The organism is Streptomyces sp. NPDC021622 (genome assembly GCF_040640795.1).
Taxonomy (GTDB): Bacteria; Actinomycetota; Actinomycetes; order Streptomycetales; family Streptomycetaceae; genus Streptomyces.
Map to the genome: position 1 here is coordinate 226,230 of NZ_JBFACK010000007.1, position 109,200 is coordinate 335,429.

Genomic DNA, 109,200 nt, shown 5'->3' on the forward strand with positions numbered 1-109,200 from the left:
TGGTCTCAGGCCGCGGTCTTGGCGTCGAGGCGCCGGGGCTGCCGGGAGGAGGCAGGGCTATGCCTGGTTCGACGAAGACGATGGGCGTGTTCACCATCGGCGGTCTGGTCGCGGTGACGGCCTACAGCGTGGCGCTCGGGAGCAACGGCTGGCTGTGGTTCGGCTGGGTCGTGATCGGAATGCTCACCTTGGCGATGGTGCTGTCGCGCAGCACCCCCTGAGGGGCGCAGCGCGACAGCGGCAGGACGGCATGCGGGGCGGCGTCAGAAGCGGAAGACGTCGCCCGTCGAGTACGTCATCGTGCAGGCGTTGTCGTACGTCTTGTGCCAGGCGACCGGGCGCCCGCGGTAGGCACCGCTCGCGCTGACAGTGACCGGTGCGTACTGCTTGGTGCAGATCCCCGACTCCGCCGGCAGCGCGTCGAAGTCGCCGCCCGCCTTCTCGATCGCCGCGCAGGCCTTCGCCGCGTGCGGATGCTGCCCCGACGGCTCGGGCTCGCAGCTCAGCAGCACGCCGCGGATCCAGGTGTTCTCGGCCCCTGAGACGGTCAGGAAGAGGCTGCCTCGGTTTTGCGGGGGCAGCTCGACGGCGTACGCGGGGGCCGCCGCGGAGAGCGCGATCAGCGCTGTCGCGGTCGTGGCGAGGGGGCGCAGGCGGGACGTGGGGCGGGACCTCATGGGACCTCCTGGGACGGTGGTGCGCTGCGGCGTCGGAGAGAGGCCAGGGCACCTCCGTCACCGGCGCTCACCAAGGGGACGCGCCGGGCGGTCACCCGTACGGGTACGGTGCGTGGCCCGGATGGGCGCCGCCGGTCGGTCACTCGGCCGGCCACGCGGCAGCGCACTGCGCTTCAGGTACCGGGTCCGCTCCGGTACGTCCCTGATGTGCCAGGCCCAACGCCACGGTGACGGCGGCCTGGCAGGCTGCGCTCATGCTTCCCGAGCAGCCCAGGGCCGGCGTCTGTCTGGTGCGGGTGGAGGTGCAGAGCCGTGGCGTGCTGATCACGGTGCGGACGTACGCGGACGTCGAGCGCGACACGGCGGCCGTGCGGTCCTCTACGACAGATGCCGAGACCGCCGTACAGACCGTGCGGGAGTTCTTGCTCGCCTTTCTCGCCGGGGAGCCGGAGTCCTGAGACACCCTGATACACCGGCACTCAGCGCCCGGTGACCGACCGGGGACGAATCCGTCCCCCGTCGCGCCGCGGCCGGCCGTTCAGGGGGTGCGTGACCGTGCCCGACTTCCCTCAGGCAGTCATCGCGGGGGACCCGCTCCACCCGCTCCCTGTCCTGCACCTCCTCGGGGAACCCTTCGTCAGCGTCGGCGCACGCCGCATGGAGGTGCCTCGGAGCGGCAAGCGCCTGCTCGTCTTCGTCGCGCTGCGCCACGGCCGCGTGGAACGGCTGTCCGCCGCCGGATCGCTGTGGCCGGTCAACGACGAGGCACGGGCGGGCGGCAATCTGCGCTCCGCGCTGTGGCGGCTGCGGCAGATGGGCGTGCCGCTGCTCGACACCGACAAGTACGGCCTCTGTCTGCGGGCCGATGTCGTGCTCGACGTCGATGCGATCAGCCGGTGGGCGACCCGGGTCATCGAGGGGACCGCGTCCAGCGCCGAGCTGCGGATGGTGCCGCGTGACGTGGAGGCGCTCGACCTGCTGCCGGGCTGGTACGAGGACTGGGCGCTGATCGAGCGCGAGCGCGTCCGGCAGCGGCTGCTGCACGCCCTTGAGGCACAGAGCAGGCAGCTGGCCCACCGGGGGCTGCACGCGGAATCCGTGGAGGCCGCGATGGCGGCGGTCTGCGCCGAGCCATTGCGGGAGAGCGCACAGCGCGTACTGATCGAGGCGCATCTGGCCGAGGGCAACTGGATCGAGGGGCGGCGCAGCCTGGACGCGTACGCGCGGCTCCTGGACCGGGATCTCGGCGTGCGGCCCGCGCCGGGCCTCGTCGCCCTGCTGTACCGCGCCGCGGGGCCGGGCCCGGCGGCGTGACGCGGCGGTGACGCGCCCCTGCTGGTCTGGAGCGATGAATACGTACGCGCCCCCTGTAGTGCGGCGCTGCGGCGGTCACACCTGCCCGCCGCATGGCTGCGATCGCGACAAGGTGCGGCGCAGCGGCGGGGCAGGCGCCGCGCCCCCGGTGCCCGCCGGGGTGCATCAGGTACTCGCGCAGCCGGGCAGGCCACTGGGGCCGGGGGTCCGCCGGACGATGGAGCGGGGCTTCGGCGCGGGGTTCGGCTCGGTGCGGGTGCACACGGGTCCGCTCGCCGCCGCCACGGCGAGCGAACTCGATGCCACGGCGTACACGGTGGGCGAGCATGTCGTGTTCGGCACGGGCGGCTACCGGCCCGAGGAGCCCGCGGGCGCGCGCGTGCTGGCCCATGAGCTGACGCATGTACTGCAGCAGCGGGGCTCCGGCGGGGGCGCGGGCCCGGTGCGGCCGATGCGGGTCGGCGACCCGTCCGCTCCAGAGGAGCGCGCGGCCGACGCGGGCGCCGAGCGGGTGCTGCGGCGCCTGTCGGACGGGATGACCGGGCGCGGTCTCGGCGGGGGCGACACGTCTGCTGGGGTGAGGGCGGGTTGGGGAGACCCACCGCCGACAAGTACAGAGAGTCCGGCGGCGGAACATCACTCCGCCCAGCAGGTGCTACGGCGCGTGTCGCACGGGATGTCCGAGCCCGGCGTCGGCGGAGGCGACAAGTCCGGTGACCCGAGGGCGAGTTGGGGAGAGGCACCGCCGACAAGCACGGAGAGTCCGACGGCCGAGCACGCCTCCCAGCAGATGCTGCGCCGCCTGACGCACGGGACGTCCGAGCCCGGCATCGGCGGAGGCGACAAGTCCGTTGCAGCGTGGGCGAATTGGGACGACACATCGTCGGCGAGCGCGGAGAGTCCGACGGCCGAGCACTCCGCCGAGAAGATGCTGCGCCGCCTCTCGGACGGGACGTCCGGGCCCGGCGTCGGTGGAGGCGGGGAGTCCGGTGGGGGTGGGGCCAGCCGTGGTTGGGAGGAGGTGGCGTCGGCGGGTGCGGGGAGTGAGGTGGGGCCGGTGGTGGCGCCTCGGCCGCCGAGCATCGGGCCCGTCACGGGCAGTGGCGGGGTGCGGGTGTGTGCGCGGCCGTTGCAGATCGGGCCGTTCGGCAACCATGCGTATATCGACGCGCCGCCCTTCAACTACGCGATCATCAGCCCGATGTGCCCGCAGGGCACCCTGGACAACCCGCTCACCGGCACCTCGGGCCAGAAGTGGGACAACTCCCCCGATCCCTGCGGCAAGACGCCTACCTGTCTGACCTGTGAGCCGAAGGCCGGCGTCACCTCCGTCCCCGAGTGCATGGCCGCCGCGTTCCGTGCGTACAACAACCCCAGCCTCTACAAGCTCACGGGCCCCAACAGCAATACGTTCGCCGGGACGCTGGCCCGTGCCTGCTGTGCCGGAATGGATCCCAAGCCGAAGGCGCTCGGCACCTGCGTCGGCTGGGACGATGCCCCCGCGGCCTACCGTGGCGGGAAGAAGGACTGCCCGCCGGGACCCACGTGCTGAGCTTCTTCAGTACGGCGGCGGGCTGGCAGCTTTACGCGGGCGTCGGAGACCGGGGGCGTCCGCTGGCCGTGCGCGCCGGCGCACCGGCGGCGGTGCATCTCGCCCAGGACGTGTCGGGGAGGCTGTGGGCGGCGGCCGGGCCCGGCGCCGCGCAGCTCGTCCGCATCTCCCTGCCGGGTCTTGCCGCCGAGCCCGTGCCGCGCCCCGGAGGGCGGATCGGCGCGCTCGCCGCGGCGCCGGACGGGGGTCGGCTTCTGGTGACCGTCCTGCCGCAGAGCACCCGCGGCGCAGTCGAGCTGCGGCTGTGGGAGGGGGCGGGCTGGCGGAACATGGGCGCCGATCCGCCGCCGCACATCTCCACCTCGCTGGCCTGGCTGAGCGGGGATCTCGTCGTGTACGAGTCGGTGTACCGCCGCCTCGCGGTGCTCGTCCTCGGCGGGGAGCGCGCCGCCGAGATCACGGAGGGACGGCTTCCCGCCGTCGCCGCGCTCCGCCCCGCCTGGTACGCGGTGACGGGGCGTCGCGTGCTGGAGTTCGACGTCACTTTTCCCTACCGCCAGCACCCCGTGCGCGGGTTCCGCTTCGGTGCCGTGTCCGCGCTGTCGTTCTCGCCGGGCGGGGCGGCCTGCCTGTGGACGGAGTCCCGGTTCCCCTACCGGGTCAAGGGTTTCGGGCAGCGGCGCGGCGGCCGTCGCTTCCGGGTGCGCTCGCTGGACCGGGGGGCCGGAATCGTGCTGTCCCCCGGGCCTGCGGTGACGGGCGCGTGACGGGCGGCGGTGAAGCTGGGCCGTCCCGGTCGTGGAGTCGTGAAGGAGGACACGCGATGCCTGTGCAGACTTCGTATCCAGGTGTCTATGTTCAGGAGGTCCCCTCCGGCGCGCACTCGATCGCCGGTGTCGCCACATCGGTTGCGGCCTTCGTGGGGCAGGCCCGGCGGGGGCCGGTGAACGTGCCGGTGCCGGTCACCTCGCTCGCACAGTACGTACGCACCTTCGGGACGCCCTGGGACGAGGCCCGGCCCATGGGGCACGCGGTGCAGATGTTCTTCGCCAACGGCGGTTCGCAGGCCGTGGTGGTGCGGGTCGTCGGCACGGTCACCGTGGGCACCACCGTCAGCCCCGCGCCCGCCGCCTCCGTGACGCTGCTCGGCGGCACCGGCAGCCCGCCGCCCGCACGGATCGTGCTGACCGCGCGCGGAGCGGGATCGTGGGCCAACAAGCTCGGCGGCACCGGCATGGAGGCGGTCGTCTCCTACGGCACGTCCGACAATCCGCAGGACCAGTTCGGGATCACCGTGCGGCTGCGGGGCCCCGACCCGCGTACCGGCGAATCGGCCGTGCTCGCCGAGGAGGCGTACACCGGGCTTTCGATGGCCACGGCCCATCCGCGCTTCGCGCCGCGGGTGCTCGCCGACTCCGCACTCGTCACGACCGCGCTCGCGTCCGGCGCGCAGACCACCACCGACCAGGCCGTGTCGCGCGGCATCGACATCGGTGCCTCGACGGTCAGGCTCGGGGCGGCCAACGCGACCCTGCGGGTCTCGGTCGACCACGGACCCGCCGTCGATCTGGTGCTGCCCTTCGCGGCGCCCGCCGACCGCACCAAGACCGAGGTGCGCAACGCGATCGACGCCGCCGCCCAGGGCGCCGGCCTTCAGCTCACATCGAAGACGAACATCCCCACGCCCGACAACCGGTTCGAGCTCACCACCACTGCCACGGGAGGCGGAGCCGACCGCTGCATCACCGTGCTGCCCGCGGCGCAGAACGACGCGTCGCAGACACTCGGCCTCGGCCGGGCCTGGGGCGGCATCGAGCTGTCCGGTGCGGCCGGCATCCGGCCCAACGAGACCACATCGGGCCCGATCGGATTCGCCGGCGGCGCGAACGGCACGTTCTCCGCCGACAGCGTCGTCCCTTCGTCCGGCGTCGGCGGCATCTACGCCTTCGGCACCCTCGAATTCCCCCGGTTCAACCTGCTCTGCCTGCCCGACCTGCCCGCGTCCGACCTGACGAAGCCCACGACGCTGGTGAACAACCAGAAACTGACCGAGGCGATGGCGCACTGCACGCGCGAGCGGGCCTTCCTGATCGTCGACACACCCCGGGACTGGCCGGTGAGCCCGGCACCCGGCCTCGGCGGACTGCCCGCGCTCGGTGAGCATGCCGCGCTCTACTATCCGCGCGTCACCATGATCGACACCGGGCCCGGCGGCCTCCCGGTGACGCTGAGCCTGCCGCCGTGCGGGGCGGTCGCCGGGGTGATGGCCCGCACGGATGCGGGACGCGGGGTGTGGAAGGCGCCCGCCGGTCTCGCGGACGGGCCCCTCGCGGGCATCGCCGGGCTCGACGTGCCCACCGACGACGCGCTGTCCGGCGTACTGAACCCGCGAGGCGTCAATGTGCTGCGTACGTTCCCGGGGGCGGGGGCCGTGGTGTGGGGCGCGCGGACGCTCAAGGGGGCCGACACCCAGAGCTCGGACTTCAAGTACGTACCGGTGCGACGGCTGACGGACTTCATCGCGGGATCGCTCTATCTGGGCACGCAGTTCGCGGTGTTCGAGCCCAACGACCCCGATCTGTGGACCCAGTTGAGGCTCGCGGTGACGTCCTTCCTGCGCACGCTCTTCGAGCAGGGGGCGTTCCAGCAGAGTACGAGCCGTGCCGAGGGCGACAGCTTCTTCGTGACCTGCGACGAGACCGTCAATCCGCAGTCGGAGATCGATCTGGGCCGGGTCAATGTCGTCGTCGGGTTCGCACCGCTGAAGCCCGCGGAGTTCGTGATCGTGACGATCACTCAGATCTCGCAACTGGAGGCATGACGTGGCGCCCTTCAAGGTCGGCGGCGTCGACCGCTTCGACCCCTACAAAAGCTTCATGTTCCGTGTGCTGTGGGACGGGCGCACGGTGGCAGGACTGTCCAAGATGGGCCCGCTGAGCCGCAAGACCACGGTGGTCGCCCACCGGGACGGCTCCGATCCGGCACGGCAGCGCAAGAGCCCCGGGGTGACCAGCTACGACGACGTGACCCTGGAGCGCGGGGTGACCCTTGACCGGGAGTTCGAGGCCTGGGCGAACAAGGTGCACGCCATCGGCAGCCCGATGTCGCTCAAGGACTTCCGCAAGGATGTCGTGGTCGACCTCTACAACGAAGCCCAGCAGAAGGTCCTTTCGTACAAGCTCAACCGGTGCTGGGTCTCGGAGTACACGGCGCTCCCCCAGCTGGACGCGGCCACCGCGGCCGTGGCGATCGAGACCATCAAGCTGGCCTTCGAGACCTTCGACCGCGACACCGCCTGGGTCACACCGGCGGAGCCGTAGGCCATGACGCCCTCCCCACTTGATGCCGAGCTCGCCGTGCTCTCCGCGCTGGCCGCTGCGCGGGAGCGGACGACCGAGCTCGGCCAGGTCATCGCGCTCCTCACCGCCGCCGGACATGACCCGGCGGAGCTGCCCGTCGCCACGGGTGACCGGCTGCTCCTCGCCCTGCACCGCGAGCTCACCGGCCGGGACATCGAGCCCGTACTGGCCTGTGGCTGCGGGGAGTTCAGCACGGTACGGCTCGGCCCCGACACCGTCCCGCCGGCCCGGCCCCGCACCGCGGTGCTCGGTCGCGCGGGAGGCCTGCGCCAGCCCACGTACGGCGATCTCCTCGACCTGCCGCCGGATGCCGCGGGGCGGGCGGAGCTGCTGCGCCGCTGCACGGTGGGCATCCCCGAACGTGCCCCGGCCCCCCACGACTTCGAGCTGATCGACGATTCGCTCGCAGGACCGCTGACCTTCGACTGCCCCGCCTGCGGCAGAGAGGTGGAGCACCCGGTCGACGTCCAGACGCTGGTGCTGCGGGGCCTGCTGGCCCTCCTTGACGAACTGGACCACGACGTCCACGTACTGGCCTCCGCGTACGGCTGGGACCTCGCGACAATCGAGGCCCTCCCCCGCACCAGGCGCCGCCGGTTGGCCGCGATAGCTGTGGGGGGCGATTGAGGTGACTGGGGGCGAGGAGGGCGGCAGCCTGCTCCGGATGACTTCGCGGGCGGGGCGGGAGGGAGTGCGGGGGGCTCCCGCGTGGGGCGGATACGGGGGACTTGGGCTTGGGCATGAGCTTGGGCTTGGGCCTGGCGGGGTTCCGTGGAGCGAGGGGACCGGGGCGAGGAGTGCGCGGGGGGAAGTGGGGTCCGGTGCCGCCCCAACTCGCCGGGGCGGGGAGGCCGCCGTTCAGGGCTGGGCTCATGACGGCGAGTCCCCTTGGGTCGACATGGGCGCGAGGGCAGGGCCCGGAAGAACCGGTGGTGAGACCGAGACCGACGGCGGGGCCGGAGCGCGAGGCGGGCTCGATGCCGCTTCTGTGGCCGGGAGGAGCTGGGCCGGCGCGGTCACTGGAACGTGGAACGGACTTGCTTCCGGGCCTCCGGACGGGACCGGCGGCACCGGTGCGGCCACCGAAGGCTGGAACCGACTTACCGCCGCGCCTCCGGGCGGGAGGAGCCGGACCGGGAGCATGGCCGGAGCCCGTGCCGGCATCCCGGCCATGTCCGAAGCCGAAGCCGGGAGTTGGTCCGCGACGGGCGGTGGAGTCGAGCGCTGGGGAGCGGGGGCCGACGCCGGGACTGCGGGCGGGACCCTGGCAGCGGCCCAGGCGGGGGCAGCCACAGGAGTGGGGAGCGAAGCCGGGGTCGGCGCACGAACCGGGACCGGCGCGGCGGCCGCTGGGAGCGGAGCCGAGAAGAGGGCGGGCCGGCTCCTGACCGCAGCTGGCGGCCGGGCAGGGACCGGCACGGAGGCCCGGACGGGTTACGAGGCTGGGACCGGCGACCGGGCAGGGAGCGGCGCTGGGGCAGGGGCAGGGGCAGGGGCAGGGGCTGGAGCAGGGACCGGTGCAGGGGCTGGGACGGGGATCTGGGCCAGGAGCCAGGGCAGTACTCAGCTCGGGACGGGTGACGGAGCCGCGACCGGTGACCGGGCAGGGACCGGAGCCAGGCCCCAGGGCAGTACTCAGCTCGCGACGGATGGCGGAGCCGGTACCGGAACCACGACCGGCGAACGGGCGAGGACCGGAGCCAACACCCAGGGCAGTACCCAGCTCGGGACAGATGGCGGAGCCTCGACCGGAGCCACGACCGGCGACCGGGCAAGGACGGGAGCCAGCACAGGAAGCAGTACTCTGCTCGCGACGGGTGACGGAGCAGGGACCGGAGCCACGCCCGGTGACCGGGCGAGGACCGGAGCCAACACCCGAAACGGTACTCAGCTCGCGACAGATGGCGGAGCCGCGACCGGCGACCGGGCAAGCACCGGAGCCAACACCCGAAGCAGTACCCAGCTCGCGACGGATCGCGGAAACGGAACCGCAGTCGCGCCCCGGCCCAGCACTCAGGCCGGGACAGGGGACGGAGCCGGGACCGCTACCGGAAACAGGCCCGAGCCCAGGACCGCTGCTGAAGGGACCAGCGCCGGGGCCAAGTCCGAACCTGGGGCCAGTGCAGGAGCCAAGTCCGAATCCCGGACCAGTGCCGGGAGTAGGCCCGACCCCGGGACCGCTGCCGGAAGCAGGTCCGAATCCGGGAGCGCTGCTGAAGCCGGGGCCGACGGCCGCGCCGTGGCAGGGGCCAACGTCGGGGGCCATCCGTCTGGTGATCCCGGCCGTTCAGTCGCCCGCACCATGGCAGAGGCCAACACCGGAAGCCATGCCTCCGGCGATCCCAGCCATTCGGTCGCCCGCACCGTAGCCGAGGCCGACGCCGACGCCGGGGGCGATACGTCTGGCGGCCCCGGCCGATCGGGCGCCCGTGCCATGGCAGGGGCCAACGCCGGGGGCCATGCCTCTGGCGGTCCCGACCCTTCGGTCGCCCGCGCCATGGCAGAGGCCGACGCCGGAAGCCATGCGTCTGGCGGTCCCGGCCGATCAGGTGGCACCAGTAGCCGCGGCGGGGTCCGCAAGCCGGGCGGCACCAGTAGCCCCGGCGAGGCCCGCAAGCCGGACGGCGCCGGTAGCCCCGGTGAGGCTCGCAAACCGGGTGGCTCAGAGGGTCCCCTCGGCCATGTCGGACTCCTCGCTCGGGCGGCCTCCGCCGGTCGCGCGGCGGAGGGTAGTGGTGCGGGTGCCTCGCTGTTCGGGGACGCGGGCCGTGCCCCGTTCCCCCCGGCTTCTCCCGAGCGATCGCCTCGCGCGGGCGAACCGGCGGTGTCGCATTCCACCCACGTATCCGATCACGCGGCCGCGAGCCAAGTCCCCGATGTTCATATCGGGCAGATCACCGTCGTGGCCCCCGCGGCCCCCGCAGGACCCTCCCCCGACCCCTTCGCCTCCCTGGCCGACCGTCGGCAGGGCCGGTCCCGGCACGGTGGGTCATGGTGACGCCGGCCAACGCGTTCATGGCCGTCGACGAGACGCTCAAGCGGCTCACCGACGCGGGGTTCGTCGATGCCGGGATCAGTGTCAAGCCCTCCGTCACCGTGGGGCCGCTGGACCGGGACGATCCCGGGCCCCGGTTGAACTGGTTTCTGTACCGGGTCTCTCCCAACCCCGCATTCCGTTCCATGGAGCACCCGGGTGCCGGCAGCCGTACCTCCATGGGTGCTCCGCCGCTCGCCCTGCAACTCCACTATCTGCTCAGCGCGTACGGGGCGACGCCGACCACCGGCGGCGACTCCGAGCAGATCATTCACACCTCGCTCGCCGCCGTGATGCGCCGGCTGCACGAGAGTCCCATAGTCGGCGCCGGGTCACCGTTCTTGCCGGATCCCGAGCCTGTTCTCGTCGAGCCCCTGCGCATCACGCTGGAGGAGTTCGACCTGGAGAACTACGCGAAGCTCTGGACGGCCTCCACAAAACCGCTGCGGCTCTCCGTGGCGTACACCGTGAGTCTGGTCGTGATCGAGCCGCAGCGCACACACACGGAAGGGCCACCGGTGTCCGCCGTGCGCACGCTGTCCGTCACCTCCGCGGGGCCACGGCTCGACGCGCCGAGGCCCGACCGGATCGGCGGTGACGAGACGGCCTCCGTGCGCGTCGAAGGGGCCGTTCCCGGCGACCTGTTCCTCCTCTCGGCCGAGCCGGGCGATCCGCCGGGGCAGGGTCCGCTCGGGTGGTCGATGGCGGTGGTCGGGCAGGAACGAGAGGCGTTCACGCTGCGGCTGCCCAGGCATGATCTGGTGCCCGCCGTACGTGAGTTGGTGGTACACCGGCGCACCGACGGGCTGACCGTGAGGCACGGTCCGGTCGCGCTCGCCGTTGCACCGGTCGTCGTATCGGTGCCCGGGGACGGGCCGTTGACCGTGGGCGAACGGGTCACCCTGACGACCGCGCACTGCGCCCCCGGCACCGAGCTCTTCTTCGACGGGGTCGCGGTCCCCGTCGAAGCCGTCACTCCCACCTCGGTGACCTTCGACGTGCCGGACCTGCCCGGCCGTCCGGTCGTCTCGCTGCGCTGCCGGCGTCTGGCGGGCCGGCCCCGCCCGGTGGAGGTGCGGTCATGAGCATGGCCCCCACCCCCGTACCCGCCCCGGACTCCGCACTCGCTTCCGCGCTCGACGCGCTGTGCTGTGCGCTCGGCGGCTACCTCGGCCGGTTGCGAGCGGTGTGGGGGCCGGCCTCCGAAGGCACGGACCTCCAGGGCCTTTTCGGAACCGTCGGCGCACCGCCGCCCGCTGACGAGGCGGCCCGGCGGCACTTCGAAACCCACCTCGCGGGCGTCGTGGCGTCCGCGACGAGCGGCGAGCCGTACGCCCGGCTGTGCGCCGCCCTCGACCTCGATCCCGTCGAGCGGCTGACCACCGCGGCCGTCTGGTGGGCGGAGACCGACCCGCAGTTCGGCGTGCTCCTCGGCTGCGGGCACGACGACGGTGCCCTGCGCCACGCCTCCGCCGCGCTGCTTCGCCTCGCGCTGCTGCCGTTCGGCGCGGCGCCTCCGCCCTCCTGGGAGCCCGCCGATCCGCTGGTCCGGCTCGGCGTCCTCGTCCCTGGGGCGGGCCCCCGGGGTCCGCTCGCCCTCACGGCGACGGCTCGTCGGCTCCTCGCGGGGCTCACGCTCCCCGGTGCCGCGCCGCGCCCGAGTGACGGCACTGCCGGCAGCGCGCGCGTCGCCGCGCTGCTCGGCGACGGCGCCGTCCTCCTACGCGGTGCCGGAGACCTCACCAGGATCGCGTACGAGTCGGCAACGGAGATCGGTCAACTCCCCCTCGACGCAGGAGAGTTGAGTGACCCCGAGGTGCGTCTCGCCGCGCGCTTCGGCGGGTACGTACCCGTGCTGCCCGCCGACCGGCTGCCCGCGCTCGCCTGGATGCCCGGCGACGGCCCGCTGATCGCCTGCGGCAGCGCCGATTCCGATCCCTGCGGCGCCCAAGTGGTGCCTGTGCCGCGGCGTTCCCCGGCGGATCGCGCCGCGGTGTGGGAGACGGCACTCGGCGCGGCCGGGCTCGCGCCCGAGGAGGCGCGCGCGCAGGGACGACGGCTCGGCGCCCGGCTGACCCTCGACGGCCGGCAGGCCGGCGTCGCCCTGACGCAGGCGCGCGCGGAGGCGGCAGCGGCCGGACGGGAGTGGACCGTGGACGACGTGTGGCGGGCGGCGCGGAACCTGCCGCGCCATGAACTGGGGCGCCTGGCCGACCTGTTGACGCCCTGCTTCGTCCTGGACGACCTGGTCGTGCCGCCCGATGTGCGGGCCCAGCTCGACGAGGTGATCGCCCATGTCGCCCTGCAGGACGTGGTCCTGGACGAGTGGGGCTTCCGCGGACGGCTGCCGCGCGGTCAGGGTGTGGCGGTGCTCCTTTCGGGGCCGCCGGGCACCGGGAAGACGATGGCGGCCGAGGCGCTGGCGAACGGGCTCGGCCAGGACCTGTTCCGGATCGATCTGTCGGCGGTCGTCTCCAAGTACATCGGCGAGACCGAGAAGAACCTGGCGCGCGCCTTCGACGACGCGGAGCGCTGCGGCGCGCTGCTGTTCTTCGACGAGTGCGACGCGCTGTTCGGCAAGCGCACGGAACAGCGTGACGCCCACGACCGCTGGGCCAACCTGGAGGTCAACTACCTGCTGCAGCGCGTGGAGACCTTCACGGGCCTTGTGGTGCTTGCGACGAACAAGCAGCAGGCCCTCGACGAGGCGTTCCTGCGGCGGCTGCGCTTCTCGATCCGCTTCGAGGTGCCGGACCGGGCGCTGCGCCGCGAGTTGTGGCGGCGCGCGTTCCCCAAGGGCACGCCGTGCGACGGCCTGGACGTGGACGCCCTGGCACGGCGGGAACTAGCGGGCGGCTCTGTGCAGAACGCGGCGCTCGCCGCCGCGTTCCTCGCCGCGGCGGACGGCGGCCGGGTGCGGCCCGCGCATCTCACCCACGCGCTGCGGCGCGAATACGACAAGCTCGGCAAGGTCTGGGCGGAGGAGACGGCATGACCGATCGTCCCAACGAACCCAACGAACGCAACGGACTTAGCGAACCCAACGGGCCCAATGGAGCCAGCGGTCCCGACAGTCCTCACCACATCACGGTTGAGGTCCCGGCAGCCCCCGATCCCTTTCTGCTGCGGCCGTTGATCGCCGCCCGGCTCGCGGGCCGCCCCGTTCCCGACGGCTCGGAGGCCACCGTCGCCGAGGCCGTCGCCGCGCACGTACGGCGGGAGGCGGGGGCATGGCGCTGACCAAGGGGATGCTGCTGTCGTACGCCGACCCGCTGCTCGGGCTCGTCCCGGTGATCGTGTCGTTCCAGTACAACCCGGTGAACGTCACCCGCGTCCTGACCGGCCCCGCAGCGGCGAGCGGTGGCGTCGCGGCGCAGCCCGCCAGGGAGACGTACGCGCTGAAACTCGAACTGGACGCCACCGACGGCCTGGAGAAGGAAGGCGCCATCACGATGGCGTTCGGCATCGCGCCGCGCCTGGCGGCGATCGAGATGCTCATGCAGCCGGTCGGCGGCCAGATCCTGCCGCGCCTTCCCGGGGCGGCCAAGGGCACCGCGATCCCGGCGGGGCGGCTGCCGCTCGCGCTGTTCGTGTGGGGGCCGGGGCGGATCACTCCGGTCACCCTGAAGTCACTGACGATCCAGGAGACCGCGTTCGACAGCGCGCTCAACCCGGTGCACGCCACCGCGGACCTGGGACTCACCGTTCTCCTGAGGGCCGAACTCCCCAAGGACGACCGGCTCGCACGGCTGGCCGCCGACTTCTACCAGGGGCTTCGCGAGGTCAAGGCCGTGCTCCAGCTGCCGCAGATGTCCGAGCTCGGCGGGTGAGCGGCGGCATGGATCCCACCTCGCGTTACGCCCGCCAGTCGCCGCTGACCGTGACGCTGCCCGACGGCACCGTACGCACCATGTCGGCACCGCGGACCGTACCCGCGCCGCCGCCCGGCGGGCAGATGCTGACGGCCCCCGGTGCTCGTCTGGACCTGATGGCGGCGGAACTCATCGGCGACTCCACGCAGTGGTGGCGCATCGCGGACGCCAATCCGTTCGCCGACGCCACCCGTCTGGAGACCCCCGGTGTCGCCGTCGACCTGCCGGGAGGCTGACCGTGGCGACCACCCGGATGCTCCTGGAGATCGACGGCACGGAAGCCGACCGTGACACGCTGGACGCGCTGATCGAGGTGCGCGCCGAGGAGGCCACCGACGAAGCGGACGCCGCGATGGTCACGATGCGCGTCGACCCGGACGCGAGCGGCGGCTGGCCGAGCCTCCTCGATCCGCTCGTCACGCCGCGTACGCCGCTTGCCGTGCGCCTCGAACGGGACGGCAGGAGCTACCGGTTCGACGGCTACTCCGCACGGGCCGTGTGGGACCTGGACGCCGAGGGGCGCTCCACGCTCACCGTCCTCGCGATCGACCGCAGCCTGGACCTGGACCGCGAGGAGAAGGCCGTCGCCTGGCCGGGGCAGCGGGACAGCGCGATGGCCGAGACCATCTTCACCGAGCACAAACTGCGCGCGGAGGTCGCGTCGACCCCGGCCGGGTTCGACCCGGACGTGCACACCGTGATGCAGCGGGGCACGGACTGGTCCTTCGTACGCGAACTGGCCGTCAAATGGGGGTACGTGGCGTATCTGGAGGCCGATGACAGTGGGCAGGTGACCGGTCACTTCCATCCGCCCGCGCCGCTCGCCGAGCCGCAGGGCGAGCTGGCGCTCGGCTTCGGCGGGGACGCCCACCGGGCTCAGATACGGGTCGACCTCCTTGCCGGGCGGCGGGTGATCGCCCGGCGGACGCCGCCCCTCGCGACCGCCGCCGTCACGGCGGACGCCGCGGGTGACGACGAGGCGATGGCCGAGGTGTCCCTCTCCGCCCGGGCGACCGAGCTGCTCGCGCCGCAGGACGCGGCCGGAGAGGTGGACGTGCGGCAGGCGGCCTCCGGGCGGGCGCGGCACAGCGCCTACGGCGTGACGCTCACCGCGGCCGTGGACACCGACCGGACCGGGCTGCTGCTGCGGGCCCGGCGCACGGTCCTGGTGCGGGGCCTGGGTCCTGTCCTGTCCGGCGACTATCTGGTGGACCGGGTGCGGCACGTCGTGACGTTGGAGGCCCACCGGCAGGAGGTGACCTTGCGGCGCAACGCCCTGGGCGCCACGGGGTTCGGCCCGTGAGGGCCGGGATGAGGGAGGGGGGACGGCCATGACGGACCGGTTCCACGGCCGGTACATCGGCACGGTCACCGACAACGAAGACCCCAAGAACCTGTGCCGGGTACGGGTCCAGGTGCCCGAGGTGCTCGGCGATGCCACGTCCGGCTGGTGCCTGCCCAGTTCGCCGTTCGCGGGGCCCGGGGTCGGCTTCGCCGCCGTGCCGCCCGTCAAGAGCCTGGTCTTCGTCGAATGGCCCGCGGGCGATGTGAGCCGGGTGCCCGTGTGGTCGGGCGCGGTGTGGGCGGACGGCGGCGGGGTGCCGGGCGCGGGGCCGGACGTGGTGCTCCTGATCACGCCGGGCGGCCACAAGGTCGAGCTGATCGACGAGCCTTCGGGCGACCGGGCGCTGCGGCTCACCGCGGCGTCGGGAGCGGTCATCCGGATGGACGCGAACGGCATCACGGCCGAGTTCAAGCAGCAGAAGATCGAGGTGACGTCGTCGAAGATCTCGTTCAACGGCGGTTCCCTGGAGGTGAGTTGAGTGCCGGGTCAGTTGCTCCACGAGGGGATCACCATCGTCTGCCCGCACGGCGGCAGCGGCCGTCTGACGCCGTCGTCGACGCTCCTGGTGGGCGGCAAGAAGGTGGCCGTGGCGGGTGACCCGACCACCATCAGCGGCTGCGCCTTCACCATCGGCGGCACCCCCTCCCCTTGTCTGCGCGTCGAGTGGCAGCGGCCCGCGACGAAGGTGAAGGCGGGCGGCAAGGCGGTGCTCCTGTCCGACTCGGTGGCCCTCTGCGTCAACGCGGGCGGGGCGCCGCAGGGCACCGCCCAGGTCAGCGGCTTCCAGACGAAGGTGAAGGCGATATGAGCGCGGCGGCCGAGCATCCGCTGCGGCTGACGTCCGCACGCCGCCTCGCGGTCACCGACGAGGCGGGCCATCTGGCGGATCTCGTACGTCTGGTGCTCCTGACCGGCGCCACCGAGCGGCTGCACCGGCCGGGCTTCGGCCCCGGCCTCGGGGCCTCGGCGCTCTTCGAGCCGCTGCCCCAACTCCTGGACGGGCTCCTGGAGATGCGGACGAAGGGCGCCCTGGAGCGGGAGCTGGCCGGCCGCGTCCTCGTGGACCGGATCACGGTGACGCGGCTCGGCGAGGCCACGCTTGAGGTCACCGTCGACTACCGGCCGCTGCGCCCGCCGGGACCGGCGGCGAGCGTCTCGGCACGGCTGGAGGCCTGACCGCGATGACCGAGGAACCGCTGCTCCCCGCCTGTCCCCCGCTGCACCGCCCGGCCCGGCTGCGCGCCCCGGGGGCCGCGGCGCGCGGGCTGCGGGCGGCGGGCGCGCGGCCGGTTCCGGGAGGATTCGCCGTCGACGTCTGGCTGTACGCGGATCCGCCCGCCGCGCTCGCGGAGCCGCGCCGCTGGGAGCTGCGCCCGCCGGCCGGCGGGCGGCGGGTGGAAGTGGCGACCGCGGTGGTGGTCACCGCGCCGCAGCCGCACATTGAGCTGCGGATCAACGGGCAGGCGGATGCCGGGCGGCACCTTCTGTCCGTCTTCCCCGAGCGGCCCGCCGACGGAGCGCATCCCGCGCTTCCGGCGCTGCCGTTCGATCCGCTGCGGGTGCGGCTGCCCGTGCGGCTGCGTACGGAGTGCCCGGATCCCGGGGCGTGTTCGACGCCGGAGGAGGCCGTGGCGCCGGTGGATCCTTCGCCGGTGCACGACTATCTGGCCCGGGACTGGCGTTCGTTGCGTGCGGCCCTCGTGGAGTTCCTGCGCCGGGACGACCCGACGGCGGATCTGTCGCCCGCCGACCCGGTGATCACGGTGCTCGAACTCTTCGCGCACGTCGGTGACTTGATGCACTATCAGCTGGACCGGGTGGCCACCGAGGCCTATCTGGAGACGGCCAGGCGGCGCACGTCCGTGCGCCGCCATGCCCACCTGGTCGACTACGAGGTGCCCGAGTCGGCCGCGGCGCGCACGCTCGTCCTGCTCCAGGCCGATCCGGGCGGCGGCACGGTCCAAGTGGCGCGCGGGGACACGGCGGTGGCCGATGAGGGCGCCGGGCTCGGCTTCGTCCTGGAGGAGGGCCGTTCGGTCCATCCGGGGCTCGGTGAGATCGCCCTCTACGACTGGGGCGAGGACCTGTGCCGGCTGCCTGCGGGCGCCACCGAATGCGTCCTGGTGCGCCCCAGGCCCAGCAGTGCGCAGGGCGCTCCCTGGCTGACCGCCGGGGACCGCCTGGTCTTCGAGGTCGTCGACCCGGAGGACATCGCCCGGCACCGCGACTGGGCGGCGCGGGTGCCGCGGACGGACTGGCCCGCCGTCGGCGCGGACGGGCGGCCGCGGTTCCGCGAGCCGCTGCCCAGCCGGCGCGCTGCCGCGGTCACGCTCACCGAGGTCGCCGAGTTCCACGATCCGCTGGCCGCTGCGGGGCTGCCCCTGTACCGGGTGCGCTGGGCGGCGGCGGACGCACTGCCGCGGGCGTATCCGGCGTCGGTGGACACGGGCGCGGGCGGCGCGGAGGTGACGGTGGCACGCGGCAACGCCGTGCCCGCGCACCACGGCCGTCTTGTCGGCGGCCCCGGGGTGCTGCGGCCGGCGGAGGGCGGTGTGCCGGGCGCGTACACGCTGAACTCCGCGGGGATTCCCGGCCGTGGCGGAGCGGGCGTGGCCCTGCGGCCCTCCGGCGTGCCGTACCGCATGGAGGTCCGCGCCGCGCTGCCGTCCGGACCGCGGATCGAGGTCGCCCTGGTGCGGGCGCTGCTCGATGTGACCTCGCCCGGCCGGCTCGCCTGCGTCCTGGAGTTCGAGGACCACGAGCCGCCCCTGCTGCGCTTCCGCACCGGCGCGGTGGGGATCCTGCCGCCGCTGGCCGGCGGGGTCGCGGCGCGGTACGAGACCGGGGGCGGCGCGGTGGGCAACGTACCGGCGAACGCGCTGCGCCTCCTTGAGCACGACACCGCGGCGGCGCAGGGCTTCGACGCGCCACCGGTCTGGCGGACGGTGCCCTCGCTCGTGGCCCGCAACCCGCTGCCCGCCACGGGCGGCAGGGACGCGGCTCCACTGGACGTGGTGCGCCGGGACGCGCCCGAGGCGTTCGCGGTCACCCCGCGCCGGGCGGTGACCACCGCCGATCACGCGGTGGCGGTCGCCCGTGCGCCGGGCGTGCAGGGTGCGGCTGCCGAGCGCGGCACATCGGGATCCTGGCCGCTGATCCGTACGGTCGTCGACCTGCTCGACGCCCCGGACGCGGCGGCCGACCGGGCGGTCCGACTGGCTTCTCTGGGCGTGCTGTTGGAGGACGTCCGCATGCTGGGGACCGAGGCGACGGTCGCCGAGGGCGCGCCGGTCGGTCTCCTCATCGCCCTGCGGCTGTGCGCGCTGCCCGGCAACGACCCCGAGGCCGTCCGGCGGGCGGCGCTGCGGGCCCTGCGCCCCGGCGGCGCGGCGCGGCCGGGCCTCTTCCATCCCTCCCGCCTCGAACTGGGCAAACCGGTGTACGTCTCCGCGGCGCTGGCCGCCGTCGCCGCGGTCCCCGGCGTCGACGCGGTCGAGCTGCTCGAAGCGCGCCGCCTCGGCGAAGCTCCCGGCACGGTGCACGAGGTGATCCGCGTGGGGGCGGCCGAGATCCCCGTGCTCGACGACGATCCCGCACGGCCGGAGCGCGGCCGTCTCGACATCACGGTGCGGGGCGGGACATGAGCGGGGACGGCGGCGGACACCGCGGGGCGGCACACGGAGCGGCCGCCGCACAGTGCCCACGACACCCGGCCGAGACGGCCCACCCCGACGGGCGGGACATGAGCGGGGGCAGCGGCGGACACCGCGAGGCAGCGCAGAGGACACTCGCCACACAGCACCCACAGCACCCGGCCGAGACGGCCCGCCCCGACAGGTGGGACATGAGCAGGGGCAGCGGCGGACACCGCGGAGCGGCACACGGAGCGGCCGCCGCACAGTGCCCACGACACCCGGCCGAGACGGCCCACCCCGACGAGCGAGACACAAGCCGGAACAGCAGCGGACACCGCGAAGCAGCACACAGGACACTCGCCACACAGCACCCACGACACCCCGCCGACACCGCCCGCCCCGACGAGAACACCGCGCGAGGTCACTCATGAGCTGTACCCCCGGCCGCCCGTGCGGCGAGCACGCGCCCACGCTTCAACCTCCCACGCCCGCACCGGGGTTGCCCCGGCCCGACCGTGCGATCGGCACCTTTCACGACTTCCTGGCCGCCCTGATCCGGGACGTGGAACAGAGCAGGCCCGTGCCGGGGGCGCCGGTGCTCGGGCGGGACTGGGACATCGAGGGGGATCCCGCCGCGCTGCCGCTGGCCCGGCTGTGGGCGTACGTCGCCGACGGGGTGGCCGCCTACACCTCGCTCACCACCGCCGAGGCCTTCATCGGCACCGCGGCCGACTGGCGTGACCTGCGGCGCATCGCCGCCTTGGTGGGGTTCCGGCCACGCCCCCGGGTGGCCGCGCGCGGCTGGGCCGTCGCGCTCACCGACCGGGGCGCTTCGCCGCTGGTGCCCGCAGGGACGCGGCTGCAGTCGCCCGCCGTGCCCGGCCGGGATGCACAGACCTTTGAGGTCGAGGGGGATACCCAACTGCGGTCGGACTGGGCCGGGTTGACGGTGACTCCGGTGCCGCGGCCCGCGCTGCCGACCGGGCGGTCGATGCGGTTCCTGCGCGAGCCGGGGTTCCGGCCCGGTGACCGGGTGCTGTTCGTGGCCGAGCGGGGGGCGGATGTGCCGGTGCTGCCGACCGGCTTCGACTGGTTCGACTACTGGCTGTGGCTGCTGCGGCTGCTCGGTCTGGCGCAGACCCCGCGGAGCCGGCCCGTCGCGGTGGCCGTGGTGGAGGAGCGGGCGGAGGATCTCGGCACGGTCGTCGTCACCTTCGACCGCGATCTCGAGGAGCTGCTGAGCCCGGAGACGACGCCGTTCGCCGCCTACCGGGTCCTTGCCACCGCGGGCGGCGCGCGGCGCCTCACCGATCTGGTGCATCTGTCGGCGACGGGGAGCGCGACCAATGTGCCGCTGGGTGACCAGTTCTACGACAAGCCGGGCGACGTTCCACTCTCCGCCCGTCATCTCGTCCTCGACACGGCCCTGGAGGAACTGTCCGCGCAGCGCACGGTCGCGCTCGTCGACTGGCAGTCGGACGCCTGCGACATCCTGCGGGCCGACCGCCACACCCCGGTGGACTGGCGGGCCGCGCCCGGCACCCGTACCCGGGCGTCCCGTCTGGAGTTCGCGGCCGACGTGGCCACGCTGCGCGGCGCGCAGGTCACGGGGCGGCCTGTGACCGCCTATGTCGTGGACCGCCGGGTGGTGGCCCGCACCCATGAGATCCCTGACCGGATCGGCGCCCAAGGGCCCGCGCGCGTGCGGGTGTTCCCCGCTCCGGGCCCGGTCCCCTCCCGTATCGCCGTGCGCACGGGCCCTGCCGACGCCGACTGGCGGGTGTACGCCTGCACGGCAGCGGCCGATCAGGAGGCGCCGGAGGAGCAGGTCCCCGAAGGGCCGTCCGCCGACCCGCCGCTCCCCGGCGGCCTGGTCCTCGACCTCACCGTCGCGGCAGGCGACCCGGTGCGCGGCGCCCCGCTCGGCCGCGCCCCCGCGTCGGCGAACCTCCTCGCCTTCCGGCACGGCAGCACCGAGTCCGGCACGCTGGGCAGCGGCGACGCCGCGCTGCCGGGGCAGGAGTTGGCGGTGGCCAGGCCGCCGGTCGCCCATGACGTCGCGGCGGACGGCGGCATCGTCTCCAGCCTTGAGGTGCGGGTCGGCGGAGTGCGTTGGCGGGAACTTCCCTCGCTGTTCGGTGCGGGCGACGCGGAGGCCTACGTCAGCCTCCTGGACGCCGATGGATCGGTGCGCGTCCGCTTCGGCGACGGCACGTCCGGGGCACGGCTCCCCACCGGGCGCGGCAACGTCACCTCCACGCACCGCACGGGCGGCGGCACGGCGGGCGAGGTGCCGTCCGGGGCGATCGACACGCTGCTGGGCCGGGTGCCGGGGGTGACGGGGGTGCGCGGTGCGGGGCCCGCCAGCGGGGGCGCCGACCAGGACGACGAGCGGCGCATCGCCCGCCTCGCGCCGGGCCGGGCCCGGGCGTTCGGCCGCGCGGTCTCCCGCGCCGACCTGGCCGATCTGGCGCTCGCCTTCCCCGGCGTCAGCCACGCCACCGGCTGGCGCGGCGCGGGGCCGCCGGGCTGCGCCTGCGGCGGCACGGGCGAACATGTCGCCTTCTTGCGGCTCGCGGCGGACGGGCGGCCGAAGGCCCCGGCGGAGGACGAGCTGCGGGCGCTCGCCGCGTTCCTCGACGCCGGGCGCGATGTGACGGTGCCGCTGTGCGTCACGGCGGCGGTGGTGCGCGGCATCCCCTTGTCCTGTGGCGTATCCGTGGATCCGCGCCGCGTACCCGCCGAGGTGACCGCTGCCGTACGAGCCGCGCTCACGGCACGCGGCGGACCGCTGGACCCGCTGGAGCGGCCGCTCGGCCGCGCCCTTGACCGCTCCGACGTGCTGGCCGTGGTCCATGGCGTGCCGGGCGTGCTCGGCGTGGCCGGACCGGTCCTGCAGGTCGGCACGGAGTCCCCGGCACGTGTCCTCGCCGAACGCCACGAACTCGTCGTGCCTGCCGAGGAGTTCACGATCAGGGTGGAGCAGCCATGACCCGGACCCCGGCCGCCCCCGGAGACGGACGCGATGGCGCCCCGGCTGCCACCGGTGCTACGGGACGCGGCGGACCAGAGCACACCCCGCACCCACTCACCCTCACCCACACCCCGGCCACCCTCGGAGACGGACCAGATGGAGCCCCGGCTGCCACCGGTACTACGGACCGCGCCGCACCAGAACACACCCCCCACCCACTCACCCACACCCACACCCACACCCCGACCACCCCCAGAGACGGACCAGATGGAGCCCCGGCTGCCACCGGTACTACGGACCGCGCCGGACCACAGCACCCCACACCCACCCACCGCCCACCACGAACTCCCCACTCCCTGCCCCGCACATCAACGACCCCGGTGAAACAGCCATGACCCAGACCCCGCCGCCCCCGAACGCGGACCAGATCGCGCGCCTGCTGCCATCAGCGCTCCGGGACGCGGCCGAACCCGGCGGCCCCCGGCTCCTCGACGCGCTGCTCGCGGCCGTGGACCGGCAGCGGCTGCTGCTCACCGACGACATCCGGCGGGCGTACGACGACCTGTTCATCGACAGCTGCGCCGACTGGGCGGTGCCCTACATCGGCGCGCTCCTCGGCCTCGGCCCGGACGCCGAGCGGCTCGAGGTCGCCCACGCGGTGGCGCTGCGGCGCCGCAAGGGCACCCCGGCCGCCCTGGAGGACTTCGCGTTCGCCGTGACGGGACTGATCGCGCGGGTGGGCGAGGGCTGGCAGACGACGCTGTGGGCGCAGCGTCTGGGCCATCCGCCGCCGCCCCGGACGGCGTCGCTCGACCTGCGGGACCGGGCGTCGCTGAGGCGGCTCGGTACGCCCTTCGAGCGGAGCAGGCGCGGGGTGCGCCCGGCGGGGCCGTGGACGCCGCGGGCCGTGACCGCTGTCGTCTGGCCTTGGTCCGTACGGCAGTTGGTGGACACGGAGGCGGCGCCGTTCGACCAGTCGACGCTCAAGGGCCGCTTCGCGCTGCATCCGCTGGGCATCGCCGCACCCCTGTATCTGCGGCCCCGCGAGGCACGGGTCGCCTCCGAGGGCGCGGACCCGGTCAACCGGACGGGCGACGAGGCGGACGCCCCGACGCGGGCGACGTACCGCGTCCTGGAGGCGCTCGCCGGGCCCGGGGACATCACGTACGGCGAGTCGCTGACGCTGAGCGCCGACCATCCGCTGGCCACGCCGCCCGGCGCGGAGCCGCCGCTGATCGCGCTGTCCACCAAGGAGGGGCCCGTCCCGTGGGAGCGACTGCGGTTCGGGAGTGTGCCGGCCACCGGTACCGTCACCGCCCCGCCCGCGGAGACCCAGGTGCTCGTCGACGCGCAGCGCGGGTTCGTGCAGCTCGGCAGCGGGCTCAACGGGCCGGTTTGGGCGACCTGGTACCGGGCCGTGCCGGGCCGGGTGGGCGCGCTGGCCGCCCTCGCGGACGCGGCCCCGGCGGCGCGCGTGGTGGTCGAGGTGTCGACGGCCGGCGGACCCGGCATCGCGACGAACCTCACCGACGCCTTCCAGCTGGCCGAAGCCCGCAGCGCCGGGCTCGCACCCGAGGAGTCCGTCGCCGGGGCACCCGACGTGGAGATCCGGCTGCTCGCCGGTGACCGCCTGGCCGCGCCGCCGGCGCAGTCCTTCACCCCGCGGCTGCCCCACTGGCGGATCGTCGCCCCTCCCCTGGTCACCCCGGTGGTCGTCGGCGACCTCGGCCTCGACCTCGCCGGGGCGCACATCAGCCTGGAGGGCTTCTTCCTGAAGGGCTCGCTGACCGCAGGGGAGCATCTCGCCGGGCTGCACCTCGAAGGGCTCACGATGGATCCGGGCGCGGGCGGGCTGCGGACCCACCGCGACGCCTGGGAGCTTGCGCTCTCCGCCACGCGCTGCGTGCTCGGCCCGGTCCGTGCCGAACTGTCCGTGCGCCCCGTCGAGTTGACCGAGTGCGTGGTCGACGGCCGCCTGCGCCGCTTCCGCGCCTGCGGCCCGGCGGACCAGGGCGTGCCGACGGACGCGGTCGGCGCGGTGAACCGTTTCGGGCCGGTGCTGCACGCCGACTCGGTCACGTTCGCGGGTCCGGTCCGGGCGGACGCCGTCGACGCCCGCGACTGCGTCTTCGCCGACGGCGTGGACGTCGTACAGCAGCAGGAAGGCTGCATCCGGACCAGCTACCTCGGGCGCGAACTCTCCACCCCGGCCCGGCACCCGGCGACGTATCGCTCCCGCACCGAACCGGCCCCCGCCTTCGTCTCCGACGCGTTCGAGTCGTCCGGCTACTACTGCCTGGAGCTGGAACCCGAGCATCCGCTCCTGTCCGCCGCGGGCGACGGCGGCGAGGTGGGCGCGTACCACCGCACCCGGCGCGCGTCCCGGATCCGCCGGCTCCGCCGCCGGATCGGCGAATTCACCCCTCTCGGCCTCACCGCCGAGGTGTCCGTCGCGCCCTGGGAGGAACGATGACCGGCGATTACACCAAGGTCCCGCTGCGGGACGCGGAGCGCTGGACCGGTGCGCGGATGCAGCAGGGCCGGGTGCTCCTCGACCACGAGTGGAACCTCAACGTCGACGCGGCGGCGCGTGCGGCGGCCGACGCGTTCCGTGATCTCGTGGGCCCGCCGGGCGGGGTGCCCGAGGGCAGCGACGCGTTCCAGGTCCGCTTCGTCCAGCTTCCCGTGAGCGGCCACCTGCTCATCGTCCAGGCCGGGCGGATCTGGGCGGAGGGGCTGTGCGCCTTCGCACCCGCTCCGTTGGTCGTCGGTGACGAGGAAGCTCCGCCGGCCGTCCCGTCCACCGGCCGGGCGGTGGTCTACCTGGACGTGTTCGACGAACACCTGCAGGCGGCCGAGGCCTGGGAGGAGATCGCCGACCCCGCGCTCGAGCCGCTTGACGCCGCCACCCGCACCCGGGTCGGCTACCGCGTCAGGGTCGCGCCGACCCAGGCCGGCTCTTCCCGGGCGGCACTGGCCGGCATCCTCTTCCCCCGTCTCTCCACCGGACGGCTGACCGTCACTCGGGAGAGCCCGGACACGACCCCCGACCCCTGCGACCCGCCGGGCGATCCGCTCGGCCTGCTGCCCGACGGGATGCTCCGGGTCGAGGTCCTGGACGGCGGCTCCGAGACCACCGCCCGCTTCGCGTGGGCCGCCGACAACGGCGCGTCCACCGCGCGCGTCGCGGCGGTCAACGGACCCAAGGTGACGCTGGCGACGGCGCCCGCGGTGAAATTCGCCCAACAGGACCTCGTCGAGGTGAGCTGGCGCGCCCGACGCGCGGACCGGCTGCCGCACGGCGAGCTCTACACCGTCACGGAGGTCACCACCGACGCCGGAGGCGACATCCTCGTACTGAACCGTCCCGTCGTTCCCCCGCAGCGCGCGGCGGGCCTGGTGGTACGGCGCTGGGACGGCCAGTCCGTGGGCGCGGCGGAGCCTGTCCACGCCGTGGTGCGCGGCGTCGACCTGGGGCTGCGCTTCAGGTCCTTCGCCGGGACCTTTCAGGCCGGCGACTGGTGGGGCGCGCGGCTGCGGCCCAATGCCGCGGGCGGCGTGGAGTCGCGCTCCATGGCGCCGCCGGACGGCACCCGGCACACGGCCTTGCCCCTGGCTCTCGTCGACTTCACCACGCACACCGTCCTGGAGGACGGCCGCCCCAAGTTCCCCCAGCTGACCCGGCTGCCCCGGGGCACCTGCACGGTCACCGCGTTCCCCGGCGAGGATCTGCAGTCGGCGATGGATCTGCTGCCGTCGACCGGCGGTGAACTGTGCCTGGCGGCGGGCCGGTTCGTCATCGACCAGCCGATCCGGGTGACCGGACGCCACCGGGTCGTCGTCACCGGCGTCGGCCCCGCGACCGTGCTCGCCCCGACCAAGGACAAGTGCGCGCTGTTCTTCGAGGGCTGTACGGAGGTCGAGGTCTCCCGGCTCCGGGCCGAGGGCGCGCCGACCACCACCGAACACCTCGACGGCGCGCTGACCTTCACCGGCTGCACCAAGGTCCGGGTGCGCGACTGCGACGTGGCGTGCGCGGACACCGCGGGGGACGACCGTTCGGCGGCCTGCCTCACCTTCCGCGGGCCGTTCGGCGCCGGTGTCGTGCCCGAAGTGGCCTTCGAGGACAACCGGTTGGAGGTGGGGGTGCGCCAGATCGGGATCCTCGTCCTCGACGCGAACTCCGCGCTCGTCAGCCGCAATCGCATCCAGTACGTCCCCACGTCTACGCCGATCAGGATCTCCCCCGTAGTGATCGCATCGGAACTGGCCCGCATCTCCGCCGACCTCAGCACGACCCGCTACGGACCCCAGCTGACGCAGATCCGGGCGGGCCTGCAGGCCGATGTCGCCGCGCTGATGGCCCGCACTCCGGGGCTCACCCTGGGCCCGGCCCGGCGCATCGTGGCCCTGACCCGGGTCAACGCGACGCCGCGCGAACGGCTGCACACCCTCGTCGCGGCCGGCACCGCCGCCCAGTTGGGCGGGGCACTGCAGGGCATCGTCCTGGCCGGGCACACCCTGGCCACCGCCCGTGTCACCGACAACGTCGTCGAAGGGGCGGCGCAGGGCATCCACATCGGCACCGCGCGCGGCACCGCCGCCGGGCAGGTGATGATCTCCGGCAATGTGATCCAGGTCGGTCTGCCCGCGGTCTACAACCGGGCCCGGCACGCGGTGTTCGTCGCCGACGCCTCGCGCCTCGCGATCCTGGGCACCGTGGCGGACCTGGCCCGGCGCGGCGCCCTGGAGAGCTCCCCCACCGACGCCATCCTCGTCCACGGCAGGCGCGGCGCCCGCCTCGTCGTCCGCGACTCCAGCCTCACCCGGTTCACCACGGGCGTGCGCGTCGTGCCCGTCTCGGAACGCCCCGCGCTCGGCAACCGCCTCTGGCGGGTCAGCGAGACCACGGCGGAGGGCGCCACCACGGCCCTGGTGGCGCCGGACCTCGCCCTGACGGAGCAGGAACGCAACGTGGCCATGCCCCTGTTCCAGGCTTAGGCGCGCGCCTTGACGGGGCCACCGGTTCCGCAGTACTCCTGAAGGGCTCCGGTAATGCGCTAGGTGCGCTGGGCGTGATCTTCAGGGTTCGGTTCGCCGTCTCCGTAGGCTCAATGGGTTCGACTCCCCTAGCCGGGCACAGTTCCACGAAGGGACCGGGACCCACGGGTTTCGGTCCCTTCTCCCGTGTCTGGCCAACACACCGCGGATCGGGGGTAGTTACACCGGGGGGCGGCGCACCTACACTGACCGCTGCGAGAAGACCAGTGACCTGCGACGACGCAGCGCCAGGCCGGTCCGCAGAAGTGAGGGAGCAGCCGGGTGTTCTATTACCTTCTCAAGTACGTCGTGCTCGGGCCGCTGCTGCGGCTGATGTTCCGGCCGCGCATCGAGGGTCTTGAACACGTACCGGAATCAGGTGCGGCGATCGTCGCGGGCAACCACCTCTCGTTCTCGGACCACTTCCTGATGCCCGCCATCATCAAGCGGCGGATCACGTTCCTCGCGAAGGCCGAGTACTTCACGGGGCCGGGGATCAGGGGCCGCCTCACGGCCGCGTTCTTCCACAGCGTGGGGCAGATCCCGGTGGACCGCTCCGGCAAGGAGGCGGGCCAGGCCGCGATCCGCGAGGGCCTCGGAGTGCTGCGCAAGGGCGAGCTGCTCGGCATCTACCCGGAGGGCACCCGCTCGCACGACGGCCGCCTCTACAAGGGCAAGGTCGGCGTCGCCGCGATGGCTCTGAAGGCGCAGGTGCAGGTGATCCCGTGCGCGATGATCGGCACGTTCGAGGCGCAGCCGCCGGGCCAGAAGGTGCCGAACTTCCAGCGCGTCACGATCCGCTTCGGGGCGCCCCTGGACTTCTCGCGCTACGCGGGCATGGAGAACGAGAAGGCGGTGCTTCGCGCCGTGACGGACGAGATCATGTACGCCATCCTCGGGCTCTCCGACCAGGAGTACGTCGACAAGTACGCCGCCGTCGTGAAGGCCGAGGAGGCCGAGCGGGCCGCCGCGGCCGGCAAGCGGAAATTCCCGCGGATGCCGCTGAGTTGATCTCTTGACGTACGGTCTGCCCATGAGCGAACACACCCAGTACGGCAAGCTGATCGGGCTCCTCGACGAGCGGGGCGCGGCGTACCGCGTCATCGAGCACGCGGCGGAGGGCGCCACGGAGGCGGTGAGCGCGCTGCGGGGCAACACCCTCCAGGAGGCCGCCAAGTGCATCGTGGTGATGGTGAAGACCGGCAAGAAGACGAAGCGGTATGTGCTCGCGGTGGTGCCCGGTGACCGGCGCGTCGACCTGAACGCCGTCAAGCAGCTGCTCGGCGGGACGTACGCCGGGTTCGCCACGCAGGAGGCGGCCGAGCGGCTCGCGGGCAGCGTGAGCGGCACGATCCTGCCGTTCTCCTTCGACCCGGAGCTCGAACTGGTCGTGGATCCGGCGCTCCTCGCCCACGACGAGATCTTCTTCAACGCGGCCCGTCTTGACCGTTCGCTGGCGCTGCGGACCGCGGACTACGAGGCGATCGCCGAGCCGCGCAAGGCCGCGATCGCGCAAGAGGCCGCATAGCCGCATAGCGAAGGGGGCGACCGGAATGATCCGGTCGCCCCTCGCTCACATGCCTAGCGGCGTGCCTTTACGGCTTGGGCGTGGCGTGCGGGGCGCACGTCACGTCCTTGCTGTCCAGCTTGCCGGTGAGCAGGTAGGCCTCGACACGGTCGTTGAGGCACGGGTTGACCAGGTTCGTGATGCCGTGCGAGCCGGCGTCCTTCTCCGTGATCAGCCGCGAGCCCTTGAACCGCTTGTGCAGCTCGACCGCACCCTCGTACGGCGTGGCCGCGTCGCGGGTCGCCTGGGCGATGAGGACGGGCGGCAGGCCCTTGCCGGACTTGACCTCGACCGGCTCGTGCTGCTTGCTCTTCCACGTCGCGCAGGGCAGGTTCATCCAGGCGTTCGACCACGTCATGAACGGGTTGTCACGGTGGATGCGGGTGTTGTCGCGGTCCCACTTCTTCCAGCTGGTGGGCCACTTGGCGTCCGCGCACTCGACAGCCGTGTACACGGCGTTGCCGTTCTCCGACGCGATGTTGCCCGCGGTGTCCGACAGGTCGGGGCTGGCTGCCTCGATCAGCGGCTTGGCGTCACCGGCCACGTACTTGGAGAAGTTCGTGGCGATCTCGACCCAGGCGGAGTCGTAGTACGGAGCGCTCTGGAAGTAGGCGATGAGCTCGGCGGGGCCGACGACTCCGCCCAGCGGCTCCTTCTTCGCCGCGGCGCGCAGCTTGTCCCAGTTCCCGGCGACCTTCTCGGCGGTGTCGCCGAGGTGGAAGGTGGCGTCGTACTTGGCGACCCACTTCATCCAGTCCTTGAGACGGATCTCGAAGGCGACGTCCTGGTCGAGGTTGGCCTCGTACCAGATCTTCTCCTTCGACGGGTTGACCACCGAGTCCACGACCATACGACGGACGTGCGACGGGAACAGCGTCCCGTAGACCGCGCCGAGGTAGGTGCCGTAGGAGACGCCGAGGAAGTTCAGCTTCTTCTCACCGAGCGCGGCCCGGATGACATCCAGGTCACGTGCGGTGTTCGGCGTGGTCATGTGCGGCAGCATCTCGCCGCTGCGCTCGGCACAGCCGGCCGCGTACTCGGCGGCGAGCTTGCGCTGGGCGCTCTTGTCGGCCTCGGAGTCCGGGACCGGGTCGAGCTTGGGAGCCTTGACGAACTCCTGCGGGTCGACACAGGAGATGGGCGCCGAGTGGCCGACACCGCGCGGCTCGAAGCCCACGAAGTCGTACGCCTTGGCCGTCTTCTCCCACAGCTTCGCCTTGGTGACGACGCGGTTGGGGAAGCGGAGGCCGGAGGCGCCCGGGCCGCCGGGGTTGTAGAGCAGCGCGCCCTGGCGCTCCTCCTTCGTCCCCGTGCTGCCGATGCGGTCGACGGCGAGCTTGATCTTCTTGCCGTTGGGCTTGGCGTAGTCGAGCGGGACGGTGACCCAGCCGCACTTGATCGCCTTGTCCAGGCCCCAGTCCGCGGGGCATGCCTGCCAGTCGATGCCGGCCTTGGCCGCGCGCTGCGCGGCGAGCGCGACACCGCGGGCCTCGGCGCCGGTCCGCTGGCGGGCTTCAGCGCTGGTGCCGCTCTGGCGGGCGTCGGCGCTCGCGACGGGCGCCATGATCGCGCCCGCTATGAGCGAGCCCGTGATGAGCGTGCCCGCGGCGCCGAATGCTGTGGTGCGTCTCAACTGGTTCCTCCCCCTGTCGATTTCCCTGTCGATTTCCGAACAGTAGGAGGATCCTGTCGGTCATCGGGTTCAGTGCGACAGACAGGGCCGCTGTTTCTTTACCAATCCGATAGGCGGTACAGGGAACTCCGCTGAGCGGATATGCCCCCGTTCACGTCAGAGTGCGCAACGCCTCGTCGAGGGCGCGCCGCACGCGCAGCGCGTCCGGCGCGACGACGGTGACGAGGACGCCGGGACCGGCGAGCGGCATCCGGACCGCCCCCTCGCCGAGCAGCGCGGGCGCCGGCTTCTCCTGCTCGAACTCCGGGCGCACGACGACCAGTTGCCCGATGGCGCGATGCCCGGCGAGGGCGGCGGGCCCGTCCCATCCCCCGGGTGCGCCGGGCCCGCAGGACAGTTCCTGGTCGAGCAGCGGCCGTCCGGCGCGGCGCACGGTGAGGCGGCTGGTGAGCCGCCCGGGCCCTTCCCCGGTCCGGCCGAGGACCTGCTCCTCCCGCAGCACCAGGCTCGCGCTCGCGGCGAGCTCGGCCCGCGTGGTGACGCGCAGCTCGCTGTCGCGTACGGAGATCAACTGCTCGGGCAGCCAGCACAGCTCGGCGTCGTCGCCGACCGTGATCCGTACGTCGTAGCGCGCAGGCTCCTTCGACTGGCCCGGCAGCGCGAGCGTGGCCGCGGCGGACCCGACAGCCAGCCGGGCCCCCGCATGGGCGGCGGCCTCCACGGTCAGGTGGTCGCCCCCGAGCGGCGCGCTCATCGCCCCGACGAGCGTGACGTGGGCGCCCGTTCCCGCCGAGCGGGTTCGCCGCACGGCGAGCGGCCCTTCGCCGTCGAGCACGGGCAGGTCGGTGCCGCCCCGCCCGTTGCCCCGTGCGCCGATACGGGCGGTGGCGCGGACCCCGGAGGCCGCGATCGCGACGGTCATGCGGACGCGGTCCAGGCGGCGTACTGCTCACGCACCCAGGCGGCGACCGGGCCGACACCCTCGTCGGACCTCAACGACTGGAAGACGACGGGCAGTTCGGCGCGCTGCGCCTTGGCGTCCGCCGCCATCCGGCCGAGGTCGGAGCCGACGTACGGCGCGAGGTCCGTCTTGTTCACGACGAGCAGATCGGCGGTGGTGACACCGGGACCGCCCTTGCGCGGAATGTCGTCGCCGCCGGCGACGTCGATCACGAAGATCTGGCCGTCGATGAGCCCCTTGGAGAAGGTGGCGGTGAGGTTGTCTCCGCCGGACTCGACGAGGATCAGGTCCAGCGGCCCGACTTCGTCCTCCAGGTCCTCGACGGCCTCCAGGTTGGCGGAGATGTCGTCGCGGATCGCGGTGTGCGGGCAGGCCCCGGTCTCCACGGCGGTGATCCGCTCGGGCGGCAGCACGGCTTCGCGCAGCAGGAACTCGGCGTCCTCGCGGGTGTAGATGTCGTTCGTGACGACGGCGAGCGCCAGTTCGTCCCGCAACGCCTTGCAGAGCGCGGCGACGGTGGCGGTCTTGCCGGACCCCACGGGCCCGCCGAGCCCGATCCGCAGGGCACGGCGGCGCCCGTCGGGCCGGTGGGCGTCGGCGCTCACGGCGGCGGCTTCGTCGTGGGAGTGATTGAGGTGCATGATGCGACTCCTATGGTTCAGCAGTTCATTTCGCCCTGTGCGGCGGCCACTTCAAGCCCTCGGGGGGCGATCTACGACGCGAACAACCGCACAGGCCACGCCGCGTGAGCCTCCGCCCCGACCTCAAGGAGCGGTGCGGAGCTCGCAGGCAGCGCGTCGACACCCTCGTCGAGAGCGCACCGCGCGGCCTGTGCCGCCTCCCGCGCGACGAGGTCGAGCTCGGGGGCGAGCCGGGCCAGCACCCCCGTGGCGTCAAAGGGGTCAAGGCTCAGCAACCGCACCGTCGCGGTCGCGGGCCCGCTGACGCACTCGTACGCGGAGCAGTACGCGGCATCCTCGGGCCCGAGCCCCGCAGCCCGGGCGGCAAGGCCGAGCACGACCGGCTGATGCGCGCCCTTGGGCCGGGCGGCGGCCAGTTGGTCAAGCGAGGGATCGGGCCACGCCGCCCGCGCGGCCCGCATCATCTGCCGCCCGAGCCGCCGCCCGGCCACCCGCAGTGCGGGCGACGGCGTACGGGCGTCGGCGGCCTCGTCGAGCTCCAGCGGATCGATCCCCAGAGCGGCGGCCGCGGCCAGCGCGGCGGACACGAGCCCCGTCGTGTGCAGCCGCCCCCGGCAGAAGGACTCCAGGCTCGCGGCTCCGCTGACCCGCCCCGCCTTGACGGCCTCCTCCGCCCCGCCGGAGTGCGCGTGCCCTCCGGCGGGAAAGCGGCCGTCGGCCAGGACGAGAAGCGCGGCCCTAGACATGACGTACCACCGCCATCAGAACAGGAAGTACCGCTGGGCCAGCGGCAGTTCGGCGGCGGGTGACGGTTCGACGAGCTCCCCGTCGATGGTGACGGCGAAGCTGTCGGGGGCGACCTCCACCCGCGGCAGGGCGTCGTTCTCGCGCATGTCCGCCTTGGTGCGCCCCCGCGTGGAGCGGATCGCGGTGAACTCCTTGGCCAGACCGAGCCGTTCGGGCAACCCGTCGTCGAGCGCGGACTGGGTCACGAAGTTGACCGAGTTAAGCCCCGGTGCCGCGCCCCGAGCACCGAACATCGGCCGCGGAAGGACCGGCTGCGGCGTCGGAATGGACGCGTTGGCGTCGCCCATCTGCGCGTACGCGATCTGCCCGCCCTTGATGACGACCTGCGGCTTGACGCCGAAGAACGCCGGGTCCCACAGCACCAGGTCGGCGAGCTTGCCGGTCTCGACCGAGCCGATCTCGTGGTCGATGCCCTGCGCGACGGCCGGGTTGATCGTGTACTTGGCGACATAGCGACGCGCACGCCGGTTGTCCGCGCGCGAGTCCCCCGGCAGGAGGCCGCGCCGGCGCTTCATCACGTGCGCGGTCTGCCAGGTCCGCATGACGACCTCGCCGACGCGCCCCATGGCCTGCGAGTCCGACGACATGATCGAGATGGCGCCGATGTCGTGCAGGATGTCCTCGGCCCCGATGGTGGTGGGCCGGATGCGAGACTCGGCGAAGGCGAGGTCCTCGGGGACCGCCGGGTTGAGGTGATGGCAGACCATCAGCATGTCGAGGTGTTCCTCGACGGTGTTGACGGTGTGCGGCCGGGTCGGGTTGGTGGAGCTCGGCAGCATGTTCGGCAGCGACACCGCCGTGATCATGTCCGGTGCGTGCCCGCCGCCCGCGCCCTCGACGTGGAAGGCGTGCAGGGTGCGTCCCGCGACGGCACCGAACGTGGCGTCGACGAAGCCCGCTTCGTTGAGGGTGTCGGTGTGGACGGCGAGTTGGGCGCCGGTGTCCTCGCAGACGTTCAGACAGGCGTCGATGGTGGCGGGCGTCGCGCCCCAGTCCTCATGGATCTTGAAACTGACGGCTCCGGCCCGCAGTTGGGCGTGCATGGACTCGCTGGAGACCGTGTTGCCCTTGCCGAGGAAGCCGATATTGACGGGGCTGGACTCCATCGCCGCGAACATCCGGGCCAGGTGCCAGGAGCCGGGCGTGATGGTGGTCGCCTTGCTGCCCTCGGCGGGCCCCGTGCCGCCCCCGATGAGGGTGGTGACGCCGGAGGCGAGCGCCTCGTCGACGATGGTCGGCGAGATGAAGTGGATGTGGGTGTCGATGCCGCCGGCGGTGAGTATCTTGCCGTTGCCCGCGATGACTTCGGTCTCCGGGCCGATGACGAGGTCGGGGTGTACGCCGTCCATGGTGTCCGGGTTGCCGGACTTGCCGATGCCGGTGATGCGTCCGTCACGCATGCCGATGTCGGCCTTGACGATGCCCCAGTGATCGATGATCACGGCGCCGGTGATGACGGTGTCGGGTGCTCCTTCGGCGCGGGTCGTGCGGGACTGCCCCATCGACTCGCGGATGACCTTGCCGCCGCCGAACACCGACTCGTCGCCGGAGCGTCCGGGGCCGCCGGAGCGGTCCTCCTCGATCTCGACGAGGAGGTCGGTGTCGGCGAGCCGGATCCGGTCGCCCGCGGTGGGGCCGAACAGATCGGCGTACGCGGCACGGGACAGCTCAGGCATCGAGGGCACCTCCGGTCTCTCCGCGCAGGCCGGGCACGATGCGCTTGCCGGCCAGCGGGACGAGTTCGACGTCGACGGGGATTCCGGGCTCGAAGCGCACGGCGGTGCCGGCGGCGATGTTGAGCCGCTTGCCGTGCGCGGCGCCGCGGTCGAAGTCGAGACCGGGGTTGGCCTCGGCGAAGTGGTAGTGGGAGCCGACCTGGATGGGGCGGTCGGCGGCGTTGAGGACGGTGAGGGCGGTGGTCGCGCGGCCCTCGTTGTAGGCGACGGGCTCGTCGGCGAAGAGGATCTCGCCGGGGATCGGCGGGTGCACCGAAGTCATGGCTCAGGAACCCCCGTCAGACGATCGGGTCGTGGACGGTGACGAGCTTGGTGCCGTCCGGGAAGGTGGCCTCGACCTGGACGTCGTGGATCATCTCGGGGATGCCGCTCATGACGTCGTCGCGGGTGAGCACCTTGCGCCCCGACGACATCAGTTCGGCGACGGTGCGGCCGTCGCGGGCACCTTCGAGAATGTGCGAAGTGATCAGGGCGATCGCCTCGGGGTGGTTGAGCAGCAGCCCCCGCGCCCTTCGCTTCTCGGCCACGTCGGCGGCCACATGAATGAGCAGTCTCTCCTGCTCGTGCGGGGTCAGTTGCACGCGTCCCACCTCACAGTCCTCGCTCCGGACCGTGCGGGGTCCGGCTGCCGCGGCCACCGCGACGGATATAGATGTAACACACAGGCATTGCGCTGGATCTTGCGCACCCCGGTTACGAAAACCCCTGGTGGCGTGGCGTCGCAGGCTAGTTGGACGGAGTTTCAACGAGGTTAACCAGGACTTGACCGTCCGATGACCGCCGGCTGGGCTCGCCCATACTCGGTGGGTAAGAGTGCCCCGCAAAACGTACGCTCCTTCTCTTTGAATCTCCCCCAGATCCCCAGGCGGCACACAGACGGCCGTACGCCCCCGCTGTAGCGGACGGGGGCGTACGGCCTTGGTCTTGTGTCTGTTCCGCGCCCAAAGGCGGTGCGGCTACGTGGCGTTGGGCCCCCGGTGCTCGGCGGCGATCCCGAAGCGCTGCTGCCGGCCCGCGCCGGACGACGACGTGGAGTGCACCGACGAGACGGAGCTGACCACCTGTTCCTCGGCGGCGTCCGGAAGCTCCTGCAGTCGCTCCAGGTCGGCGGCGGAGACCAGGGCCACGAGCGGCTTGCCGTGACGGGTGACGACCACGCGCTCACCGCCGTAGACGACACGGTTGATCAGATCGGCGAGCTCTGCTCGGGCTTGCGTCACCGGAATCTCGTAGGTCATGCCCCCAGCTTAACCGGCGCCCCACACCGCCACAGGGTGCGTGCGAAGCGAAAAAACCGCAGGTCAGAGGGTTCCCCCGGGCTCGGGCAGGGCGATCCGCCGGGCGGCCGGCTTGTCGTGCCGTGCCGGCAACCACACCGCGTCGGCGAGCACTTGCTCACGCAAGTGGCGTCTGATCTCGCCGGTGATGATGGGTACGGCATGGCTCTCGAAGGCGTGCCAGGTCACGCCCTGTGGTCGGGGGCCTCTCGGGCCGTCAGCTCTTCTCGTCCGCCGCGCCCGGCCTGTCCTCGCGGTGGCGGCTGCCCGGCAGCATCTCCTGCACCTTCGCCTTGATCCCCTGCCGGATCATTCCGGCCCGGTCGCTGTCGCCGTGCAGGATCGACGAAGCGGCCGCCTCGATCTGGTCCAGGGAGGCGTGCGGCGGGATCGGCGGCACCGCCGGGTCGGTGCGGAAGTCGATGACGTACGGCCGGTCGGCGGCTAGGGCCCGGCGCCACGCGTCCTCGACCTCGCCGGGCTTCTCCACCCGGACGCCGCCGAGCCCGATGGTCCGGGCGAAGTCGGCGTACGGAACGTCGGGCAGCGCCTGCGACGGCAGGAACTGCGGGGCGCCGGACATGGCGCGCATCTCCCAGGTGACCTGGTTGAGGTCCTGGTTGTTCAGGACGCCGACGACCAGTCGCGGATCGTCCCACTCCTGCCAGTACTTGGCGGCGGTGATCAGCTCGGCCATGCCGTTCATCTGCATCGCGCCGTCGCCCACGAGCGCGATGGCGGGGCGGCCGGGATGGACGAACTTGGCACCGATGGCATACGGCACCCCGGGCCCCATGGTGGCCAGCGTGCCCGAGAGCGAACCGCGCATCCGGCCGCGCAGGCGCAGATGACGGGCGTACCAGTTGGCGGCCGAGCCCGAGTCGGCGGTGAGGATCACGTCCTCGGGCAGCAGGCCGTCCAGGGTGTGCACCACGTACTCGGGGTTGATCGGGTCGGCGTCCACGGCGGCGCGCCGCTGCATGACCTCCCACCAGCGGGCCGTGTCCTTCTCGATCTTCTTGCGCCACTTGCCGTGCTTCTTGCGCTCCAGCTGTGGCAGCAGCAGCCGGAGGGTCTGCCGCGCGTCACCGACGAGGTTGATCTCGAAGGGGTAGCGCAGGCCCACCATGTACGGGTCGATGTCGATCTGTACGGCCCTCGCCTGCCCGAACTCCGGCATGAACTGGGTGTAGGGGAAGCTGGATCCGATGACGAGCAGGGTGTCGCAGTCCCGCATCAGCTCGTAGCTGGGGCGAGTGCCGAGCAGTCCGATCGCGCCGGTCACGTACGGCAGGTCGTCGGGCAGGGCGTCCTTCCCGAGCAGCGCCTTGGCGACCCCGGCTCCGGTCACGGCGGCGAGCTCCTCGACCTCGGCGCGGGCGCCTCGCGCGCCCTGACCGATCAGGACGGCCACCTTCTCGCCGGTGTTGAGCAGCTCCGCGGCCCTGGCGATCTCGTCGTCCGCCGGGACCGGAGCGTACGCGGCCGTGCCGAGGCTCGACGGCACCATCTTGAACGCGTGCCGGGGCGGCGCGTAGTCGAGTTCCTGCACGTCCGCCGGGATGATCACCGCGGTCACGGTGCGTCGGGCGTACGCGGTGCGGACGGCGCGGTCGATGGCGTTGGGCAGCTGCTCGGGGACGGTCACCATCGCGCAGAAGTCGGAGGCGACGTCCTTGTAGAGACTCACCAGGTCGACTTCCTGCTGGTAGGAGCCGCCCAGCGCGCTGCGGTCGGTCTGCCCGACCAGGGCGACGACCGGCACGTGGTCGAGTTTCGCGTCGTAGAGGCCGTTCAGGAGGTGGATGGCCCCCGGGCCCGAGGTGGCAGCGCACACCCCCACCCGGCCGGAGAACTTGGCGTATCCGACGGCTTCGAACGCGCACATCTCCTCGTGCCTGCCCTGGATGAACCGCGGCCTGTCGTCGGCCCGGCCCCAGGCCGCGAGCAGGCCGTTGATGCCGTCGCCCGCGTAGCCGAAGACATGCTCGACGTCCCACTCGCGCAGTCGCTGCAACACCTGGTCGGAGACTTTGCTGGTCACGGGGAAACCCTTCTGTGTGCGTGTCGGGCCCGACGGCGGCTTCAGCCCGTGAGGGGCGAGCCGCGCTTCCGCCGGTACCCCTGCCCGCGGCCCTCACACCCCTCTGCCGATGCCCCTCCACCGAGCATTCCGCGCCGCGTTATGTGATCGTCGGTGGGGGAACCCGGTGTGTGTCCGGCGATCCAGGAGAGGAGCCCTGTGATGCCCGCAGGATCGAGCAAGAAGCGCGAACGGCAGTACGAGCACATCAAGGAGAGCGCCGAGGAGCGGGGTGAGTCCACGCGCCGGGCGAAGGAGATCGCTGCCCGCACGGTGAACAAGGAGCGCGCCCGCTCCGGCGAGTCGAAGACCGCGAGCAAGACGTCCACGCGCGACCGCATGTCCGCGTCGGAGCGCGGCGGACACCGCTCGCACACCGGCGCCGAGGGTCCCACCAAGGACCAGCTGTACGCGGAGGCGAAGAAGCGCAACATCGACGGCCGCTCCACCATGAACAAGCAGGAGCTGAAGAAGGCGCTCGGCCGCTGATCACGCGCGGCTGTTCACGCACGCCGTCCCGCCGAGGAGCACGGAGCCGGCCGCACCGCGCCACCGCCGGGCTCCGGCGCAGCCTCGGGGGCTGTGGCCGCGATTCCCCTGCCTCTCGGCGGGAATCGCGGCCACAGCCCCCTTCCCTGTTCCCACGGCCGCTCAGCCACTGTCCGGGTCCCCCCGCCACCAGCCTTCAAACAGCGGGAACGCTGTTGCCCCCGCTCAGCCCTGCCCGGCCGCGATCCGTAGCGCCACCGGCTCCGCGCCTGCCTGCTCGTATCCGTCCCGGGTGGTCTGGTCCCACCACTTCCCGCCGTCCTCCATGTGCCGCAGCAGCACCCCTTCACGGATCGCCCAGGGACAGATGGTGACCGTCTTGACGCCCGACAGCTTCATGGCCGTATGCCCCACCACCGCTCCGGCCAGACTCTGCACGGCCCGTGGCGCCGAGACGCCCGGCAGCCCGGACCGCTCGGCCGCCGGCAGGGCGGCGAGCCGGTCGAGGCACCCGCGCAGATCCGCGCGCGCCAGCTGCCGCGCCACGAAGGGGCCTTGACGGCCCGGTGCGGCGCCCGCGAGCCGGGCCAGCTGCTGGAAGGTCCGTGACGTCGCCACGGCCGTGCGCGGCCCCTCCCAGCGGATCCTTGCCGCCACGTCCCGCAGCTGGTGGCGCACCTTGCGGCGCAGCTCCTTCACGCTCTGCTCGGTCGGCGGGTCCTCGCCGTCGAAGAACTCCCGGGTCAGGCGGGCCGCTCCGAGCGGCAGCGAGGCGACGTAGTCCGGCAGCCGGCCGCGCCCGAAGGCCACCTCGAGCGAGCCGCCGCCGATGTCGAACAGCGCAAGCGGGCCGGCCCGCCAGCCCATCCAGCGCCGCGCGCCGAGGAACGTCAGCTCGGCCTCCACCTCCCCCGGCAGTGTGCACAGCCGTACGCCGGTCTCCGCGCGTACGGTCCGCAGCACGTCAAGGCGGTTCGGCGCGTTGCGCACGACCGCCGTCGCGAAGGCCAGCGGATCCTCCGCTCCCCACCGCCGGGCCGTCACTGCGGCAGCGGAGACCGCCTTGCAGAGCTGCCCCACGGACTGCTCCGGTATCGCTCCGTGCGGCTCGACCTGTTCCGAGAGCCGCAGCTTCCACTTGGCGGTGTGCACCGGCAGGGGAACCCCGTCGTCGGCGTCCACGACCACGAGCCGGACTGTATTCGAACCCACATCCACGACACTCATACGCATGTAACCGTGAGTACCCAGCAGAGTTGCCGTCAGTCACCTGCTTGACCTTTTACGCCCGGGGCAGCAACGGCCCCAGCGGCCCGAGGTCCAGGTTGAGGTCCTCGGGCCGCAGGCCGTAGCGCTCGCGCAGTTCGGTCATCCGGTCGTCGAGGAGCATCAGCGTCAGCCCGATGCGCTCCTCCTGGTCCTCGGTCAGCTCCCCCGTGTCGAAACGCCGCAGGGCCTGCCGCTCCATGAGCTGACGCAGCAGCTCCACGACGGTCAGCACGAGCTTGATCAGGTCGCGCTCCACCGTGTCCGGATCCAGGTCCAGCCGGTTCCGCCCGGCCGCCCCCCGGTCGTCGCTCATGTCAACTCCGGCCATGGCGAGGGAACTTGCGCGTTCACCGAGCTGATGAGGGCGTTCAGATCGATACGTACGAGATCGACGTCCGCGATCCGCAGGGTCACGTCCCCCGTGATCACGACTCCGCCCGCGAGCAGCCGGTCGAGGAGGTCGACCAGGGCTACCTCACGGCGTTCCACGACGGTCATGCCCCCGCCTCCCCCGCCGTGTCGCCCGTGTCGCTTTCCAGGCCCGCGAAGGAGTACGCGGCCCACGGCCCGGTGAGCTCCACCCGCAGGCCGGGTTCCTCGTCGTCCTTCGTGCGGCCCACCAGTTCCACAAAGGCCTCCGAGCGCGAACGGGGAACCAGATAGGCCGCGTTGAGTACGTTGCGGCCGGACGCCCGGGAGAGGGCCGCGTCCTGCGGGGCGTGCAGGCGGGTGTCCTCCGCGGATCCGGACAGCGTGTCGTGCAGTCGGCGCGCGTACTTCTCGGCCCGCTCCCCCATCTCCTCATGGGCACGGGTACGCAGTCGGCGCTGTCGCAGGTAGTCCCTGCCGGTCGCCGCCTTCTCCGGCGGCCCGGCCGGCTCGGCGGCCTGCGGCTCGGCATAGACCTTGACGCCCCATTCCACCCGGCCGTCGAGCCGGGCCAGCGCCCGCCGGAACGCATGCTCCCGCGCCTCCATCATCACGCGTACGCCCGCGTCGTCCCGGAACACGGTGGCCAGCCGCAGCGGCAGCGGGGTGGTGACCGCGGTGAGCGCGTCGATCACGCCCTGATGGGCCCGCGCGGTCGCGCTCAGCCACTCCAGGTCCTCCAGATGGCGGCGGAGCGGCTCCTCGGCGAAGTCCCGCTCCGGGACCGGACTCACGACGGCGATCAGACCGTGGTGCGGCAACAGACCCGGCGGCGATCCGGCGACGCCCGTCACTTCGGCCTGGAGCGGGGCGTCGAAGGGGCGGCAGACGGCGTAGACGTAGCGCAGGCCGGTCATGAGGACTCCTCCTCCGCCGCTTTGGGCTCCAACTGCTCCAGTTGGGCGATGTGCGCACGCAAGTCGGCGTTCTCACGGGCGAGTTCGTTGCGGTGCGCGCGGGAGGAGAGCGCCGGGTCGTCCTCCCACCAGTCGATCCCCATCTCCTTCGCCTTGTCGACGGAGGCGACGATCAGCCGCAGTTTGATGGTGAGCAGTTCGATGTCGAGCAGATTGATCCGGATGTCGCCCGCGATCACGACGCCCTTGTCGAGCACCCGCTCCAGGATGTCGGCGAGGTTCGCGCCGCTGCCCTGCCCGTACGGCTCGGGGATCCGGCCGGCCGTCGTCATCGGCGCTTCCCGCTCGCCGCGGCTTCGTCCTCGAGGCTGGCATACCGCGCGAAGTTCTTCAGGTCGAGCCGTGCCCTGCGGCCCTGCGCACGCCAGAGACTGCCGGTCCTCTCGAACAGGCCCTTGGGGCGGTACTCCACGACCAGCAGGACGCGGGTGAGGTTGTCGGCGAGGGGGTGGAAGGAGACGACGCCCTTCGTCGTGCCCTCGGCGCCCTTTGACGTCCAGGAGATCCGGTCGTCGTCGGCGCGGTTCGCGCTCTCGACGCCCTTGGCGAAGGTGCTGAAGTCCTGGTCCTGCCACTGGGTCCACTGGCCGTACGCGGTGCGCACCGGCACCCCCACGTCCACGGATTCCATGATGACCGTGGGCTTCCTGCGCACCCCGTCCTTGCGCCTGCCCTTGCCACCGGTCAGGTTCTTGAAGGCATCGATCGCACTGTCCCTGGCCCGCCCGGCGCCCAGCTCCAAGGCGGACCGCATCGGGCCCTTGCCCTCGGCCAGCTTGCGGCCGCCGTCCAGAGCGAGCCTGGCGAGGCCGGGGCTCCGGCCCTCGGCGATGTCGTTGAGCCTGAGCGTCGTCTCGCCGGCCTTGTGTCCCACGCCGACCAGCAACCGCTGGGCCTGGACGGCCAGATACTCCTGGACCTCCGCCTTGAGGCGGTCGGCTGCCGCGCTCTGCGCGGCGTCGGCGAGCGGGCCGCCCTTCGCCCGGTCCGTCGCGGTCCTGAGGGTGTCAGTCATCGTGAGCGCCCCTCTTCGGCGGCCGGTCGGCCCCGGTGCCGCGGCGCGCGGCCTTCTTCGCCGCCGTCTTCCGGCCGGGAGCCTTCTTGGCCGCCGTCTTCCGGGCAGGGCCCTTCTGCGGCGCGGACTTCTTGGCGGCGGCCTTGGGCGCGGCCGTCTTCTTGCGCGGCCGGGACTTCGGCTTCCTTTCGGAAGCCACCTCTTCGGCGGGCTCCTCCTCCGCGGGCTCGTCCTCGGCTTCATCCGTGGCCCCGGGCACGTCCGGCGCCACACCCGCGATCCGGTCCCGCAGCTGCTCGGTCCGCCCGTGCAGCCGGTCGGCGAGTCCTTCCATCTGCCGCTCGACCAGCGCTCCGGATGCGGCCCTCCCGACGCCCTGCAAGTCCGCACGCAGCTGGTCCCCGATCTCCTTGAACTGCGGGTTCTCCTGCAGCTGCCGGGACACCAGGTCCCCGAGCACCCGTGGGCCCAGACGCATCCGCTTCGCGGCCACCATGGTGCCGACCGCCAAGGCCAGCTTCATCTTCTTCGTACGTCCGAGGACGTATCCGGCCCCTAGGGCGAGGCCAAGTCCCTGTCGATTCATCCTGTGGTCCCGTTGTCCGCTCCCGCGCCGGTGCGCAGGCCGATGTCCAGGCGGTCGAGCAGCTCGTCCTCCTGGCGGTCGAATTCCTCCTCATCGATCTCGCCCGCCACGAGCCGCTGCTCGAGAAGGGCGAGTTCGGCCCGGACGGCCGATGGGTCGTAGTACTGACGCTCGGCCTCGGCGAGCACCTGTCTCACCGCCCAGAGGCTGCCGCGCACGGGTGCGAACGGCAGCAGCAGCACCTCGCCGATCAGCCCCATGCGCTCACGCCCCGCCGGATCCCGGACCCGATGGGCCTGATGAACCGGACGAGCCCGCCGCACCCGTCGCGGTAGGTGTCGGCTCGGCGGGTCCTGGCTCGACGAAGCTGTACGGCGGCAGCGGCCCGTTGACACGCAGTTCGACGTGCGGATGCGTCTCACGGACCTTCTCCACGGCGCCGAGGAAATCTTCGGCCGACGCGCGTTCCACCAGGAACGACACATTGGCCAGCCAGCCCGTGGAGTCGGGACCGGCGCTGACGGCCTCCGCCGCCGGCTCCAGGGCGCGCCGCAGCTCCACGGCGTCCTCGGCCTCCCGGCCCTTGATCGCGGCGACGACCATCTCGCCGAGCCGCAGCCGCTGTTCGTAACTGCCGCCGCCCGCTGTCCGGTTGGCCTCGGTGAGCGCCCGGATCTCCGTGTTCTCGGCCATCACGCGGTGCAGCGTGGCCGCCTCGTCGTGGCTCGCCTTGACGTTGTACTCGACCTTGCCCGCCAGGGTCCTGAGCCGCTCGTGGTAGTGCTCGGCGCGCTCCGCGAGCACGCTCGTGACGGCCTCGTCGTCCGGTGCGACGCTGCCGAACCGCATGGGAAGCACCGCGCCTGCCGCGCCCGCCTCGCTCAGCACGTTCTGGTGGGCGAGCAGGTCGTTGCGCTTGGGGCGCAGCCCTTCGGGAGCGTCGCTGACGACCGCCGCCAGTTCGCCTTCCTCGATCACACGCACGGGGCGCGGCGGCTTTCCCACTCCGTCCATGCCCTCGGGGAGCGAGGGATGCGAACGTGCGGCGATGCCATAGACGTACGTACTCATTCCTGTTCCTCCTTCCTGCGTGCGGGCGTGGCCTTGCGGCTGCGCGGGCGCCCCTCCTGCTGACCCTCCTCGCGAGCCTGCCGGAACGCGTCGGAGATGGTCTCGGCGGCGCCGGACAGCGCCCCCTTGGACTTGCCGCGTGCGCCGGACTCGGTGAGCTCGCCCATGAGGTCGGGGAGCCCGGGGTTCTTGTGCGGGCCCGCCTCCAGGTCGAGGCGGTTGCACGCCTCGGCGAAGCGCAGATATGTGTCGACGCTGGCGACGACCACCCGTACGTCGATCTTCAGGATCTCGATGCCGACGAGGGAGACGCGTACGAATGCGTCGATGACGAGCCCCCGGTCGAGGACGAGCTCCAGGACGTCGTACAGGCCGCTGGTGCCGCCTCCTCCGCCGGCTTGCTGTGCCGGGACAACGGTCATGCCGACCGCTCCTCCTTGTCTGTCTCTGTGGAAACCTGCGCGGGAAGGCGGCCTAGCGGCCGCCGGGCCTATGTGCGTCGGCCCGCCCGCGTTCGTAGCGACGGATGCGCCGGTATCCGGTGAGCCCGCCCTGCGGGTCGAGGTCCACCTGATAGCTCGCGAGGAGACTCATCGTGTCGGGGATCCGGGCGAGTTCCAGGACCTCGATCTCCAACACCCAGCCGTCCTCTGTCTGTTCGAAGGACGACACGGACTCGGCGGTCATCCCGGTCAGCTCGGCGAACTGGACGCGCGCCTGGCGCAGCACCTCCATGGGGCCCGGCCGGCCGTCGTCCGCGCCACCGCTCTGCGGACTCGTGGTGTTCTTCCGTGCATCCGAGGGTCTGTTCGTCATGGCCACCTCGGTCTCCGAGTGGCCCGCAACCCGCCCGCCAAACCTGCTGACATGCGCGAGCCGCACCACCGGTCGGTCCTGGTGCGGGTGCCGCAGGCGCCGTAGCGTCGGGTTCGCCGAGGCCCAAGCCGAAGCCGTAGCCATAGCCGTAGCCGAAGAGAGAGTGGTGCGCGATGAAGCTGGTCGTACAGGAGTTCCTGTCGCTCGACGGTGTGTCCCAGGGCCCGGGGGCCCCGGACGAGGACACCAGCGACGGATTCACGCGGGGCGGCTGGTTCGTGCCGCACCTGGACGCGGAGTTCGAGCGTCTTGCCGGCACCTGGCTGGGCGAGGCGGACGCGTTCCTGTTCGGCCGCCGTACGTACCAGAACTTCGCGCGGGACTGGCCGAAGATGACCGACCATCCCGCCGCCGGCATCTTGAACGGCCTGCCGAAGTATGTGGCGTCCCAGAGCCTGACCAGGGCCGACTGGGACCCGACCACCATCCTGTCGGGCGACGTCCCGGCCCAGGTCGCCGAGCTGAAGCGGCGTCCCGGGCGGGAACTGCAGATCCACGGCAGCGCCCGCCTTGCCCAGTCCCTGCTCGCCGCCGGTCTTGTCGACACGCTGCGGATCGCGATCGCGCCGGTCGTGGTGGGCAGCGGCCGGCGCCTGTTCCCGGACGGCGGCGCGCCGGCCGGCCTGCGGCTCGTCGGTCATCAGACGACGCCGGGCGGCCTGTCGGTGCACACCTTCGAGTCGACGGGGCTCCCGGAGTACGGGACTTACGGGTCCGGCGCGTAGCACCGCACCGGCGTCAGGTGCGCGGTCCTCGCTCCAGACGGTCGAGCTGCTTGTCGACCACCACGTCGAGCGGGAAGCCGGGATTGCGCTGCGCACCGCGGTCGCTCATGTTCACGGTGAGGGAGCCCACGCGCACAAAGATCTGGCGGTCGGTCAGCACGGTGTGATCCGGGCCGTCCATGCTCAGGTCGAAGGCGACGGCTTCGTCGCCCAGCGTGGGCGTCTTCGCCACGGTGATCCGGGAGTCGAGCTTCTGGTCCGGGGTCTTCCCCACCAGTTTCTTGCAGGTCTTGAGCCCGTCCCTGAGCCGTTGGAACTGCTCCGCCGCCTCGGTGCCGGCGTACGAGGCCAGCCAGGTCCTGCCGCCCCATTGGTCGTTCTTCCACCAGAAATCCTGGATCACGGACGTGGACGCGTCGTGCGAGACGAGCGCGTCGAACACGTCCTGGCACCCCGGGCCCGGCACCAGAACCCGCGGATCGTACTTGGGCACGGGACCTTGTACCGGCGCGCTGTCGACCTCGGGCACATCCCCCTCACGCAGCAGGAGGGGCTTCAACTGCTCGGCCGTCAGCGGCCGGTGCTGGGACGGCGAAGGCGACACGGACACCGGTGCCGCGTCCTTCCCCGCCCCCTTGTCGTCCTTGTCGTCCGCCGATTCCTTCGGCACGCACCCCGTGACGGCGGCGAGAACCCCCGCAGCCAGCACCGCGCCTGCCGCTCTGCGGCACCTCGTCCACACCGCCACTGCCCCCCTGATTTTCTCGCCTGCGACGGGCAGACACTATCCGGCGGGCGGTTACGCGTCCGCGTCGGCTTCCCTGGCTGTCTGTTCCAGTCGGCTTCGATGGTTCTCCCACCACGCCGAGTCGCCGGACGGCATGCTGTCGTTGCCCTTGTTCATGCCGACGGCGCCGTCGATGAGTTCCCGGACGATGTCGGCGTGCCCGGCGTGCCGGTGCGTGTCGGCGATCACGCGTACGACGGCATGATGCAGCGTCACCTCGCCCTTGCCGCTGGGCCACCACGGCACCCTGCCGACCGTGTCCAGCGGCAGCGCGTCGAGCGTCGCGTCCGCGTGGGCCCACGCCCTGCGGTAGAGCTCCACGATGCTCTTCCTCGATTCGTCGGCGGTGGCCCACATGTCCGCGTTGGCCTCGGCGCCTTCGTCGAGCCAGGGCAGTTGCTCGCCCGGGCGTCCGAAGGTGTCGCCGAGGTAGCCGAATTCCACGCCGGCCGTGTGTTTCAGCAGGCCGAGCAGGTTGGTGCCGGTCGGCGTCAGCGGGCGGCGGATGTCGTACTCCGACAGCCCTTCGAGCTTCCACAGCAGGGCGTCGCGGGCTGTCTGCAGGTAGTGGTGAAGGTCGGCCTTGGGGTCCGTAGCGGTCATGCGGGCCAGTCTGCCGCCCGCATGACCGCTGTCCACTGGATTTGTTCACCGTCCCCCGAGGCCATGGTCACCTCTGCCGCCGCGCGGGCTCACGGGGTCCAGCGGTGCGGCGCCTCGGGATCCGTGCCGGCGGGACGCTGCGATCCGGTCGCCCCTTCCGGTCCGCCGGGTGGGACCGGCGGGTACGTGCCGCCCAGGCCACCGCCCGGCGGGCGTTCGGCGGACGGGATGCCACCGAGGCGCTCGGCCGCGGCCCGCTCCTCCGCCGCCCGTTCGGGCGTCGGCCGTGACGTGGACGGACCAGGCGTCGGCCGTGACGTGGACGGACGGGCCGCGCCCCGCAGCAGATGCGCCACGGCACCGAGGATCACCGCGGTGATCAGCGCGGCCACCCAGTCGGGCAGCCCCAGGGCGAGCGCAAGGCCGATGGCGAGGGCCAGTGCGGCGCCGGCGTAGAGGGAGAACGCGCCCGCCGCGGCGTACAGCGTGGCCGTGCGGCGCTGCTTGCGGGTCTGCTCCCGCAGTTCGTCCCGAATGGTCTCGCGGGCGACCCAGGCGAGTTCGTCCACGAGAGCCTTGTCCAGATGCTCCATGTGATCGAAACGGTTCATGGCGGCCGGGTACCCGGTCGCCCCGACGCCTAACGCCGAGCTCCCCGGGTACTCGCCGGCTTCCGCACGAACAGTCGGCACAGGGAAGAAAAGAAGGGAAGCGAAGACAGGATGACCGAGCACACCGACGTCGTGGAGCTGCTGAAGGCGCAGCACACGAGGATCCGCACACTGCTCGACGAGGTGACGGCCACCAAGGGCGACGAGCGCAGGCAGCGCTTCCAGGAGCTCGTCCGGCTGCTCGCGGTGCACGAGACCGCCGAGGAGGAGGTCGTCCACCCCTTCGCGCGCCGGAACATCGACGGCGGCGAACTCGTCGTCAAGGACCGCGTCGAGGAGGAGGAACACGCCAAGCGGGCGCTGTCCGACCTCGACGGAACGGACCCCGAATCCCCCGAGTTCCTGGACCTGTTCGCCGCCCTGCGGCAGGACGTGCTTGCCCATGCGGACGCCGAGGAGCGGCACGAGTTCGCGTACCTCCAACAGATCGCCGATCGCGGCAAGTTGGCGAACCTGGCCCGTGCGGTGCGGGCCGCGGAGGCCATCGCGCCGACCCGCCCGCACCCCGGTACGGACACCGCGCTGAAGAACGTCGCGGTGACGCCGGTCGCGACCGTGATCGACCGCACGCGTGACGCCGTACGCAAGGCGATGCGCTGACCGGCCCCGCTCACTCACCGGGTGCGTCACCCACTCCCACGTTACGTACGTCCTGTACATTTTCTACAGGAAGCAACGGCGGCGCATCCGGCCCCGGGAAGAGGAGTGACGTGCCATGAACCGACCGTCCGCCCGCTACGTCCTGCCCGAGTTCACCGAGCGCACCAGCTCGGGAAAGCGGACTCTCGATCCGTACTCGAAGCTGCTCGAGGAGCGCATCGTCTTCCTGGGCACCCCGATCGACGACACCTCGGCCAACGACGTGATGGCGCAGTTCATGCACCTCGAATACCTGGCGCCGGACCGCGACATCTCGCTCTACATCAACTCCCCCGGCGGCTCGTTCAGCGCGATGACGGCGATCTACGACACGATCCGGTTCGTCACCTGCGACGTGGAGACGACCTGCCTGGGCCAGGCCGCGTCGGCGGCCGCGGTCCTGCTCGCCGCCGGCACCCCCGGAAAGCGCCACGCGCTCCCCGGCGCCCGGGTGTTGATCCATCAGCCCTCGATCACCGAGCCGATCCAGGGCCAGACCTCCGACCTCGCGATTCAGGCGGCCGAACTCCAGCGCACCCGTGCGCTCCTGGAGGAACTCCTCGTACGGCACACGGGACAGAGCCCGCAGCGCGTCTCGGCGGACATCGAGCGGGACAAGATCTTCAGCGCGCCCGAAGCGCTCGCGTACGGCCTGGTGGACCGGATCATCCCCAGCCGCAAGGATTCGCTCCGCGGCAGCAAGGACTCGCTCCGTACCCAGGACGCGAGGTGAGCCGGTGATGCTGCCGCCCGAACTGCCTCCGCTGCCCGCACTGACCCGCGCCGAGGGCGAGTTGATCGACCGGTACCTCGAAGTGGTCGATCTGCTGGGCCGAATCAACCCCGCCCGCGCGTCCGACACGTACGGCGGACTGCGCGCAGCCCAGGCCCTGGTCGCCAGCGCCACCGCGCTGCGGGACGCGCTGACGCTGATGCACCAGCGGGGCGAGAGTGCCGTGCACGCACCGACGTTGGCCCGGGCGCTGCGCGTGCTCGACGGGGAGCGGCGGTCCTGCCGGGTCACCGTGCCGCCCCCTTCGGCGCCCTGATCCCCCCTCAAGTCGGTTGCCCGGCAGGTCTGCAGCGTCCGGGGCCGGTCTTAAACGGACCAGACGGGCTACCCCGTTCGGCGTAGCAGGTCGTCGTCAACGGGGTCGGCCACAGTTGCGTCAGCGGTGTACGCGACGGCCGGAATGACTCCTTCCGCTGCTGGTAGAGCGATCGTCGAGCCCTGCGAAGGGTGCCCTTATCCGGCGTTGTCCACCTGAACGGTTCAGCCGTGAGTAGCCTCACAAAACGCCGTTTCGGCTCGGTTTTCTGGCCGTTGACGGGTCAAGATCCCTTCCGACGACAAGCCCCCGCCACAGCGGCGGGGCGGTCCGGGCGGACGCCGAGTCCTGCCGCCGCCCGGATGCCCGGTCGACATCGGTGCACCGGCAGGAGTGGAGGACCCAGGCACGACGGGTCGGTCCGGAAGGTCCGGACAACGGCCCTTGGGGTGAAGCCGCACACCGCGGCCGGGCAACTTTGTCAGCCCGAATCCGACAGGTCATCCTTCACAGGCGGCTGACGAAGGGTTGCGCATGACCGCGCTGAATCATGTTCCGTCGCTGCTCACCAGGGCCGGTTGCGCATCGGCTCTCACGCTCGCCGTCGTCGGCGGCACCCTCGTGGCCCCAGGGCTCACGACGGAGGCCCAGGCCGCGACACACGGAACGAAGGCCCTGAAGATCGCAGCGTCCAAGAAGGGCTCGCCCTACCGCTACGGAGCCACGGGGCCCAACCGGTTCGACTGCTCGGGCCTGACGCTCTACTCGTTCAAGCGCGCCGGCAAGAAGCTCCCACGCACCGCCGCACAGCAGTACAACAGGACCCGGCACATCTCCGCGTCCAACCGCTCCCGCGGCGACCTGGTCTTCTTCCACTCCGGCCGGAACGTCTACCACGTCGGCATCTACGCGGGCAAGGGCCGGATCTGGCACGCCCCGAAGTCGAACACCGTGGTGCGGCTCGAGAAGATCTGGACCAAGAGCGTCTCGTACGGCAGGGTGCGCTGACCTGCCGCCGGGCGGCGGCGGCCGGCTCCTCGGCCGGCGCGCCGTCGCCCGGCGCGTCCGCCACGCGTGGAGCGCGCCGACCCGGATACTCGTGCGGCATGGCCGACGACAACGCCTCCCACGCCGCTCACGACACCCGCAACGAGACGCCGTTCGAGCGCGCGGACCGCAACTTCTCCGAGATTCTCCAGGAGTTGAGGGTCACGCAGACCGGCGTGCAGATCCTCTTCGCGTTCCTGCTGACCCTCGCCTTCACGCCGCGCTTCCCGTCCCTGGACGACGTGCAGCGCGCCACCTACGTCACCACGCTGCTGCTCGCCGTCCTTGCGGCGGCCCTGTTCACGGCGCCGGCCGCGGTGCACCGGGCGCTGTTCCAGCAGAAGTCCAAGCCGCTGATCGTGCGGGTCTCTTCGCATCTCGCCAGGGCCGGCTTGGCCGTCCTGATGTTCGCCCTCGCCGGATCGGTGCTCCTGGTCGTGGACGTGGCGGTCGGCCGCACCGGCGGGATCATCGCGAGCGCGGGCACGCTGCTCGTGTGCGGGGGCCTGTGGGGCGTGCTCCCCGGCGTACTCCCCCGCCTGGCGCGCCGCACGGCCGCACGGTCGGACGTCACGCCAGAGCCGCCTCGATGAGCAGCACCAGGCCGAGGAGGCTCAGCGCGCCGCCGGTGACGCCCTCGATCGCCCGGGCGGTACGCGGCCGGCGCAGCCGGCGGCCGAGCCGGTCCACCAGGAGCGCGACGACCGGGAACCACACCAGGGCGAGCGCAACGACGATGGACGCGAGCAGCAGGGTCCTGGGCATCGCGGGACTGCCCGCGGGCACGAACTGGGGCAGCACGCTGAGGAACGTGATGGGTGCCTTGGGGTTGAGGGCATTGGTGAGGAACCCCTGCCGCAGGCTGCCCCCCACCGCCGTCGCCTCCTCCCCGGGCGCACCGGCACTCCGCCGCGCCCGCGCCGCCGACCGCAGGGCGCGGTAGCCCAGGTAGAGCACATAGCCGCCGCCGACGATCTGCAGCGCCCGGAAGAGCGTCGGCACTGCCGCGAGCACCGCCGCGACCCCGGCCACCGCGAGCGCCGTGTGCACCAGGAGCCCGCCCGCGACACCGATGGCGCAGGTGACCCCGGCGCGGCGGGAGGCGAGGGCGTTGCGCACCACCACGGCGAAGTCGGCGCCCGGCATGGCGACCATGCCCGCGGCGACTCCGGTGAAGGCAACCAGTTGTGCGTCCATGGCCCCCAGCCTGCCGTTCTTCTGCCTTCAGCAGGTATGTGGAATATCCTGGGCCTGCCTTAAGCAGGCGTTTACCCCCACGTCGACGGCCGGGCCGACCCGGCGTCAGCACCTGCACCGGGAGACACCATGTACGACCCGACGCGGCTCGCCGCACTGGTGGCGGTCTCCGAGGCCGGGTCGATCACCCGCGCCGCCGAGCGCCTCGGCTACACCGTGCCCGCCCTCTCCCAGCAGCTGGCCAAGCTGGAGCGGGAGGCGGGCACCCCGCTCCTCGTCCGGCATCACCGCGGGGCGCGGCTGACCGGTGCGGGCGAGCTGCTGCTGGCCCGGGCGCGCCGGGTCCTGGACGAGATGGAGCGGGCGCGGCACGAACTGGCGCAGCTGACGGGCCTGTCCGGCGGCCGGCTGCGCGTGGGGACCTTCACCACGGCAGGGATCCATCTCGTGCCGCCCGCGCTGACCGCGTTCCGCCGTGCCCATCCGGACATCGAGCTGACGCTGCGGGGCTATGAGCCGCCGCTCGGTGTGGCGGCCGTGGCGGCGGGCGAGGTCGACCTGGCGCTCACGCACACCTATGAGCCGTCGGATCCGGTGCCGTTGCCCGCCTCCGTGAGCGCGGAGCCGGTCCTGGTCGAGGAATTGGTCCTGGTGACATCGCCCGGGCACGCGCTCGCGGGCCTCTCGTCGCGGCTGCCGCTCGCCGAGCTGGCCGGGCAGCCGCTGATCAGCATGGCGCCGACGCATCCGCCCCGGCACGGCGTGGAGTCGGCGCTCGCGCGGGCCGGGGCGACCCCCTCGGTGCTTGTCGAGACTCCGGGCTACGCGCTGGTGTGCGCGCTGGTCAGCGCCGGCCTCGGCGTCGCCGTCGTACCGGAGATGGTGGCACGGACGGCGGCCACCCCGGTGGGGGTCCGGCCGCTGGAGCCGGGGAGCCTCCGCCGTACGATCTCGGTCGTCCACCGCACCGACGGTTCGCATCCGGCGGCCGACACCTTCCGGGCCCTGCTCCGTGGGGCGTTCGGGCGCTCAGCGGGTTGAGGTCGAGGGCGACGGCACCTCGCCCCGGACCGCCCCCGTCCACGGCAGCGCGATCCAGACCGTCTTGCCGCCCTCGGGGGTGGGGGTGACCGAAAGTCTGCCGCCGCATTCGGCGGTCAGCCAGCGGATGATCACCATGCCGCGGCCGTTGTCCTGCTGGACCGCGGCGGGCAGCCGCTTGGGGTAGCGGGGGTGACTGTCGGTGACGCCGATGCGCAGCTGCTCCTCGCGGGCCAGTTCGATGCCCACGGTGAAGGTGGGCGACTGCCCCAGGGTGTGCTGCACGGCGTTGGTTGCCAGTTCGGAGACGATGAGCCGGACGGTGTCGGCCACTTCCGCGTCGCCGGGCAGGCCCCACTCCGTGAGGACGTTCGACACGTACTTCCGGGCCGCGGGGACCGAGGCAGGATCGCTCGGCAGGGTGACGGATGCTTCCTGAAGGTCTGCCATGGCGACGCTGTCCCTTTCCCACCGGGACTGGACTCCGACTCGTAGCGGAAGACACGAGGACAGTCCCGGAATGGTGCTTCGCGCCAGACTGCCACTACTGGGCCCCTCACGTGTGGCGATCCACCGAGATGTGCATATATCTGTCGCTCAAAGCGGTGAACTCTGCTACGGCAGACCGTATTTGGGCGCGAGACCGGCACTTCCTCTACTGTCGCCCGTGAGAGGTCGTGGGGAGGCCGGAAAAAGGGAAGCTCCGTCGGAAAGGAGACGGACATGCAGCACGGTCCCGCGGTGCGCCGCCGCAAGCTCGGCGCCGAACTGCGCGCTCTGCGCACGCTCGCGGGGCTCACCAGCGGCCAGGCCGCGAGCCGGGTCGGCTGGCACCAGTCGAAGGTGAGCAGGATCGAGACCGGGCGTAGCGGTGTCAAGGCCGCGGACGTACATCTCCTCCTCGACGCGTACGAGGTGAAGGATGCCCAACTCCGTCAGTTGCTGGTGGCGTTGGCGGGCGCCGACGACCGCGGCGGGCGTCACCACTGGTGGCACGCCTACCGCGGGCTGCTGCCACCGGCGTACCGCGATTTCATCAGTCTGGAATCACAGGCCTGCCGCGTCCGCACCCTGGAGACCAATGTCGTGCCCGGTCTGCTCCAGACGCCCGACTACGCGCGAGTGGTGACCCGGGCCGCGCTGGACGGCCTGCCGGACGAGCAGGTGGACGCGCTGGTGGAGGTGCGTCTGGCCCGCCAGGACGTGCTGCGCGCGAGACGGCCGCTGCGACTGAGCGTGATCCTGGACGAATCGGTGCTGCACCGGCAGATCGGCGGGGCGCAGGTGCTCGCGGGGCAACTGAAGCGGTTACAGGAGGCGGCACAGTTGCCCCATGTGCGGTTGCAGGTGCTGCCGTTCGCCGCGGGAGAGCACAAGGGACTCCTCGGTTCTTTCGTTATCTTCTCATTTCCGAACATTGCTGATCTGGATGTGGTTGTTCTCGACCATTTGACGAGTAGCCTCTACCTCGAACGGAAAGAAGACCTCCAGGCATACACGGATGCCTTCAACTCCCTTCTAGGACAAGCACTTTCACCCGAGGAATCAACGGATCACATCGCCGGGATAGGTGACGGCGCGTAAGGAGGCACCATGACTGCCCTGCCTCGGTACGTTTCCGACAGCACGTCTCTGCACGGCGCACGGTGGCAGCGCAGCAGCCACAGCAACGGAATGAACAACTGCGTCGAGACAGCCCCGCTGACTTCAGGGCCGAAGTCGGGACTGCTCGCCGTGCGCGACTCCAAGCACACCGCAGGGCCCGCCCTGCTCTTCCCGCACGCCACCTGGGAGGCCTTCGTCCACGGCCTCCGGTGACGGGCGGACCCCCGGTGACTACCGGGGTGCGGTGCGGCTGATCACTCGTACGGCATCGGCAATCTGCGCGCCGGTGAGATCCGCACGGGCGGTCAGCCGCAACCGCGAGATCCCGTCCGGGACCGACGGCGGACGGAAGCAGCCGACGGCCAGGCCCGCGCCGCGGCAGTCGGCGGCCCAGCGCACGGCGGCTTCCGGCGACGGGGCGCGCACCGAGACGACGGCCGCGTCGGGACGCACCGCCTGCAGACCTTCCGCCGTGAGGCGTTCATGCAGCTCGGCCGCGACCGCGCGGGCCCGCGCCGCCCGCTCGGGCTCGGCGCGCAGCAGCCGCAGCGCGGCCAGCGCGGCACCGACGGCGGCCGGGGCGAGCCCCGTGTCGAAGATGAAGGTGCGGGCCGCGTTGATCAGGTGGTCGATGACCTTGGCGGGGCCGAGCACCGCGCCGCCCTGGCTGCCGAAGGACTTCGACAGGGTGACCGTGGCCACGGTGTGCGGGCTGCCCGCGAGCCCGGCCGCCTGCGGTGCGCCGCGGCCGCCGTCGCCGAGCACGCCGAGGCCGTGGGCGTCGTCGACGATCAACCCGGCACCGAACTCACCGGCGGCGGCGGAGAGTTCGGCCAGCGGGGCCGCGTCGCCGTCCACCGAGAAGACCGTGTCCGACACGACGACCGCCGGGCCGCGGTGGCCGTCGAGGGTCTTGCGCACCGCGGCGGGATCGGCGTGCGGAACCACCTGGGTCGTGCCGCGCGCGAGACGGCAGCCGTCGATCAGCGAGGCGTGATTGCCCCCGTCGGAGACGATCAGCGAGCCGTGCGGGGCGAGCGCCGTGACCGCGGCGAGGTTCGCTGCGTATCCGGAGGACAGCACGAGGGCGGACTCGAAACCGCAGAACTCGGCAAGTTCGCGCTCAAGCGCCGCGTGCAGCTCGGTGGATCCCGTCACCAGGCGCGATCCGGTCGCCCCGCCGCCCCAGCGGCGCGCCGCGGCCGCCGCGCCCTCGGTGATCTCGGGGTGCCGCGCCAGGCCCAGGTAGTCGTTGCTCGCCAGGTCGAGGAGGCCAGGCGCGTCGGCGGGGCGGGGACGCAGAGTGCGGACGAGTCCGGCCCGTGCGCGCAGGCTCGCCTGCTCGTCGATCCAGTCGAACGGCGAGCTCGCCATGGGATTCCTCCGGGGCATGGTCAGGGCCGGTTGCAGACGGTGCGTTTGTAGACAGTGCACAGACCCTAGCCGTCCGGCCACCAGGCCAGGATGTGGCAATACCCACACCTCAAAGCGTTTCTGTTGTGCGAACTCTCCTTGGAAAGGCAGGCTCTCGTACGTAAGGATCAGCGCCATGGATCTGCTGAACACGCTGGTGGACAAGGGGCTTCGGCGCGAGCTGCCGACCCGTGAAGAGGCGCTGGCCGTGCTGGCCACCTCCGACGACGAGCTGCTCGACGTGGTGTCGGCCGCCGGGAAGGTACGGCGCCAGTGGTTCGGGCGACGGGTGAAGCTCAACTATCTGGTCAATCTCAAGTCGGGCCTGTGCCCCGAGGACTGCTCGTACTGTTCGCAGCGCCTCGGCTCCACGGCCGGGATCCTCAAGTACACCTGGCTGAAGCCCGACGAGGCCTCACAGGCCGCCGCCGCGGGTGTCGCGGGCGGCGCCAAGCGGGTCTGCCTGGTCGCCAGCGGCCGCGGGCCGACGGACCGTGACGTCGACCGGGTCTCGCAGACCATCGAGGCGATCAAGGAACAGAACGAGGGCATCGAGGTGTGCGCCTGCCTCGGTCTGCTCTCCGCGGGCCAGGCGGACAAACTGCGCACGGCGGGCGCGGACGCGTACAACCACAATCTCAATACGTCCGAGGGGACGTACGGCGAGATCACCACGACCCACACCTACGCCGACCGCGTGGACACGGTGCAGCAGGCGCAGGCCGCGGGCCTGTCCGCCTGCTCGGGTCTGATCGCGGGCATGGGCGAGACGGACGAGGACCTCGTGGACGTGGTCTACGCGCTGCGCGACCTCGACCCCGACTCGGTGCCGGTCAACTTCCTGATCCCCTTCGAGGGCACCCCGCTGGCCAAGGAGTGGAACCTCACCCCGCAGCGCTGTCTGCGCATCCTCGCGATGGTCCGGTTTGTCTGCCCCGACGTGGAGGTACGCATCGCGGGCGGCCGCGAGGTGCATCTGCGCACGATGCAGCCGCTCGCCCTGCACCTCGCCAACTCGATCTTCCTCGGCGACTATTTGACCAGCGAGGGCCAGGCGGGCAAGACCGACCTGGAGATGATCGCGGACGCCGGCTTCGAGGTCGAGGGCGCGGGCACCGTGACGCTGCCGGAGCACCGCGCGGACGCGATCGCGGCGGCCGGGTGCGGGTCGCACGGGGAGAGCGGGGGCGGCTGCGGGTCGCACGCGGAGAGTGGAGGCGGCTGCGGGTCGCACGGCGGGGGCGGTTGCGGTCCCTGTGGTTCGTCCGAGCCGGCGGAGCAGCCGGAGCCTTCCGTGTCCGCCGAGACCGCAGCTGCCTCCGCGAACCCCGAGACCTCCGAGGCGCGTACGGATCTGGTGGCCGTACGCCGCCGCGGCGCGGGAACGGATCTGGCGCCCAATGCCTGACCTGCCCGTATCCGAGCTGCTCGACCTCGACCGACGTCACGTCTGGCACCCTTACGGCCCCATGCCCGGCCGCCAGGAGCCCCTGGTCGTCGAGTCGGCGAGCGGCGTACGGCTCCGGCTCGCGGACGGCGGGGGCGAACTGGTCGACGGCATGTCGTCCTGGTGGTCGGCGATCCACGGCTACAACCACCCGGTGCTCAACGACGCGGTCCGCGGCCAGCTGGAGCGGATGAGCCATGTCATGTTCGGCGGGCTCACCCATGAGCCCGCGATCGGCCTCGCGAAGCGCCTTGTCGACATGTCACCCGCAGGCCTCGAGCATGTCTTCCTCGCGGACTCCGGTTCGGTGTCGGTCGAGGTCGCCGTCAAGATGTGCCTGCAGCACTGGCGCTCGCTGGGCCGTCCCGCCAAGCGGCGGATGCTGACCTGGCGCGGCGGCTACCACGGCGACACCTGGCAGCCGATGGCGGTGTGCGACCCCGATGGCGGCATGCACGAGCTGTGGCAGGGCGTGCTGCCCCAGCAGGTCTTCGCTGACGCCCCTCCGGCGGGTTTCGATGCGCACGACGATGTGTACGCGGAGCACCTGCGGGAGCTGATCGGGCGGCACGCCGACGAGCTCGCCGCGGTCATCGTGGAACCGGTGGTGCAGGGCGCGGGCGGGATGCGGTTCCACTCCCCCGCCTATCTGCGGGTGCTGCGCGAGGCGTGCGACGAGCACGACGTGCTGCTCGTCTTCGACGAGATCGCGACGGGGTTCGGCCGCACGGGGCGGCTGTTCGCCGCGGACCACGCGGGCGTCACGCCCGACGTCATGTGCGTGGGCAAGGCCCTGACCGGCGGCTATCTGACGATGGCGGCCACGCTGTGCACGGCGAGGGTCGCCGACGGCATCTCGCGCGGCGAGGTGCCGGTGCTTGCCCACGGCCCCACCTTCATGGGCAATCCGCTCGCCGCCGCGGTGGCCTGCGCCTCGATCGACCTGCTGCTCGGGCAGGACTGGCAGACCGAGGTCAAGCGCATCGAGACGGGCCTGCGCGGCACGCTCGGCGAGGCGGCAGCGCTGCCGGGCGTACGGGACGTACGCGTGCTCGGCGCGATCGGTGTCGTCCAGCTGGACCACCCGGTCGACATGGCAGCGGCCACGCGCGCCGCGACACGCGAAGGCGTGTGGGTACGACCGTTCCGCGACCTGATCTACACGATGCCGCCCTTCATCACGGGCGACGACGACGTGGCACGGATCGGGCGCGCCGTATGCGCGGCAGCAAAGGAGGCCTGACATGACAGTCCTCGTGGCGTCCGGCACAGGCACCAAAAACAGCAAGACCGTCACAACAACCACCACGCCCACCGCCACACGCGAAGGGCTGCAGGTACGTGACACGCATCGGCCACGCCGCATGCGCGGCAGCAAGGGAGGCCTGACATGACGGTCCTCGTCGTGTCCGGCACGGGCACCGAGATCGGGAAGACCGTGACGACGGCCGCGGTGGCCGCACTCGCGGTCGCCGCGGGGCGGAGCGTCGCCGTGCTCAAGCCCGCGCAGACCGGGGTCGCGCCCGGTGAGCCGGGGGACGCTCAAGAGGTGGTGCGCCTTGCTGGCGATGCCGTCACCACCCTCGAACTGGCCCGCTTTCCCGAGCCGTTGGCGCCGAACACCGCCGCGCGGCGGGCCGGGATGGCGCCGATCCGCCCGCACGAAGTGGCCGACGCTGCCGAGAAGTTGGCGGCCGAGCACGATCTGGTCCTGGTCGAGGGCGCGGGCGGTCTGCTCGTCCGCTACGACGACGAGGGGGCGACCCTGGCCGATGCCGCCCGGCTGCTTGCCGCGCCGGTCCTTGTCGTCGCGTCGGCGGGCCTCGGCACGCTCAACACGACGACGCTGACCGCGGAGGCGCTCCGCTCCCGCGGTCTCACCCCCCTGGGAGTGACGGTCGGCAGCTGGCCGGCCGCCCCGGACCTGGCATCCCGCTGCAACCTGGCGGACCTGCCGCAGGCGGCGGGCACGAAGCTCCTGGGCGCGGTGCCGGCGGGGGCGGGCACCCTCTCGGGGCCCGACTTCCGCACCCGAGCGGGCAGTTGGCTGGGCCCCGAACTGGGCGGGAAGTGGGACGCGGCGGCTTTCACTGCACGGGAGGCGCCCGGGGCGCGGGGAGTCTGACGCTTTCCCGCCCACCCACCCGATCACTCTGCGGTATCGGGTGGGTGGGCGGGAAAGTCTTGGCGGAGGCGGGCGCAGGGGCTGGGATGGCCCGGGGCAGAGGCGTCCCGTTCGCCCGTTCCCCCTTCACGGCACGGGAAGCACCGGGGGCGAGGGAAGCCTGCGGGGCAGTGGGCTTACGCGGGGGAAGATTTCGGAGCCCGTCGTTCCGTCTCCCTGAGGGGCCCCGGCGCCGAGCACGCCAGGCCGCGGCCCGGTGGCTTTCGCGCAGTCGGGTCGCAGCGGTGGCCGCGCAGCCCGCGCCCCAGCAGCTGCCGCACCGCCAGAGCCCAAGCCCGGCACCTGCCCCCGCGGGGCGCCCTCGGTGGCGTAACCCCAGAGCCCCGTCGGCCCGACTCGCTGCGTTCGGCGTGGGGGAAACCGGCCCCGGCGGGGCACCATTGCGGTATCCGCTCACCCTGCTGAGGAGTGCCCATGTCGCCTCGCTCCGCCAAGGCTGTGCCCCGGGACGCCGTGCACCACCCGGTCTTCGCCCGTTTCTACGCACGTCAGAGCGTGGCCGCCGAGCGCGTGGTCGGCGCCCACCGCAAGGAGCTGCTCGCCGGGCTCTCCGGTCGTGTGATCGAGGTCGGCGCGGGCAACGGCCTGAACTTCGCGTACTACCCCACCGCCGTGTCGGAGGTCGTGGCGATCGAACCGGAGCGCCTTCTGCGGCAGTTGGCCGCGTCCGCGGCCGTGCGGGCCGAGGTCCCGGTCGACGTGGTGCCGGGTGCGGCCGAGGCCCTGCCCGTCAAGAGCGAGGCGTTCGACGGGGCGGTGGCCTCCCTGGTGCTGTGCAGTGTGCGCGACGTGCCCCGCGCCCTCGCCGAGCTGCGGCGCGTCCTGCGGCCCGGCGGCGAGCTGCGGTTCTTCGAGCACGGCGTGGCGCCGGGCGCGGCGATGGCGCGTACGCAGCGGATCCTGGACCGTACGGTCTGGCCCTTGTTCTTCGGCGGCTGTCACGTCGCGCGGGACCCGCTGGCCGCGCTGCGGGACGCGGGGTTCGAGATCGGCCCGTACCGGCGCTTCCTGGTGCCCGCGAAAGGGCCACGGCTGCCCACTTCGTACTGCGTGCTCGGCTCCGCCCGCCGGCCAGAAGAAGACTGAGAGCCCCGACGGGGCGTCAGACCGGCTGCGTGAGGTTGATCTTGTTGCCGTCCGGGTCCTTGATGTGCCCGACGCGCTGCCCCCACGGCATGTCGTTGGGCGGCGCGAGCACCTCTCCCCCGAGGGGCTCGACGTGCTTCAGGCGGTCGTCCACGCTCTCCACCGCCACACTCAGGAGCATCCGCTGCGGCGTATCCAGCGGCACTTCCTTGTTCGAGACGATGCCGAGTTCCGAGTCGCCGATGCGCAGGTTCACGAAGAACGTGGGCCCTTCCTCCGGCACGCGCGACACCTCCTCGGCGCCGAGCAGTTCCTTGTAGAACCGCAGCAGGCGGTCCAGGTCAGGGGTGACGATCATCGGCTGGATGGCGGCAGACATCTGCGTCCTCCTACGGCTCGGCAGTCTCGTCGAACCTATCCTCACCGCATGATCAATGGTGCCCACATCATCGTCTACAGCAACGACGCGGAGGCCGACCGCGCCTTCTTCCGCGACGTACTGGAGTACCCGCACGTCGACGCCGGCGGCGGCTGGCTCATCTTCAGGCTGCCGCCCGCCGAGGTCGCCGTACATCCCACTCCGGGCCCGGAGTCGCACGAGCTCTATCTCATGTGTGACGACGTGGAGGGGACGGTGCGTCAACTGACCGGCAGGGGCGTCCGGTTCACCCAGCCGGTGACCGACGCGGGCTGGGGTCTCCTCACCCGGTTCAAGCTGCCGGGCGGCGGCGAGGTCGGCCTGTACGAGCCGCGCCACGAGCGGGCCACCGAGCTCTGAGAACCGGTTTCTGAGAACCGGTTTCGGTCGCGCCGCGGTCACAGGCTCCACTGCCGCAGCACGTCCGCGATGGCGTGCACGCTCGCGTCGTCCTCCTTGACCAGACGGGCGAGGTCGCGCACCTGCTCGGCGGATGTGACGACCTTGAGCCCGCTCGCGACGAGATAGGCGTAGGCCGCGGACACGGCGAACAGGGCGTTGGAGCGTTCCAGGGCGGGGATGTGCAGGAGCATCTGGAGCAGGGCGGCGGCGCGGTCGTGCGGGCTCTCGTAGACGGGTACGCCGAATATCTCCGCCTCGTGCCGGCTGACGGCGGCCACCAGGGCACCCCAGTCGGTGACCTGCGGGTCTCCGGGCGTCTTGTGTTCGGCGATCATCAAAAGCCAGGCAAGATCGATTCTGAGGTTCAAGGGCTTAACGTCGACCCTCGCGCTCGGGACCGAACTCTTCGACGAACACGGATTCGTACTGCTTCATGAAGTCGGCGGCCGCCTCGACGAAGGTGTGCCCCACTTCGCCCGCGTCCTGCTTGACCAGTTCCTCGATGTACCGGTTGACGCTCATCCCGCGGGCCAGCGCGCGCTCTCTCGCGGCCCGGGCGGTGCCCTCGTCCACCCGTACGTTCAGCTGAGTCTTCGCCATGCCATCAAGCTAGCGCCGCGCCGCTAGCACCCGCAAGAGAGCCAATACCGTGCCCCTTACATACGTCTCAGGGGCACGACCTCGGAGGGATACCGGGCGCCCGTCCCCACCCTCTACTCTCGGCAGGGTCACGGGAGTTGGAACCGGCCACAACCCAGGAGGCGGCCTTGTCCACACCTGCTTCGGCACCGGCCACGGACCGCTCGGAGCCCGCCGGCGTTGCCGCACGCGCGCGTGGCCTGACCAAGGCGTACGGATCCGGCGAGACGACGGTGCTCGCCCTCGACTCGGTCGACGTGGACATCGCACGCGGGCGGTTCACGGCGGTCATGGGCCCGTCCGGCTCGGGGAAGTCCACGCTGATGCACCTCCTGGCCGGGCTCGACACCGTTTCGGCAGGCCAGGTGTGGCTCGGCGACACCGAGATCACAGGGCTCAAGGAGCGGGAGCTGACGCAGCTGCGGCGGGACCGCATCGGGTTCATGTTCCAGTCCTTCAACCTCATCCCCACCCTCAACGCCCTGGAGAACATCACGCTGCCGATGGACATCGCGGGACAGCGCCCCGACCGGGAATGGCTGGAGCACGTCATCGACACGCTGGGCCTGCGCGACCGTCTCAAGCACCGGCCCGCCCAGCTGTCCGGCGGGCAGCAGCAGCGTGTGGCCTGCGCGCGGGCGCTCGCGTCCCGCCCGGAGCTGATCTTCGCCGACGAGCCGACAGGGAACCTCGACTCGCGCGCGGGCCTCGAAGTGCTCGGCTTCCTGCGCGAAGCGGTCGACAAGCTGGAGCAGACGGTCGTCATGGTCACCCACGACCCGGGCGCGGCCGCCCACGCCGACCTGGTGCTCTTCCTCGCGGACGGCAGGATCGTCGACGAAATGCCGCGCCCGACGGCGGAGTCGGTCCTGGAGCGCCTGAAACGGTTCGACGTGATCCACGCACAGCCCCGTGACGGCGCGGACAGCACGACCGACGAGAGCTGAGGCGGGGCGCGGCCATGCTGAAGGCGACACTCCGCAGTTTTCTCGCGCACAAGGGCAGGCTGCTGCTCTCCGCGCTCGCCGTGATCCTCTCGGTGGCGTTCGTCGCGGGCAGCCTGATCTTCTCGGACACGGTGGCCCGCACCTTCGACCGGCTCTTCGCCTCGACGTCGGCCGATGTGACCGTCGAGCCGAAGGAGGACCTCGACGAGGCGATCCCGTCGGGGCAGACGCCGACGATCCCGGCGAGCCTCGCCGACCGGGTGTCGAAGGTCGACGGGGTGGCAAGGACCCGTATCGACGCGGCCGTCGACAACATCACCGTCGTCGACAGCGAGAACGAATCGGTGGGACCGACCACCGGCGCGCCCACCATCGCCACGAACTGGCTGGTCACCGACCGCAGCCCGGTCGAGCTGACATCGGGGCACGCGCCGCGCGGCAAGGACCAGGCGCTGCTCGACGCGGACACCGCCGACAAGAAGGACGTGGAGATCGGCGACACCCTCACGGTGCTCGCCGCTCCCGGCTCCTTCAAGGTCGAGGTCGTCGGCATCGTCACGTTCACCACCACCAACCCCGGCGCGGCCCTGGTCTACCTCGACACCCCGACCGCCCAGCGTGAACTCCTGGGCGACAAGGACGCCGCGACGGGCATCTCGGTGGACGCCGCCGCGGGCGTGAGCGACACCGTCCTCAAGCGCCGTGTCGCGGCCGAGCTCGGCTCCGGCTACGACCTGAAGACCGCCGACGAACAGGCCGATTCGGCGGCGTCCGAGCTCGGCGGATTCCTCGACGTCATCAAGTACGTGATGCTCGGCTTCGCCGGGATCGCCGTCCTGGTCGGCATCTTCCTGATCGTCAACACGTTCTCGATGCTCATCGCGCAGCGCACCCGTGAACTGGGCCTGCTGCGGGCGCTGGGCGCCGACCGCCGGCAGGTCCGCCGTTCCGTCCTGACCGAGGCGGTGCTGCTGGGCGCGGTCGGCTCGACGGTGGGGCTCGCGGTGGGCATCGGTCTCGCGGCCGGTCTCATCGAGCTGATGGGCCTGCTCGGGATGAACCTGAAGTCCACCGAGATGGTCATCGGGTGGGCGACTCCCGTGGCTTCGTACGTCGTCGGGGTGGGCGTCACGTTCGTCGCGGCGTATCTCCCGGCGCGGCGCGCGGCGCAGGTCTCGCCGATGGCGGCACTGGCCGATGCCGAAATCGCGGGTGTGGGGCGGCCGTTGAAGGTGCGCGCGGTGATCGGCTCGGTGGTCGCGCTGGCGGGGGCCGCCGCCCTGGTGGGCTGTGCGACGTCCGAGAAGACCTCGTCGGCGGCGTCCCTGCTCGGGCTCGGCCTGGTTCTGACGCTCATCGCCACCGTCATCGCGGGACCGCTTCTGGTGCGCCCGGTGATCCGGGTCCTGGGCGGCGCGTTCCCCGCCGTGTTCGGTTCCATCGGGCGGATGAGCCAGCGCAACGCGCTGCGCAATCCGCGCCGCACCGGGGCCACGGCGGCCGCGCTGATGGTGGGGCTTGCCCTGGTGACCGGCATGTCGGTGGCGAGCGCGTCCATGACCAAGTCCTTCGACCAGCAGATCGACCGGACCCTCGGCGCCGACTTCGTCGTACAGAACAGCAATTTCATCCCGTTCTCGAAGGAGATCACCCAGAAGGTGCGGGACACCGAGGGCGCCGGGCTCGTCGTGCGGCAGCGGTTCACTCCGGTGAAGGTGGCGATGCCGGACGGGAAGAGCGTGGAGACGACCGCCGCGGGCTACGACAAGCGGCTGGACGACGTCGCCCGCATCACGTACGTGGCGGGCGGGTCCGCGCAGGCGCTCGCGCCCGGGAACATCGCCATGGAGCGGGACTTCGCCGACAAGCACGAGGTCCGCGTGGGAGAGAAGCTGCCGGTGGAGTTCCCCGGCGGGCGCAGGACCGAGCTGACCGTGGGCGCGCTCACCGACCAGGAGGGCGCCGAGGGCTTCGGTGTGGAGGGCGGGCTCTTCTTCGGCATCGGCACGGTCGAGGAGTACGTACCGGGCGGCCAGGAGTCCGCGGTGTACGTGAACGCGGCCCCGGGCACGGAGCCCGATGCGCTGCGCGACCGCCTGGAGAAGTCACTCGACCCGTATCCGCAGGTGCAGGTCCGTGACCAGGCCGACTACAAGGAGCTGATCCGCGAGCAGATCGCCGTGATGCTCTATCTCGTGTACGCGCTCCTGGGGCTCGCGATCATCATCGCGGTGCTCGGCGTCGTCAACACCCTTGCCCTGTCGGTCGTCGAGCGCACCCGTGAGATCGGCCTGCTGCGGGCCATCGGTCTCGCGCGGCGGCAGCTGCGCCGGATGATCCGCCTGGAGTCGGTGGTGATCGCCGTGTTCGGCGCGCTGCTCGGGCTCGCGCTCGGTCTGGTGTGGGGGGTCTCCGCGCAGCAGGTGCTCGCCCTGCAGGACATGAAGGCGTTCGCGATCCCCTGGTCGACGGTGATCGCGGTGGTCCTTGGATCGGTGGTCGTCGGGCTCGCGGCGGCGCTGCTCCCCGCGCTGCGTGCATCGCGCATGAATGTGCTGGCGGCCATCGCGCACGAGTGATGGACTGGGCGCCGCTGTGCCAACTGCCCCTGCGCGCAAGGAGAGTTCATGGTTCGCCCGTTCCGTTTCGGCGTCAACATGCTCGCGCCGTCCACCGGCGACGCGTGGCGCAAGAAGTGCCGCAAGGCCGAGGAACTCGGCTACGACGTGATCCTGGTCGCCGACCATCTGGGCATGCCCGCACCGTTCCCCTCGGTCATCGCCGCGGCGGAGGCCACCGAGCGGCCCCGCGTCGGCACGTTCGTCCTCAACGCCGGGTTCTGGAACCCGGCGCTGCTCGCCCGTGAGGTGGCGACCACGGACGCGCTCACCGGCGGCCGCTTCGAGCTCGGCCTCGGCACCGGATACGTACAGGCGGAACACGACAAGGCGGGCCTGCCCTGGGGGACGCCGGGCGAGCGCGTGGACCATCTCCGGTACACCGTCGAGGAGTTGGACCGGCTCTTCGCCTCCGCCGAGCACCAGCCGCAGCCCGTGCAGCGGCCCCGTCCGCCGGTGGTGATCGGCGGCAACGGCGACCGGATGCTGAAACTGACCGCGCAGCACGCCGACATAGCCGCGTTCTCCGGGGCGCGGGCGGTGCCGGGCGACACCGCGGGCAAGATGACCCACCTCACGGCCGACGAGCTGGAGGAGCGCGTCGCCACCTACCGGCGCTTCGCGGCGGACCGCGCGGAACCGGCCGAGCTGAACTTCCTCGGCCAGCTGGTCGCGGTCACCGACGACCCGCGCGCGGCGGTCAGGCCCCTGCTTGAACACGTCCCGCACCTCACCGAGGACGAGGCGCTCGCCCTGCCGCACCTCCTGGTCGGCTCCGTACGGGACATCGCCGATCAAGTGCGTGCGCAGCGGGAGCGCTTCGGCTTCTCGTATCTGACGATCCTCGAGCCGTACTTCGAGGCGTTCGGCCCGGTCATCGAGGAGCTGCGCGGTGAGTGAGGCGCTGGGCTGCGAGTGAGGCGCTGGGCCGTCAGCCGCGCTCCTTGTAGCGCTGCCAGGTGCGGCCGCCGTCGCGGGAGCTCCACAGGCCCTCGCCGTCCGCCAGGTCGTACGTCGCCGTCGTCGTGTCCACGATGCCGTACAGGGTCGTGCCGTGGACGGCGAACGAGGTGAAGGTCTTCGGGGTCTTGAGCGCGTGGAAGCCGCGGTTGGTGGGGTCGTCGGCGATCCACTGCCGGCCACCCTCCTCGCCGACGATCAGCCGCCCGTCCGACAGCGCCTCCAGGACCAGGAACTCCGGGCCACGCTTCAGTTCCTGCCATGGAACGCCGCCGCCGGTGAGCTCGCGCCAGCTCTTGCCGCCGTCCGTCGTCACCAGGAGGCCGCGCACGCTTTCCTCCTGCAAGAGGGCCACCGCCGCCGTGCCGCCGCGCGCGGTGAGTTTGCCGCCCTGGTACTGCTTCGGGACGGGGGTGGAGCCGATGGTGCGGCCGTCGCGCTGCCGGACGATGCTGTCGCCCTCCGCGGTCAGGGGCTGGTTCAGGGTCCAGGCCGTGCCCCGCTCGTCGACGACGATGTGGCGGGCGTCGTCCGAGACCGCGGCCGGGGGCGCCACGGTGCGGGTGGCGGGGCGGTAGATGAGGGTCGGCTCAAGATCGGCGAGCAGGACGTCGCCGGGACGGGTGCCCAGCGCGGTCTCCTTGGTGGTGACCTTGTGCCGTTTGCCGTGTACGTCGATGCCGTACGCCCCGTCGGCGCCCTCCCCCGGCGGGAGACTCACGAAGCCCCCGCGCACGCCCTTGAACCGGGCCCCCACCGCCTCCGCGTCCGTGTGCTCCGCATGCTCGGCGACCGTCCTGCCGTCGGGAGCGACGACGCGCCAGGCGGAGGCGGCGGGCCCCTCGTCGTCCTCGACGTTCCCGGCGTCGTACGTCAGGAGCAGCGAGCCGTCGTCCGCGCGAGCCACGCCCGCGGGCGCGCCGGCTGCCTCGATGACGTCGGCGGGGCGCGGGTGGGGGTCTTCGATGACGCGCTTGTACCGCTCCTCGCGATCCCCGGTGCTCCAGGTCGCGGAGTCCCCCTTGGCGGAGCCCCCGCCTCTGGAGGCCCCGCCTGTGGAGTCACCCTGACCGCAGGCCGTCAGGACCAGCGCCGCGCTCGTCGCGGCCACCAGTCCGAAGGTTCGCCTCACACGTTTCGTCAGCCACACCATGCGCAGATCTTCACACACGGGCGGCGGGCGGCCGGATCGGCGGACCTGTCTAGACGCGGGACGGCGTTCAGCTTTCAACCTGTGTGAGTGGCGCCGTCCCGGGAAGCCGTGCGGGGAGCCGGTGACACCGAACCGCCCCGGTACGCCGCCGACGATGCCACCGGTCCTGCACTCCCACGGGGGCAGACACACTCCCGCATTGCTGCCCCCATGGTTGAGGCGGGTCGGCCGTGACCGAGGGGAGCCGTCACGGCCGACTACCGCGTACGCCTCCCACCGGGCGGGTCTTCGCCACCGACGGGTCGGCAACCCTGTGGGCGCTGACGCATTCCCGCGGCGCCTGCGCCCACAGTCGAGGCGAACCGGCCGCGGAGGGGAGCACGGCACGGCCGGTGCGACCTCCCTCCAGAGTCCTCCCGAACGGGGACACAAGCGGAGTCCGCCGTGCGCATTTCCTCTACGTAGTGCGGGTGGACGGCGCCGCACAGCAGCCCCGGAGCCGATGACCGCGGTGCGCCTGCCCGCGTAACGGGCGCGTACGGCCGGGTCGTTGAGGGCGACGATCCGTTGCTCGCTGCCGTCGGCGCTCTGGACGTACACGGTGAAGGGCTGCAGATGCTGCGGCTGCCTACTTGGCGGCGAAGCCGTACATCATGATCGTCTCCTGGGCCTTCGAGCTGGGCCGGGCGAGCAGGTCGGAGCTGATGTACAGCTTGTTGTGGGTGAAGACCAGTTCGTGCTGCATGGGCAGCAGCGTGCTGGGCCGGGTGCGGGCGTCAAGGAGCACCTTCTCCCCCTTCAATGTCCTGCCGTCGACGGAGACCACCTTCGCGAACGGGGCGGACTTGTAGACGAGGACGTTCCCGCCGTCCATCCGGATCGGGAAGACGGGACTCGCGTCGCCCGCGGGCAGCATCTGCCCCGTCGTCTTCCCCGTGGCCAGGGAGAAGACCACGATCTCGTTCGTGGAGGAGTACTTCTTCGCCCCGTCGCGCTGCTTGGTGGGGACGTACAGCCTGTCGTTGCCCGCGACGATGCCCCGGCAGTCCTGGATGACGGACGTCTTGCCGCACGCATGCAGGTATTTCTCGGCCGGCAGCGAGATCCTCGCCCGCAGCTTGCCGCGCTCGTCGAGGGAGAAGACGCTCGTCGCGCCCGACGGACCGATCTCACCGGAGTCGAGGGCCACGACCACGGGCTTGCTGGAGACCACGCTGGGAGTCTGCACACCGGCGGGCAGCCTGTGGGTCCACTTCGCCTTGCCGGTGGCCGGGTCGAGGACCTGGACCCGGTACCGCTCCGAACCGAAGTCACCGCAGGAGCGCACCGCCACCAGCTGCTCGCCGCCGCCGTAGCCGACGTCGCGGCACTTCTCCCCCTGCTTCGGCTCCCACAGGACCTTGCCGGTGCGCAGGTCGAACGCCGCACCGCCGTACAGGCCGCCGACGGCCACCGTGTCGCCGCTGATGGTGACTTGGTTGAACGGTGTCTTCTCCTTCTGGTAGCCGGTGGTGATCGACTCCGTCCAGAGTTCCTCGCCGGTGTCGACGTCGAACGCGGTCACCTCGGTGCACGGGCCGCGGGCGCCACGGTCGTCCTTCACGGTGGCCCCCGTGACCACCGCGGCGATGCCGTCCTTGCCGACGTCCGGGGAACCCGCACACGACTCACCTGGCTTGGGCAGGTCCCACAGCCGCTTCCCCGATGTGGCCTCGACACCCACGATCTTGCTGACCGAGGCCTTGGCGTACACCTTGTCGGTGAGCCAGGAACCCTTGGAGTTCCAGGTGCTCTCCCCCTTGGGCAGCTCGGGCTGCAGGGCCTTGGTGCTGAAGAAGGCCTTGGCGTCCGCGGGGACCTTCTCCTTCGGCTTGATGTACCTGTCCTTCTCGCGGTCGCCGCCCGGCTTCGCCGAGGTCTTGTCCTTCGACCCGCCGCCGGACGAAGCGGCGTACCAGACGCCGCCACCGACGATCAGGGTGATCGCGGTGACGACCGCGACGACGATCGCGGTGCGGCGCCCGGCCCGTCTGCCGCCGCCCGGTGGCCCCATGGGCGCCGTGGGCACCGTCGGCACGACGGGCACGGACGGCCGGTGGGGCAAAGGCGGACCGAAGCCGCCGGGCGGCGGGCCGAAGCCGGAGGCCTGATCCGGCGGGGGCGGGCCGAAGGACCCCTGGGGGGACTGCTCGGGCGGCGGGAAGGGCTGCGTCATCGTGACTCCAACTGCTGGTGCGGGTACGGCTGTTCACTGCGCTGCCGGGGTGTCACCGGCGGGGCCGCCGGAAGCGCCCCCATCGCCGGCATCACCGGCATCACCGGCATCACCGGCATCACCGGCATCACCGGCATCACCGGCATCACCGGCCGAAGGAGAGCATCCGGCCGTTCCCCTCTTCGCCCTCCGCGCCATTGCTCTTGCCGCTCAGGCTCGTCGGCGTCACGAAGAACCGCCCGTCGGCGTACAACGTGTAGCCCGCGAACATGCCGACCTCGATGCGCCGGGCCGCAGAGGTGTGCCGGAGCAGCACGTCCGGCTTCCCTCCGCGGGGGCCGAACCGCACGGTCTGCCCGTTGCCCTTTTCGCTCTGCGGCCGCGCGTACACGATCACCCCCGGCCGGTCCTTGCCACCCACCGCCACCGGTGTGACCTGCCGCTTGCCCTCGCCCGACCCGGCCCACTTCTCCTTCCCCGAGTCGAGGTCGAAGGCGACGACCTTGTTGGGCCCCAGGATGTCGCCCTGCGGGGGCTCGCTCGCGAGATAGAGCGTGTTCTTGCTGACGACGCCTCCCGGGCAGTTCTGCACGCCCTCGCCGGAGTCTCCCGCCATGGCACACATCTCGAACTCGTGCGGGCCGCGGTCGAGCGTCACCCAGGACCGCTGCTTCCCCTTGTCGTCGACGGCGACGACGGCCCACTTCTCCGACTCCTCGCGGTTGCGGACCGCGACGACGACGGGATCGGTGGAGTAGACCTTCTCGACGCTCCAGCCCTTCTTGCTGCGAAAGCTCCACTTGTCGTCGCCGGTGCGGGGGTCGAGCTTCTTGAGCCGGCTGTGCGAGACGTTGTTCCCGCTGATGCAGCTCTCGACCTGGAGCAGATTGCCGCCGCCCGCGACGCCGTAGAGATAGCAGTTCCCGTCGCGCTCCTTTTCGGTGGTGAACAGCCGCTTGCCGTCCCGGATCCGATAGGCATGCGCGATCATGTCCTGGTCGACCAGGGCGGTGCCGCCCGTGATCGCGACGTGTGTCGTCCTGGTGCTGTCAAGGGATCCCTTCTGCACCAGCTCCTTGTGCCAGCCCTTCGCACCGTTCTTCAGATCGATCACCTGAAGCTGATCGCACTTGGCCTTCTGGTCGGATGTCGACTTCGTGTACGCGACCACGACCTTGCCGTCCGGCGTGGGGTTCACCGGGGTGTCGCACACCTCGCCGGGCAGCGGCACCGACCATTCCTTCGTACCGTCGGCCGCCTTGTAACCGGTGACTTGGTCGTGCTCGGCCTGCGCCACGATCCCGGGCACGTGCCACACGTCGAAGAGCTGCGCGCCCTTGCCCGGCAGCTTGATCTCGTTCATGGCGAGCCAGGCCTTCGCCTCACCGGGCTTGCGCCCCGCATTGACATCGATGACGGCGGCGGGCCCGTCGTCCTTGTCGTCGGCGTCCTGCTCCGGGCCCGCCGACTCCTCTGCCCCGTCCGGCGATTGCCGTGTCTGCGCGGCGACGGGCTCGCGGGAACCTCCCCCGCCGCCGTCCCCGCGTATGACGGCGAAGACGCCCCCGCCTACGAGCACCAGAGCGAGCGCGCCGACGCCGAGGACGACACGACGCCTGCGCTTGCCGCCGGCGGAAGGCACCGGCTGGGCATAGGGGTTGCCGGGCAGCGGCTGGTGCACCGGCCCGGACTCACTGTTGACCATGGAAGAGAGTCTGTACCAGCCACGACACTATCTAGAGCCACTTTCTAGAAAAACTTTCTAAAGTTCGATTCCGAGCCACCCCGCCCGGCCGCCCCTGGGCGGGATAACCAGTTGGGAACTGATCACGGCGATGACAGGCTGCAGCTCATGCCGCCGCCGACAGCCGAACAACACCTCCTGCGTGAACTGCACGCCTCGCTCACGCTGCGCAAGCGTCCGGAGGACGTGGCGCGGCTCATCCAGGATCTGTACGCCGCCCGGGGCACCGACCTCGACGCGGCGACCGAGGCGGCGCTCGCCAAGGCCGCCGAGCACTCGCTCCGCAACATCTGGCACGGCTACACCTCGATGCGCGAGGAGTTCGCCCGCCCGGTCGGCGCCCAGCGCCAACTCGCCCGCGCGGCAACCCTCTTCAAGGACCTGCCGGATCTCCCGGACGGCGCGGGGGACGATCCGGCCCGGATCGAGGCGGTGATCCGGCGGGCGGGCGAGGACATCGGCCGCGCCTACGGGCAGAACGACTTCGGCATGGACCGCCTCGACCGCGCCGAGCGCACCGCGGCCGGCCTCGGCGAGATCTCCAAGCGCCAGTACAACAAGCGCTTTAGGCTGCTGCGCCGCATGGAGGCGAAACTGGCGCGGCTCATCCACGAGCAGCGCCGCCGCGAAGTGACCATGACGGGCAAGGGCGCCCTCGCCCACGCCCTGCCGTACGAACTCTTCGCCGCGGACCCCGACTCGGCGGCCTTCATCGCGTACGTCACGGCGCGGGGCTACATGCGCAGCGTCTTCACCAACGGCAAGCAGCGTCAGGTCTACGACGAGGTCGCCGAGGCCCTGTTCGCGCGTCTGCGCGCCCGGCCCGAGCGGACCTGCTGGTACGCCGTCGCCCATGTGCACCCGCGGGCCGAGGTGTTGGCGGCGGTGTCCGACGAAGACCTCATCCGACTCCTCGTGCGCTGGAACGGCTTCCTGCGCCAGGTGGCCGACCTGCTTGAGGACGCCTGGAACCGGCACCCCCTGGAGCGCGCCACGATGGTCGTGCGCCCCGGCGACGACTCGTCGACGTGGAACCAGGCCGCGCAGGCGTGGAACACGGCCCGGGCGCATTGGTTCGCACTGCTCCACGAGCTGGGCGAGACGGCGATCCTGGACGAGGTCTGCCCCGGCAAGGTGCCCCGGCTGATGGCGGCCGACGTGGCGTACTGGCACCGCATGAGCGGCGGCGGACTGCACCCGGACACCTACGTCTGGGCGGACCTTCCGCTGCCGTGGGAGGTGCTCCGGGGCGAGGAGGACTGCCCACGCTCGCTGGTCGAGGCGGTCTGCGCCCGGCATCGGGTGGACCCGGTGGCCGGCGCCTGGACCGCGCCCCGGCCCACGGCCGAGCCGGTCGCCTTCCGCCGGACACCCGAGCTCGTACACGGAGTCCCCGTGGCCGACCCCCTGATGGCCGGCGCCCTCCGCTCGGCGGGAATCTTCTCCGGCAAGGGCAAACGCGCCGCGGCCCAAGAGTGGCTCTGACCCACACCAACCCCCGCCCCACGGAAATCAGTTGCCTTGCGCGACGCCCCCGGCAATGATCTCCACAGCGACGAGGAAGCTCTGCGGAGGAGCGCCCGGCTCTGTCTCCGGGTGGACGCAGGTTCGAATCCTGCCCTCGTCGCCTTTTGCTTGTCGGCTTACTTGTCGGCGCCACGCCTGGCCGTGATGGCGCGGCGGATGCCGTAGGCCGCGGCTCCCAGGGACAGGACCGCCGCGCCCCAAGTGACCGACGCCGCGGGCAGGGTGAAGGCGAGCAGGAGGCAGCCGGTCAGGCCGACGACCGGGATGGCCCGAGGTGGGCGGCCCTCCGTTGAAGTGAGGGTGAGCGCTGAGGCGTTGGCGATGGCGTAGTAGGCCAGTACGCCGAAGGAGGAGAAGCCGATCGCCCCGCGCACGTCGACGGTGGCCGCCAGGACGGCGACGACCGCGCCGACGGCGAGTTCGGCGCGGTGCGGCACCTTGAAGCGCGGGTGCACGGCGGACAGGACGTACGGGAGATGCCGGTCACGGGCCATGGCCAGTGTGGTGCGGGAGACCCCGAGGATCAGCGCGAGCAGCGAGCCCAGTGCGGCGACGGCCGCTCCCACGCGGACCACCGGCGTCAGCCATGTCGCACCGGCGGCCCGCACCGCGTCCGACAGCGGTGCGCCCGACTCCGCGAGCCGCCCGGCTCCGAGGACGCTCAGGACGGCGATCGCGACGGCCGCGTAGACGATGAGAGTGATGCCGAGGGCGAGCGGGATCGCCCTCGGGATGGTGCGCGCCGGGTCGCGGACCTCCTCGCCGAGGGTGGCGATGCGCGCGTACCCGGCGAAGGCGAAGAACAGCAGCCCGGCGGCTTGCAGCACGCCGGTCCAGGAGGCGTCCGATCCCCACTCGAGGCGTGAGCTGTCGGCGCCATCGCCGGTCAGGCAGACGACCACGACTGCGGCGAGCACGGCGAGGACGACGGCGACGACGGCACGCGTGAGCCAGGCGGTCTTCTGGATGCCGGTGTAGTTGACCGCGGTCAGCGCCACCACGGCGGCCACGGCCACCGCGTGGGCCTGGCCTGGCCAGGCGTACGAACCCACCGTCAGCGCCATCGCCGCGCAGGAAGCGGTCTTGCCGACCACGAAGCCCCAGCCGGCAAGGTAGCCCCAGAAGTCACCGAGGCGCTCGCGGCCGTAGACGTAGGTGCCGCCGGATGCCGGGTAGCGGGCGGCGAGCCGTGCCGAGGAGGTGGCGTTGCAGTAGGCCACCACCGCGGCGACGGCGAGCGCCGTCAGGAGCCCGGATCCGGCCGCGCCTGCCGCCGGCGCGAGCGCGGCGAAGATGCCCGCGCCGATCATCGAGCCCAGGCCGATCACCACCGCGTCCGGCACCCCGAGCCGCCTGGTCAGCTCTCCTTCGGCAGGAGGATTCGCCGCCGTACCCATCGCCGCACTCCTTCGCCCGCGCCGCCGCTCCGCGCGTCAGATCTCGCATCTCGACCTCGCGGTACGTTACTTGGCCCCCCAGGGGTGGACGCCGCGCACCGGCCCTGACGCGGCCCCGCGACGGGGGCCGCATCGCGGGCCCTTCACTAGGCTGGACGGCGTCCCGGTCCGGCGGTTTCCGAGGGGGGGCGGCGTGTCCACGATGGTGATGACCGGCGGCACGTCCGGCTTCGGGGCGATCGCGGCCGAGCGTCTTACGCGGTCGGGCGACGTACGACTGATCCTGGGCGCACGCAGGACGACGGCGGTCGACGGTCGGATCCCGGCGGTCGGCGAACGGATCCCGCTCGACCTGGCGGACCTCGCCTCGGTGCGCGCCTTCGCGACGACGGTCCGCGAGCGGCTCGGCGACACCCCCGTCGACGCCTTGGTGCTCAACGCCGGCGTGGTCCTGCCCGACGTCACCCGTCGCACGGTCGACGGCTTCGAGACGGCCTTCGCCGTCAATCACCTCGCGCACCACCTGCTGCTGCGCCTGCTGCTTCCGGCGCTCGCGGACACGGCGACCGTGGTGCTGACCACGAGCGGCACCTACGACCCCGCCAACCACGCCGGACTGACACCGCCCCGGCATGCCGACGCCGAGCTGCTCGCGCACCCCGACCGGGACCCCGGCCTCGACGCCAAGCCGCGCAAGGCGGGCGAGCACGCGTACACCGCGTCCAAGCTGTGCGCCGTGCTCACCGCACGATCGCTCTCCGAGCACCCCGGCTTCCGCAACGGTCGCCGCACCGTGGTCGCCTACGATCCCGGGCAGGTCTTCGGGACAGGCCTGGCCAAGCAGCTGTCGTTCCCGCTGCGTACGGCCTGGGCGCTGCTCGGCACTCCGGTCGTCGGCCGGCCGCTGCGCAGGTTCAGCCGCGATCTCAACAGCCGCCCCGACGCCGCGAACACCTTGGCCGACCTGGCCGTCGGCGGTGCGCCGGCCCCGCCCGGACGCGTACTCGTCGCCCTGCGGCGCGCACGGCTCAGCTGGCCGGACCCGTCCGATCTGGCCCGCAGGGACGAGGTGGCGCAGGCGCTGTGGAACGACAGCGGCAGGCTCGTCGGCCTTTCGCCCTGACACGGACCGTCGCACGGCACGTCGCACGGGGCACATCGCTCCCAGGCACGGAAACCGCTCGCCAGAGCGCCCGGCGCACTGATTGCATCTCCCCCATGAGTGATCTCCACATCCGCTGTGCGACCCCGTCCGACATCGACACCGTTCTGCGGTTCTGGCGCGAGGCCGCGGAAGGAACGAGCATCAGCGACGACCGGGCCGGAGTGGCCCGGCTCGTCGAGCGCGACCCCGAGGCCCTGCTCATCGCCGAGCGCGACGGCGTCGTCGCCGGCACCGCGATAGCCGGTTTCGACGGCTGGCGCTGCCACCTCTACCGCCTCGCCGTGCACCCGGACCAGCGGCGTCAGGGCGTCGGCTCTGCGCTGCTCGCCGCGGCCGAGGAGCGCTTCCTGGGACTTGGGGGGCGCCGCGGCGACGCGATGGTCCTGGACCGCAACGAGCTCGCGCAGCACGCCTGGCGCGCCGCCGGGTACGCGCCCGAGCCGCAGTGGAGCCGCTGGGTGAAGCACCTCTAGATCCCGGCCCGCGGACGCCCGCACGAGCGGATTTTGCTGGTCCTTTACTATGTACGGACTACTCGATTCAACTGAGATTCAAACGGAAAGGTGTGAGCGTCCGCCCATGGGCGAGCCTCCCAGTACCCGACATCGCGCATTCCCCCGGTCCCTGTCCGATCATGGGACGGAGGTGACCCGATGACCGAAGTGCTCCTGCTCCTCGTGGCGGTGCTGCTTTCGCTGGCGTGCGGCGTCTTCGTGGCGGCGGAGTTCTCCCTCACCACGGTCGAGCGCAGCGAACTGGAACGAGCGGCCGAACGCGGCGAGCGCGGCGCCGCGGGCGCCCTCAAGGCCGTCAAGAACCTCACCTTCCAGCTCTCCGGGGCGCAGCTCGGCATCACCGTCACCAACCTGGTGGTCGGCATGCTCTCCGAGCCCTCCATCGCCAAGCTCATCGCGGGCCCGCTGCGCTCCATGGGCGCCTCCGCGTCGGTGGCCTCGTCGGTGGCCCTGGTCATCGGCACGGCCCTGTCGACGGTCTTCCTGATGGTCGTCGGCGAGCTGGTGCCCAAGAACTGGGCGATCTCGTCGCCACTGGCCGTCGCCAAGCGCGTTGCGACGCCGCAGCGCCTGTTCAGCGCCGCGTTCCGCCCCTTCATCGCGCATCTGAACAACACGGCGAACCACTCCGTACGCCGCTTCGGCATCCAGCCCACCGAGGAGCTGGCCAGCGCGCGCAGCCCCAAGGAGCTGGTGGCGCTCGCCCGGCACTCCGCCAAGGAGGGCGCCCTGGAGGCGGACACCGCCGAGCTGTTCGTACGCACCCTGAACCTCGCCGATCTGTCCGCGGAGAACGTGATGACGCCGCGCGTGCAGGTCATCGCCCTCGACGCCCTCGCGACCTGCGAGGACGTCGCGAACGCGACGCGCGCGACGGGCCTGTCCCGCTTCCCCGTCTACCGCGGCAACCTCGACTCCGTCGTCGGTGTCGCGCACATCAAGGACGTCCTGGCGATACCGGCCGAGCGCAGGGCCCGCTTCCCCGTCGCCGAGCTGATGCGCGAGCCGCTGCTCGTACCGGAGTCGCTGACCGTCGACCGGCTCCTCGACCGGCTCTCCGGCAAGCGCACGATGGCCGTGGTCATCGACGAGTACGGCGGCACCGCCGGGGTCGCGACCCTGGAGGACATCGTCGAGGAGGTCGTCGGCGAGGTGCGGGACGAGCACGATCCGCACGAGACGCCCGACATCGCCCCAGCGGGCACCGACGACGCAGGCCGGACGCTCTACTCCGCCGACGGCTCGGCCCGCACCGACCAGCTGGCCCGCGTCGGACTGCGCGCTCCCGAGGGACCGTACGAGACGCTCGCAGGCCTTGTCGCCACCGAGCTCGGCCGCATCCCGGCCGAGGGCGACAGCCTCCAGGTGGGCGGCTGGCGGCTCGACGTCGTGGACGCCCGCGGCCGCCGCGCCGCCCGCGTCCTGCTGCACGCCCCCCTGCACGACGACCACCCGGAGGAGGAGCGATGACCGCCGTCCAGTTGCTGATCGGCCTGGCGACGCTCGTCGTCAACGCCTTCTTCGTGGGCGCCGAGTTCGCGATCATCTCCGTACGCAGAAGTCAGATCGATCCGTACGCCGAGGACGGCGACCGGCGCGCGAAGAGCGTGCTGTGGGGTCTGAAGCATGTGTCGGCGCTGCTCGCCGCGGCGCAGCTCGGCATCACGCTGTGCACCCTGGTGCTCGGCATCGTCGCCGAGCCCGCCATCGCGCATCTCCTTGAGCCGCTGTTCGACGCGGTCGGCGTGCCGCACGGTCTGGTCCACCCGATCTCGTTCGCCATCGCGCTGACCCTTGCGACGTATCTGCACATGCTGCTCGGCGAGATGATCCCCAAGAACATCGCGCTCGCCGAGCCGGTGCGCTCGGCGCTGCTGCTCGGTCCCCCGCTGGTCGCGCTTGCCCGTGCGCTGCGCCCGGTGATCTTCGCGATCAACGCGTTCGCCAACGGCCTTCTGAAGCTGCTGAGGGTCGAGGTGAAGGACGAGGTGTCGGCGACCTTCTCGGACGACGAGCTGGCCCGGATGGTCAAGGACTCCGGTGACGCGGGTCTGCTCGACGACCGTGCCCAGGAGCGGCTGCACGACGCCCTCGAACTGGGCCGCCGCCCGGTCAGGGACGTGGTGCTGCCGGTGGAGCGGGTGGTGTACGCGCATGTCGGCGTGACGCCGGAGGAGCTGGAGCGGCTTTCGGCCGACTCCGGGTTCTCGCGCTTCCCCGTGGTCGACGAGGGCCGTCGTATCGTCGGCTATCTGCATGTGAAGGACGCGCTCGACCGGATGCCGCGTGATCTGCCGTTCCGGGTGCCGGACATGCGGAAGATCGCGCAGGTGCGGGAGTCCACGCCGCTGGACGACGTGCTGACCGCGATGCGCGGCAGCCGCACCCATGTGGCGGCGGTGCTCGGTTCGGACGGCAGACTGGCCGGGATGGTCACGATGGAGGATGTACTGCGGGAGCTGTTCGGTCAGCCCGTCTGAGCCGAGGGGGATGCGAACGTTGAGTCAACTCGTCCTGCGCGACGTGTCGTACGGCTATCCGGAACGGCCCGTCCTGGAGCGGGTCTCGCTCTCGGTGCGCCCCGGCGAGAAGGCCTGTGTCATCGGCGAGAACGGCTCGGGCAAGTCGACGCTGCTCCGTCTGATGGCGGGCGGGCACGTACCTGCCGACGGCGAGGTGGCCGTCGTGTCGGACGGCGGCACCGGCTGTCTCGCCCAGACGCTGCGCCTTCCGCCGCACGCCACCGTGCAGGACGCGGTGGACGACGCGCTGGCCGAACTGCGGTATCTGGAGCGGCGGATCGGCGAGGCGGAGGCCGCGCTCGGCTCGGCGGGGCCGGACGGCCTCGCCGCGTACGGGGATCTCCTCGCCGCCTTCGAGGCGCGAGACGGCTACCGCGCCGACGCCCGCCTGGAGGCCGCGCTGCACGGGCTCGGCGTACCGCATCTGGAGCGTTCGCGCGCCCTGGGTTCACTCTCCGGCGGCGAGGCCGCGCGCCTCGCGCTGGCCTGCGTGCTCGCCCCGCAGCCCGAACTCCTCCTCCTGGACGAGCCTACGAACCACCTGGACGACCAGGCGCTCGGCTGGCTGGAGGAGCGGCTGCGCGGCCACCGGGGCACCGTCGTCGCCGTGACCCACGACCGGGTGTTCCTGGACCGGGTCGCCGAGGTGATCGTCGAGGTCGACGGGGACCGCAGGTCGGCGGCGCGCTACGGCGGCGGCTGGCACGGCTATCTGGAGCAGCGCACCACGGCCCGGCGCCGCTGGGAGGAGCGCTACCGGCGGTGGAGCGACGAGGTCGCGCGCCAGGAGCGGCTCGCGGAAGGCGGCTCCGGCCGCCTCGCGACGGGCTGGCGGATGAGCGAGAGCCCGCGCTTCGCGGGCCATCAGCGCTCGGTGGAGGGCCAGCTCTCCGGTGTCGTACGCAATGCGCGCGAGCGGCTGCGCAGACTGCGCGCCGAGCCGGTGCCGCGCCCGCCGGACCCGCTGCACTTCACGGTCGGTGACGGCATCGAGGGCGGTGACCACCCCTTCGTACGTCCGGCTTCGCTGACGGACGTCACGGTGGGCGAGCGCCTCGCCGTCGAGCACCTGCTCCTCGAGCCGGGCTCGCGCACCCTGGTCACCGGGGCGAACGGCGCGGGCAAGTCCACGCTGCTCGGTGTGCTCGCGGGGGTGGTCGCAGCGAACCGCGGGCAGGTCGAACTCCCGGCGAGCGTCGGCTACTTGTCCCAGGAGATCGCGTACATCGCGGACAAGGACACCACCAAGACGCTCCTCGACGCGTTCGCGGCAGGCCTGCCGGGCCTGCCCGAGGAGCACGCGCCGGGGCTCCTCGCCCTCGGCCTCTTCCGGGAGGAGGACCTCGCCGTGCCGGTGCGGGGCCTCTCCGTGGGGCAGCGGCGCCGTCTGGCACTGGCCCGCCTGGTGACCCGCCCTGCCGACCTGCTCCTCCTGGACGAGCCGACCAACCACCTCTCCCCGGCGCTGGTCGAGGAGCTCGACGAGGCGCTCGCGGAGTACCGGGGCACGCTGGTCGTGGTGTCCCACGACCGCAGGCTGCGGCAGCGGTTCCGGGGCGAGCGGGTGCGGGTGGAGGCGGGACGACTGCTTCCGGAGGCATAGCCCGTGGCCCCCACCCTCACCGAACGCCGCCCGCCATGGGTCGTCTTCACGCGCCACGACGACGCATGTCTTGGCGCCGAGGCCGACGTTCTCCGCCACCAGGGCGGCCGCGTGTTCCGCGTGGACGGCCGGGAGTTGCTGGACCCGAAGGCCCTGTTCGCCGCCTTCGCCCGGGAGTTGGCCTTCCCCGGCTACTTCGGCCACAACTGGGACGCGCTGGTGGACTGCCTGCACGACTGGCACGGCCGGCACGACCGCCACGACCTGCACGACCTGCACGACCACGGACGCGACACGAACGACCTCGCCGTCCTGATCGACCACGCCGACGCCCTGCACGACGCCGAGTTCCTCGGTCTCCTCGTCTCCGTGCTCTGCCAGGCCGCCTGGAACGCCAACCTCCGACTCGACGCCGACGGGGAACCGGACCCGTACCGGCGGCCGTTCACCCTGCACTTCGCCTTCCTCCTCGACGACACCGCTCCCGCCGCCTTCGCCGAGGCCGTGGCCCGCGGCATGGACGTACAGGTGACGCTCGATCAGGAACGCCTGACGGCAACCCTTGCGGACGAGGAGTGGCCGCTCGGGTCAGGGTGTGGCCCCGCCGCGCGGGGCGGTCGGAGTCTCCGTGATGCCGGGCCCCCCGGTCCCCGCCTTGCCGGCGCCGACCGCCGTGAGGACGGCGAGCAGCGTCGCCATCCCGGCGGTGGCGAGCGCCGCCTCCCAGTCGACGTCCAGGAGACTGGTCGCCCCGGCGACGAGCACGGCGCCCAGTGACTGCGCGAAGGTACGGAGCGCGCGCTCCGCGGTGGCCTTCCAGAAGACGACGGTCCACATGGCTGCCTCGCTCTCTCGAGGTTGACGGGTCAACTCCCGGCATACCGCGATCTCGGCGACCTGCCTACGACGTCAACCACCTTTGGCGGGCGGGCAGTTCGGCCCGCCCACAGCGAGCTGAGAGGATGATCCCCGCAATCAGGCAGAGACTAGGAGCAGATCCATGCCCGGCGACAACCGCACAGACCCGCCAAGCATCGGCACCGAGCGTGAGACGTTGCGGGGGTTTCTCGACTATCAGCGGGCGACCCTCGCCATGAAGTGCGAAGGACTCGGCGACGAGGAACTGCGGCAGCTGTCGATGCCGCCGTCGACGCTGTCGCTGCTCGGGCTCGTGCGGCACATGGCCGAGGTGGAACGCGCCTGGTTCCGGCGGCCGTTCGAGGACAACGACGCGCCCATGGTCTGGTCCGAAAAGATCGACTTCCAGGCGGCGTACGACGCGAGTGCGTCGACCAGGGCCGAGGCGTTCGCCGCCTGGGAAGCGGAGGTGGAGAACTCGCGCCGCATCGAGCGGCAGGCCGATTCCCTGGACCTGGCCGGGTATCAGCCGCGATGGGACGAAGAGGTGTCGCTGCGGATGGTGATGGTGCACGTCCTGGTGGAGTACGGCCGCCACAACGGGCACGCGGACTTTCTGCGCGAGGGCATCGACGGGACCGTGGGCGCCTGAGTCCGCCTACGGTGCGAGGCGGTGCCCCGTCGTCGCGTCGACGTGGTCCGGGATGTCCTCGTGGCGGTCGCCGACCGTCGAGGTGCCGGTGGGTTCGAGGACGAGGATCGCGGCGCCGGCCGGTGCGGACGGCTTGTGTTCGGTGCCGCGCGGGACGGTGAAGACCGAGCCCTTGGGGAGGGTGACCGTGCGTTCGCCGGCCGGCTCGCGCAGGGAGATGCGCAGTTCGCCGTCGAGGACGAGGAAGAACTCGTCGGTGTCGTCGTGTACGTGCCAGAGGTGGTCGCCCTCGACCTTGGCGACGCGTACGTCGTAATCGTTGACCTGGGTGACGATGCGCGGGCTCCACAGGGCGTCGAAGGAGGCCAGGGCCTTGGTCAGGGCGATGGGTTCGTTGTGGCTCATGGCTCCACCTTCCGCCGTCCGGCCGCGATCACGCGAGTGGTAGAAATAGCTCATGGCGCAAGGATCCTCTCAGGGTGATGATGATGGTGCTGACGGTGGTCGTGGCGGACCGCTGCATCGCGTCGTCGTGATCGTCGACGCGAACTCCAATCCCTTCGAACTCGGCTGCGCCACCGAGGTGTTCGGGCTGCGCAGACCGGAACTCGGGCGTGATCTGTACGCGTTCTCGCTCTGCTCGCCCGAGCCCCGCACCCTGATGCGGGACGGGTTCTTCACGCTCACCGGCGTCGCGGGCCTTGAGGCGGCCGAGTCGGCGGACACCCTGATCGTGCCCAACCGGCCCGACGTCGAGGTGCCACGCCGCCCGGCCGTCCTCGACGCCGTCCGCCGGGCACACGCCCGCGGAGCCCGGCTCGTCGGGTTCTGCAGCGGCGCCTTCACCCTGGCCGAGGCCGGGGTGCTCGAAGGGCGCCGGGCCACCGCGCACTGGCAGTGGGCCGACTCCTTCCGGGCCCGCTTCCCCGGCGTACGGCTCGAACCGGATGTGCTCTTCGTCGACGACGGCGACATCCTCACCGCCGCGGGCAGCGCCGCCGCGCTCGACCTCGGGCTGCACGTGGTCCGCCGGGACCACGGCGCCGAGGTCGCCAACGCGGTGAGCCGGCGCCTGGTGTTCGCCGCCCACCGGGACGGCGGCCAGCGGCAGTTCGTGGAGCGGCCCGTACCGGACGTGCGGGACGAGTCCCTCGCCCCGGTGCTCGCCTGGGCGCAGGAGCGCCTTGACTCGCCGCTCTCCGTGCCCGATCTCGCGGCGCGCGCCGCGCTGAGCCCGGCGACGCTGCACCGCCGCTTCCAGGCCCAGCTCGGCACCACGCCCCTCGCGTGGCTCACCGGCGAACGCCTCACGCTGGCCTGCCGGTTGATCGAGCGAGGGGTGACCGGATTCGATGTGGTCGCCCGCCGCAGCGGGCTCGGAAGCACCGCCAATCTGCGCGCCCTGATGCGCCGCGAGACGGGCCTCACACCCTCCGCGTACCGCCGCCGGTTCGGGCCGGCGACGCAACAGCACTGAGCCGGGCTCGACTGACACACCGCCTTCAATCCGCCCTCACAAAGGCCGACTTGCGGCCTATTGGCCCCCCGCCCCCTCTCATAGGGTCACGGCTTGATATGGCCATGACGAAGGAGAGGGAGTCCATGCGTCGCAGACGCCTGCTTCACCTGGTCCTCGCCCCGCTCGCGGGCGTGCTCGTGTTCACGGCTCCGGCCGCCGCGGGCCCCACGCCACCGGGGGACGTCTACCGCCCGGTACGCGGTCCTGCCGCGCCCGCCGAGTACCGCTATCTGCAGAAGACCGTCCCCGGAGAGTCGATTCCGCGCCACGCGCACGAGGACGCCGCCGCGCAGGCGCGTCAACTGCCCACCACAGGCGGCCGGTGGAAGTCCGTCGGGCCGACGAACATCGGCGGGCGCATCGTCTCGCTCGCCCTCGACCCGAAGCGCGCGGACACGCTGTATGCCGCCGCGGCCAGCGGTGGCGTCTGGCGCAGCACGGACGCCGGGCAGACCTTCAAGTCCGCCTGGCCCGACGACTGGACGCAGTCGATGGGCGCGGTCGCCACCGCACCCGACGGGACCCTGTACGCCGGTACCGGCGAGCCCAACCCCGGTGGCGGCAGCATCACGTACGAAGGAACAGGCCTCTACCGCAGCACCGACGGCGGCAAGAGCTGGAAGCCGTCCGGGCTGCGTGACTCCGGCGCGATCAGCGCGATCACCGTGGACCCCGACAATCCGCGCCGCGTCTACGTGGCGGCGTCCGGTTCCCTCTACAACGGCGGCGGCGACCGCGGCGTCTACCGCTCGGAGAACGGCGGCAGGACCTGGCAGCGGATCCTGTCCGGCGCCAACGAGTTCACCGGCGCCACCGAGATCATCGTGCAGGGCAAAAAGCTGTACGCCGTCCTGTGGGACCACCGCCGCACGCCCGAACGCCGCACCTACGGCGGTGAGGGCTCCGGCGTCTTCCGCTCCAGCGACGACGGCAGGACCTGGCAGCGGCTCGGCGGCGGCCTTCCCGCGCAGGGCCCGGACGTCGGCCGGATCGGTCTCGCCGTCGCGGGCGATCGGGCCTACGCCATCGTGAACAAGACCGACGGCCCCTTCGAGGGCTTCTACGCCTCGACGGACGCGGGCGACAGCTGGAAGCGGACGCCCACGAACAAGAAGCTCACCGATTCGCAGTCCACGTTCGGCTGGTGGTTCGGGAAGATCTGGACCGATCCGCGCGACGCCGGGCATGTGCAGGTCGCCGGAGTACCGCTGATGACGTCGAAGGACGGCGCCGCCACCTGGACGGCCGACGACACCAGCATCCACGTCGACCAGCACGCGATGGTCTGGGACCCGCGCCGCCCCGGCCGCGTCTACCTGGGCAACGACGGCGGCGTCTACCGCTCCGACGCGAACGGCGACGGCGGCTGGGTCAAGGCACGCCACGAGCCGTACACCCAGCTCTACAGCGCGGCCATATCACCGCAGGACACCTCGCGGATCTCCGGAGGCGCACAGGACAACGGCTCGATACGTTCCTGGGGCGGCGACGGCTTCAACGAATACCTCGGCGGGGACGGCGAGGAGAACCTGATCAACCCGACCGACGTGAACAACGTCTACGCCTGCTACCAGTACGGCAACTGCTTCAGCTCCACCGACGGCGGCGACACCCTGACCTACTTCGCCGACAAGACGACATTCAAGCGCCGCAACTGGTTCACGCCGGTCGTCTTCGACCCCCGTGACCCCAAGGTCCTCTACTACGGCGCCGAGGTGCTCAACCGCTCCACCGACGGCGGCGCCACCTGGCAGGCCATCAGCCCCGATCTGTCCGGCGGTCCTGGCCCCGACCCGATCTACACCAACTACGGCACGATCACCTCGATCGCCCCGGCCGCGGACGGCCGTACCCTCTACGTCGGCACGGACGACGGCCGCGTCTGGGTCACCAAGGACGGCGGCGCGCACTGGACGAAGCTCGCCCAGGGCCGCCCCTGGGTGACCCGCGTCGTCGTCGACCCGCACGACCCCGACCGCGTCTACACCACCCACTCCGCCTACCGCTCGGGCTCGGACACGCCCCACGTGTACGGCAGCACGGACGGCGGCAAGCACTGGAAGGACCTGTCGGGCAATCTGCCGGACGCCCCGGTCAACGACCTCGTCATCGCCCGGGGCGGCACGCTCCACATCGGCACCGATCAGGGCGTCTTCACCTCCGGCGCCAAGGGTGGCCACTGGTCGCGCCTGGGCCGTGGCATGCCCGCGGTGCCGGTGGACGACATCGAGTACGACGCCGGGAACCATCGCCTGGTGGCGGCCACGTTCGGCAGGGGCTTCTACGAACTGACCACTCCCTGACCGTCAGTCTGACCACTCCCTGACCGTCAGTCCGGATCCGGCTGCCGGATGGTGCTGCGCGGATCCGAACCGCGGACGGACATCAGTGGGTCGCCGGAAGGTCCGCGCGGTCCTCGGCGGGTGTGCCTGCCGCGGTCACCCTGCCCGCCCGTGAGCGGAGTCCGAAGGCCGCGATCAGCGCGGCCGCCAGGACCGCTGCGAGCGGGACCCACAGGGCGGCGCGGTAGCCGTCGAGGAGGTCCGCCGGTGCGGACGAGGCGGTGGCGGCGACGTTGACGGCGGTGACCGCGGAGAGGCCGAGCGCAGCGCCGAACTGGAAGGAGGTGTAGAGGAGCCCGCCCGCCAGGCCCTGCTCCTCCTCCTTGACGCCCTCGGTGGCGACGATGGTGAGCGGGCCGTAGGCCAGGGCGAAGCCGAGGCCGAGGATGATCAGGCTCGGGAACATCGCCAGGTACGTCCAGTCCGCGCCGACCGGCAGGAACAGGGCGTACGCGAACGCCGCGAGGAGCAGACCGCCGAAGATCACCCGGGCGTTGCCGAAGCGCTCGACGAGCTTGGGCGTGAGGGTGGGCGAGAGCACCGCGTCGACGCCGATGACGATCATCGCGAAGCTGGTCTCGAGAATGGACCAGCCGCGCAGCTCCTGGAGGTAGAGGACGACCAGGAACTGGAATCCGAAGAAGCCCCCGGCGAAGAGCAGCCCGGCGAGGTTGGCGCGGACGAGCGCACCGCTGCGGAAGATGCCGAGGCGGACCAGCGGCGATGCGGAACGGCGCTCGACGGCGACGAAGGCACCGAGGAGCGCGAGACCTGCGGCGAGCGTGGTGAGGGTGGCGGCGAGGCTCGTGTGGGATGCGCGCTCGACGCCGAGGACGAGCAGCACGATGGCGGCCGTGACGGTGACGCCGCCCGCCAGGTCGACGCCCTGCCCGGTGCGGTCGGGGCGGGCCGACTTGGGCACGAAGGCGAGCGCGGCCAGCAGGATCACCGCGGAGAGCACGACGGGGGCGAAGAAGACCCAGCGCCAGCCGACCGAGGCCAGCAGACCGCCGATGACCAGGCCGATCGAGAAGCCGCCCGCGGCGGTGCCGGAGTAGAAGAGCAGGGCCTTGTTGCGCCGCGGTCCCTCCTCGAAGCCGGTGGTGATGATGGAGAGGCCCGCGGGGGTCATGAAGGCGGCCGCGACCCCGGTGACGAAGCGGGCGACGATCAGCATCCAGCCCTCGGTGGCGAATCCGCCCAGGCCCGAGAAGAGCAGGAAGACGGTGAGCCACAGGACGAACATCTGGCGGCGCCCGAAGAGGTCCGCCGCCCGGCCGCCGAGCAGCATGAAGCCGCCGTAGCCGAGGACGTAGGCGCTCATGACCCACTGCAGGTCTCCGGTGGACAGGCCCAGGTCGGCGCGGATGGACGGCAGGGCCACATTGAGCATGGCCACATCGATGCCCTCCAGGAAGATCGCGCCGCACAGGACGAGCAGGACGCCCCACTCCTGGGGCTTCAGGGCGGCCGGCTCTCTCTGCTTGCTCATGACGATGTCCTCTGTTCTTCTGCCCATTGCGTGTTTTTGCGCGACGGTGATGGGTTGTTGTCGGCTCACTCACCCTCGATCAGCGCGCGGGGCGGAACAACGGCGAAGATCGCAACGTTCGTTCAACCAGGCTTACCGATCCGATGCACCTGGGGGAACGCCGATGGAACGCGATGAGCTGGAGTGCTTTCTGCTGCTCGCCGACGAGTTGCACTTCGGCCGCACGGCCGACCGCATGCGGCTCTCTCGCGCGCGGGTCAGCCAGTTGGTCCAGCGCCTCGAACGCCGCGTCGGCGCCCCGCTGTTCATCCGCACGAGCCGCCGCGTCGCCCTCACCTCGCTCGGCCGGCAGCTGCGCGCCGACCTCGAACCGCACCACCGGGGCATCGCGGCCGCCCTCGAACGGGCCGCCGCCACCGCGCGCGGCATCGAGAGCGTGCTGCACGTGGGCTTCTCCAACCCGCTGGCCGGCGAGATCGTGATGAAGGCGACGGAGGCGCTGCGCGCGAGCCACCCCGGTCTCGCCGTGGAGATCTGCGAGGTGCCGCTCGCCGATCCCTACGGCCAGCTGCGCAACGGCGAATTCGACGTCCAGCTCACGGAGTTCCCGGTCGAGGAGGCGGATCTGGGCGCCGGTCCCGCGCTGCTCGCGGAGGAGCGGGTCCTCGCGATCGCCGCGGGCCATCCGCTGGCTGGGCGGGACGCGGTGTCGCCCGAGGATCTGGCGGACGTGACGCTCCTGACGATCGCGGGCGATGTCCCCGGCTACTGGCTGGAACACCACGTCCCGTCCCACACACCACTGGGCCGCCCGATCGCCCGCGGCCCCGGCGTGACCAACATGCAGGAGGCCCTGATGCTGGCCGCGGCCGGCAAGGGCGCACTGCTCGCCCCCGCGCACACCGGGACGTACTACGCGCGACCAGGTGTCGCGTACGTCCCCTTCACCGACGCGGAGCCGGTCGGCTACGGCATGGTGTGGCGCGCGGGCGACGACACGGCTGCGATCGAGGCGTTCACCAGGACGGCCCGGGAGGTCGCGCGGGACGTGGCGCAGGCGGATCCGCGCAGTGCGGTGCCGGTGGGCGTGTGATCAGGAGTCGCCGCACGGACCGCCACCCGGTCGGCGGCCGCCGGCTTCGAGCAGTCGGCGCAGGCGGCGGACCTCGGCGACGAGGCGGGGGACGTCTTCGCGGGCGCGTGCGATGAACCGGGCGTTCTCGTCCCAGCGTTCGTCCGCTGCATCGACGTAGCGCGGCCGCTGAACGAGGGTGGCGGCCACGATCTCACCGTGGTCGAAATCGGGCCATCGCCCGACGCGTCCGGTGTCGGGGACGGTGCTGACGGCGACGAGACTCATGGCGTGGTCGTCGTCGAGCTGACGCACATGCCAGGGCCCGGGGGTCGCGGCCGCGGCGATCTCCGCGATTCCGTCGAGGTCGTCGTCCGTCAGCGGGGCGGAGGCGTCCATCGGGCTGCTTCCTCTCGCGGGCCGGTGCCGGTCAGCCCTGGTCAGTGCGGGGCCGCCTCGGCGGCCGCCTTTGTCGGGAGGGTGCTGACGGCGACGAGACACATGGCGTGGTCGTCACACATGGCGTGGTCGTCGTCGAGGTCGTCGAAGTCGCCGTCCGTCGACGCGGCGGAGGTGTCCTCGGATTGGCTGGTTCCGCGCCCCGGTCACGACCGGGGCGCCTCCGCGGCCGCCTTGACGTGGCCGTTGCGGGTCCGGATGAGACGCGGCATATAGCGGTTGAGTGCCGCCCACTCGGCCAGGGCGCCCAGCGGGCCGAGCGGTGCGGCGAAGTCGATCACGTCGCGCATCACCGTGCCGCCCTGCCCGTCCGGCTCGAAGTGGTGGGCGTGGTACCACCGTTTGAACGGACCTGACACCTGCTCGTCGACGAAGTGTCCCGGCCGGTCGAAGGCGGTGATCCGGGACGTCATCCGCCACCGCACGCCGAAGTGCCTTGCCTCCCAGGTCACGGACTCCCCCAGCAGCATGCCGCCGGCCGCGACGCCGCCGATGACCTGCTCCCCGGACGCGGCCATCGACGCGGTGTGCACATCGACGTCCAGCGAGATGTCGAAGACGAGCTCTGGCGGCGCGGCGATACGGGTGACTGCCTCGAAGCGGGTCATGCACCGACTTTACGACGCACTCCACGCCCACCCGTTGCCAGGGGTCGCGGGCCTCAGGTGCCTCCCGGACGCGGGCGCCTGCTCGGCCTATGCGGCCTGTTCGGCCCGCCCCGAACGGTGCGCCGCGACGCCGGTCAGCTCCGGGGCCACCTCCGGACGCAGGACGAGATCGTCGTCGTAGTCGCCGCCGTGCTCGTGCCGGTACGGCAGCGGGGTGGTGACGGGCAACTCGCGGAGCCGGTCGCGCAGTTCGGCGGTACGGGCGCGGTAGCCGGCGGCGTCGAGACGGTCGGCGCCGTAGACGACGTACGGCGGGAGCGCGGCCATCCCCGTGTACCAGAAGACGCCGTGCAGCAGCGGGAAAAGGACCTCGTCCGCCTGCCCATGGACGCCGCGCGGCCCGAACCCGGACTCCCGCGCACCGACCGAGGTGACGACCAGGGCACGCTTCCCGGCGAGCCCGCCGTCCCCGTACCGCAGGGTCCGCCCCGCATCGTCCTGGAGACCGAAGGCGAAGCCCTGCACGAGCACCCGGTCGAACCACCCCTTGAGAATGGCGGGCGGCCCGAACCACCACAGCGGAAACTGGAACACCAGCGCGTCGGCCCAGGCGATCTTCTCCTGCTCGCCCACGATGTCCTCGCTCAACTTCCCTGCCGCATGGGCATGTTCCTGCTCGGCGCCGACCAGCAGCCGGTCCATCGACTCCCGATGAAAGTCGTCGGCGTCCACCACTGGCTTCCACCGCATGGCGTACAGATCGGACTCGCGGACCTCGTGCCCGAGCTCACGCAACGCCTGTACGCCGTCGTCACGCAACGCCCCGTTGAGGGACCGGCCTTCGGGATGGGCGAACACCCAGAGAATCTTCATGCCTTCGATCCTGCGCGGGAGGCGGCCACCCACATCAGTGGCCAGATAGCCAGGATGCGCAAGGATCTGGCCACGGCGGGGGTGCACCGCATGGCCGGCGCCGCCGTCCGTCAACATCTGTCTGACCTCGGCGAACGTCCCTGCTCACGGCGGACAAGCCCGTGCCGACCGGAGTCAGTGCTGGTTACCCGTGATCGACTCCCACTTGTTTCCCAGCCGAAGAGGCCCCTCGATCGCTCAGCGGATCTCCTGCGCCGCCGGGTGATGCTCGTACTCCGTGAGCCCCTGGCTCCTCTCAAGGGCCGGTCGACGGGGCAAGCTGTTCCGGCTCGGCCTGTACCTGGCCGTGCACGCGACCTCCCGCGAGGCGAAGTGGCCGCCGTGCGCGCGCTCGCCGCCAGCCTGCTCCTGGACGCGAAAACCACCACGTACCGCAGCCTGCAGGGGTGGATGTGCTCCCAGCCCCTGAGGTCAGGTGGGCTGCGGGCGACCGAACAGAAGGTCGTAGCCCGTGGGGAGTTGGAGCAGGATCTCGTTGAGGAGGTCGTCGGCGGCGGCGTCGGCGACCGTGGAGAGGACGGCGCTGACGTCCCAGGCCGCGGTTTGCTCGGTGGCGCCTTCGATCCAGGCTGCGGTCGCCCGCACGAACCGCTCCGGAGACAGCGGCTCGGCGCTCTGTAGCGGGTTGAGCAGGATCAGGGCGAACTCTTCCGGCAGATGCGCAGCCAACTGGGCGCGTACCTGGCCGACCAGGTGTGCGCCCAGTAGGGCGAGCACTACTCGGGCCGCGCGGTCGGCTTCCTGGGTGGTGTCGTACTTTCCGCGTTCCTGCACCGCCTTGAGGAACACGTCCGTGCGTATCACTGCTGCCCCCTCGTGAGAGGCGGAAGTTGGGGCGCGCGGAGGACGCGGCCGGGAAGGGGAGAGGATCCGCGTCCTCCGCCGTGGAGCCGACGGCGCTGCTGCTCGCCTCAGCTGCTGATCTCCTTGCGGTCACCGCGGCTCTCGATGGTGACCTTGCGGGGCTTGGCGTGCTCGGCGATCGGGATGCGCACGGTCAGGACGCCCGCGTCGTAGTCAGCGGCGATGCTCTCGGTGTCGAGCGTGTCGGCCAGCATGATCTGGCGGGAGAAGACACCCAGCGGCCGCTCGGAGAGCTCCATCTGGACGTTGTCCGTGTCCTTCGCCGGACGCCGCTCGGCCTTGACGGTCAGCATGTTCCGCTCGACGTCGATGTCGATCGCTTCCGGTGAGACTCCGGGCAGATCGAACACGATCACGTACTCGTCGTCCTTCTGGTAGGCGTCCATCGGCATCGCGGACGGCCGTGACCAGGTGCCGGGCGACAGCATCTGCTGGGCGAGCCGGTCGAGCTCGCGGAAGGGGTCGGTGCGCATCAGCATCAGAAACACCTCCGGTCGGTTCAGTCGTCTGCCTAGCGCTTCACCTTTTCCCTTCTAACATGTCATCCTTGTGATGACAAGAGAAGAGTCATCGAGAAGACGACAGATCCGATCCGAGGGGGTCCCGTGACTGTGGGTGACGAGCGTCGTGCGGGTCGTCGACCCGACGCGCAGGATGGCGCGGGCGGTGCACATGGTGGCGTGCGTCCGGGGCCGGAATCCCTCCTCGCCGCTGCCGCGGCGCTCGATGCCATCAGCGCGGCCCTGCGCGCGGCACGCGCCACGGCCCCCGACAGAGTCGAAGCCGCGCCGGACCTGGACGGGCCGGAGCGTGCTCTGGCCTCGCTGCTGCTGCTGCGCGAGGTGCGTGACGAGCTCGGCACGTGGGAATCGGGGCTGATCGAGGCGGCCCGTGATGCCGGGGCCAGCTGGGCCGACCTCGCCCAGCCGCTGGGCGTGTCCAGCCGTCAGGCCGCCGAACGCCGCTACCTCAGGCTCCGGCCCGGCGCCGGCGGAAGCACCGCCGAGCAGCGGGTCAAGGCCACCCGCGACCGGCGCGCCGCCGACCGCGCCGTCGTCGCCTGGGCCCGCGGTCACGCGGCCGACCTACGCCGGCTCGCCGGGCAGATCACCGCTCTCACAGACCTGCCCGTGGCGGCGCGGACGCCCATTGCCGAACTTGACCGCGCCCTCGCCCAGGACAACGCCGCCTGGCTCGTCGCCCCCCTCGCCGGGACCCGTGATCACTTGCGGACCGCTCACCCCGACCTCGCCGAGCGCGTCGATCGTCTCGTCCACCGCGCGGAGCAGCTTCGCCGGGACAGTACGGACCAGCGCGGTACGTCCCCGCCACGTTGAGAGCGGGGGTACGCGCAGGTGTGCCCGGTCGAGGGCGGCGAGGCACGTACGGAAGGAGAGTCCCGTGGTACTGGTAGCAGCGGATGTGATCGGCGCCCCGTGCTGGCTGAGTCTGGCGGCGCGTGACCGGCAGGCAGCTGAGCGCTTCTACGGGGCGGTACTGGGGTGGACGTTCCAGCAGGGTCGCTTCGGCCGTGCCTTCTCGGTGGCGCAGGTCGACGGAGTCCCCGTCGCAGGCATCGGAGCAGTGGCGGGCGAGTTCGCCGTGCCGGTGGCATGGACGCCGTATTTCGCCGTCGACGACGCCGACGCAGCGGCCGCGAGGGTGCGCGAGCGGGGCGGCACCGTTGGGGTGGGCCCCGTCTCGTATCCGCCCGGAGGCCGGGCGGCGCTCGTGACCGACCTGGAGGGCGCCACCTTCGGCATCTGGGACGGTGATGTCCTCGCCGCATGGAGTGTCGGCGCCAAGTGGTCGCCGGCCTGGCTGGAACTCCACACCGGCAACGCTTTCGACGCGGCCATCTTCTACGGCGAAGTGCTGGGATGGGGCCAGGGCGACAGCGACGGATGCTGCGACACCTCGTACGAAGAAGACCAGGTCGTCCTGCGGCGGCGGGGGCAACCCGTCGCCAGGCTGAACAGCGGCCCCGTCGAGGAAGCCGCACCGAAGCCGCAGCTGCGGCCCCGCTGGCTGGTCCACTTCAAGGTCCCGGACCTGGACAGGGCGGTCGCGCTCGCACAGGAGAACGGCGGCAGCACCGTCACCGGCCCGGAATGGGGCACCACCCGGCAGGTGACGCTCCGGGACCCCGACGGCGGGCTGTTCACCCTAGACCGATCGTACGACACCCCAAACGCGGGCCAGGGAGCCTGAACGAACCTTGCCCCGGCGAAAGTGAGGCGGCCATGAGTGAATCCGTGGACCTTGGAAGTGCACCGGAGCCGGCCGAAGTCGACTTCGGCCAGGTGCCGTTGACGCCGAGCCCCGTGCGCAAGGCACCGTTCTGCGCCTGGTGAACGTCGAACCACTCCCGGTGCAGCGTCTGTTGCTCACGACGAGGACCGCTTCCGTCCTGCTGGAACCACACAGAGCAGGGACGGGTGAGCTACATCCGCGTTTGAAAGGAGCCTGTGATGACACGGGCGGTAGCCATCGACCTGGGTACGACCAACTCCGTCGTCGCCATCCTTGAAGGTGAAGCGGCACATGGCCGAGACCGAGTGGCGTTTCCCGGAGGCGTACCTCGGTGAGGACGTGACGGACGCCGTCGTCACCGTGCCCGCGTACTTCAACGACAGCCAGCGCACGGCGGACCAGCGGATCGTCGACCATCTGGTGAAGCAGTTCAAGAACGCTTACGGCATTGACCTGTCCAAGGACAAGATGGCCACGCAGCGGCTTCGCGAGGCCGCCGAGAAGGCAAAGATCGAGGAGTCCGCGGCGACCGAGACAACGATCAACCTGCCGTACGTCACCGCGTCGTCCGAGGGCGCGCTGCATCTGGACGAGAAGCTCACACGGGCCCAGTTCGAGCAGCTCACCAAGGAGGTCCGCCCCCGCCACGAAGGCAGATCCCTCAAGCTGATCACGCCACGCTACGCGCCCTGGCCAGGAGTCCCGCAGCCAACCAGCGCGTCGCCGACAGCCGTGCGGTAGTAGAGCACGGAGCGTCCCGAACGGCGGCGGCCGACCAGCCCGGCGTCCAGGAGCACCTTGAGGTGGCGGCCCACCGAGCCGAGACCCTGGCCCGTCATGGCCACCAGGTGCGTCGTGCTCATCGGGCTGTCCAGGAGCACCAGTACGCCCGCCCGCCCAACACCAAGCAGCCTGGCCAGCGCCTCCGGAGCGGCGGCCCGCTCCGGCTCCACCAGCGTGCCCGAGCACGGGTACACCACGGCGTTCCGGTGCACGGCGCCGTGGGAGTCGGGCCGGTCCATGGAAATCCATCCCCTGCGCGGCGTGACCGGCGCGAGCAGCAGCTGCGCTCCCATCAGTTGCCGAGGCGGGAAGGCGCGGGTGTTGATCTGCAGCCGGTTGCCGCCCAGCCACCGCATCTCCGGATGCATGTCGTCCAGTGCGGCTGCCCAGCCCGCACGGCTCAATTGGGCCGTACGCGCCACCACATCGGCCTCGATGACGCGCCGTCGCCGCGGCCAGTCGGGCGCCACCGTCTCGCTCCACACCCACTCCAGCAGGTCGGCGAGGCGCTCCGGCAGATCGGGGCGCAGCAACGGGCCGGGAAGCGGTCCGCGGTGAGCGATCACGAGGTCGGCGTGGGCGGTGTCGGCCGGCGTCTCGCGGATCCGCGCCAGCTCGTCCTGGAACTCCGCGCCGCCCTGCGCCGCACCCTCGCGGGACGGCACCGGGGTCAGGAAGTCGGCGATCCACCGGTGCCTGCCCAGCGCGACGCGCACCAGCAAGGCGGTGACCGGATCGGCGGTCAGCCGTTCTCGGTAAGCGGCCCTGTGACGGTCCAACCAGCGGCGTTCGGCTGGATGCGCAGGCGAGTCCTTCTCCAGGACCATCAGGCTCGCGGTCGTCTCGCAGAGGGGCGACACGACGAACCGGCTGCTCGCGAGCGTATCCGCATTGACTTCCCACCAGCCCAATGGTTTCGCCTCCCCGCGAAACATTAACTCCGCGCCCGAGCGGCGCCCGACACTCCGCCCATGCGCACCTACCAAGATCTCTTCAGGGCACCGGAGTTCACCCCGCTACTCGCGGCCTTCGCCGCACATGTGGCGGCCCAGACCGTGAGCAGAACGGCCATGGGGACGCTCGTCTACGACGCGACCGGCTCGCCGCTCCTCGCCGCCCTCAGCATGTTCGGCCCGTTGCTGGCGCAGATGATCGGCGCGACTGTCCTGCTGTCGGCAACGGACCGCATGCCTCCGCGTGCCGCGACCATCGGCCTGGCGCTCTTCTTCGCCGTGGCCACCACCGCCCTCGCCATGCCCGGCCTGCCGGTGGGAGCGATCTTCGCGATCCTGTCGGTGCAGGGCATGCTCGGCTCGGTCGGGGGCGGAGTGCGTTATGGGCTGCTCACCGAGATCCTCCCCCCAGAGGGCTACCTGCTCGGCCGTTCGGTGCTCAACATGTGCGCGGGAAGCCTGCAAATCTGCGGTTACGCCGTCGGCGCCGTACTCGTCAACGTCCTGACCCCGCGCGGAGCCCTGCTCACCGGCGCCGCCCTCTTCTTCGTCGCCGCGGCCGTCGCCCGCATCGGTCTCGCGAAACGGCCGCCGCGCGCACAAGGCCGTCCGTCCGCGAGCGAGACCTGGCGGACCAACGCGCGCCTATGGGCAGCGAAACCCCGGCGCCGCGTCTACCTCGCTCTGTGGGTGCCCAACGGCCTCGTCGTCGGCTGCGAGTCCCTCTACGTCTCCTACGCACCACACCACGCGGGGCTCCTGTTCGCCGCCGCCGCAGTGGGCATGCTGGCAGGAGACACCCTGACCGGCCGCTTCCTGCCCAGGCGCTGGCGCGACAGATTCGGTGCGCCGCCAATGCTGCTGCTGTTGCTCGCTGCCCCGTACCTGATCTTCGCCCTGCACCCCGCGCTGCCCGTGGCCCTCGCCGCCGTCACCGTGGGATCGATCGGCTTCTCCGCCAACCTGCTGCTCCAGGAACGCCTGATGTCCCTGGTCCCGAGCGAGCTGAGAGGACACGCCTTCGGACTGCACCACTCAGGGATGTTCACCATGCAGGGCATCGCCGCGGCGGTCGCAGGCGGCATCGCGCAGCTCACCTCACCCGCGACCGCCATGACCGTGATGGCCGCCGCCTCTGCCACGGTCACCCTCGCCCTCGCACCCGGTCTCCGGCGCATGCGACCGGCGGCCGGAGGCGTGCCGGCCGGAGTTGACATGGGCCGCAAGCTCACCGGCACGGGCTAGGTTGTTTCTGATGGCTCCTGGACGGTGTCGCGGAGCCATCAGAAACAACCTAGGCGTCCCGGCACTCCACATGGCCCCAGCCGTGCGCGTTCTTCGTGATCTTCTCGCCGGCTTCGTAGGGCTTCTGGCAGTGGCAGCGGCCGGGGAACTTGGCCTTGATGACGGGGGCCGAAGTGGCCTTGCCGGAGGCCGACTTGGCGGTGCGTCCGGCGGTGGCCTTGCGTGCGCGGGGCGCGGCCGTCATGCGCTCGGGGCGCGGCTGCGGGATCTCCTGCGCGCCGTGGGCGGTGCCGGCCGGCTGCTGGGAGGTGGCGGCGTCGCTGGCCGCCACGTCGGCGATCGCGTTGAGGTGATCGCCGTCCACCTGGTGGGCCGCGACATGCCGGAACGTGACCGCGCGGCCCTGCAGGAGCGCGTCGATGCGTACGACGAGCTCCTTGTTCGCGACCGGCTTCTTCGCCGCGGTCAGCCAGCCGTTGCGCTTCCAGGAGGCGATCCACTTGCTGACCGCGTTCATCGCGTACTGGCTGTCCATCCGGACCTCCAGCGGGAGCGCGGGGTCCGTGGCCTCCAACAGCTCGGCCAGTGCGGTCAGTTCGGCCACGTTGTTCGTCGAGTGGCCGAGCGGTCCTGCCGCCCAGCGCCGCGGGGTGCCGTCGGCGTCGGCCACCACCCAGGCCCAGGCAGCGGGTCCGGGGTTCTTCTTCGCGGCTCCGTCACAGGCGGCGATGATCAAGTCAGACATTCCTCGATGATGCCAGTTGCCGTGCCGGGGCCGTGGAGCAGCCCCGGCACGGCGGGCCCTGGATCGGGATCGGGCTAGATGCCGAACGGTGCGGCGTAGCGGACGGTGCCGCTGGGCAGCGGGTGCGCGGCGTCGAGGGCGAGGGCCATCATGGCCTCGTCAGGGACGTCGATGCTGATGCCGATGCCGTGGGCGGAGGCACGAGAGAAGCCGAACCTCGGGTAGTACGCCGGGTGCCCGAGGACGGTGACGAAGCGCTCGCCCCGGTCCTTGGCGGCCTGGAGCGCCGCACGGATGGCCGCGGACCCGGCACCGGTCTTCTGGTACTCGGGCAGCACGGCGACGGGGGCCAGGCACAGGGCCGGGGTGTCGCCGATGTGGCAGCGGGTCAGCAGTGCGTGTCCGACGGGCTTGCCGTCCCGGTCGGTGGCGACGATGGAGAGGCCGTCCAGCCAGGACGAGTCGGCGCGCAGCGCGTCGACGAGGTCGGCCTCCGCGGACGTGTCGAACGCGGCGAGGACGATGTCGCGGATGGCGGGGATGTCAGCGCCGGTCTCGGCGCGCGTGATCCACTCGTCGCTCATGGTGGGCATGGTGAACATGATGGATGCGAATCCGTTTCATGGTGGGTTCGTGTGAGTGTCGCCCCGCGAGCTCACGCTCCCGGCGGGGCACATCCGGCTGAGGTCAGGCCGCGACCCGGGACGTGAGGGCGGTCCGGGCGGTGCGCATGGCAGCGGCCTTGAGCGCGGTCATCAACCCCACCTCCCGACTTCCTCAGTAATCCGGTCGAAAGCAATCCGGTCGAACACGAACGCCAAAAACAATATCAGTCGGTCAGTAAGGGCTGTGCATCGTGAGGTAGCGGATGTCGAGGTCGGACTCCAGGTAGTCCATCCGCCGCTCCCAGAAGTCACGCATGTGGGGCAGGTCCAGGTGCGCGTCGAGATCGCCCTGGGAGCGCCAGGCCTCGTAGAAGACGAAGACACCCGGCTCGTCGCGGTCCTCGTGGAAGTGGTACTGCAGGCAGCCGGGCTCCTGCCGGGTCGGTTCGACGAACGAGAGCAGGAGCCGCTTCAGCTCCGCGGCGCGTTCGGGCTTGGGGCGTGCGATGCCGACGAGCGTGAACGGCTGAGTCATGAAGTTCTCTCCTCGATGGATACGTCGATTCGACGGATACGCCGATGGCGCTAGGTACGACGAAATTCGTACCTAGCGGACGCTAGCGACCCCGCAGGTACGATGCAAGTCGTACCTATGGGGCCGCACCCATCGAAAGGAACCCGGATGCCCGACGACGAAGGTCACCCGACCGTCGAGGAGATGGAGCTCGGCCCGGTGCTCGCCGCGCTGGCGGACCCGTTGCGCCGCCGCGTGGTGCGCGAGCTGGCGGCCGCGCCCGACGGCACGGCGCGGACGTGCAGTTCCTTCGAACTGCCGGTCTCCAAGGCGACGGTCACGCACCACTTCCGCGCGCTGCGCGAGGCGGGCCTGGTCCAGCAGGTCTCACGGGGCAACAGCCGGATGGCCACCCTGCGCAGGGAAGATGTCGAGCAGCGGTTTCCGGGGCTGCTCGCCATCGTGGCGGCCGAGCGGGAGAGCGCTGCCGGCCGGGGTGAGTAGCACGGCTCGGCCTCAAGCGTCCTTGCGGCTTCGCACCTGGATCAGGCCGTGCGTCCCGCTCGTACGCCATGCCTGGCCGTGCTCGGCGGTCAGCGCGGCCTCGGTCCGCGCGTCGAGGCCGACGATCACGTCTGACTTCAGGGTCCGCAGCGCGGCCACCGGGCCGGGGAAGTACGCCGTGGGTTCCGCGAACGGCGTGCTCGCGGGCCACAGCCGGTCACCGACCAGGCGCCGGTAGTTCAAGTCGCCCTTCACCAGCGTCAGAGTGGCGTCGGCGAACTCCTGGCGCAGGTCGTCGGGCATGTCCGCGTACGGCAGCGGGGCGCAGGAGAAGGTGTGGGCGCGGACGGTGAGCCGGCCGCTGCCCATCGCCGCCCACAGGCGCCTGCCGACCTCGGACGCGGCGCCGGGCGCCGCGGTCAGGTGGCGCAGACCGTCGATCACGTCGGCGGTGGTCGCGTCGGAGACGTAGTACGGGTACGGCTTGACGTGCAGGACGGCCCGCTCGATCCGCTGCCGGTTCAGGAGGTGGTCGATGAGGATGAGGTCGGGCAGCAGCTCGCGCCCGGCGTTGTCCGCGACCAGGCACAGCGCGCCCCGGCCGCCTTCTGGCAGCAGGGACCACAGCAGCTCGGACTGGTCGGCCACGAGCCCCGAGTCGACGGCATCGGCCGCGTCGCCCTCCGCGCCGATGCGGAACCCCAGATCGGCGCGATTGCCCCACAGGGCACTGAGGAGCAGGGCCTGGTCCTCGGCATCGGGAGCCGCCGGGTCCACCGGCCGGTCGAGCGCGGCGAGTTCCTCCGCGGCCTCCACGGTCTGGAGTTCCGCCTGCTTGAACGGGCGGAAGGGATCGATCCCTTGCCAGGGGCCGACCTCGAAGTACCCCACTGCTTCGAGGAGTTGGCGATAGAAATAACTCTCCGCCCAGAGGAAGGGCACATCGAACCACGAGCGGCCGAAGTGGCCGCTCCCCCACCCCTCCCACAGCTCCCGGTCGTGTGCGCCGGGGCCGAGGGGTTCGATGACGCCGTCCGTCGCCTGCGCAAGGAGGGCGTCAAGGGCGCGGTGCTGCTCGGGCCCATAGGGAAAGGCGTCCCGCACCTTCTTGATCAGCGCCGGATGCCGCTCCGCGAGCACGCGCCACGCGAAGGAGCCCGGTTCATTGCTCAGGATGACGGGCGCCTCGACTGGTTCCGGCATGGCTCGCTGATCCTTCCTGTCGGTCGTACGCGGACGCGGCGCCGCGGACGCCCAACGTCTCATGTGCGCGGCGCCGCGCGGACAATCGGCGCCATGAGCGAGTACGCAGTCGAGGTACAGCCCCTCGTACGCCGGAGCTGTAACGCCACCGACGAGGAGAACGCCATGTCCCGGATCCGCAGCACCAGCGTCCGCGCCGCCCTGTTCACCGTCCCGCTCGCCGTCGCCGGTGTCCTCGGCACCGCCGCCGTGCCCGCCGGAGCCACCCCGCACCCCGGCAAGTCGCTCACCTGCCGTGGAGAGGGCGTCGATCCCGATTACGCCGTCCGGTACCGGACCGAGACCGTGATCCATGCGCCGCTGAGCACCATCTGGAAGCTGCAGACCGATGTGGAGCGCTGGCCGTCCTGGCAGGCCCCGGTCACGTCCGTGGAACGCCTCGATCACGGCCCCTTGCGGAAGGGCTCGGCGTTCCGGTGGACGACCCCGATACCGCCCAACCCCGCTACTTCCGCCACCAGTCTGGACATCACCTCGACCGTCGAGCAGCTCAAGCGCGGCTCCTGCATCCGCTGGACCGGCCCCGGGATCGCCGAGGGACTGCGCATCGACGGTGTTCACGTATGGACGTTCACCGAGGTCGATGGCGGTGTCCTCGTACGCACCGAAGAGACCCACACCGGGGACCAGGTCGAGGCGGACGTCCCCGCCGCGACCGAGATCCTCCGGCAGGGTCTCGAAGGCTGGCTCGGCGACTTGAAGACCACCGCCGAGGCCCGCACCGGTCATCACCGGCAGCGCTGAGCCGCGCCGGTCGCGACAGCCGCTCTAAGCGCTCCGCGGGCAGTGCGGTACTCGTCCGCGGGTCCGTCGCGGACGAGTACCGCAGTTCCCCGCGCCCCTTTCGGGGCGCTGCCGACCCGCAGCGGACTTCGACAAGACCGCTTAGTCGCAGTACTTGTCCCGCGCCGGCCGCTCCCCCGTCGCCAGGTAGTGGGAGACGGTCCGGTCGCCGCACGCGTTGCCGTTGGCGAGGTAGGCGTCATGGCCGGTGGAGTCGACGGTCACCATGGTGGCGCGCTCGCCGAGCGCGGCACGGAGTTTCAGGGCGCCGCCGAGCGGGGTGGCCGGGTCGCGTTCGTTCTGGACGAGCAGGATGTCGGAGGGGCCGGTGTCGGTGATCCGGACCGGCGCCTCCTTCGGCCGGTAGGGCCAGGCCGCGCACAGCATCGCGTTGCGCGGCATCCCGGCGGTCAGCGGGAACTTGACACGGCTTGCCCTAACTCCCTTCTCGTACGCGGCTGTTGACCTCGGCCACTCGATGTCGTTGCACAGCGTCGCGGCGCCGACCGAGACGACGTTCTGCAGCACCTCCTCGGGCGGTGCCGGGGGCGCGGGCGGCACGGTGCCCTTGCGTGCGGCGGTGATCAGCTTGGCGAGGTCGGGGAAGTCGTCGGGGTCGTAGAGCGTGTTCAGCAAGGTCTGGCGCAGTACGTTGCCGTTGAGCTCCTCGGGGTTGGCGCCGGGCCAGGGGATCGGCTCGCGGTCGAGCTGCGCGGCAAGACGCAGGAACATGGGGCGCACCTCGGCCGCCGTCCGAGCCAGGCGGTCCGGATTGCCGGGCGCCGCCGCCCACTTGGCGAACTCGGGGAAGGTGTCCTCGACCCCCGCCTCGTGCGCGGCGACCCAGCCTCGGGAGACCTGCGTGTGATCGGGGTCGTCGTTGCTGTCGAGCACGACGCGGTCCGTGCGGTGCGGGAAGAGCTGGCCGTAGACGGCGCCGACGTACGTACCGTAGGAGACGCCCCACGCGGAGATCTTCCGCTCGCCGAGCGCCGCCCGGATGCGGTCGAGGTCGCGGGCCTCGTTGGCGGTGCTGATGTGCCGGATGAGGTCGCCGCCGTTGCGCTCGCAGGCGTCCGACATGCGCCGCGCGACGGTCATGTTCTCCGTGATGGACCCGTCGGCGCCCGGCCAGGGACGCAGTCTCGATGTGGCGAGGTCGCCGTGTTCGAAGCCGCAGCTGACCGGGGTGGAGCGGCCGAGCCCACGGGGATCGAGGCCGATCAGGTCGTAGGCGTCCCGCACGTCCTGCGGCAGCTTCTGCCCCTTGCCCGAGGGGTTGTCGATGCCTGATCCACCGGGTCCGCCGGGGATCAGGAACAGGGCTCCGCGGCGCGCCTCCGGCTTCTCGCTGGGGATGCGCGAGACGGCGATGTCGATCTTATTGCCGTCGGGGTCGGAGTAGTCCATGGGGACCTCGACGGTCGCGCACTCCTGGCGCGGGTCGAGTCCGCTCCCCTCGCACTTCTTCCAGTCAAGAGGTGTGCGAGCAGCGGCAGTTGAGGCTGTCGCAGTAAGCGGTGCGGTGAGGCCGAGGACGGCGGCCGATGCGGCGAGCAGGGCGGCGTTTCGCGTTGACTTCTTCATGGGCAACAGCCTTGTCGTCACTCCCCTGGCGCCACATCCTCCTGACTGGCCGTCGCGCGTCAGGGTTTGCCCCGGCAGTACCCCTAGGAGGTGCCTCTTGGGCCGCGTGGGATTCTGTCGGGATGGACACATTCACGGCCCGGCTGGACAGCGCATGGGAGTGGTGGGCGGCCGCCATCGAGGAAGCGCAGGAGGGGCGCTGGGTTCGTGATGCCGTGGAGCGGCAGGTGGTGGCGGACATCATGGCCGCGACCAATGCCCTGCACGGAGGCCGGCTGGCGCCGTTCACCGAGGACTCGTGGCACGTACGCATTGGGCGGATCGCCAATTGGGCCGGGGTGCTCCGGCTTGCCGCCCGGGCAGGGGGGTGGGAACTCGAACCCGTCGTCGGGCGCAGTCCGAAGGGCCCTGCGGGTATGGCCGAGCTGCTGTCCGGCATCTATGCGATCGGCGGGCAGGGCGAGCAATGGATGACGGAGCTTCTTCGGGAGCGTCGGGTGCCACCGGAGAAGGAGATCGCCCAGGCCGAGGGTTTCCTGACCGGGCCGGGGTCCATGGAGGATCTCGAGCTGTTCTTCTACGACAGCTGATCGTCATCCCTGCTCGGGTGGCACCGCGCCCGGATGAGGATGGCGGCGAGGTGGAGTGCGGCCTGGCGGGCAGCGACGGCCCGCTCATCCGCCTGCGCGGCCTCATCGCGGTCGGTGGCCCACCCGGTCGGACGGCTGGGAATGACGGCAGGGAATGACGGCAGGGATCCCGCGCCGGCGTAGATGCTGCGTCGGCCACGGCCAGGGCCGCAGCGAGGATCCGTTCCCAAGTGCCGTCCACGGCCCACCGGATCAGCCGTTTGTGAGCGGTCTGGAACGAGCCGAGTTCGTCCGGCAGGCCCCGCCAGGGCGAGCACGTGCGGTACTTCCAACGGCCTGGGGCACTACCGTCGGCTCCATGACCGGCCCGGACTCCCCGCCCCCGCAAGGCGCCCCGAAGATCACCTGGCGCCGGCTCGCCGAGCGTGACTTCCCGCTGCTGCGGCAGTGGCTGCTACAGCCGCACGTCGCACGGTGGTGGAACCACGAGACCTCTCCCGATGCGGTGGCGCGCGACTTCGGTCCCGCCGCCCGCGGGGACGAGCCGTCCGAAGACCTGCTCATGCTGCTCGACGGGGAGCCGTTCGGTCTCGTACAGCGCTGCCGTCTCGCCGACTACCCCGAGTATCTGGACGAGTTGGTGGACCAGGCCGAGGTGCCGGCGGGCGCGGTGTCCATCGACTACCTCATCGGTGACCCCCGCCGGGCCGGCCGCGGCCTTGGCACGCTCATGCTCCAGGCGGTCATCGAGGCCACCTGGAGCGACCATCCCGACGCGACGGCGATGCTCGTCCCGGTGCACGTGGGCAACACCGCGTCCTGGCGCGCGCTGGAGAAGGCGGGCATGCGCCGCGTCGCCGACGTCGATCTGGAGCCGGACAACCCCGTCGACGACCGCGCTCACCACCTCTACCGGATCGACCGCCCCGCCGAGCAGCCGTAGCGGCTCACCGCGCCCCGATCCCGTCCAGCCGCCGCCACTGCTCGTCGCTGAGCCGCAGGCCTCCCGCGGCGACGTTCTCCTCCAGGTGGGCGAGCGATGCGGTGCCCGGAATCGGCAGCACGACCGGTGAGCGCGCGAGCAGCCAGGCGAGGGCGATCTGCGCTGCCGTGGCGTCGAGTTCGGCCGCCACGGCGGCGATCTCGGCCGTGTCGGCCGATGCCGCGGGGTGCACCGGCCGCCAGGGCAGGAAGGCGATGCCCGCGGCGGCACAGGCGTCGAGCACGCTCTCGTGCTCGCGGTCGAGCAGGTTGTAGCGGTTCTGCACGCTCGCGACGTCGACGGTCTGCCGCGCCTCCGCGAGCTCGTCGACGGTCACCTCGGACAGCCCGATGTGGCCGATCTTGCCGTCATCCTGGAGCTCCCGGAGCACGCCGAGCTGATCGGCGAGCGGGACCTTCGGGTCGAGCCGGTGCATCTGGAGCAGCTCGATCCGCTCGGTCCGCAGCCGGCGCAGTGCCTGCTCGACCTGGCCCCTGAGGAACTCCGGCCGCCCGTTGATCTGCGCCTCCGCGCCGGGAGCCGGCTTCTCGATGGCGACCTTGGTCGCGATGAGCACGTCGTCCGGGTACGGATACAGGGCCTCGGCCAGCAGCTCCTCGTTGGCGCCCCATCCGTACATGAACGCAGTGTCGATCAGCGTGACACCCAGCTCGACGGCGCGCCGGAGCACCGCGATCGAGGCTTCCCGGGGCGCCCCGGGCTCGGTGGGCAACCGCATCGCCCCGAACCCCAGCCGCCGTACGCCGATTTCGCCACCGATGCGGAAGGTGCCGCTGGCTACTGTCATGTTTCTGTGTCCACCCCTCGTCCACCCCTCAGTGAACGCCCGACGCTATCAAGGGTGTTGAGCCGACGGCCGTTCCGCGGGCTCGTCGTAGTCGATGCGGGCCTGCTCGATCCGGTCCAGGTTGGCGGTGGACCACTCGGCGAGCGTGGCGAACAACGGGCCGAGGCTGCGCCCCAGTTCGCTGATCTCGTACTCCGCGCGCGGCGGCACTTCGGGGTAGTAGGTGCGGACGACGAGGCCGTCGCGCTCCAGCTGCCGCAGCCGCTGCGTCAGCACCTTGGGGGTGATCCCCTCAATGCCCCGCTCCAGCTCGACGAAGCGCTGGCGGCCGTACTCGTTGAGCGTCCAGAGGATCGGCGTGGCCCAGCGGCTGAAGACGATGTCGACGACGGGGCCGACGGGACAGACCTGCACACTCACCGGAGCGATCTTCGTCCGCGTCGACCGATTCGGTCTGGCACTCATAATTCCCCCTCAGGGAAGTCACCTTCCTCAAGCCGCCCACCCTACCGACGCCCGAATTACGCATACGCGTGCATAGACACCGCACGGCGCCCGGTTCAGGGTGACCAGGCACCCATCCGAGGAAGGACTCTTCATGCGAAGACGCGCATTCGTCCGTGGACTTGCCGCCGCCGGCGCCGGGTTGGCCGTGCCCCTGCCGTCGGCCGGCGCCGCTGCCGCCGCCGCCCGGCCATCGGCCGCCGGACCGTTGGCCGCCGGTTCCTGGCAGGAGGTGCCCGCCCCGGCCGGGCAGGAGGCCGCCCATCTCGCCGCGGTCGCCGCCGCGGGGCCCGCGGCGGCCTGGGCCGTGGGCGAGCAGGGCCGCAACGGCGGCACCCTCGGCACCCCGATCGCCCTCAGCTGGGACGGCTCCGCCTGGTCGCGCACCGATCTCTCCCACCTGACGTACAGCGGCGGTCTGCGCGCGGTCGCCGCGGGCCCGCCCGGCGGCGCGGCCTGGGCGCTCGGCACCGACACGGCGGGACACGACCAGCTCCTCGCCTGGGACGGCACGACATGGCGGGAGACGGAGTTCCCCGGCCGGGGCGAGCCGGGGACACGGCTCACGGACGTCGCGTCCGGCACCGACGGCGACTTCTGGGTGTCGGGGCGGCACGGCGACCGCGCCGGGCTGCTGCACGGCGACGGCCGGACGTGGCGCTGGTGCAGTCCGCTGCCGGACGAGGCCGCGCCCACACCGACCGGTGTCCATGTCACGCCCGGCGGCGATGTGTGGGTCTTCGGCGACATCATCGCCCGGTGGGACGGCGCCTGGACGGTGGTGCCACGTCAGCTCGGGATCCGCGCCTCGGTGAGCGGTCTGCTGCCGGTCGCGCACGACGACATCTGGCTGACCGGTTTCGCGTACGGCGTGGGCGGACCGCCCGGCAAACCGCCCGGCGTCACGCTGCAGCACTGGGACGGCACGCGGTGGACGGACGTCAAGGCCCCGTTCGGCGTCGGCCTGTTGAGCGGAATCGTCGGGGACGCCGACGGCAGTCCTGACCGGATCGCCGGCTGGGACTTCTGGGACCAGAAGCGCGCCCACTATCTGCGGTGGGACGGCACGGCCTGGGTCAGCGAGCGGGGCCCGGAGACCGCCACCACCTTCCTGCCGGAGGCGCTGACCCGGATCCCCGGCCCCGACGGCGGCTACTGGTCGGTGGGCACGACCTCCTCATCGCCCTACCCACCGGCCCAACTCCGCATCGAGCGCTACTCCTAGCCGGCGCCCCCGCCCCCGCCGCGCGGCGCGATGCTGAAGTCGAACGCGGCCGTTCCGGGATCGACCGCCGTCACCCCTCCGTCGACGGTGAGCGTCGCACCGTTGACGAAGGAGGCGGCGGGCGAGAGCAGCCAGGTGATCGCCTCGGCGACCTCCTCCGGCTGCCCCGGACGGCCCGCCGGGATCAGCCGCGTCGCCTCCTCGTACGCGGCGTCGGCGCCGCCGTCCCCGAGCCCGGCCTCCTCGGCGAACCGGTTCATCCGCCGGTCGGCCATCTCGGTGCGTATCCAGCTGGGGCAGACGGTGTTGGCGCGCAGGCCGTCCCTGCCGTAGTCGACGGCGAGGGACCGGCACAGCTGAAGCAGCGCCGCCTTGGACGTCGCGTACGCCGCGTTGGCCACGCCGTTGCGCAGCGCGGCGACCGAGGCGACGGCGACCACCGAGCCGTGCGCTTCGAGAAGGTGCGGCAGCGCGGCGCGCAGCAGCTGGAAGGGGCCGGTGAGGTTGGTGCGCAGGACCGCGTCCCAGTCCTCGTCGGAGAGGTCGCCGACCGCTCCGCTGCGGCCGATCCCGGCGTTGAGCACCAGCCCGTCGAGGCGTCCGTAGGTCTCGGTGGCCGCCCGGACGAGTCCCGCGACGGCCGCGGGATCAGCGGCGTCGGCGGGGTGGGCGAGTGCCCCGGTCTCCTCGGCGACGCGGTGCAGCGGCTCGGGGCGACGCCCGGAGACGACCACCTCGTGCCCGGCCGCGCGCAACTGCCGGGCGGTGGCGGCACCGATGCCCGTCCCGCCACCCGTGACGATGACAACTCTGCGCTCTGTCATGCCTGTTCAGCCTCCGGAAAGTGTCGTAACCAACATGGCGCGATCATACGGAGCCGAGGCCCCCGACCGGCGGTGAGATCATGACCGCGGACAGCCGCGGAACGGGGAGGGACAAGAACGTGGCCCAAGGGCGAGTGACGTACCACGTCAGATACGCGACGACTCCGCCGATCGTCGTGAGCCTCGGCGAAGGCGAACGGCGCGAGGCGGCACGCGCGATCGGCCGGCTGTGCCGTGACCCCGGCGCGCCCGAGCCCGCGCGCCGGCGCTCCGAGCGCGCCTTCCACATCGTGGCCGACGGGCAGGCCCCCATCGCACGGGTGACGACCGAGCAGCCCCTCGGCTCCCGCGTGAGCGGACGTGCCGGCGTCTACCGCGTCGAGGACCCGTACGGCGCACCGCTCGCCCGGATCACGCTCCGCCGCCGCCCGTTGCTGCGGTTCGGCCGTACGCAGTGGACCGTGGAGCCGGTCAACGGCCCTGCCCTGCGCGGCTACCGGGGCCGTCTGCTGTGGTGGGCGGTGTGGTGGCCCATCGGCCTGCCGCTGAGCGTGGTGTGGGGCATCACGTCTCTGCTTGGCGAGGGCGACGGCGGTTTCGGGGCGCCGCGCCGGGTGATCTGGCGTGACCCGTCGGGCCGGGCGCGTCTGGTCTTCCGGGGTGTGGCGGACGAGTACCGGGTGCTCGGCGACGACTGGGACCCGCGCCTGGTCACCGCGCTGGTGGGCCTGCACCAGTCGTTCGACCCTTCGGAGGGTGGCGGCGCGCTGGGCTGGTACGAGCAGTGAGGGTTGTGAGGGCGTCCCTTGCGCCCTGATTCCTCACCTGTCGGCGTGCGGGGATGCCGCGGGAAGTTCCACCGTGATGCGGATCCCGCCAGTGGGACGTGGGGTGAGGGTGAGGGTGCCGTCGTGTGCCTGGGCGATGGTCTTGACGATGGCCAGACCGAGGCCGACGCCCGCATGGTCGGTGTGGATGCGCTCGGTCCCGCGCTGGAACGGTTCGGTGAGTGCTGAGGCCTGCTGCGGGGTGAGCTTCTCGCCGGTGTTTTCGACCGTGAGCACCACGGACTTGGGGCGGACGGCGGTGCTGACCCACACGGTGCCCTCCTCCGGCAGGTTGTGGACGATCGCGTTGTGCACGAGGTTCGTGGTCAGCTGCAGCAGAAGCGCCTGCGATCCGGTCGTGGGGGTGATGTCGCCGCGGGTCTCGATGGTGACGCCGTGCTTTTCCGCGAGGGGCAGAAGTGTCTCGGTGGCTTCCTCCGCCATGAGGGACAGATCGACGCGTTCCCGGGTGAAGGAGCGCTGGTTGGCGCGGCTGAGCAGGAGCAGCGCCTCGGTGAGGTCGATCGCCCGGGTGTTGACGGTGTGGAGGCGGTCGATGACCTCGCCGGTGTCGTGGTCCGGGTCGGCGCGGGCCGTGTCGAGAAGTGCCTTCGAGATCGCCAGTGGGGTGCGCAGCTCGTGCGAGGCGTTGGCCGCGAATCTCTGCTGTTCGGCGACGTGCGCTTCGAGCCGGGCGAGCATCGCGTCGAAGGCGTCGGCGAGTTCGCGGAACTCGTCCTTGCGGCCCGGCAGCCGGATCCGGTGGGAGAGCGATCCGTGCGTGGCCATGCGGGTGGCGTCCGTGATGCGGGTCAGCGGGGCGAGCATGCGTCCTGCGAGGATCCACCCTCCTACGAGGCCGAACACCAGCAGGAACGCCAGTACGGCGGCCGCCCTCGGGGCGAAGACGTCGAGCAGGACGGACCGGACGGGAAAGACGCCGTCGGGCCTGTCGTCGGGGTTGATGAGCATCGCGCGATCGGGGACGTACCGCAGGAGGAACACCCACACCGCCGCGAGCAGCAAGGCACCTGCCACCATGAGGAATCCGGCGTAGCTGAGGGTGAGTTTGAGGCGAACGCTCCGCCCAGGTGCCCTATCCACGCCCGCCTCCCCCGGGTCCGGTCTCCGGCTGTGTGTCGATGCGGTAGCCGACGCCCGGCACGGTGGCGATGATCCAGGGTTCGCCGAGGCGCTTGCGCAGTGCCGAGACGGTGATCCGCACGGCGTTGGTGAACGGGTCGGCGTTCTCGTCCCAGGCGCGCTCCAGGAGTTCTTCGGCGCTGACGACACCGCCTTCGGCAGCGACGAGGACGTCGAGCACGGCGAACTGTTTCCGGGTGAGCGCGACATAGCGGTCGTCGCGGTAGACCTCGCGGCGGAACGGATCAAGCCGCAGGCCCGCGATCTCGCGCACGGGTGGCCGGGTGTGGGCGCGCCTGCGGTCGAGCGCCCTGAGCCGCATGACGACCTCTCGAAGCTCGAACGGTTTGGTGAGGTAGTCGTCGGCGCCGAGTCCGAACCCGGAGGCCTTGTCGTCGAGCCGGTCGGCCGCGGTGAGCATGAGGATCGGCATGCCGCTGCCGGAGGCGACGATGCGTTGGGCGATCTCGTCGCCGGAAGGGCCGGGTACATCGCGGTCGAGTACGGCGATGTCGTACGCGTTGATGCTCAGCAGTTCCAGAGCGGTGTCGCCGTCACCCGCGATGTCGGCGGCGATCGCTTCCAGGCGGAGGCCGTCGCGGATGGCATCTGCCAGATAGGGCTCGTCCTCGACAATCAGCACACGCATGTCATCAAGGCTACGAGCCGGGGCATATCGCCGACGTATCGAAAACCGCATACGGGCGGGCAACATCGCGCTGCCTTGACTGGCGGCATGGCTCGAACCCCACCAGCAGCACGGACCCCGAACCGCCGGATACCA

The 109,200-nt window shown here is 71.7% G+C and carries 115 protein-coding genes, 1 tRNA gene, 4 pseudogenes and 1 riboswitch (1 of these 121 cut by a window edge); of the genes and pseudogenes, 65 read left to right on the plus strand and 55 right to left on the minus strand.

Annotation, left to right across the window (positions count from 1 at the left end; all coding sequences use genetic code 11):
* The first annotated feature begins 59 nt into the window (after positions 1-59).
* The gene (locus AB0G47_RS16440; protein WP_167828718.1) at positions 60-221 is read left to right on the plus strand and encodes a hypothetical protein; all 162 of its coding nucleotides are present in this window, start codon (positions 60-62) and stop codon (positions 219-221) included.
* Positions 222-263: 42 nt separating this feature from the next.
* Here the strand turns inward: AB0G47_RS16440 and AB0G47_RS16445 are convergent, their stop codons facing one another.
* Positions 264-677 (minus strand): SSI family serine proteinase inhibitor, encoded by a 414-nt coding sequence (locus AB0G47_RS16445; RefSeq protein ID WP_360769575.1) that lies wholly within the window; start codon positions 675-677, stop codon positions 264-266.
* Positions 678-931: 254 nt separating this feature from the next.
* Between AB0G47_RS16445 and AB0G47_RS16450 the strand changes: the two genes are divergently transcribed.
* The 22 genes from AB0G47_RS16450 to AB0G47_RS16555 all read left to right on the plus strand — a co-directional run bounded on the left by AB0G47_RS16450 (position 932) and on the right by AB0G47_RS16555 (position 28,330).
* Positions 932-1,135, plus strand: coding sequence for a hypothetical protein (locus tag AB0G47_RS16450; RefSeq protein ID WP_360769578.1), 204 nt, complete (start codon positions 932-934; stop codon positions 1,133-1,135).
* A gap of 97 nt (positions 1,136-1,232) precedes the next feature.
* A complete protein-coding gene (locus tag AB0G47_RS16455; protein ID WP_360769581.1) occupies positions 1,233-1,991 on the plus strand; it encodes a BTAD domain-containing putative transcriptional regulator in 759 nt (252 codons plus the stop codon).
* A gap of 160 nt (positions 1,992-2,151) precedes the next feature.
* On the plus strand, positions 2,152-3,543 hold the full coding sequence (locus AB0G47_RS16460) for a DUF4157 domain-containing protein (protein ID WP_360769584.1): 1,392 nt from the start codon (positions 2,152-2,154) through the stop codon (positions 3,541-3,543).
* Complete coding sequence (locus tag AB0G47_RS16465) at positions 3,537-4,310, plus strand: hypothetical protein (protein WP_360769587.1); 774 nt, start codon at positions 3,537-3,539, stop codon at positions 4,308-4,310. The genes AB0G47_RS16460 and AB0G47_RS16465 overlap by 7 nt, the downstream gene beginning before the upstream one ends.
* Before the next feature lie 56 nt (positions 4,311-4,366).
* A complete protein-coding gene (locus AB0G47_RS16470) occupies positions 4,367-6,364 on the plus strand; it encodes a phage tail sheath C-terminal domain-containing protein (RefSeq protein WP_360769590.1) in 1,998 nt (665 codons plus the stop codon).
* A 1-nt stretch (position 6,365) separates the two neighbouring features.
* Positions 6,366-6,863, plus strand: coding sequence for a phage tail protein (locus AB0G47_RS16475; RefSeq protein ID WP_360769593.1), 498 nt, complete (start codon positions 6,366-6,368; stop codon positions 6,861-6,863).
* A 3-nt stretch (positions 6,864-6,866) separates the two neighbouring features.
* Positions 6,867-7,529: a hypothetical protein gene (locus AB0G47_RS16480; RefSeq protein ID WP_360769596.1), complete on the plus strand. Its 663-nt coding sequence runs from the start codon at positions 6,867-6,869 to the stop codon at positions 7,527-7,529.
* A gap of 2,364 nt (positions 7,530-9,893) precedes the next feature.
* Positions 9,894-11,021 (plus strand): DUF4255 domain-containing protein, encoded by a 1,128-nt coding sequence (locus AB0G47_RS16485; protein ID WP_360769598.1) that lies wholly within the window; start codon positions 9,894-9,896, stop codon positions 11,019-11,021.
* Positions 11,018-12,931, plus strand: coding sequence for an ATP-binding protein (locus AB0G47_RS16490; protein WP_360769601.1), 1,914 nt, complete (start codon positions 11,018-11,020; stop codon positions 12,929-12,931). Before AB0G47_RS16485 ends, AB0G47_RS16490 begins: the two co-directional genes overlap by 4 nt.
* Positions 12,928-13,176 carry a hypothetical protein gene (locus AB0G47_RS16495; protein ID WP_360769604.1) on the plus strand — a complete coding sequence of 83 codons (249 nt, stop codon included), beginning with the start codon at positions 12,928-12,930 and terminating at the stop codon, positions 13,174-13,176. The genes AB0G47_RS16490 and AB0G47_RS16495 overlap by 4 nt, the downstream gene beginning before the upstream one ends.
* A complete protein-coding gene (locus tag AB0G47_RS16500; RefSeq protein WP_360769607.1) occupies positions 13,167-13,766 on the plus strand; it encodes a hypothetical protein in 600 nt (199 codons plus the stop codon). Before AB0G47_RS16495 ends, AB0G47_RS16500 begins: the two co-directional genes overlap by 10 nt.
* 8 nt (positions 13,767-13,774) lie before the next feature.
* Positions 13,775-14,044, plus strand: coding sequence for a hypothetical protein (locus tag AB0G47_RS16505; protein ID WP_360769610.1), 270 nt, complete (start codon positions 13,775-13,777; stop codon positions 14,042-14,044).
* Between the two features lie 2 nt (positions 14,045-14,046).
* Positions 14,047-15,111 carry a hypothetical protein gene (locus AB0G47_RS16510; protein WP_360769613.1) on the plus strand — a complete coding sequence of 355 codons (1,065 nt, stop codon included), beginning with the start codon at positions 14,047-14,049 and terminating at the stop codon, positions 15,109-15,111.
* Positions 15,112-15,139: 28 nt separating this feature from the next.
* A complete protein-coding gene (locus AB0G47_RS16515; RefSeq protein WP_266873700.1) occupies positions 15,140-15,631 on the plus strand; it encodes a phage baseplate assembly protein V in 492 nt (163 codons plus the stop codon).
* On the plus strand, positions 15,632-15,961 hold the full coding sequence (locus AB0G47_RS16520) for a hypothetical protein (RefSeq protein WP_360769616.1): 330 nt from the start codon (positions 15,632-15,634) through the stop codon (positions 15,959-15,961).
* Positions 15,958-16,329: a hypothetical protein gene (locus tag AB0G47_RS16525; protein WP_360769619.1), complete on the plus strand. Its 372-nt coding sequence runs from the start codon at positions 15,958-15,960 to the stop codon at positions 16,327-16,329. The genes AB0G47_RS16520 and AB0G47_RS16525 overlap by 4 nt, the downstream gene beginning before the upstream one ends.
* Positions 16,330-16,334: 5 nt before the next feature.
* Positions 16,335-18,797 (plus strand): hypothetical protein, encoded by a 2,463-nt coding sequence (locus AB0G47_RS16530; RefSeq protein WP_360769622.1) that lies wholly within the window; start codon positions 16,335-16,337, stop codon positions 18,795-18,797.
* A gap of 418 nt (positions 18,798-19,215) precedes the next feature.
* Complete coding sequence (locus AB0G47_RS16535) at positions 19,216-21,780, plus strand: baseplate J/gp47 family protein (protein ID WP_360769625.1); 2,565 nt, start codon at positions 19,216-19,218, stop codon at positions 21,778-21,780.
* 373 nt (positions 21,781-22,153) lie between these two features.
* The gene (locus AB0G47_RS16540; RefSeq protein ID WP_360769628.1) at positions 22,154-24,235 is read left to right on the plus strand and encodes a hypothetical protein; all 2,082 of its coding nucleotides are present in this window, start codon (positions 22,154-22,156) and stop codon (positions 24,233-24,235) included.
* Positions 24,232-26,763, plus strand: coding sequence for a DUF6519 domain-containing protein (locus AB0G47_RS16545; protein WP_360769631.1), 2,532 nt, complete (start codon positions 24,232-24,234; stop codon positions 26,761-26,763). Before AB0G47_RS16540 ends, AB0G47_RS16545 begins: the two co-directional genes overlap by 4 nt.
* A gap of 321 nt (positions 26,764-27,084) precedes the next feature.
* Positions 27,085-27,813 (plus strand): lysophospholipid acyltransferase family protein, encoded by a 729-nt coding sequence (locus tag AB0G47_RS16550; RefSeq protein ID WP_360769634.1) that lies wholly within the window; start codon positions 27,085-27,087, stop codon positions 27,811-27,813.
* Between the two features lie 22 nt (positions 27,814-27,835).
* Positions 27,836-28,330, plus strand: coding sequence for a YbaK/EbsC family protein (locus AB0G47_RS16555; protein ID WP_360769637.1), 495 nt, complete (start codon positions 27,836-27,838; stop codon positions 28,328-28,330).
* Positions 28,331-28,397: 67 nt separating this feature from the next.
* Here AB0G47_RS16555 and AB0G47_RS16560 read toward each other — a convergent pair whose 3' ends face one another.
* The 10 genes from AB0G47_RS16560 to AB0G47_RS16605 form a co-directional block, all read right to left on the minus strand.
* Positions 28,398-29,933, minus strand: a complete 1,536-nt coding sequence (locus tag AB0G47_RS16560) for an alpha/beta hydrolase (RefSeq protein ID WP_360769999.1) — start codon at positions 29,931-29,933, stop codon at positions 28,398-28,400.
* A 220-nt stretch (positions 29,934-30,153) separates the two neighbouring features.
* Entirely contained in the window at positions 30,154-30,924 is a 771-nt protein-coding gene (locus AB0G47_RS16565; protein WP_360769640.1) for an urease accessory protein UreD, read from the minus strand.
* On the minus strand, positions 30,921-31,604 hold the full coding sequence (gene ureG / locus AB0G47_RS16570; RefSeq protein WP_360769643.1) for an urease accessory protein UreG: 684 nt from the start codon (positions 31,602-31,604) through the stop codon (positions 30,921-30,923). The genes AB0G47_RS16565 and ureG overlap by 4 nt, the downstream gene beginning before the upstream one ends.
* A 71-nt stretch (positions 31,605-31,675) precedes the next feature.
* Positions 31,676-32,350: an urease accessory UreF family protein gene (locus AB0G47_RS16575; protein WP_360769646.1), complete on the minus strand. Its 675-nt coding sequence runs from the start codon at positions 32,348-32,350 to the stop codon at positions 31,676-31,678.
* Positions 32,351-32,365: 15 nt separating this feature from the next.
* On the minus strand, positions 32,366-34,087 hold the full coding sequence (locus AB0G47_RS16580; RefSeq protein WP_360769649.1) for an urease subunit alpha: 1,722 nt from the start codon (positions 34,085-34,087) through the stop codon (positions 32,366-32,368).
* Entirely contained in the window at positions 34,080-34,409 is a 330-nt protein-coding gene (locus AB0G47_RS16585; protein ID WP_360769652.1) for an urease subunit beta, read from the minus strand. The genes AB0G47_RS16580 and AB0G47_RS16585 overlap by 8 nt, the downstream gene beginning before the upstream one ends.
* Positions 34,410-34,425: 16 nt before the next feature.
* The gene (locus tag AB0G47_RS16590) at positions 34,426-34,728 is read right to left on the minus strand and encodes an urease subunit gamma (protein WP_266873899.1); all 303 of its coding nucleotides are present in this window, start codon (positions 34,726-34,728) and stop codon (positions 34,426-34,428) included.
* Positions 34,729-35,103: 375 nt separating this feature from the next.
* Positions 35,104-35,385: a type II toxin-antitoxin system Phd/YefM family antitoxin gene (locus AB0G47_RS16595; RefSeq protein WP_360769655.1), complete on the minus strand. Its 282-nt coding sequence runs from the start codon at positions 35,383-35,385 to the stop codon at positions 35,104-35,106.
* A gap of 63 nt (positions 35,386-35,448) precedes the next feature.
* The gene (locus AB0G47_RS16600; protein WP_360769658.1) at positions 35,449-35,613 is read right to left on the minus strand and encodes a hypothetical protein; all 165 of its coding nucleotides are present in this window, start codon (positions 35,611-35,613) and stop codon (positions 35,449-35,451) included.
* 28 nt (positions 35,614-35,641) lie between these two features.
* Positions 35,642-37,468: a thiamine pyrophosphate-requiring protein gene (locus AB0G47_RS16605; RefSeq protein WP_360769659.1), complete on the minus strand. Its 1,827-nt coding sequence runs from the start codon at positions 37,466-37,468 to the stop codon at positions 35,642-35,644.
* 201 nt (positions 37,469-37,669) lie between these two features.
* On the opposite strand from AB0G47_RS16605, the gene AB0G47_RS16610 reads away from it, so the two are divergent.
* Entirely contained in the window at positions 37,670-37,996 is a 327-nt protein-coding gene (locus AB0G47_RS16610) for a plasmid stabilization protein (protein ID WP_360769660.1), read from the plus strand.
* Between the two features lie 225 nt (positions 37,997-38,221).
* Here AB0G47_RS16610 and AB0G47_RS16615 read toward each other — a convergent pair whose 3' ends face one another.
* The 11 genes and pseudogenes from AB0G47_RS16615 to AB0G47_RS16665 all read right to left on the minus strand — a co-directional run bounded on the left by AB0G47_RS16615 (position 38,222) and on the right by AB0G47_RS16665 (position 44,099).
* Positions 38,222-39,229: a Ppx/GppA family phosphatase gene (locus AB0G47_RS16615; RefSeq protein WP_360769663.1), complete on the minus strand. Its 1,008-nt coding sequence runs from the start codon at positions 39,227-39,229 to the stop codon at positions 38,222-38,224.
* 49 nt (positions 39,230-39,278) lie between these two features.
* Positions 39,279-39,578 (minus strand): gas vesicle protein K, encoded by a 300-nt coding sequence (locus AB0G47_RS16620; protein WP_360769666.1) that lies wholly within the window; start codon positions 39,576-39,578, stop codon positions 39,279-39,281.
* Positions 39,575-39,763, minus strand: coding sequence for a gas vesicle protein (locus tag AB0G47_RS16625; protein WP_360769668.1), 189 nt, complete (start codon positions 39,761-39,763; stop codon positions 39,575-39,577). Before AB0G47_RS16625 ends, AB0G47_RS16620 begins: the two co-directional genes overlap by 4 nt.
* Positions 39,760-40,551 (minus strand): GvpL/GvpF family gas vesicle protein, encoded by a 792-nt coding sequence (locus tag AB0G47_RS16630; protein WP_360769671.1) that lies wholly within the window; start codon positions 40,549-40,551, stop codon positions 39,760-39,762. Before AB0G47_RS16630 ends, AB0G47_RS16625 begins: the two co-directional genes overlap by 4 nt.
* Positions 40,548-40,883, minus strand: a complete 336-nt coding sequence (locus tag AB0G47_RS16635; RefSeq protein WP_360769674.1) for a gas vesicle protein — start codon at positions 40,881-40,883, stop codon at positions 40,548-40,550. The genes AB0G47_RS16630 and AB0G47_RS16635 overlap by 4 nt, the downstream gene beginning before the upstream one ends.
* A 20-nt stretch (positions 40,884-40,903) precedes the next feature.
* Positions 40,904-41,626: pseudogene (locus AB0G47_RS16640) on the minus strand (cyclase); the annotation flags it as partial.
* On the minus strand, positions 41,619-42,212 hold the full coding sequence (locus AB0G47_RS16645) for a DNA primase (RefSeq protein WP_360769677.1): 594 nt from the start codon (positions 42,210-42,212) through the stop codon (positions 41,619-41,621). The pseudogene AB0G47_RS16640 and the gene AB0G47_RS16645, both read right to left, overlap by 8 nt.
* Positions 42,209-42,472 (minus strand): gas vesicle protein GvpG, encoded by a 264-nt coding sequence (locus AB0G47_RS16650; RefSeq protein ID WP_360769680.1) that lies wholly within the window; start codon positions 42,470-42,472, stop codon positions 42,209-42,211. The genes AB0G47_RS16645 and AB0G47_RS16650 overlap by 4 nt, the downstream gene beginning before the upstream one ends.
* A 4-nt stretch (positions 42,473-42,476) precedes the next feature.
* A complete protein-coding gene (locus AB0G47_RS16655) occupies positions 42,477-43,283 on the minus strand; it encodes a GvpL/GvpF family gas vesicle protein (protein ID WP_360769682.1) in 807 nt (268 codons plus the stop codon).
* The gene (locus AB0G47_RS16660) at positions 43,280-43,705 is read right to left on the minus strand and encodes a gas vesicle structural protein GvpA (protein ID WP_360769685.1); all 426 of its coding nucleotides are present in this window, start codon (positions 43,703-43,705) and stop codon (positions 43,280-43,282) included. The genes AB0G47_RS16655 and AB0G47_RS16660 overlap by 4 nt, the downstream gene beginning before the upstream one ends.
* A gap of 52 nt (positions 43,706-43,757) precedes the next feature.
* Positions 43,758-44,099, minus strand: coding sequence for a gas vesicle protein (locus tag AB0G47_RS16665; RefSeq protein WP_360769687.1), 342 nt, complete (start codon positions 44,097-44,099; stop codon positions 43,758-43,760).
* Between the two features lie 173 nt (positions 44,100-44,272).
* Between AB0G47_RS16665 and AB0G47_RS16670 the strand changes: the two genes are divergently transcribed.
* The gene (locus AB0G47_RS16670; RefSeq protein WP_360769689.1) at positions 44,273-44,884 is read left to right on the plus strand and encodes a dihydrofolate reductase family protein; all 612 of its coding nucleotides are present in this window, start codon (positions 44,273-44,275) and stop codon (positions 44,882-44,884) included.
* Positions 44,885-44,897: 13 nt separating this feature from the next.
* Here the strand turns inward: AB0G47_RS16670 and AB0G47_RS16675 are convergent, their stop codons facing one another.
* The 3 genes from AB0G47_RS16675 to AB0G47_RS16685 all read right to left on the minus strand — a co-directional run bounded on the left by AB0G47_RS16675 (position 44,898) and on the right by AB0G47_RS16685 (position 46,885).
* A complete protein-coding gene (locus AB0G47_RS16675; protein WP_360769692.1) occupies positions 44,898-45,554 on the minus strand; it encodes a hypothetical protein in 657 nt (218 codons plus the stop codon).
* A 129-nt stretch (positions 45,555-45,683) separates the two neighbouring features.
* The gene (locus AB0G47_RS16680; RefSeq protein WP_360769695.1) at positions 45,684-46,274 is read right to left on the minus strand and encodes a DinB family protein; all 591 of its coding nucleotides are present in this window, start codon (positions 46,272-46,274) and stop codon (positions 45,684-45,686) included.
* An 89-nt stretch (positions 46,275-46,363) separates the two neighbouring features.
* The gene (locus AB0G47_RS16685) at positions 46,364-46,885 is read right to left on the minus strand and encodes a phage holin family protein (protein WP_360769698.1); all 522 of its coding nucleotides are present in this window, start codon (positions 46,883-46,885) and stop codon (positions 46,364-46,366) included.
* A 111-nt stretch (positions 46,886-46,996) separates the two neighbouring features.
* Between AB0G47_RS16685 and AB0G47_RS16690 the strand changes: the two genes are divergently transcribed.
* The 5 genes from AB0G47_RS16690 (at position 46,997) to AB0G47_RS16710 (ending at position 50,273) form a co-directional block, all read left to right on the plus strand.
* A complete protein-coding gene (locus AB0G47_RS16690; protein WP_360769701.1) occupies positions 46,997-47,545 on the plus strand; it encodes a hemerythrin domain-containing protein in 549 nt (182 codons plus the stop codon).
* Between the two features lie 115 nt (positions 47,546-47,660).
* On the plus strand, positions 47,661-48,317 hold the full coding sequence (locus tag AB0G47_RS16695; RefSeq protein ID WP_360769704.1) for an ATP-dependent Clp protease proteolytic subunit: 657 nt from the start codon (positions 47,661-47,663) through the stop codon (positions 48,315-48,317).
* Between the two features lie 7 nt (positions 48,318-48,324).
* Positions 48,325-48,633, plus strand: a complete 309-nt coding sequence (locus AB0G47_RS16700; protein ID WP_360769706.1) for a hypothetical protein — start codon at positions 48,325-48,327, stop codon at positions 48,631-48,633.
* 364 nt (positions 48,634-48,997) lie between these two features.
* Positions 48,998-49,164: riboswitch (cyclic di-AMP (ydaO/yuaA leader) on the plus strand.
* 3 nt (positions 49,165-49,167) lie between these two features.
* Positions 49,168-49,641 (plus strand): C40 family peptidase, encoded by a 474-nt coding sequence (locus tag AB0G47_RS16705; protein ID WP_360769709.1) that lies wholly within the window; start codon positions 49,168-49,170, stop codon positions 49,639-49,641.
* 98 nt (positions 49,642-49,739) lie between these two features.
* Positions 49,740-50,273, plus strand: coding sequence for a DUF6328 family protein (locus tag AB0G47_RS16710; RefSeq protein WP_360769712.1), 534 nt, complete (start codon positions 49,740-49,742; stop codon positions 50,271-50,273).
* On the opposite strand, the gene AB0G47_RS16715 is transcribed toward AB0G47_RS16710, so the two are convergent.
* The gene (locus AB0G47_RS16715; protein WP_360769715.1) at positions 50,251-50,877 is read right to left on the minus strand and encodes a LysE family transporter; all 627 of its coding nucleotides are present in this window, start codon (positions 50,875-50,877) and stop codon (positions 50,251-50,253) included. The two genes, AB0G47_RS16710 and AB0G47_RS16715, sit on opposite strands and share 23 nt — an antisense overlap.
* A gap of 129 nt (positions 50,878-51,006) precedes the next feature.
* Here AB0G47_RS16715 and AB0G47_RS16720 point away from each other — a divergent pair, with 129 nt between their 5' ends.
* A complete protein-coding gene (locus AB0G47_RS16720) occupies positions 51,007-51,918 on the plus strand; it encodes a LysR family transcriptional regulator (RefSeq protein ID WP_360769718.1) in 912 nt (303 codons plus the stop codon).
* On the opposite strand, the gene AB0G47_RS16725 is transcribed toward AB0G47_RS16720, so the two are convergent.
* On the minus strand, positions 51,907-52,368 hold the full coding sequence (locus AB0G47_RS16725) for an ATP-binding protein (protein WP_360769721.1): 462 nt from the start codon (positions 52,366-52,368) through the stop codon (positions 51,907-51,909). The two genes, AB0G47_RS16720 and AB0G47_RS16725, sit on opposite strands and share 12 nt — an antisense overlap.
* 273 nt (positions 52,369-52,641) lie before the next feature.
* Here AB0G47_RS16725 and AB0G47_RS16730 point away from each other — a divergent pair, with 273 nt between their 5' ends.
* Together AB0G47_RS16730 and AB0G47_RS16735 are read left to right on the plus strand one after the other, a co-directional pair.
* The gene (locus tag AB0G47_RS16730; RefSeq protein WP_360769724.1) at positions 52,642-53,502 is read left to right on the plus strand and encodes a helix-turn-helix transcriptional regulator; all 861 of its coding nucleotides are present in this window, start codon (positions 52,642-52,644) and stop codon (positions 53,500-53,502) included.
* A gap of 9 nt (positions 53,503-53,511) precedes the next feature.
* On the plus strand, positions 53,512-53,736 hold the full coding sequence (locus AB0G47_RS16735; RefSeq protein ID WP_360769726.1) for a DUF397 domain-containing protein: 225 nt from the start codon (positions 53,512-53,514) through the stop codon (positions 53,734-53,736).
* An 18-nt stretch (positions 53,737-53,754) separates the two neighbouring features.
* Here the strand turns inward: AB0G47_RS16735 and AB0G47_RS16740 are convergent, their stop codons facing one another.
* Complete coding sequence (locus AB0G47_RS16740) at positions 53,755-54,897, minus strand: 8-amino-7-oxononanoate synthase (RefSeq protein WP_360769729.1); 1,143 nt, start codon at positions 54,895-54,897, stop codon at positions 53,755-53,757.
* Between the two features lie 175 nt (positions 54,898-55,072).
* On the opposite strand from AB0G47_RS16740, the gene bioB reads away from it, so the two are divergent.
* From bioB to AB0G47_RS16765, 5 genes are all read left to right on the plus strand, one after another.
* Positions 55,073-56,344, plus strand: a complete 1,272-nt coding sequence (gene bioB, locus AB0G47_RS16745) for a biotin synthase BioB (RefSeq protein WP_360769731.1) — start codon at positions 55,073-55,075, stop codon at positions 56,342-56,344.
* Positions 56,337-57,626: an adenosylmethionine--8-amino-7-oxononanoate transaminase gene (locus AB0G47_RS16750; RefSeq protein ID WP_360769733.1), complete on the plus strand. Its 1,290-nt coding sequence runs from the start codon at positions 56,337-56,339 to the stop codon at positions 57,624-57,626. The genes bioB and AB0G47_RS16750 overlap by 8 nt, the downstream gene beginning before the upstream one ends.
* 1 nt (position 57,627) lies before the next feature.
* Complete coding sequence (locus tag AB0G47_RS16755) at positions 57,628-57,777, plus strand: hypothetical protein (protein ID WP_360769736.1); 150 nt, start codon at positions 57,628-57,630, stop codon at positions 57,775-57,777.
* Positions 57,774-58,508, plus strand: a complete 735-nt coding sequence (gene bioD / locus AB0G47_RS16760) for a dethiobiotin synthase (RefSeq protein ID WP_360769738.1) — start codon at positions 57,774-57,776, stop codon at positions 58,506-58,508. Before AB0G47_RS16755 ends, bioD begins: the two co-directional genes overlap by 4 nt.
* 474 nt (positions 58,509-58,982) lie before the next feature.
* Positions 58,983-59,654 carry a class I SAM-dependent methyltransferase gene (locus tag AB0G47_RS16765; RefSeq protein WP_360769740.1) on the plus strand — a complete coding sequence of 224 codons (672 nt, stop codon included), beginning with the start codon at positions 58,983-58,985 and terminating at the stop codon, positions 59,652-59,654.
* A 16-nt stretch (positions 59,655-59,670) separates the two neighbouring features.
* Here AB0G47_RS16765 and AB0G47_RS16770 read toward each other — a convergent pair whose 3' ends face one another.
* Positions 59,671-60,033, minus strand: coding sequence for a VOC family protein (locus AB0G47_RS16770; RefSeq protein ID WP_360769743.1), 363 nt, complete (start codon positions 60,031-60,033; stop codon positions 59,671-59,673).
* A gap of 48 nt (positions 60,034-60,081) precedes the next feature.
* Between AB0G47_RS16770 and AB0G47_RS16775 the strand changes: the two genes are divergently transcribed.
* A complete protein-coding gene (locus AB0G47_RS16775; protein ID WP_360769746.1) occupies positions 60,082-60,432 on the plus strand; it encodes a VOC family protein in 351 nt (116 codons plus the stop codon).
* Positions 60,433-60,470: 38 nt separating this feature from the next.
* Here AB0G47_RS16775 and AB0G47_RS16780 read toward each other — a convergent pair whose 3' ends face one another.
* Together AB0G47_RS16780 and AB0G47_RS16785 are read right to left on the minus strand one after the other, a co-directional pair.
* Positions 60,471-60,842, minus strand: coding sequence for a fic family toxin-antitoxin system, toxin component (locus tag AB0G47_RS16780; RefSeq protein WP_360769749.1), 372 nt, complete (start codon positions 60,840-60,842; stop codon positions 60,471-60,473).
* Positions 60,843-60,846: 4 nt separating this feature from the next.
* On the minus strand, positions 60,847-61,074 hold the full coding sequence (locus AB0G47_RS16785) for an antitoxin (RefSeq protein ID WP_135330050.1): 228 nt from the start codon (positions 61,072-61,074) through the stop codon (positions 60,847-60,849).
* Between the two features lie 167 nt (positions 61,075-61,241).
* On the opposite strand from AB0G47_RS16785, the gene AB0G47_RS16790 reads away from it, so the two are divergent.
* The 3 genes from AB0G47_RS16790 to AB0G47_RS16800 are packed head-to-tail and all read left to right on the plus strand — an operon-like array spanning position 61,242 to position 65,578.
* Complete coding sequence (locus AB0G47_RS16790) at positions 61,242-62,060, plus strand: ABC transporter ATP-binding protein (RefSeq protein WP_266873751.1); 819 nt, start codon at positions 61,242-61,244, stop codon at positions 62,058-62,060.
* Positions 62,061-62,074: 14 nt separating this feature from the next.
* Positions 62,075-64,639, plus strand: a complete 2,565-nt coding sequence (locus AB0G47_RS16795) for an FtsX-like permease family protein (protein ID WP_360769753.1) — start codon at positions 62,075-62,077, stop codon at positions 64,637-64,639.
* Between the two features lie 48 nt (positions 64,640-64,687).
* Positions 64,688-65,578 carry an LLM class F420-dependent oxidoreductase gene (locus AB0G47_RS16800; RefSeq protein ID WP_360769755.1) on the plus strand — a complete coding sequence of 297 codons (891 nt, stop codon included), beginning with the start codon at positions 64,688-64,690 and terminating at the stop codon, positions 65,576-65,578.
* Positions 65,579-65,609: 31 nt separating this feature from the next.
* On the opposite strand, the gene AB0G47_RS16805 is transcribed toward AB0G47_RS16800, so the two are convergent.
* The 3 genes from AB0G47_RS16805 to AB0G47_RS16815 all read right to left on the minus strand — a co-directional run bounded on the left by AB0G47_RS16805 (position 65,610) and on the right by AB0G47_RS16815 (position 70,711).
* Positions 65,610-66,749 carry a hypothetical protein gene (locus AB0G47_RS16805; RefSeq protein WP_360769757.1) on the minus strand — a complete coding sequence of 380 codons (1,140 nt, stop codon included), beginning with the start codon at positions 66,747-66,749 and terminating at the stop codon, positions 65,610-65,612.
* A gap of 670 nt (positions 66,750-67,419) precedes the next feature.
* On the minus strand, positions 67,420-69,006 hold the full coding sequence (locus tag AB0G47_RS16810) for a PQQ-binding-like beta-propeller repeat protein (protein WP_360769760.1): 1,587 nt from the start codon (positions 69,004-69,006) through the stop codon (positions 67,420-67,422).
* 145 nt (positions 69,007-69,151) lie between these two features.
* A complete protein-coding gene (locus tag AB0G47_RS16815) occupies positions 69,152-70,711 on the minus strand; it encodes a PQQ-binding-like beta-propeller repeat protein (RefSeq protein WP_360769763.1) in 1,560 nt (519 codons plus the stop codon).
* 147 nt (positions 70,712-70,858) lie between these two features.
* Here AB0G47_RS16815 and AB0G47_RS16820 point away from each other — a divergent pair, with 147 nt between their 5' ends.
* Together AB0G47_RS16820 and AB0G47_RS16825 are read left to right on the plus strand one after the other, a co-directional pair.
* Positions 70,859-72,235: a hypothetical protein gene (locus tag AB0G47_RS16820; RefSeq protein WP_360769766.1), complete on the plus strand. Its 1,377-nt coding sequence runs from the start codon at positions 70,859-70,861 to the stop codon at positions 72,233-72,235.
* 69 nt (positions 72,236-72,304) lie between these two features.
* A tRNA-OTHER gene (locus AB0G47_RS16825) sits at positions 72,305-72,377 on the plus strand.
* Positions 72,378-72,393: 16 nt separating this feature from the next.
* Here AB0G47_RS16825 and AB0G47_RS16830 read toward each other — a convergent pair.
* Positions 72,394-73,674 (minus strand): APC family permease, encoded by a 1,281-nt coding sequence (locus AB0G47_RS16830; RefSeq protein ID WP_360769768.1) that lies wholly within the window; start codon positions 73,672-73,674, stop codon positions 72,394-72,396.
* 202 nt (positions 73,675-73,876) lie between these two features.
* On the opposite strand from AB0G47_RS16830, the gene AB0G47_RS16835 reads away from it, so the two are divergent.
* The 6 genes and pseudogenes from AB0G47_RS16835 to AB0G47_RS16860 all read left to right on the plus strand — a co-directional run.
* Positions 73,877-74,797 carry an SDR family NAD(P)-dependent oxidoreductase gene (locus AB0G47_RS16835; protein WP_360770002.1) on the plus strand — a complete coding sequence of 307 codons (921 nt, stop codon included), beginning with the start codon at positions 73,877-73,879 and terminating at the stop codon, positions 74,795-74,797.
* A gap of 95 nt (positions 74,798-74,892) precedes the next feature.
* Positions 74,893-75,312, plus strand: a complete 420-nt coding sequence (locus AB0G47_RS16840; RefSeq protein ID WP_360769771.1) for a GNAT family N-acetyltransferase — start codon at positions 74,893-74,895, stop codon at positions 75,310-75,312.
* A gap of 180 nt (positions 75,313-75,492) precedes the next feature.
* Complete coding sequence (locus tag AB0G47_RS16845) at positions 75,493-76,824, plus strand: hemolysin family protein (protein WP_360769773.1); 1,332 nt, start codon at positions 75,493-75,495, stop codon at positions 76,822-76,824.
* Positions 76,821-77,834 carry a hemolysin family protein gene (locus AB0G47_RS16850; protein ID WP_360769776.1) on the plus strand — a complete coding sequence of 338 codons (1,014 nt, stop codon included), beginning with the start codon at positions 76,821-76,823 and terminating at the stop codon, positions 77,832-77,834. Before AB0G47_RS16845 ends, AB0G47_RS16850 begins: the two co-directional genes overlap by 4 nt.
* A 10-nt stretch (positions 77,835-77,844) precedes the next feature.
* Complete coding sequence (locus AB0G47_RS16855) at positions 77,845-79,479, plus strand: ABC-F family ATP-binding cassette domain-containing protein (protein ID WP_360769779.1); 1,635 nt, start codon at positions 77,845-77,847, stop codon at positions 79,477-79,479.
* Between the two features lie 120 nt (positions 79,480-79,599).
* Positions 79,600-79,764 (plus strand): annotated as a pseudogene (locus AB0G47_RS16860) (barstar family protein); the annotation flags it as partial.
* Between the two features lie 303 nt (positions 79,765-80,067).
* Here AB0G47_RS16860 and AB0G47_RS16865 read toward each other — a convergent pair.
* Positions 80,068-80,316, minus strand: coding sequence for a holin (locus tag AB0G47_RS16865; RefSeq protein ID WP_360770004.1), 249 nt, complete (start codon positions 80,314-80,316; stop codon positions 80,068-80,070).
* Between the two features lie 163 nt (positions 80,317-80,479).
* On the opposite strand from AB0G47_RS16865, the gene AB0G47_RS16870 reads away from it, so the two are divergent.
* Positions 80,480-80,989, plus strand: coding sequence for a DinB family protein (locus AB0G47_RS16870; RefSeq protein WP_360769782.1), 510 nt, complete (start codon positions 80,480-80,482; stop codon positions 80,987-80,989).
* Positions 80,990-80,995: 6 nt separating this feature from the next.
* Here AB0G47_RS16870 and AB0G47_RS16875 read toward each other — a convergent pair whose 3' ends face one another.
* On the minus strand, positions 80,996-81,394 hold the full coding sequence (locus AB0G47_RS16875; protein ID WP_360769784.1) for a cupin domain-containing protein: 399 nt from the start codon (positions 81,392-81,394) through the stop codon (positions 80,996-80,998).
* 52 nt (positions 81,395-81,446) lie between these two features.
* On the opposite strand from AB0G47_RS16875, the gene AB0G47_RS16880 reads away from it, so the two are divergent.
* Complete coding sequence (locus AB0G47_RS16880) at positions 81,447-82,466, plus strand: helix-turn-helix domain-containing protein (protein WP_360769787.1); 1,020 nt, start codon at positions 81,447-81,449, stop codon at positions 82,464-82,466.
* A gap of 125 nt (positions 82,467-82,591) precedes the next feature.
* Positions 82,592-84,811, plus strand: coding sequence for a glycosyl hydrolase (locus tag AB0G47_RS16885; protein WP_360769789.1), 2,220 nt, complete (start codon positions 82,592-82,594; stop codon positions 84,809-84,811).
* A gap of 82 nt (positions 84,812-84,893) precedes the next feature.
* Here AB0G47_RS16885 and AB0G47_RS16890 read toward each other — a convergent pair whose 3' ends face one another.
* Positions 84,894-86,342, minus strand: coding sequence for an MFS transporter (locus AB0G47_RS16890; RefSeq protein WP_360769792.1), 1,449 nt, complete (start codon positions 86,340-86,342; stop codon positions 84,894-84,896).
* 163 nt (positions 86,343-86,505) lie between these two features.
* Between AB0G47_RS16890 and AB0G47_RS16895 the strand changes: the two genes are divergently transcribed.
* Positions 86,506-87,435, plus strand: a complete 930-nt coding sequence (locus AB0G47_RS16895; protein ID WP_360769795.1) for a LysR family transcriptional regulator — start codon at positions 86,506-86,508, stop codon at positions 87,433-87,435.
* On the opposite strand, the gene AB0G47_RS16900 is transcribed toward AB0G47_RS16895, so the two are convergent.
* The 5 genes from AB0G47_RS16900 to AB0G47_RS16920 form a co-directional block, all read right to left on the minus strand.
* Complete coding sequence (locus tag AB0G47_RS16900; protein ID WP_360769798.1) at positions 87,436-87,813, minus strand: hypothetical protein; 378 nt, start codon at positions 87,811-87,813, stop codon at positions 87,436-87,438.
* Positions 87,814-88,019: 206 nt separating this feature from the next.
* On the minus strand, positions 88,020-88,481 hold the full coding sequence (locus tag AB0G47_RS16905; protein ID WP_360769801.1) for an SRPBCC family protein: 462 nt from the start codon (positions 88,479-88,481) through the stop codon (positions 88,020-88,022).
* 87 nt (positions 88,482-88,568) lie between these two features.
* The gene (locus AB0G47_RS16910; protein WP_360769803.1) at positions 88,569-89,354 is read right to left on the minus strand and encodes an NAD(P)H-dependent oxidoreductase; all 786 of its coding nucleotides are present in this window, start codon (positions 89,352-89,354) and stop codon (positions 88,569-88,571) included.
* A gap of 471 nt (positions 89,355-89,825) precedes the next feature.
* On the minus strand, positions 89,826-90,218 hold the full coding sequence (locus tag AB0G47_RS16915; protein WP_360769806.1) for a DUF2267 domain-containing protein: 393 nt from the start codon (positions 90,216-90,218) through the stop codon (positions 89,826-89,828).
* Between the two features lie 107 nt (positions 90,219-90,325).
* Positions 90,326-90,757 (minus strand): Hsp20/alpha crystallin family protein, encoded by a 432-nt coding sequence (locus AB0G47_RS16920; RefSeq protein ID WP_360769809.1) that lies wholly within the window; start codon positions 90,755-90,757, stop codon positions 90,326-90,328.
* Positions 90,758-90,958: 201 nt separating this feature from the next.
* On the opposite strand from AB0G47_RS16920, the gene AB0G47_RS16925 reads away from it, so the two are divergent.
* From AB0G47_RS16925 to AB0G47_RS16935, 3 genes and pseudogenes are all read left to right on the plus strand, one after another.
* Positions 90,959-91,615 (plus strand): type III effector protein, encoded by a 657-nt coding sequence (locus AB0G47_RS16925; protein WP_360769812.1) that lies wholly within the window; start codon positions 90,959-90,961, stop codon positions 91,613-91,615.
* Between the two features lie 64 nt (positions 91,616-91,679).
* The gene (locus AB0G47_RS16930) at positions 91,680-92,489 is read left to right on the plus strand and encodes a VOC family protein (RefSeq protein ID WP_360769814.1); all 810 of its coding nucleotides are present in this window, start codon (positions 91,680-91,682) and stop codon (positions 92,487-92,489) included.
* 260 nt (positions 92,490-92,749) lie between these two features.
* Positions 92,750-93,167, plus strand: a pseudogene (locus AB0G47_RS16935) (Hsp70 family protein); the annotation flags it as partial.
* 44 nt (positions 93,168-93,211) lie between these two features.
* Here the strand turns inward: AB0G47_RS16935 and AB0G47_RS16940 are convergent.
* A complete protein-coding gene (locus AB0G47_RS16940) occupies positions 93,212-94,225 on the minus strand; it encodes a helix-turn-helix domain-containing protein (protein WP_360769815.1) in 1,014 nt (337 codons plus the stop codon).
* Between the two features lie 60 nt (positions 94,226-94,285).
* On the opposite strand from AB0G47_RS16940, the gene AB0G47_RS16945 reads away from it, so the two are divergent.
* Positions 94,286-95,512 carry an MFS transporter gene (locus tag AB0G47_RS16945; protein WP_360769818.1) on the plus strand — a complete coding sequence of 409 codons (1,227 nt, stop codon included), beginning with the start codon at positions 94,286-94,288 and terminating at the stop codon, positions 95,510-95,512.
* Positions 95,513-95,561: 49 nt separating this feature from the next.
* On the opposite strand, the gene AB0G47_RS16950 is transcribed toward AB0G47_RS16945, so the two are convergent.
* The 3 genes from AB0G47_RS16950 to AB0G47_RS16960 all read right to left on the minus strand — a co-directional run bounded on the left by AB0G47_RS16950 (position 95,562) and on the right by AB0G47_RS16960 (position 97,397).
* On the minus strand, positions 95,562-96,257 hold the full coding sequence (locus AB0G47_RS16950) for a ribonuclease H (protein ID WP_360769820.1): 696 nt from the start codon (positions 96,255-96,257) through the stop codon (positions 95,562-95,564).
* Between the two features lie 74 nt (positions 96,258-96,331).
* Complete coding sequence (locus tag AB0G47_RS16955; RefSeq protein WP_360770007.1) at positions 96,332-96,841, minus strand: N-acetyltransferase; 510 nt, start codon at positions 96,839-96,841, stop codon at positions 96,332-96,334.
* A gap of 253 nt (positions 96,842-97,094) precedes the next feature.
* Positions 97,095-97,397, minus strand: coding sequence for a putative quinol monooxygenase (locus tag AB0G47_RS16960; RefSeq protein WP_266873780.1), 303 nt, complete (start codon positions 97,395-97,397; stop codon positions 97,095-97,097).
* Positions 97,398-97,544: 147 nt separating this feature from the next.
* On the opposite strand from AB0G47_RS16960, the gene AB0G47_RS16965 reads away from it, so the two are divergent.
* Complete coding sequence (locus AB0G47_RS16965) at positions 97,545-97,880, plus strand: helix-turn-helix domain-containing protein (protein WP_360769823.1); 336 nt, start codon at positions 97,545-97,547, stop codon at positions 97,878-97,880.
* A 12-nt stretch (positions 97,881-97,892) separates the two neighbouring features.
* On the opposite strand, the gene AB0G47_RS16970 is transcribed toward AB0G47_RS16965, so the two are convergent.
* Positions 97,893-99,083, minus strand: a complete 1,191-nt coding sequence (locus tag AB0G47_RS16970; RefSeq protein ID WP_360769825.1) for a damage-control phosphatase ARMT1 family protein — start codon at positions 99,081-99,083, stop codon at positions 97,893-97,895.
* Between the two features lie 165 nt (positions 99,084-99,248).
* Between AB0G47_RS16970 and AB0G47_RS16975 the strand changes: the two genes are divergently transcribed.
* Positions 99,249-99,887 carry an SRPBCC family protein gene (locus tag AB0G47_RS16975; protein WP_360770010.1) on the plus strand — a complete coding sequence of 213 codons (639 nt, stop codon included), beginning with the start codon at positions 99,249-99,251 and terminating at the stop codon, positions 99,885-99,887.
* Positions 99,888-100,028: 141 nt separating this feature from the next.
* On the opposite strand, the gene AB0G47_RS16980 is transcribed toward AB0G47_RS16975, so the two are convergent.
* Positions 100,029-101,513 (minus strand): alpha/beta hydrolase, encoded by a 1,485-nt coding sequence (locus AB0G47_RS16980; protein ID WP_360769828.1) that lies wholly within the window; start codon positions 101,511-101,513, stop codon positions 100,029-100,031.
* Positions 101,514-101,635: 122 nt separating this feature from the next.
* Here AB0G47_RS16980 and AB0G47_RS16985 point away from each other — a divergent pair, with 122 nt between their 5' ends.
* Complete coding sequence (locus AB0G47_RS16985; protein WP_360769831.1) at positions 101,636-102,103, plus strand: hypothetical protein; 468 nt, start codon at positions 101,636-101,638, stop codon at positions 102,101-102,103.
* A gap of 184 nt (positions 102,104-102,287) precedes the next feature.
* On the opposite strand, the pseudogene AB0G47_RS16990 reads toward AB0G47_RS16985, so the two are convergent.
* A pseudogene (locus AB0G47_RS16990) lies at positions 102,288-102,434 on the minus strand (transposase); the annotation flags it as partial.
* A gap of 27 nt (positions 102,435-102,461) precedes the next feature.
* Here AB0G47_RS16990 and AB0G47_RS16995 point away from each other — a divergent pair.
* Positions 102,462-103,046 carry a GNAT family N-acetyltransferase gene (locus AB0G47_RS16995; protein ID WP_360769834.1) on the plus strand — a complete coding sequence of 195 codons (585 nt, stop codon included), beginning with the start codon at positions 102,462-102,464 and terminating at the stop codon, positions 103,044-103,046.
* A gap of 4 nt (positions 103,047-103,050) precedes the next feature.
* Here AB0G47_RS16995 and AB0G47_RS17000 read toward each other — a convergent pair whose 3' ends face one another.
* Both AB0G47_RS17000 and AB0G47_RS17005 read right to left on the minus strand, forming a co-directional pair.
* Positions 103,051-103,893 carry an aldo/keto reductase gene (locus AB0G47_RS17000; protein WP_360769837.1) on the minus strand — a complete coding sequence of 281 codons (843 nt, stop codon included), beginning with the start codon at positions 103,891-103,893 and terminating at the stop codon, positions 103,051-103,053.
* Between the two features lie 48 nt (positions 103,894-103,941).
* Entirely contained in the window at positions 103,942-104,358 is a 417-nt protein-coding gene (locus AB0G47_RS17005) for a helix-turn-helix domain-containing protein (RefSeq protein WP_266873791.1), read from the minus strand.
* Positions 104,359-104,491: 133 nt separating this feature from the next.
* On the opposite strand from AB0G47_RS17005, the gene AB0G47_RS17010 reads away from it, so the two are divergent.
* Positions 104,492-105,622 carry a hypothetical protein gene (locus AB0G47_RS17010; protein ID WP_360769839.1) on the plus strand — a complete coding sequence of 377 codons (1,131 nt, stop codon included), beginning with the start codon at positions 104,492-104,494 and terminating at the stop codon, positions 105,620-105,622.
* On the opposite strand, the gene AB0G47_RS17015 is transcribed toward AB0G47_RS17010, so the two are convergent.
* On the minus strand, positions 105,619-106,446 hold the full coding sequence (locus AB0G47_RS17015; protein WP_360769842.1) for an SDR family oxidoreductase: 828 nt from the start codon (positions 106,444-106,446) through the stop codon (positions 105,619-105,621). The two genes, AB0G47_RS17010 and AB0G47_RS17015, sit on opposite strands and share 4 nt — an antisense overlap.
* A gap of 80 nt (positions 106,447-106,526) precedes the next feature.
* Between AB0G47_RS17015 and AB0G47_RS17020 the strand changes: the two genes are divergently transcribed.
* Positions 106,527-107,234: a hypothetical protein gene (locus tag AB0G47_RS17020; RefSeq protein ID WP_360769845.1), complete on the plus strand. Its 708-nt coding sequence runs from the start codon at positions 106,527-106,529 to the stop codon at positions 107,232-107,234.
* A gap of 33 nt (positions 107,235-107,267) precedes the next feature.
* On the opposite strand, the gene AB0G47_RS17025 is transcribed toward AB0G47_RS17020, so the two are convergent.
* Positions 107,268-108,377 carry a HAMP domain-containing sensor histidine kinase gene (locus AB0G47_RS17025; protein ID WP_360769848.1) on the minus strand — a complete coding sequence of 370 codons (1,110 nt, stop codon included), beginning with the start codon at positions 108,375-108,377 and terminating at the stop codon, positions 107,268-107,270.
* On the minus strand, positions 108,370-109,065 hold the full coding sequence (locus AB0G47_RS17030) for a response regulator transcription factor (protein ID WP_360769851.1): 696 nt from the start codon (positions 109,063-109,065) through the stop codon (positions 108,370-108,372). Before AB0G47_RS17030 ends, AB0G47_RS17025 begins: the two co-directional genes overlap by 8 nt.
* A gap of 87 nt (positions 109,066-109,152) precedes the next feature.
* Between AB0G47_RS17030 and AB0G47_RS17035 the strand changes: the two genes are divergently transcribed.
* Positions 109,153-109,200: the 5' portion of a M15 family metallopeptidase gene (locus AB0G47_RS17035; RefSeq protein WP_360769853.1), read on the plus strand. It continues 546 nt past the right edge of the window; only the first 48 of its 594 coding nucleotides appear in the window; its start codon is at positions 109,153-109,155; its stop codon lies off the right edge, out of view.

Coding starts and splice junctions, on each gene's coding strand:
- AB0G47_RS16440 (WP_167828718.1), top strand. CDS start 60: ATGCCTGGTTCGACGAAGACGATGGGCGTGTTCACCATCGGCGGTCTG.
- AB0G47_RS16445 (WP_360769575.1), bottom strand. CDS start 677: ATGAGGTCCCGCCCCACGTCCCGCCTGCGCCCCCTCGCCACGACCGCG.
- AB0G47_RS16450 (WP_360769578.1), top strand. CDS start 932: ATGCTTCCCGAGCAGCCCAGGGCCGGCGTCTGTCTGGTGCGGGTGGAG.
- AB0G47_RS16470 (WP_360769590.1), top strand. CDS start 4,367: ATGCCTGTGCAGACTTCGTATCCAGGTGTCTATGTTCAGGAGGTCCCC.
- AB0G47_RS16480 (WP_360769596.1), top strand. CDS start 6,867: ATGACGCCCTCCCCACTTGATGCCGAGCTCGCCGTGCTCTCCGCGCTG.
- AB0G47_RS16485 (WP_360769598.1), top strand. CDS start 9,894: ATGGTGACGCCGGCCAACGCGTTCATGGCCGTCGACGAGACGCTCAAG.
- AB0G47_RS16490 (WP_360769601.1), top strand. CDS start 11,018: ATGAGCATGGCCCCCACCCCCGTACCCGCCCCGGACTCCGCACTCGCT.
- AB0G47_RS16495 (WP_360769604.1), top strand. CDS start 12,928: ATGACCGATCGTCCCAACGAACCCAACGAACGCAACGGACTTAGCGAA.
- AB0G47_RS16500 (WP_360769607.1), top strand. CDS start 13,167: ATGGCGCTGACCAAGGGGATGCTGCTGTCGTACGCCGACCCGCTGCTC.
- AB0G47_RS16505 (WP_360769610.1), top strand. CDS start 13,775: ATGGATCCCACCTCGCGTTACGCCCGCCAGTCGCCGCTGACCGTGACG.
- AB0G47_RS16515 (WP_266873700.1), top strand. CDS start 15,140: ATGACGGACCGGTTCCACGGCCGGTACATCGGCACGGTCACCGACAAC.
- AB0G47_RS16525 (WP_360769619.1), top strand. CDS start 15,958: ATGAGCGCGGCGGCCGAGCATCCGCTGCGGCTGACGTCCGCACGCCGC.
- AB0G47_RS16530 (WP_360769622.1), top strand. CDS start 16,335: ATGACCGAGGAACCGCTGCTCCCCGCCTGTCCCCCGCTGCACCGCCCG.
- AB0G47_RS16535 (WP_360769625.1), top strand. CDS start 19,216: ATGAGCTGTACCCCCGGCCGCCCGTGCGGCGAGCACGCGCCCACGCTT.
- AB0G47_RS16540 (WP_360769628.1), top strand. CDS start 22,154: ATGACCCAGACCCCGCCGCCCCCGAACGCGGACCAGATCGCGCGCCTG.
- AB0G47_RS16545 (WP_360769631.1), top strand. CDS start 24,232: ATGACCGGCGATTACACCAAGGTCCCGCTGCGGGACGCGGAGCGCTGG.
- AB0G47_RS16555 (WP_360769637.1), top strand. CDS start 27,836: ATGAGCGAACACACCCAGTACGGCAAGCTGATCGGGCTCCTCGACGAG.
- AB0G47_RS16560 (WP_360769999.1), bottom strand. CDS start 29,933: ATGGCGCCCGTCGCGAGCGCCGACGCCCGCCAGAGCGGCACCAGCGCT.
- AB0G47_RS16565 (WP_360769640.1), bottom strand. CDS start 30,924: ATGACCGTCGCGATCGCGGCCTCCGGGGTCCGCGCCACCGCCCGTATC.
- ureG (WP_360769643.1), bottom strand. CDS start 31,604: ATGCACCTCAATCACTCCCACGACGAAGCCGCCGCCGTGAGCGCCGAC.
- AB0G47_RS16575 (WP_360769646.1), bottom strand. CDS start 32,350: ATGTCTAGGGCCGCGCTTCTCGTCCTGGCCGACGGCCGCTTTCCCGCC.
- AB0G47_RS16580 (WP_360769649.1), bottom strand. CDS start 34,087: ATGCCTGAGCTGTCCCGTGCCGCGTACGCCGATCTGTTCGGCCCCACC.
- AB0G47_RS16585 (WP_360769652.1), bottom strand. CDS start 34,409: ATGACTTCGGTGCACCCGCCGATCCCCGGCGAGATCCTCTTCGCCGAC.
- AB0G47_RS16595 (WP_360769655.1), bottom strand. CDS start 35,385: ATGACCTACGAGATTCCGGTGACGCAAGCCCGAGCAGAGCTCGCCGAT.
- AB0G47_RS16610 (WP_360769660.1), top strand. CDS start 37,670: ATGCCCGCAGGATCGAGCAAGAAGCGCGAACGGCAGTACGAGCACATC.
- AB0G47_RS16615 (WP_360769663.1), bottom strand. CDS start 39,229: ATGCGTATGAGTGTCGTGGATGTGGGTTCGAATACAGTCCGGCTCGTG.
- AB0G47_RS16620 (WP_360769666.1), bottom strand. CDS start 39,578: ATGAGCGACGACCGGGGGGCGGCCGGGCGGAACCGGCTGGACCTGGAT.
- AB0G47_RS16625 (WP_360769668.1), bottom strand. CDS start 39,763: ATGACCGTCGTGGAACGCCGTGAGGTAGCCCTGGTCGACCTCCTCGAC.
- AB0G47_RS16630 (WP_360769671.1), bottom strand. CDS start 40,551: ATGACCGGCCTGCGCTACGTCTACGCCGTCTGCCGCCCCTTCGACGCC.
- AB0G47_RS16635 (WP_360769674.1), bottom strand. CDS start 40,883: ATGACGACGGCCGGCCGGATCCCCGAGCCGTACGGGCAGGGCAGCGGC.
- AB0G47_RS16645 (WP_360769677.1), bottom strand. CDS start 42,212: ATGAATCGACAGGGACTTGGCCTCGCCCTAGGGGCCGGATACGTCCTC.
- AB0G47_RS16650 (WP_360769680.1), bottom strand. CDS start 42,472: ATGGGGCTGATCGGCGAGGTGCTGCTGCTGCCGTTCGCACCCGTGCGC.
- AB0G47_RS16655 (WP_360769682.1), bottom strand. CDS start 43,283: ATGAGTACGTACGTCTATGGCATCGCCGCACGTTCGCATCCCTCGCTC.
- AB0G47_RS16660 (WP_360769685.1), bottom strand. CDS start 43,705: ATGACCGTTGTCCCGGCACAGCAAGCCGGCGGAGGAGGCGGCACCAGC.
- AB0G47_RS16665 (WP_360769687.1), bottom strand. CDS start 44,099: ATGACGAACAGACCCTCGGATGCACGGAAGAACACCACGAGTCCGCAG.
- AB0G47_RS16670 (WP_360769689.1), top strand. CDS start 44,273: ATGAAGCTGGTCGTACAGGAGTTCCTGTCGCTCGACGGTGTGTCCCAG.
- AB0G47_RS16680 (WP_360769695.1), bottom strand. CDS start 46,274: ATGACCGCTACGGACCCCAAGGCCGACCTTCACCACTACCTGCAGACA.
- AB0G47_RS16685 (WP_360769698.1), bottom strand. CDS start 46,885: ATGAACCGTTTCGATCACATGGAGCATCTGGACAAGGCTCTCGTGGAC.
- AB0G47_RS16690 (WP_360769701.1), top strand. CDS start 46,997: ATGACCGAGCACACCGACGTCGTGGAGCTGCTGAAGGCGCAGCACACG.
- AB0G47_RS16695 (WP_360769704.1), top strand. CDS start 47,661: ATGAACCGACCGTCCGCCCGCTACGTCCTGCCCGAGTTCACCGAGCGC.
- AB0G47_RS16700 (WP_360769706.1), top strand. CDS start 48,325: ATGCTGCCGCCCGAACTGCCTCCGCTGCCCGCACTGACCCGCGCCGAG.
- AB0G47_RS16705 (WP_360769709.1), top strand. CDS start 49,168: ATGACCGCGCTGAATCATGTTCCGTCGCTGCTCACCAGGGCCGGTTGC.
- AB0G47_RS16710 (WP_360769712.1), top strand. CDS start 49,740: ATGGCCGACGACAACGCCTCCCACGCCGCTCACGACACCCGCAACGAG.
- AB0G47_RS16715 (WP_360769715.1), bottom strand. CDS start 50,877: ATGGACGCACAACTGGTTGCCTTCACCGGAGTCGCCGCGGGCATGGTC.
- AB0G47_RS16720 (WP_360769718.1), top strand. CDS start 51,007: ATGTACGACCCGACGCGGCTCGCCGCACTGGTGGCGGTCTCCGAGGCC.
- AB0G47_RS16725 (WP_360769721.1), bottom strand. CDS start 52,368: ATGGCAGACCTTCAGGAAGCATCCGTCACCCTGCCGAGCGATCCTGCC.
- AB0G47_RS16730 (WP_360769724.1), top strand. CDS start 52,642: ATGCAGCACGGTCCCGCGGTGCGCCGCCGCAAGCTCGGCGCCGAACTG.
- AB0G47_RS16735 (WP_360769726.1), top strand. CDS start 53,512: ATGACTGCCCTGCCTCGGTACGTTTCCGACAGCACGTCTCTGCACGGC.
- AB0G47_RS16740 (WP_360769729.1), bottom strand. CDS start 54,897: ATGGCGAGCTCGCCGTTCGACTGGATCGACGAGCAGGCGAGCCTGCGC.
- bioB (WP_360769731.1), top strand. CDS start 55,073: ATGGATCTGCTGAACACGCTGGTGGACAAGGGGCTTCGGCGCGAGCTG.
- AB0G47_RS16750 (WP_360769733.1), top strand. CDS start 56,337: ATGCCTGACCTGCCCGTATCCGAGCTGCTCGACCTCGACCGACGTCAC.
- AB0G47_RS16755 (WP_360769736.1), top strand. CDS start 57,628: ATGACAGTCCTCGTGGCGTCCGGCACAGGCACCAAAAACAGCAAGACC.
- bioD (WP_360769738.1), top strand. CDS start 57,774: ATGACGGTCCTCGTCGTGTCCGGCACGGGCACCGAGATCGGGAAGACC.
- AB0G47_RS16765 (WP_360769740.1), top strand. CDS start 58,983: ATGTCGCCTCGCTCCGCCAAGGCTGTGCCCCGGGACGCCGTGCACCAC.
- AB0G47_RS16770 (WP_360769743.1), bottom strand. CDS start 60,033: ATGTCTGCCGCCATCCAGCCGATGATCGTCACCCCTGACCTGGACCGC.
- AB0G47_RS16775 (WP_360769746.1), top strand. CDS start 60,082: ATGATCAATGGTGCCCACATCATCGTCTACAGCAACGACGCGGAGGCC.
- AB0G47_RS16785 (WP_135330050.1), bottom strand. CDS start 61,074: ATGGCGAAGACTCAGCTGAACGTACGGGTGGACGAGGGCACCGCCCGG.
- AB0G47_RS16795 (WP_360769753.1), top strand. CDS start 62,075: ATGCTGAAGGCGACACTCCGCAGTTTTCTCGCGCACAAGGGCAGGCTG.
- AB0G47_RS16800 (WP_360769755.1), top strand. CDS start 64,688: ATGGTTCGCCCGTTCCGTTTCGGCGTCAACATGCTCGCGCCGTCCACC.
- AB0G47_RS16810 (WP_360769760.1), bottom strand. CDS start 69,006: ATGACGCAGCCCTTCCCGCCGCCCGAGCAGTCCCCCCAGGGGTCCTTC.
- AB0G47_RS16815 (WP_360769763.1), bottom strand. CDS start 70,711: ATGGTCAACAGTGAGTCCGGGCCGGTGCACCAGCCGCTGCCCGGCAAC.
- AB0G47_RS16820 (WP_360769766.1), top strand. CDS start 70,859: ATGCCGCCGCCGACAGCCGAACAACACCTCCTGCGTGAACTGCACGCC.
- AB0G47_RS16830 (WP_360769768.1), bottom strand. CDS start 73,674: ATGGGTACGGCGGCGAATCCTCCTGCCGAAGGAGAGCTGACCAGGCGG.
- AB0G47_RS16835 (WP_360770002.1), top strand. CDS start 73,877: ATGGTGATGACCGGCGGCACGTCCGGCTTCGGGGCGATCGCGGCCGAG.
- AB0G47_RS16840 (WP_360769771.1), top strand. CDS start 74,893: ATGAGTGATCTCCACATCCGCTGTGCGACCCCGTCCGACATCGACACC.
- AB0G47_RS16845 (WP_360769773.1), top strand. CDS start 75,493: ATGACCGAAGTGCTCCTGCTCCTCGTGGCGGTGCTGCTTTCGCTGGCG.
- AB0G47_RS16850 (WP_360769776.1), top strand. CDS start 76,821: ATGACCGCCGTCCAGTTGCTGATCGGCCTGGCGACGCTCGTCGTCAAC.
- AB0G47_RS16855 (WP_360769779.1), top strand. CDS start 77,845: ATGCGAACGTTGAGTCAACTCGTCCTGCGCGACGTGTCGTACGGCTAT.
- AB0G47_RS16865 (WP_360770004.1), bottom strand. CDS start 80,316: ATGTGGACCGTCGTCTTCTGGAAGGCCACCGCGGAGCGCGCGCTCCGT.
- AB0G47_RS16870 (WP_360769782.1), top strand. CDS start 80,480: ATGCCCGGCGACAACCGCACAGACCCGCCAAGCATCGGCACCGAGCGT.
- AB0G47_RS16875 (WP_360769784.1), bottom strand. CDS start 81,394: ATGAGCCACAACGAACCCATCGCCCTGACCAAGGCCCTGGCCTCCTTC.
- AB0G47_RS16880 (WP_360769787.1), top strand. CDS start 81,447: ATGGCGCAAGGATCCTCTCAGGGTGATGATGATGGTGCTGACGGTGGT.
- AB0G47_RS16885 (WP_360769789.1), top strand. CDS start 82,592: ATGCGTCGCAGACGCCTGCTTCACCTGGTCCTCGCCCCGCTCGCGGGC.
- AB0G47_RS16890 (WP_360769792.1), bottom strand. CDS start 86,342: ATGAGCAAGCAGAGAGAGCCGGCCGCCCTGAAGCCCCAGGAGTGGGGC.
- AB0G47_RS16895 (WP_360769795.1), top strand. CDS start 86,506: ATGGAACGCGATGAGCTGGAGTGCTTTCTGCTGCTCGCCGACGAGTTG.
- AB0G47_RS16900 (WP_360769798.1), bottom strand. CDS start 87,813: ATGGACGCCTCCGCCCCGCTGACGGACGACGACCTCGACGGAATCGCG.
- AB0G47_RS16905 (WP_360769801.1), bottom strand. CDS start 88,481: ATGACCCGCTTCGAGGCAGTCACCCGTATCGCCGCGCCGCCAGAGCTC.
- AB0G47_RS16910 (WP_360769803.1), bottom strand. CDS start 89,354: ATGAAGATTCTCTGGGTGTTCGCCCATCCCGAAGGCCGGTCCCTCAAC.
- AB0G47_RS16920 (WP_360769809.1), bottom strand. CDS start 90,757: ATGCTGATGCGCACCGACCCCTTCCGCGAGCTCGACCGGCTCGCCCAG.
- AB0G47_RS16945 (WP_360769818.1), top strand. CDS start 94,286: ATGCGCACCTACCAAGATCTCTTCAGGGCACCGGAGTTCACCCCGCTA.
- AB0G47_RS16950 (WP_360769820.1), bottom strand. CDS start 96,257: ATGTCTGACTTGATCATCGCCGCCTGTGACGGAGCCGCGAAGAAGAAC.
- AB0G47_RS16955 (WP_360770007.1), bottom strand. CDS start 96,841: ATGAGCGACGAGTGGATCACGCGCGCCGAGACCGGCGCTGACATCCCC.
- AB0G47_RS16960 (WP_266873780.1), bottom strand. CDS start 97,397: ATGACTCAGCCGTTCACGCTCGTCGGCATCGCACGCCCCAAGCCCGAA.
- AB0G47_RS16965 (WP_360769823.1), top strand. CDS start 97,545: ATGCCCGACGACGAAGGTCACCCGACCGTCGAGGAGATGGAGCTCGGC.
- AB0G47_RS16970 (WP_360769825.1), bottom strand. CDS start 99,083: ATGCCGGAACCAGTCGAGGCGCCCGTCATCCTGAGCAATGAACCGGGC.
- AB0G47_RS16975 (WP_360770010.1), top strand. CDS start 99,249: ATGTCCCGGATCCGCAGCACCAGCGTCCGCGCCGCCCTGTTCACCGTC.
- AB0G47_RS16980 (WP_360769828.1), bottom strand. CDS start 101,513: ATGAAGAAGTCAACGCGAAACGCCGCCCTGCTCGCCGCATCGGCCGCC.
- AB0G47_RS16985 (WP_360769831.1), top strand. CDS start 101,636: ATGGACACATTCACGGCCCGGCTGGACAGCGCATGGGAGTGGTGGGCG.
- AB0G47_RS16995 (WP_360769834.1), top strand. CDS start 102,462: ATGACCGGCCCGGACTCCCCGCCCCCGCAAGGCGCCCCGAAGATCACC.
- AB0G47_RS17000 (WP_360769837.1), bottom strand. CDS start 103,893: ATGACAGTAGCCAGCGGCACCTTCCGCATCGGTGGCGAAATCGGCGTA.
- AB0G47_RS17005 (WP_266873791.1), bottom strand. CDS start 104,358: ATGAGTGCCAGACCGAATCGGTCGACGCGGACGAAGATCGCTCCGGTG.
- AB0G47_RS17010 (WP_360769839.1), top strand. CDS start 104,492: ATGCGAAGACGCGCATTCGTCCGTGGACTTGCCGCCGCCGGCGCCGGG.
- AB0G47_RS17015 (WP_360769842.1), bottom strand. CDS start 106,446: ATGACAGAGCGCAGAGTTGTCATCGTCACGGGTGGCGGGACGGGCATC.
- AB0G47_RS17020 (WP_360769845.1), top strand. CDS start 106,527: ATGACCGCGGACAGCCGCGGAACGGGGAGGGACAAGAACGTGGCCCAA.
- AB0G47_RS17030 (WP_360769851.1), bottom strand. CDS start 109,065: ATGCGTGTGCTGATTGTCGAGGACGAGCCCTATCTGGCAGATGCCATC.